This is a genomic window from Streptomyces sp. NPDC001816, assembly GCF_042892235.1.
GTDB lineage: Bacteria > Actinomycetota > Actinomycetes > Streptomycetales > Streptomycetaceae > Streptomyces.
Genome location: NZ_JBIATY010000001.1, coordinates 965,381 through 1,079,357 on the forward strand (window position 1 = coordinate 965,381; position 113,977 = coordinate 1,079,357).

The 113,977-nt window shown below is 72.6% G+C and carries 100 protein-coding genes (2 of these 100 cut by a window edge); 61 read left to right on the plus strand and 39 right to left on the minus strand.

Annotated elements, in window-relative coordinates; genetic code table 11:
• The 3 genes in view from ACFYZZ_RS04420 to ACFYZZ_RS04430 are tightly spaced (at most 32 nt apart) and all read left to right on the plus strand, a layout consistent with a single transcriptional unit that may run on beyond the window.
• Nucleotides 1–990, plus strand: the 3' end of a protein-coding gene (locus ACFYZZ_RS04420; RefSeq protein ID WP_389171382.1) for a CHAT domain-containing protein. 2,706 nt of this gene lie to the left of the window's left edge; 990 of the gene's 3,696 nt are visible here — the last part of the coding sequence; its start codon lies beyond the left edge, outside the window; the stop codon is at nt 988–990.
• The gene (locus ACFYZZ_RS04425) at nt 987–1,652 is read left to right on the plus strand and encodes a hypothetical protein (RefSeq protein ID WP_389171384.1); all 666 of its coding nucleotides are present in this window, start codon (nt 987–989) and stop codon (nt 1,650–1,652) included. The genes ACFYZZ_RS04420 and ACFYZZ_RS04425 overlap by 4 nt, the downstream gene beginning before the upstream one ends.
• Nucleotides 1,653–1,684: 32 nt before the next feature.
• Nucleotides 1,685–2,305, plus strand: a complete 621-nt coding sequence (locus ACFYZZ_RS04430) for an RES family NAD+ phosphorylase (protein ID WP_389171386.1) — start codon at nt 1,685–1,687, stop codon at nt 2,303–2,305.
• A gap of 104 nt (nt 2,306–2,409) precedes the next feature.
• Here the strand turns inward: ACFYZZ_RS04430 and ACFYZZ_RS04435 are convergent, their stop codons facing one another.
• Genes ACFYZZ_RS04435 through ACFYZZ_RS04445 form a run of 3 tightly spaced genes read right to left on the minus strand, consistent with a single transcriptional unit; the run spans nt 2,410 to nt 5,520 of the window.
• A complete protein-coding gene (locus ACFYZZ_RS04435; protein WP_389171388.1) occupies nt 2,410–4,038 on the minus strand; it encodes a hypothetical protein in 1,629 nt (542 codons plus the stop codon).
• Nucleotides 4,013–4,777, minus strand: a complete 765-nt coding sequence (locus tag ACFYZZ_RS04440) for a hypothetical protein (RefSeq protein ID WP_389171391.1) — start codon at nt 4,775–4,777, stop codon at nt 4,013–4,015. Before ACFYZZ_RS04440 ends, ACFYZZ_RS04435 begins: the two co-directional genes overlap by 26 nt.
• A gap of 41 nt (nt 4,778–4,818) precedes the next feature.
• On the minus strand, nt 4,819–5,520 hold the full coding sequence (locus tag ACFYZZ_RS04445; protein ID WP_389171393.1) for a hypothetical protein: 702 nt from the start codon (nt 5,518–5,520) through the stop codon (nt 4,819–4,821).
• A 238-nt stretch (nt 5,521–5,758) separates the two neighbouring features.
• Between ACFYZZ_RS04445 and ACFYZZ_RS04450 the strand changes: the two genes are divergently transcribed.
• A complete protein-coding gene (locus tag ACFYZZ_RS04450) occupies nt 5,759–6,436 on the plus strand; it encodes a 4Fe-4S single cluster domain-containing protein (protein WP_389171395.1) in 678 nt (225 codons plus the stop codon).
• Here ACFYZZ_RS04450 and ACFYZZ_RS04455 read toward each other — a convergent pair.
• Nucleotides 6,411–7,580, minus strand: a complete 1,170-nt coding sequence (locus ACFYZZ_RS04455; RefSeq protein WP_389171397.1) for a macro domain-containing protein — start codon at nt 7,578–7,580, stop codon at nt 6,411–6,413. The two genes, ACFYZZ_RS04450 and ACFYZZ_RS04455, sit on opposite strands and share 26 nt — an antisense overlap.
• A 200-nt stretch (nt 7,581–7,780) precedes the next feature.
• On the opposite strand from ACFYZZ_RS04455, the gene ACFYZZ_RS04460 reads away from it, so the two are divergent.
• From ACFYZZ_RS04460 to ACFYZZ_RS04475, 4 genes are read left to right on the plus strand one after another with little or no spacing between them, the layout of a single operon-like run.
• Entirely contained in the window at nt 7,781–10,429 is a 2,649-nt protein-coding gene (locus ACFYZZ_RS04460; RefSeq protein WP_389171399.1) for a protein kinase, read from the plus strand.
• Nucleotides 10,426–12,048 carry a hypothetical protein gene (locus ACFYZZ_RS04465; protein WP_389171402.1) on the plus strand — a complete coding sequence of 541 codons (1,623 nt, stop codon included), beginning with the start codon at nt 10,426–10,428 and terminating at the stop codon, nt 12,046–12,048. The genes ACFYZZ_RS04460 and ACFYZZ_RS04465 overlap by 4 nt, the downstream gene beginning before the upstream one ends.
• A gap of 48 nt (nt 12,049–12,096) precedes the next feature.
• Nucleotides 12,097–14,100 (plus strand): AAA family ATPase, encoded by a 2,004-nt coding sequence (locus ACFYZZ_RS04470; protein WP_389171404.1) that lies wholly within the window; start codon nt 12,097–12,099, stop codon nt 14,098–14,100.
• A gap of 1 nt (nt 14,101) precedes the next feature.
• Nucleotides 14,102–14,638 carry an FHA domain-containing protein gene (locus tag ACFYZZ_RS04475; protein WP_389171407.1) on the plus strand — a complete coding sequence of 179 codons (537 nt, stop codon included), beginning with the start codon at nt 14,102–14,104 and terminating at the stop codon, nt 14,636–14,638.
• 30 nt (nt 14,639–14,668) lie between these two features.
• On the opposite strand, the gene ACFYZZ_RS04480 is transcribed toward ACFYZZ_RS04475, so the two are convergent.
• Nucleotides 14,669–15,154: a DUF3515 family protein gene (locus ACFYZZ_RS04480; RefSeq protein WP_389171410.1), complete on the minus strand. Its 486-nt coding sequence runs from the start codon at nt 15,152–15,154 to the stop codon at nt 14,669–14,671.
• 115 nt (nt 15,155–15,269) lie between these two features.
• Here ACFYZZ_RS04480 and ACFYZZ_RS04485 point away from each other — a divergent pair, with 115 nt between their 5' ends.
• The gene (locus tag ACFYZZ_RS04485; protein ID WP_389171413.1) at nt 15,270–15,812 is read left to right on the plus strand and encodes a TlpA family protein disulfide reductase; all 543 of its coding nucleotides are present in this window, start codon (nt 15,270–15,272) and stop codon (nt 15,810–15,812) included.
• A gap of 21 nt (nt 15,813–15,833) precedes the next feature.
• Here ACFYZZ_RS04485 and ACFYZZ_RS04490 read toward each other — a convergent pair whose 3' ends face one another.
• The 3 genes from ACFYZZ_RS04490 to ACFYZZ_RS04500 form a co-directional block, all read right to left on the minus strand.
• Nucleotides 15,834–16,499, minus strand: a complete 666-nt coding sequence (locus ACFYZZ_RS04490) for a hypothetical protein (protein ID WP_389171415.1) — start codon at nt 16,497–16,499, stop codon at nt 15,834–15,836.
• 196 nt (nt 16,500–16,695) lie between these two features.
• Nucleotides 16,696–17,355, minus strand: coding sequence for a response regulator (locus tag ACFYZZ_RS04495; RefSeq protein ID WP_389171417.1), 660 nt, complete (start codon nt 17,353–17,355; stop codon nt 16,696–16,698).
• Complete coding sequence (locus ACFYZZ_RS04500) at nt 17,352–19,694, minus strand: histidine kinase (protein ID WP_389171420.1); 2,343 nt, start codon at nt 19,692–19,694, stop codon at nt 17,352–17,354. Before ACFYZZ_RS04500 ends, ACFYZZ_RS04495 begins: the two co-directional genes overlap by 4 nt.
• A 138-nt stretch (nt 19,695–19,832) precedes the next feature.
• Between ACFYZZ_RS04500 and ACFYZZ_RS04505 the strand changes: the two genes are divergently transcribed.
• The 5 genes from ACFYZZ_RS04505 (at nt 19,833) to ACFYZZ_RS04525 (ending at nt 25,700) form a co-directional block, all read left to right on the plus strand.
• Entirely contained in the window at nt 19,833–20,915 is a 1,083-nt protein-coding gene (locus tag ACFYZZ_RS04505; protein ID WP_389171422.1) for a CPBP family intramembrane glutamic endopeptidase, read from the plus strand.
• Between the two features lie 78 nt (nt 20,916–20,993).
• Nucleotides 20,994–22,760, plus strand: coding sequence for a gamma-glutamyltransferase family protein (locus ACFYZZ_RS04510; RefSeq protein WP_389172022.1), 1,767 nt, complete (start codon nt 20,994–20,996; stop codon nt 22,758–22,760).
• A 90-nt stretch (nt 22,761–22,850) separates the two neighbouring features.
• A complete protein-coding gene (locus tag ACFYZZ_RS04515) occupies nt 22,851–23,696 on the plus strand; it encodes an inositol monophosphatase family protein (protein WP_389171425.1) in 846 nt (281 codons plus the stop codon).
• Between the two features lie 88 nt (nt 23,697–23,784).
• A complete protein-coding gene (locus ACFYZZ_RS04520) occupies nt 23,785–25,194 on the plus strand; it encodes a phytoene desaturase family protein (RefSeq protein WP_389171426.1) in 1,410 nt (469 codons plus the stop codon).
• A complete protein-coding gene (locus tag ACFYZZ_RS04525) occupies nt 25,191–25,700 on the plus strand; it encodes an O-acetyl-ADP-ribose deacetylase (RefSeq protein WP_389171429.1) in 510 nt (169 codons plus the stop codon). Before ACFYZZ_RS04520 ends, ACFYZZ_RS04525 begins: the two co-directional genes overlap by 4 nt.
• A 213-nt stretch (nt 25,701–25,913) precedes the next feature.
• Here ACFYZZ_RS04525 and ACFYZZ_RS04530 read toward each other — a convergent pair whose 3' ends face one another.
• Complete coding sequence (locus ACFYZZ_RS04530; protein WP_389171431.1) at nt 25,914–26,390, minus strand: SRPBCC family protein; 477 nt, start codon at nt 26,388–26,390, stop codon at nt 25,914–25,916.
• Between the two features lie 194 nt (nt 26,391–26,584).
• On the opposite strand from ACFYZZ_RS04530, the gene ACFYZZ_RS04535 reads away from it, so the two are divergent.
• Both ACFYZZ_RS04535 and ACFYZZ_RS04540 read left to right on the plus strand, forming a co-directional pair.
• A complete protein-coding gene (locus ACFYZZ_RS04535; protein ID WP_389171434.1) occupies nt 26,585–27,322 on the plus strand; it encodes a flavodoxin family protein in 738 nt (245 codons plus the stop codon).
• 110 nt (nt 27,323–27,432) lie between these two features.
• Nucleotides 27,433–27,846 (plus strand): CBS domain-containing protein, encoded by a 414-nt coding sequence (locus tag ACFYZZ_RS04540; protein WP_389171436.1) that lies wholly within the window; start codon nt 27,433–27,435, stop codon nt 27,844–27,846.
• Between the two features lie 12 nt (nt 27,847–27,858).
• Here the strand turns inward: ACFYZZ_RS04540 and ACFYZZ_RS04545 are convergent, their stop codons facing one another.
• Both ACFYZZ_RS04545 and ACFYZZ_RS04550 read right to left on the minus strand, forming a co-directional pair.
• Complete coding sequence (locus ACFYZZ_RS04545) at nt 27,859–28,161, minus strand: SHOCT domain-containing protein (protein WP_389171439.1); 303 nt, start codon at nt 28,159–28,161, stop codon at nt 27,859–27,861.
• An 88-nt stretch (nt 28,162–28,249) separates the two neighbouring features.
• Nucleotides 28,250–28,708 carry a DUF6325 family protein gene (locus ACFYZZ_RS04550; protein WP_389171442.1) on the minus strand — a complete coding sequence of 153 codons (459 nt, stop codon included), beginning with the start codon at nt 28,706–28,708 and terminating at the stop codon, nt 28,250–28,252.
• A gap of 257 nt (nt 28,709–28,965) precedes the next feature.
• Here ACFYZZ_RS04550 and ACFYZZ_RS04555 point away from each other — a divergent pair, with 257 nt between their 5' ends.
• The 6 genes from ACFYZZ_RS04555 (at nt 28,966) to ACFYZZ_RS04580 (ending at nt 36,597) form a co-directional block, all read left to right on the plus strand.
• A complete protein-coding gene (locus tag ACFYZZ_RS04555; protein ID WP_389171443.1) occupies nt 28,966–29,871 on the plus strand; it encodes a YhjD/YihY/BrkB family envelope integrity protein in 906 nt (301 codons plus the stop codon).
• Between the two features lie 137 nt (nt 29,872–30,008).
• Nucleotides 30,009–31,349, plus strand: a complete 1,341-nt coding sequence (locus ACFYZZ_RS04560) for a hypothetical protein (RefSeq protein WP_389171445.1) — start codon at nt 30,009–30,011, stop codon at nt 31,347–31,349.
• 112 nt (nt 31,350–31,461) lie between these two features.
• Nucleotides 31,462–34,119, plus strand: a complete 2,658-nt coding sequence (locus ACFYZZ_RS04565) for a LuxR C-terminal-related transcriptional regulator (RefSeq protein WP_389171447.1) — start codon at nt 31,462–31,464, stop codon at nt 34,117–34,119.
• Nucleotides 34,120–34,133: 14 nt separating this feature from the next.
• The gene (locus ACFYZZ_RS04570) at nt 34,134–35,762 is read left to right on the plus strand and encodes an MFS transporter (RefSeq protein WP_389171450.1); all 1,629 of its coding nucleotides are present in this window, start codon (nt 34,134–34,136) and stop codon (nt 35,760–35,762) included.
• Nucleotides 35,763–35,780: 18 nt separating this feature from the next.
• Nucleotides 35,781–36,299 (plus strand): hypothetical protein, encoded by a 519-nt coding sequence (locus ACFYZZ_RS04575; RefSeq protein ID WP_389171453.1) that lies wholly within the window; start codon nt 35,781–35,783, stop codon nt 36,297–36,299.
• Between the two features lie 100 nt (nt 36,300–36,399).
• Entirely contained in the window at nt 36,400–36,597 is a 198-nt protein-coding gene (locus ACFYZZ_RS04580) for a hypothetical protein (RefSeq protein WP_386576123.1), read from the plus strand.
• A 39-nt stretch (nt 36,598–36,636) separates the two neighbouring features.
• Here ACFYZZ_RS04580 and ACFYZZ_RS04585 read toward each other — a convergent pair whose 3' ends face one another.
• Complete coding sequence (locus ACFYZZ_RS04585; protein WP_389171456.1) at nt 36,637–38,046, minus strand: DUF2252 domain-containing protein; 1,410 nt, start codon at nt 38,044–38,046, stop codon at nt 36,637–36,639.
• A 249-nt stretch (nt 38,047–38,295) separates the two neighbouring features.
• On the opposite strand from ACFYZZ_RS04585, the gene ACFYZZ_RS04590 reads away from it, so the two are divergent.
• From ACFYZZ_RS04590 to ACFYZZ_RS04610, 5 genes are all read left to right on the plus strand, one after another.
• The gene (locus tag ACFYZZ_RS04590; protein ID WP_389171459.1) at nt 38,296–38,940 is read left to right on the plus strand and encodes an HdeD family acid-resistance protein; all 645 of its coding nucleotides are present in this window, start codon (nt 38,296–38,298) and stop codon (nt 38,938–38,940) included.
• Nucleotides 38,941–39,095: 155 nt separating this feature from the next.
• Nucleotides 39,096–39,563, plus strand: coding sequence for an SHOCT domain-containing protein (locus ACFYZZ_RS04595; RefSeq protein WP_389171460.1), 468 nt, complete (start codon nt 39,096–39,098; stop codon nt 39,561–39,563).
• A 33-nt stretch (nt 39,564–39,596) separates the two neighbouring features.
• Nucleotides 39,597–40,049 (plus strand): hypothetical protein, encoded by a 453-nt coding sequence (locus tag ACFYZZ_RS04600; RefSeq protein WP_386576118.1) that lies wholly within the window; start codon nt 39,597–39,599, stop codon nt 40,047–40,049.
• Nucleotides 40,050–40,308: 259 nt separating this feature from the next.
• Complete coding sequence (locus ACFYZZ_RS04605) at nt 40,309–41,736, plus strand: MFS transporter (protein WP_389171463.1); 1,428 nt, start codon at nt 40,309–40,311, stop codon at nt 41,734–41,736.
• A 232-nt stretch (nt 41,737–41,968) separates the two neighbouring features.
• The gene (locus ACFYZZ_RS04610; protein WP_389171466.1) at nt 41,969–42,844 is read left to right on the plus strand and encodes a methylenetetrahydrofolate reductase; all 876 of its coding nucleotides are present in this window, start codon (nt 41,969–41,971) and stop codon (nt 42,842–42,844) included.
• 799 nt (nt 42,845–43,643) lie between these two features.
• On the opposite strand, the gene ACFYZZ_RS04615 is transcribed toward ACFYZZ_RS04610, so the two are convergent.
• Nucleotides 43,644–44,783 (minus strand): hypothetical protein, encoded by a 1,140-nt coding sequence (locus ACFYZZ_RS04615; protein ID WP_389171468.1) that lies wholly within the window; start codon nt 44,781–44,783, stop codon nt 43,644–43,646.
• Nucleotides 44,784–44,899: 116 nt separating this feature from the next.
• Here ACFYZZ_RS04615 and ACFYZZ_RS04620 point away from each other — a divergent pair, with 116 nt between their 5' ends.
• The 5 genes from ACFYZZ_RS04620 to ACFYZZ_RS04640 all read left to right on the plus strand — a co-directional run bounded on the left by ACFYZZ_RS04620 (nt 44,900) and on the right by ACFYZZ_RS04640 (nt 52,244).
• A complete protein-coding gene (locus ACFYZZ_RS04620) occupies nt 44,900–46,633 on the plus strand; it encodes an FHA domain-containing protein (RefSeq protein WP_389171471.1) in 1,734 nt (577 codons plus the stop codon).
• Nucleotides 46,630–48,183: a serine/threonine-protein kinase gene (locus ACFYZZ_RS04625; protein WP_389171474.1), complete on the plus strand. Its 1,554-nt coding sequence runs from the start codon at nt 46,630–46,632 to the stop codon at nt 48,181–48,183. Before ACFYZZ_RS04620 ends, ACFYZZ_RS04625 begins: the two co-directional genes overlap by 4 nt.
• Before the next feature lie 32 nt (nt 48,184–48,215).
• Nucleotides 48,216–50,024 (plus strand): hypothetical protein, encoded by a 1,809-nt coding sequence (locus ACFYZZ_RS04630; RefSeq protein ID WP_389171476.1) that lies wholly within the window; start codon nt 48,216–48,218, stop codon nt 50,022–50,024.
• 143 nt (nt 50,025–50,167) lie between these two features.
• The gene (locus ACFYZZ_RS04635) at nt 50,168–51,655 is read left to right on the plus strand and encodes an AlkA N-terminal domain-containing protein (protein ID WP_389171479.1); all 1,488 of its coding nucleotides are present in this window, start codon (nt 50,168–50,170) and stop codon (nt 51,653–51,655) included.
• Between the two features lie 31 nt (nt 51,656–51,686).
• Nucleotides 51,687–52,244, plus strand: a complete 558-nt coding sequence (locus ACFYZZ_RS04640; protein WP_389172025.1) for a methylated-DNA--[protein]-cysteine S-methyltransferase — start codon at nt 51,687–51,689, stop codon at nt 52,242–52,244.
• Nucleotides 52,245–52,372: 128 nt separating this feature from the next.
• Here ACFYZZ_RS04640 and ACFYZZ_RS04645 read toward each other — a convergent pair whose 3' ends face one another.
• Nucleotides 52,373–53,092 carry an NAD-dependent deacetylase gene (locus ACFYZZ_RS04645; RefSeq protein ID WP_389171482.1) on the minus strand — a complete coding sequence of 240 codons (720 nt, stop codon included), beginning with the start codon at nt 53,090–53,092 and terminating at the stop codon, nt 52,373–52,375.
• 150 nt (nt 53,093–53,242) lie between these two features.
• Between ACFYZZ_RS04645 and ACFYZZ_RS04650 the strand changes: the two genes are divergently transcribed.
• The gene (locus tag ACFYZZ_RS04650; RefSeq protein ID WP_389172027.1) at nt 53,243–53,503 is read left to right on the plus strand and encodes a DUF2182 domain-containing protein; all 261 of its coding nucleotides are present in this window, start codon (nt 53,243–53,245) and stop codon (nt 53,501–53,503) included.
• Here the strand turns inward: ACFYZZ_RS04650 and ACFYZZ_RS04655 are convergent.
• The 5 genes from ACFYZZ_RS04655 to ACFYZZ_RS04675 form a co-directional block, all read right to left on the minus strand.
• Nucleotides 53,472–54,566 carry a M48 family metallopeptidase gene (locus ACFYZZ_RS04655; protein WP_389171484.1) on the minus strand — a complete coding sequence of 365 codons (1,095 nt, stop codon included), beginning with the start codon at nt 54,564–54,566 and terminating at the stop codon, nt 53,472–53,474. The two genes, ACFYZZ_RS04650 and ACFYZZ_RS04655, sit on opposite strands and share 32 nt — an antisense overlap.
• A gap of 255 nt (nt 54,567–54,821) precedes the next feature.
• Nucleotides 54,822–55,133: a hypothetical protein gene (locus ACFYZZ_RS04660; RefSeq protein WP_389171487.1), complete on the minus strand. Its 312-nt coding sequence runs from the start codon at nt 55,131–55,133 to the stop codon at nt 54,822–54,824.
• A gap of 162 nt (nt 55,134–55,295) precedes the next feature.
• On the minus strand, nt 55,296–55,508 hold the full coding sequence (locus ACFYZZ_RS04665) for a hypothetical protein (protein ID WP_389171490.1): 213 nt from the start codon (nt 55,506–55,508) through the stop codon (nt 55,296–55,298).
• 57 nt (nt 55,509–55,565) lie between these two features.
• Nucleotides 55,566–56,060 (minus strand): NUDIX domain-containing protein, encoded by a 495-nt coding sequence (locus tag ACFYZZ_RS04670; protein ID WP_389171493.1) that lies wholly within the window; start codon nt 56,058–56,060, stop codon nt 55,566–55,568.
• Nucleotides 56,061–56,088: 28 nt separating this feature from the next.
• Nucleotides 56,089–57,162, minus strand: a complete 1,074-nt coding sequence (locus ACFYZZ_RS04675) for an ADP-ribosylglycohydrolase family protein (protein WP_389171496.1) — start codon at nt 57,160–57,162, stop codon at nt 56,089–56,091.
• Nucleotides 57,163–57,344: 182 nt separating this feature from the next.
• On the opposite strand from ACFYZZ_RS04675, the gene ACFYZZ_RS04680 reads away from it, so the two are divergent.
• A complete protein-coding gene (locus ACFYZZ_RS04680) occupies nt 57,345–58,463 on the plus strand; it encodes a glycerate kinase (RefSeq protein WP_389172030.1) in 1,119 nt (372 codons plus the stop codon).
• A 21-nt stretch (nt 58,464–58,484) separates the two neighbouring features.
• Here ACFYZZ_RS04680 and ACFYZZ_RS04685 read toward each other — a convergent pair whose 3' ends face one another.
• The 10 genes from ACFYZZ_RS04685 to ACFYZZ_RS04730 form a co-directional block, all read right to left on the minus strand.
• Complete coding sequence (locus tag ACFYZZ_RS04685; protein ID WP_389171498.1) at nt 58,485–59,702, minus strand: alpha/beta fold hydrolase; 1,218 nt, start codon at nt 59,700–59,702, stop codon at nt 58,485–58,487.
• A gap of 212 nt (nt 59,703–59,914) precedes the next feature.
• Nucleotides 59,915–60,733, minus strand: coding sequence for a CDP-diacylglycerol--serine O-phosphatidyltransferase (gene pssA / locus ACFYZZ_RS04690; RefSeq protein ID WP_386576353.1), 819 nt, complete (start codon nt 60,731–60,733; stop codon nt 59,915–59,917).
• A 22-nt stretch (nt 60,734–60,755) separates the two neighbouring features.
• Nucleotides 60,756–61,412, minus strand: a complete 657-nt coding sequence (locus tag ACFYZZ_RS04695) for a phosphatidylserine decarboxylase (protein WP_094220828.1) — start codon at nt 61,410–61,412, stop codon at nt 60,756–60,758.
• 170 nt (nt 61,413–61,582) lie between these two features.
• A complete protein-coding gene (locus tag ACFYZZ_RS04700) occupies nt 61,583–62,788 on the minus strand; it encodes an acyl-CoA dehydrogenase family protein (protein WP_389171500.1) in 1,206 nt (401 codons plus the stop codon).
• The gene (locus tag ACFYZZ_RS04705; RefSeq protein ID WP_019757884.1) at nt 62,788–63,300 is read right to left on the minus strand and encodes a MaoC family dehydratase; all 513 of its coding nucleotides are present in this window, start codon (nt 63,298–63,300) and stop codon (nt 62,788–62,790) included. Before ACFYZZ_RS04705 ends, ACFYZZ_RS04700 begins: the two co-directional genes overlap by 1 nt.
• A 5-nt stretch (nt 63,301–63,305) precedes the next feature.
• On the minus strand, nt 63,306–64,265 hold the full coding sequence (locus ACFYZZ_RS04710; RefSeq protein ID WP_389171503.1) for an HpcH/HpaI aldolase/citrate lyase family protein: 960 nt from the start codon (nt 64,263–64,265) through the stop codon (nt 63,306–63,308).
• Nucleotides 64,262–66,289: a protein meaA gene (locus ACFYZZ_RS04715; protein ID WP_389171506.1), complete on the minus strand. Its 2,028-nt coding sequence runs from the start codon at nt 66,287–66,289 to the stop codon at nt 64,262–64,264. The genes ACFYZZ_RS04710 and ACFYZZ_RS04715 overlap by 4 nt, the downstream gene beginning before the upstream one ends.
• A gap of 9 nt (nt 66,290–66,298) precedes the next feature.
• Nucleotides 66,299–67,636 (minus strand): crotonyl-CoA carboxylase/reductase, encoded by a 1,338-nt coding sequence (gene ccrA, locus ACFYZZ_RS04720; RefSeq protein WP_389172032.1) that lies wholly within the window; start codon nt 67,634–67,636, stop codon nt 66,299–66,301.
• Nucleotides 67,637–68,097: 461 nt separating this feature from the next.
• Nucleotides 68,098–68,919 carry a TetR family transcriptional regulator gene (locus ACFYZZ_RS04725; RefSeq protein WP_386576082.1) on the minus strand — a complete coding sequence of 274 codons (822 nt, stop codon included), beginning with the start codon at nt 68,917–68,919 and terminating at the stop codon, nt 68,098–68,100.
• A gap of 169 nt (nt 68,920–69,088) precedes the next feature.
• Nucleotides 69,089–70,894, minus strand: a complete 1,806-nt coding sequence (locus ACFYZZ_RS04730) for a 3-hydroxyacyl-CoA dehydrogenase family protein (RefSeq protein ID WP_389171509.1) — start codon at nt 70,892–70,894, stop codon at nt 69,089–69,091.
• A 376-nt stretch (nt 70,895–71,270) separates the two neighbouring features.
• Between ACFYZZ_RS04730 and ACFYZZ_RS04735 the strand changes: the two genes are divergently transcribed.
• Nucleotides 71,271–71,852, plus strand: a complete 582-nt coding sequence (locus tag ACFYZZ_RS04735; protein ID WP_389171512.1) for an adenylosuccinate lyase — start codon at nt 71,271–71,273, stop codon at nt 71,850–71,852.
• A 7-nt stretch (nt 71,853–71,859) separates the two neighbouring features.
• On the opposite strand, the gene ACFYZZ_RS04740 is transcribed toward ACFYZZ_RS04735, so the two are convergent.
• From ACFYZZ_RS04740 to ACFYZZ_RS04755, 4 genes are all read right to left on the minus strand, one after another.
• Nucleotides 71,860–72,378: a GNAT family N-acetyltransferase gene (locus ACFYZZ_RS04740; RefSeq protein WP_389171515.1), complete on the minus strand. Its 519-nt coding sequence runs from the start codon at nt 72,376–72,378 to the stop codon at nt 71,860–71,862.
• Nucleotides 72,379–72,595: 217 nt separating this feature from the next.
• On the minus strand, nt 72,596–72,994 hold the full coding sequence (locus ACFYZZ_RS04745) for a RidA family protein (protein WP_389171518.1): 399 nt from the start codon (nt 72,992–72,994) through the stop codon (nt 72,596–72,598).
• Between the two features lie 81 nt (nt 72,995–73,075).
• Complete coding sequence (locus ACFYZZ_RS04750) at nt 73,076–74,638, minus strand: alpha/beta hydrolase (protein ID WP_389171521.1); 1,563 nt, start codon at nt 74,636–74,638, stop codon at nt 73,076–73,078.
• A gap of 136 nt (nt 74,639–74,774) precedes the next feature.
• A complete protein-coding gene (locus ACFYZZ_RS04755; RefSeq protein ID WP_389172035.1) occupies nt 74,775–75,848 on the minus strand; it encodes an Rv2578c family radical SAM protein in 1,074 nt (357 codons plus the stop codon).
• Nucleotides 75,849–75,982: 134 nt separating this feature from the next.
• Here ACFYZZ_RS04755 and ACFYZZ_RS04760 point away from each other — a divergent pair, with 134 nt between their 5' ends.
• From ACFYZZ_RS04760 to ACFYZZ_RS04805, 10 genes are all read left to right on the plus strand, one after another.
• On the plus strand, nt 75,983–76,426 hold the full coding sequence (locus ACFYZZ_RS04760; RefSeq protein WP_386576075.1) for an SRPBCC family protein: 444 nt from the start codon (nt 75,983–75,985) through the stop codon (nt 76,424–76,426).
• A 164-nt stretch (nt 76,427–76,590) separates the two neighbouring features.
• Nucleotides 76,591–78,987: an MFS transporter gene (locus ACFYZZ_RS04765; RefSeq protein WP_389171524.1), complete on the plus strand. Its 2,397-nt coding sequence runs from the start codon at nt 76,591–76,593 to the stop codon at nt 78,985–78,987.
• Nucleotides 78,988–79,141: 154 nt separating this feature from the next.
• Complete coding sequence (locus ACFYZZ_RS04770) at nt 79,142–81,595, plus strand: SpoIIE family protein phosphatase (RefSeq protein ID WP_389171527.1); 2,454 nt, start codon at nt 79,142–79,144, stop codon at nt 81,593–81,595.
• 128 nt (nt 81,596–81,723) lie between these two features.
• On the plus strand, nt 81,724–82,443 hold the full coding sequence (locus ACFYZZ_RS04775) for a class I SAM-dependent methyltransferase (protein ID WP_389171530.1): 720 nt from the start codon (nt 81,724–81,726) through the stop codon (nt 82,441–82,443).
• Between the two features lie 115 nt (nt 82,444–82,558).
• On the plus strand, nt 82,559–83,392 hold the full coding sequence (locus ACFYZZ_RS04780; RefSeq protein ID WP_389171533.1) for a M55 family metallopeptidase: 834 nt from the start codon (nt 82,559–82,561) through the stop codon (nt 83,390–83,392).
• A complete protein-coding gene (locus ACFYZZ_RS04785; RefSeq protein ID WP_389171536.1) occupies nt 83,385–84,692 on the plus strand; it encodes a M20/M25/M40 family metallo-hydrolase in 1,308 nt (435 codons plus the stop codon). Before ACFYZZ_RS04780 ends, ACFYZZ_RS04785 begins: the two co-directional genes overlap by 8 nt.
• 3 nt (nt 84,693–84,695) lie before the next feature.
• Nucleotides 84,696–86,660, plus strand: coding sequence for an LpqB family beta-propeller domain-containing protein (locus ACFYZZ_RS04790; RefSeq protein WP_389171539.1), 1,965 nt, complete (start codon nt 84,696–84,698; stop codon nt 86,658–86,660).
• Nucleotides 86,657–87,580 (plus strand): LD-carboxypeptidase, encoded by a 924-nt coding sequence (locus tag ACFYZZ_RS04795; protein ID WP_389171542.1) that lies wholly within the window; start codon nt 86,657–86,659, stop codon nt 87,578–87,580. Before ACFYZZ_RS04790 ends, ACFYZZ_RS04795 begins: the two co-directional genes overlap by 4 nt.
• 74 nt (nt 87,581–87,654) lie before the next feature.
• Nucleotides 87,655–88,206 (plus strand): GNAT family N-acetyltransferase, encoded by a 552-nt coding sequence (locus ACFYZZ_RS04800; protein WP_389171545.1) that lies wholly within the window; start codon nt 87,655–87,657, stop codon nt 88,204–88,206.
• Nucleotides 88,207–88,336: 130 nt separating this feature from the next.
• Nucleotides 88,337–90,298, plus strand: coding sequence for a DUF5107 domain-containing protein (locus ACFYZZ_RS04805; protein ID WP_389171547.1), 1,962 nt, complete (start codon nt 88,337–88,339; stop codon nt 90,296–90,298).
• A 13-nt stretch (nt 90,299–90,311) separates the two neighbouring features.
• Here the strand turns inward: ACFYZZ_RS04805 and ACFYZZ_RS04810 are convergent, their stop codons facing one another.
• Nucleotides 90,312–90,659, minus strand: a complete 348-nt coding sequence (locus ACFYZZ_RS04810) for a VOC family protein (protein WP_389171550.1) — start codon at nt 90,657–90,659, stop codon at nt 90,312–90,314.
• Nucleotides 90,660–90,769: 110 nt separating this feature from the next.
• Here ACFYZZ_RS04810 and ACFYZZ_RS04815 point away from each other — a divergent pair, with 110 nt between their 5' ends.
• From ACFYZZ_RS04815 to ACFYZZ_RS04830, 4 genes are all read left to right on the plus strand, one after another.
• A complete protein-coding gene (locus ACFYZZ_RS04815) occupies nt 90,770–91,177 on the plus strand; it encodes a phage holin family protein (RefSeq protein WP_386576062.1) in 408 nt (135 codons plus the stop codon).
• A gap of 118 nt (nt 91,178–91,295) precedes the next feature.
• Nucleotides 91,296–92,612, plus strand: a complete 1,317-nt coding sequence (locus tag ACFYZZ_RS04820) for an NAD(P)/FAD-dependent oxidoreductase (protein WP_389171553.1) — start codon at nt 91,296–91,298, stop codon at nt 92,610–92,612.
• Nucleotides 92,609–94,456: a transketolase gene (locus ACFYZZ_RS04825; protein WP_389171556.1), complete on the plus strand. Its 1,848-nt coding sequence runs from the start codon at nt 92,609–92,611 to the stop codon at nt 94,454–94,456. Before ACFYZZ_RS04820 ends, ACFYZZ_RS04825 begins: the two co-directional genes overlap by 4 nt.
• 53 nt (nt 94,457–94,509) lie before the next feature.
• Nucleotides 94,510–95,166: a GvpL/GvpF family gas vesicle protein gene (locus ACFYZZ_RS04830; RefSeq protein ID WP_389171558.1), complete on the plus strand. Its 657-nt coding sequence runs from the start codon at nt 94,510–94,512 to the stop codon at nt 95,164–95,166.
• Here ACFYZZ_RS04830 and ACFYZZ_RS04835 read toward each other — a convergent pair.
• The gene (locus ACFYZZ_RS04835; RefSeq protein WP_389171561.1) at nt 95,127–95,999 is read right to left on the minus strand and encodes a class I SAM-dependent methyltransferase; all 873 of its coding nucleotides are present in this window, start codon (nt 95,997–95,999) and stop codon (nt 95,127–95,129) included. The two genes, ACFYZZ_RS04830 and ACFYZZ_RS04835, sit on opposite strands and share 40 nt — an antisense overlap.
• 43 nt (nt 96,000–96,042) lie before the next feature.
• Entirely contained in the window at nt 96,043–97,605 is a 1,563-nt protein-coding gene (locus ACFYZZ_RS04840) for a bifunctional phosphatase PAP2/diacylglycerol kinase family protein (RefSeq protein WP_389171564.1), read from the minus strand.
• Between the two features lie 72 nt (nt 97,606–97,677).
• On the opposite strand from ACFYZZ_RS04840, the gene ACFYZZ_RS04845 reads away from it, so the two are divergent.
• From ACFYZZ_RS04845 to ACFYZZ_RS04855, 3 genes are all read left to right on the plus strand, one after another.
• Nucleotides 97,678–98,334 (plus strand): histidine phosphatase family protein, encoded by a 657-nt coding sequence (locus ACFYZZ_RS04845; RefSeq protein ID WP_389171567.1) that lies wholly within the window; start codon nt 97,678–97,680, stop codon nt 98,332–98,334.
• Between the two features lie 505 nt (nt 98,335–98,839).
• Nucleotides 98,840–100,459, plus strand: coding sequence for an ABC-F family ATP-binding cassette domain-containing protein (locus ACFYZZ_RS04850; RefSeq protein ID WP_389171569.1), 1,620 nt, complete (start codon nt 98,840–98,842; stop codon nt 100,457–100,459).
• Nucleotides 100,460–100,585: 126 nt separating this feature from the next.
• On the plus strand, nt 100,586–100,873 hold the full coding sequence (locus tag ACFYZZ_RS04855) for a DUF6158 family protein (protein ID WP_386576053.1): 288 nt from the start codon (nt 100,586–100,588) through the stop codon (nt 100,871–100,873).
• 74 nt (nt 100,874–100,947) lie between these two features.
• Here ACFYZZ_RS04855 and ACFYZZ_RS04860 read toward each other — a convergent pair whose 3' ends face one another.
• Nucleotides 100,948–101,322, minus strand: a complete 375-nt coding sequence (locus ACFYZZ_RS04860; RefSeq protein WP_389171573.1) for a DUF2795 domain-containing protein — start codon at nt 101,320–101,322, stop codon at nt 100,948–100,950.
• 227 nt (nt 101,323–101,549) lie between these two features.
• On the opposite strand from ACFYZZ_RS04860, the gene ACFYZZ_RS04865 reads away from it, so the two are divergent.
• The 3 genes from ACFYZZ_RS04865 (at nt 101,550) to ACFYZZ_RS04875 (ending at nt 104,904) form a co-directional block, all read left to right on the plus strand.
• A complete protein-coding gene (locus ACFYZZ_RS04865) occupies nt 101,550–102,383 on the plus strand; it encodes a hypothetical protein (protein WP_389171575.1) in 834 nt (277 codons plus the stop codon).
• A 197-nt stretch (nt 102,384–102,580) separates the two neighbouring features.
• Complete coding sequence (locus ACFYZZ_RS04870) at nt 102,581–103,837, plus strand: aminotransferase class I/II-fold pyridoxal phosphate-dependent enzyme (RefSeq protein ID WP_389171578.1); 1,257 nt, start codon at nt 102,581–102,583, stop codon at nt 103,835–103,837.
• On the plus strand, nt 103,834–104,904 hold the full coding sequence (locus tag ACFYZZ_RS04875; RefSeq protein ID WP_389171581.1) for an MBL fold metallo-hydrolase: 1,071 nt from the start codon (nt 103,834–103,836) through the stop codon (nt 104,902–104,904). The genes ACFYZZ_RS04870 and ACFYZZ_RS04875 overlap by 4 nt, the downstream gene beginning before the upstream one ends.
• Nucleotides 104,905–104,932: 28 nt before the next feature.
• Here ACFYZZ_RS04875 and ACFYZZ_RS04880 read toward each other — a convergent pair whose 3' ends face one another.
• Nucleotides 104,933–105,547 (minus strand): DedA family protein, encoded by a 615-nt coding sequence (locus tag ACFYZZ_RS04880; protein ID WP_389171582.1) that lies wholly within the window; start codon nt 105,545–105,547, stop codon nt 104,933–104,935.
• 14 nt (nt 105,548–105,561) lie between these two features.
• Nucleotides 105,562–106,335: an MBL fold metallo-hydrolase gene (locus ACFYZZ_RS04885; RefSeq protein ID WP_389171585.1), complete on the minus strand. Its 774-nt coding sequence runs from the start codon at nt 106,333–106,335 to the stop codon at nt 105,562–105,564.
• An 85-nt stretch (nt 106,336–106,420) separates the two neighbouring features.
• On the opposite strand from ACFYZZ_RS04885, the gene ACFYZZ_RS04890 reads away from it, so the two are divergent.
• From ACFYZZ_RS04890 to dnaK, 6 genes are all read left to right on the plus strand, one after another.
• Nucleotides 106,421–106,852: a hypothetical protein gene (locus ACFYZZ_RS04890; RefSeq protein WP_097259061.1), complete on the plus strand. Its 432-nt coding sequence runs from the start codon at nt 106,421–106,423 to the stop codon at nt 106,850–106,852.
• A 107-nt stretch (nt 106,853–106,959) separates the two neighbouring features.
• The gene (locus ACFYZZ_RS04895; RefSeq protein WP_389171586.1) at nt 106,960–109,038 is read left to right on the plus strand and encodes a phage holin family protein; all 2,079 of its coding nucleotides are present in this window, start codon (nt 106,960–106,962) and stop codon (nt 109,036–109,038) included.
• Nucleotides 109,039–109,117: 79 nt separating this feature from the next.
• Nucleotides 109,118–110,179, plus strand: coding sequence for an ATP-binding protein (locus tag ACFYZZ_RS04900; RefSeq protein WP_389171588.1), 1,062 nt, complete (start codon nt 109,118–109,120; stop codon nt 110,177–110,179).
• Nucleotides 110,176–111,978 (plus strand): hypothetical protein, encoded by a 1,803-nt coding sequence (locus ACFYZZ_RS04905; protein WP_389171591.1) that lies wholly within the window; start codon nt 110,176–110,178, stop codon nt 111,976–111,978. The genes ACFYZZ_RS04900 and ACFYZZ_RS04905 overlap by 4 nt, the downstream gene beginning before the upstream one ends.
• Nucleotides 111,979–112,043: 65 nt before the next feature.
• Nucleotides 112,044–112,469 (plus strand): OsmC family protein, encoded by a 426-nt coding sequence (locus tag ACFYZZ_RS04910; RefSeq protein ID WP_389171594.1) that lies wholly within the window; start codon nt 112,044–112,046, stop codon nt 112,467–112,469.
• A 139-nt stretch (nt 112,470–112,608) separates the two neighbouring features.
• Nucleotides 112,609–113,977 carry the 5' portion of a molecular chaperone DnaK gene (gene dnaK / locus ACFYZZ_RS04915; protein ID WP_389171597.1) on the plus strand. It continues 497 nt past the right edge of the window, so only the first 1,369 of its 1,866 coding nucleotides appear in the window; its start codon is at nt 112,609–112,611; the stop codon falls past the right edge of the window.

Sequence of the window (113,977 nt, forward strand, 5' to 3'; positions counted from 1 at the left end):
CTCGGGGTCTGGGACCGCGCCCTCGGCGAGGCCGGCTTCCTCGGCGCCTCCGCCGATGCCGTCGGCTCCCAGGCCGTACGGCTGGTCCTGGTGCCCTGCGGTGAACTCGGCGTCGTGCCCTGGCAGGCGGCCGTCCTGCGCCCGCCCGCCTCGTACGACGCGCCGCGCGCCGTGCGGGCCTGCGAGGTCGCCGTCCTCACGCACGCCGCGTCCGGCCGGGAGTTCCTGCGCGCCGCGGCCCGCCGGCGCATGAACCCCGCCGACCGGCCGGCCCTGGTGTTCCACGGAACGGACGACCTGGAGTGGGCCGAGGACGAGATCGAGACGCTGGCCGAGGTCTACTACCCGCGGGCCGTGATCCACCGCCCCGACGACGACCCCGCCACCCCGGAGACGGTGCTGGCCCTGCTGGGCGGCCGGGCCGCCGTCCCCGCCTCCCTGGTGCACATCGCCTGTCACGGGCTCGCGGGTCCTGACCCGACCCGGTCGGCCCTCCAGCTGGCCGCGCCGGCCGCGGCCGCCTCCGGTGGGGCCCTCACGCTGAGCACCCTGCTGGAGACGCCCGCCGAGGGCGACGCCTTCCGGTCGGCCGGGCCGCTCGTCGTGTGCGGCGGCTGCGAGACGGACCTCACCACCCGCGATCACGACGAGGCACTGACCGTCACCTCGGTCATGGTGCACCGGCTCGCCGCCGACGCCGTCGGCTCCCGCTGGAAGGTCGACGACAGGCAGTCCGAGGTGCTCATGCTCGTCCTGCACGACGCGCTCGCCCAGGGACTCGCCCCGCCGGACGCGCTGCGCGCCGCCCAGCGCTGGATGCTCACCGCGCCCGGCGAGCGGCCGACCGTGCGCGGCCTGAAGGGCATCTCCGCCCGCCGCCTCACGGAGGACTTCCGGGACCGGCCCGACACCTGGGCGGCCTTCGTCCACCACGGCAACCCCGCACCGGCGGCGCGTTCCGCCAGGCCCCAGGAAGGAGAGTGCGTATGACGTCGGAGGAGCTGCTCAGGCTCCTGGAGAGTCACTGGACCACCGTCATCACCGGGCTCGACGACGACGACCTGCATCTGCTCTCCCGCACCTTGCGGGAGATGAAGGAGGAGGCCGCCGCCGGGAACCCGCCGGGTGTCGCACGCGCCGTACGCCGGCTGAGGCGGACGTTGTCCGCGCTGCCGCCCGACCATGCGGTGTCCGAGGCGCTCGGCGGCCACCGCTACGCCTCCGGCACCCACGAACTGCCCAGCCTCACCACGATCGACGCGGTGATCGACGTGCTCGGCACCCCGCCGCCCGACCCCGGTGAACTGCTGCGGGCGGCCCGCCGGCGGCTCCTCGCCGCACCGGCGCTGACCGAGGACGAGCACGCCGCGCTGCACGGCGGTGCGGACACACCCGCCGGTCTGATCGGACTTCGCGATCCGGACCGCGGAATCCGCTATCCACGCTTCCAGTTCAGGGCCGGCACGGGCGAACCGCTGCCCGTCGTCCGCCGGATCAACGCACTCCTCCGGGCGGACCGGGACCCCTGGGGGGCCGCCGACTGGTGGCTGGGCGGCAACCGGTGGCTGGGGGGCGTCCCCGCGGACCTGCTGGGCGTCCTGCCCGACGAGGAGCTGGAACGCGCCGCCGCCGAACTCGTGGGGGCGTTCTGATGGTGGGTCAACTTCCGCCCAGGGGCGTGGCGATGAAGCCGTTGGTCACCGTGGTGCCGGCGGGCACACTCGTCTGGCGGTGTCATGAGAAGCAGTACGCGGCCGGCGAGTTCAACCCGAGCGTCGCGCACGAGTTCTTCAAGGGCAGCCGCTTCGATCCCACCGAGAAGGATCCGTACCCCTACCTCTACGCGGCCCTCGACCCGGTCACTGCGCTGTCCGAAGTGCTGCTGAGATCGGTCGAGTTCAGCGACGGCAGCGGGGTGCGGCAGATTCCGTGGGCGCAGGCGTCCCGGTACGTCCTCTCGGCGGTCCGCACCACGGCCGACCTCACCCTGGTGGACCTCACGACCGCCGAGGGGCTGGCCGCCGTCTGGCAGGACGGCTGGCTGATCGACACCGACGAGTACGCGGGTACCCGCTACTGGGTACGGGTGATCCGCGAACGCAGCAGCGATGTGCAGGGCCTGTGGTGGACGTCCAGGCGCTGCAGGCCGCGCCCGGCGCTCCAGTTGTTCCAGGACCGCTGCCCGGCCGGCCCGCTCGACCCCCGCCCGCAGGAGTGCTTCCGGCTGGCGTCGACGGACGACGTGCGCAAGGTCAACAGGCTGCTGGCACCGCTGTACGCGGTCATCTCCGATCCGGAGGAGTGAGCGGACACCGCGACCGCAGGTGACGGAACGCGAAGGCCCCGACCCACATCAGCGGGTCGGGGCCTTCGCGTGACCGGCGCACCGGTCCGGTGTCCACCGGCCGTTCAGCGGTCCCGGGCCGGTTCGCGGCGGACCGACGGCGGCAGCAGCGGCCAGTTCCGGGACAGGCGCATCGCCGACTCGGTCACGGCGGGATCCTTCGACGCCGTCATGACCTCGCCCAGATACCTGGCGGCGGCGGCCTCGTACAACTGGCGGGCCGAGGCCATCCGCTCGTGCGCGGCCTCCAAGCGGGCCTGCCGCCGGTCCTCGGCCGTCTCCTGGGCGGCCCGGGCCCGCTCGGTGGCGGCGATGCTCTCCTCGTGCCGCCGCAGCAGCCCCGTACGCCGCTCCACCGCCGTGCGGAAGGCGTCGAGGAAGGGGTGTTCCCGGAACAGGCCGAGCATGAATCCGACACCGCCCGAGAGCAGGAGCAGCGCACAGAACAGCCAGGTCACCGTCTGGGTCGACAGGTGCAGCCGGTCCACCAGCGTCGTGGTGTCGCCGGCGGAGCCGCCGATCCCGCGGAAGCCGCCGGCCCCCTTGGCGGGGCCCGGACTGTCGTGCTGGGTCACGAACTTGGCGCGGAGCAGGCCCAGCGCCCAGGTCAGGCCGCCCCACACGCCGAGCAGCGACACCGCCGGTATCCACCCCCGGCGCGGCGATCCCGTCGCCGCGCGCCACCGCAGCATGAGCCCCGACAGGTGCGGCAGGATCAGCATGATGACGGCGGACGAGACCGCCAGCCCGCCGGACATGAAGTCCCCGCCCGTGCTGCCGACCCCGTGGAAGGGCTGGTACGCGACCCAGTAGATCGGCACCTCGACGGCCATGATGACGCCGAGCAGGGCCCAGGTCATCCACCGGGGCAGACCGGGGCGGGTCTGCAGCCCCTCCCAGCCGTAGGCCGACGCGGTGTCGCGGGTCTCGGCGCGCGCGGCACGGTACACGTCCCCTATCGCCGCGGAGGCGGTGCCGTCCGGAGCGGCGCCGGTCGTGGACACCGACTGCCAGTCGTCGCCGCCGGGGTCCGCCGCCGCGTCCTGGCCGGCCGCGGTCTGCTCCGGTTCGTCCTCCCGGGTGCCGGGTTCCGCCGCGCTCCGGGAGCCGGCGGTCCGTGGCTCGGCCGCCTCCGGGAAACGGGCCTGGAGCCAGCGTTCCTCCACCCGCTCGCGCAGACTGTCCCGGAAGCGGAGCCAGCGGGCCGAACGGACCGCCAGCAGATCGAGCTGGCGACGGGCCGTCTCGATCTCCTGCTGGGTCTCGCGCAGGCGCTCGACCAGGATCCTGGTCTCGGCCTCCCCGGCGGTCACGTCGGAGCCCGACTGGGCGTCCAGGAGGCGTGCCGCCTCCTCCTGGAGGTTCAGCTCCTCCTCGATCCGGTGGACGACGGCGTCCCGCACGGACGCCAGTTCCGCGAAGTACGGCACCCGGTCGCCGCTGTTCAGCACCCACGGGTCCAGCGTCCTGCGCCGGGCGTCCAGCCGGCCCCTTTTCTTGGCGTCCTTCAGGAGTCCGCGTTCGCCCTGGTCGTCGATGACCAGGGGCAGCCGGCTGGTGCGCGCGCCGGTGGCGGCGGGCCCGGGCCGGGTCCCGGTGCCCGGCTGGGTGGTCCGGCCCGTGAACGGCAGATAGCGGGCGATCCGCCGCCGGCGCGGCTGCGGCTCGTCAGCGCTTGTACTTGTTGTCGACATGTGCCTTGGCCCTCCCCTCGAGTGCCTCGGTCCAGAAGGACTCGAAGTCGTCGGCCTCGCTGGGCTTCGCCTTGTACTGCATGCCGAGCCCGACCGGGAAGACGTCCATCCCCTTGAGGCCGGGCAGGCCACGCTTGTTCACGAGCGAGTCGATGACCTTGTCGCGCGCGGACTTGCTGGAGATGTCCTGCCGCGACAGATGGAACTCCGGGTCGGCCTGGTCGAAGTCGCTCACCACGAGCAGCTTCGGCGCCGGGCCGTCGGTGGGGACGGACTCCCCGATGCGGGTCAGCGCCCCCCACACGTCCGAACCGTTCTGCGTGCGCGCGCACTTGAGCTCGGCGAGGGCCGCGACGGCCGCGGCCGTCCGGGCGTTGGCACGCTGGACCTTCTGGTCGGTGGTCGCGTCGTGCGGCGGGTCGAGGTCCACCTCGTCCTGCCGGCAGGACGAGCTGCGCGAGGAACGGGTGATGGGGGCGAAGTCGAGGGTTCCGCACTTCTGGTCGGTGAGGAACCCGATGAGGCTGTCCTTCAGCTTGGCCTCCGAGTCGAATCCCTCCTTCACCGCGGCGGCCGACCCCGAACCGTCGACGACCAGCCCGCAGGGGGTGGTGAGGGCTTCCTCCTGCTTGCTGCAGGACACGAGAGCGCCGAGCGCGCACACCAGCGGGACGAGGACGGTGAGCCGGCGGGCGGCGCGGACGGTGGACCGACGACCGGTCCGGGCCGAGTGCTGCACGATGATGGTCCTTGGCCTTCCTGGAAGACGATGAGCGGTGATCACCTGCGGACGCCGTTCGAGGCATCGCCGTGCCGCGCCGGGCCCGAACGGCCGCGCGCGGACTGGTGGTCGAGGATGTGCAACGCCTGTGCGACCGCCGACGGGTCGGCGTCGCGCCCCGGCGCGTCCGGGACGTACCAGCGGTCGCTCAGCAGCCCGTCGTCGAGGCGGGCCCAGGTGCCGTCCAGGGCGATCTCCCCGGGCAGCCAGCCCGTGGGCCGCCGCCCGCTGACCTGGTCGTCCTTCCGGGCGCGGGCCCAGGCGGCGTCCCAGTAGCAGGCGAGCAACTGGTTCGCCTCATCGGCGAGTTGCTGGGCCTGCTGACGGCAGACGGCGGCGGCCGTGCGCCACTCCCCGACACTTTCTCCGAACCGGGCGAGCGCGGCCGGAGCCGGATCCACGGGCTCGGTGTACCGGGTCACCACCCGCACCGACTCGCTCTGGATGCGGACATGCAGCGCGCGGTGCCGTGCCAGCGTACGCGACCGCAGCCGTGCGGTGCTGTGGCGCACCTGTGCGCGAAGCCCCAGGACGTAGGGCGGCAGGCTCTCGTCGGAAGGTGCGCTTCCGGCGAAGGCGTCCGCCAGTAATTCACGCAGACCGTCCGCGTCCCGGCGGCCGTGGAACCGGGCGCGTACCGAAGACAGGTACCCGGCTCTCAGTCGTCGGACCCGGACACCTATTCGACTTTTGCTGATCATTTCGAACGTCCCCCATTCCTCGCGCGCGGTCCGGGTGGGAAGGCGCCGCGATGGGGGAGAGAGTAGCGGAGCAAAACCCCCGGAGGGATGCGGATTTCAAGGAAATCGATCACTCTCTTCGGGAGTTCCGGAAAACAACCGGATCTCGCCCGGCGGACAGCCGGATGAGTGCCTTCCGGCAATTGCGGGCGCACATCGCCGCACTGGATACTCCAAGCCGGTGCGAGGAGGAGATGCCGTGGAAATACGCCTCGACGGGACCCACTACCCGTTGGAAACGCTGGGCCCGGGAAGGCGGCTCGGCATCTGGTTCCAGGGCTGCTCGCTGGCCTGCGCCGGGTGCATGTCCCGGCACACCTGGGACCCGGAGGCCGGCACGGTCACCACCGTCTCCGAGGTGCTCGCGCTGTGGCAACAGGCCCTCGCCGACGGGGCGGACGGCCTCACGGTCAGCGGCGGCGAGCCCTTGCAGCAGGCGGCGGCGCTCGCGGAACTCCTGGCCGGCGCGGCACGCCTGAGGGACGAGGCCCGGCGGCACGAGGGGAGCGCCGGGCCCCGCTCCACCGACCTGCTGGTGTACACGGGGTACGAGCACGAGGAGTTGACGTCGCAGCGGCGTCGGGCCCTCGTCGGAGCGGACGCCGTGATCACCGGCCGGTTCCGGGTCGCGGAGCCCACCCGGCTGGTCTGGCGCGGCTCGGCCAACCAGCGGATCGTCGCCCTGACACCGCGCGGCGCCGCCCGCTACGCCCCGTACCTGGCACAGGAGTCGGCCAAAGTGCGCCTGCAGATCGGCGCGGGCGAGGACCGGGAGCTGCGGCTCTACGGAGTGCCGCTGCGCGGGGAACTCGCCGAGATGGAGCGCCTGCTCAGGCAGGCCGGGGTGGCCTTCACCGAGCGGAGCTGGCGGCCATGAGCATACGGGCGTGGCTCTCCTCGGGCGTGACCACCAGCACCGACCAGGACGGGTCCCGGCGCAGCTCCTGCCTGATCGCGCCGAGCAGTGCGCGGGCCGCGGTCTCGACGGACAGGCCGCCCCGGCCGGTGCCCATCAGCGGAAAGCAGATCGAGGACATCGGCAGCGACAGGAAGTCGGCCTCGCGGCACGCCAGTTCGAAGGATGCCCGCACCGCCTCGGCCAGCACGGCGGGTGTCACGTGGTAGCGCTCACCGTCGCCGACCGGGGCCGCGATCGCCGCGTGGTGGATACGCCGTACCCCCTGCGCGGCCAGCGCGCCGGAGGACGTGGCGACGACCGTGCCCGGCCGCACGGGCACGCCCGACCTGCCGTGCGTCCGCAGCCACACACCCAGTTCGCGGGCGAGGACGTCGTCCACGATCTCGCCCGAGGCGTCCCGCAGCGCGGCGGCCCGCCGCAGGGCCCCGGACACCGTGGAGCGGAAGGTCTTGGACATCTCCAGAAACGTGTTCTCCGAGGAGACGAGGATGTCCACGTCCCGCACCAGCTCGATCGGGCACACCCGGACGGTGATCCGGCCCGCCGGTGCGGCGGCTCCCGGCCGGGCGCCCGGGTGAGCGGGGCGCTGGGGCGGGACACCCGCGGCGGCAGGTGCCTTGTGCACCAGGGGTGTCGTCGGCGGCAGGGTCACCAGTTCGGGCCGGCCGCCCGCCCAGGGGTCACCGGTCCGCGGGCCGGCCGTCTCCCGTACGCACGCCTCCCGGGCCACGACCAGGACCGCCGCCGCGAGTTCGGCGATGACGTCGCGCTCCTGGCTCTTGCGGAAGCGCTCGGTCGTCACCCCGTAGACTCCCGCCGCGGCCTTCCTCCGGTCGGTGCCGGGGACCCCGCGCCGGGAGGGGAAGATCCCGAAGGTGTGGGCGGCCGCGCGGGCCAGCGGATCGCAGGAGTCGTCGTCCCGCACAGGATGCCCACCGGCCAGCCGGCGCACCGCCGCACCCAGCAGGTCCTCGATGCCACTCTGTTCGTCCTGTTCCCCACTGCACAGACCGGCCGCGACGGCCGCCTCGCGCAGCGAGTCCCTGGGGCAGTGGCGCAGCCCGGGCAGACCGCGACGCCTCAGTTCCCGAAGTTCATCCACGAGACTTTCGTGCGAGGGCAACGGATGCATGATACGCATCGTAGTCCCGGCGGGTTAATCGCTGAAGATCCGGGAAACTCCCCGTCGCACGAAGGGATTTCGGATATCTTCATCGTCCCGCGACTTGCGCATCGGGCCGATTCGTTCCGCGCCGTGCCCCTGTGGCGCACCCAGCGCGTTTCCTGGAAGGTCGGAAGTCGATGAGCACGCCGCCCACCCGAGTCGTCGATCCCGATGACGGCGGGTTCACCAATGCCCGGGCCGTGGAGACACGTCCGGTCCTCTCCGACGTGCCCCCTGAACTGGCGGACAGGTTCCCGCTCGTCGCCGTGCTGTCCGGCGCACGGCGCCCCGCCGAGGCCGTGGTGCTGAGGGTGCGCGACCAGACGGCCCGTCACGGAGCGGCCGAGATACCCCTGGTCCTCAAGTGGTACCACCGGCTGCACGCCCCCGAGCCGGACGTCGAGCAGGAGTTGAGGGAACTCGGCGAGCAGTCCGCCCCCCACCTGGAACGGCTCCTGGAGACCGGCGAGGCGCACGGACACCCCTGGCACCTGTACTGGTCGCACGGCGAGGAGACCCTGGAGAGGTACCACGCCGACCACCCCCGCGGGTTAGGCCCCGAGGGCGTGAAGACCATGGTGAGCCAGCTGTACGACGCCGTCACCGCCCTCCATGAACGGGGCGTCGTGCACCGGGACATCACCCCCGACAACATCATGGTGCAGACCCGCCGCGCCGACACGGCCGACCTCGTCCTCATCGACTTCGGCGCCGCCGTCCACCGGCCCGAGGAGGCCGAGGAGCCCCGCACCGACTGGCGTGGCAAGCCCCTCTATCTCGCGCCGGAGGCGGGGCTGCTGCGGCAGACCGTCTCCGAGGCCGGCGACTGGTGGTCGCTCGGCATGGTGATCGCCCAACTCGCCCTCGGCAAGCACCCCATCGACTTCCGCCGCGACGAGGAGGTCCTGCGGGAGATCGCCACGCACGACCCCGACCTCGGTGGCATCGAGCACCGAAGGACCCGCCGGCTCTGCGAGGGCCTGCTCACCCGGGCGCCCGAGAACCGCTGGGACGCCGAGAAGGTGCGGGACTGGCTGGAGGGCAAGGACCCCGACGTCGCCCCGCGCACCGACGAGCGGATCTTCGACGACGACACGACGCGCCCCGTGATCCAGCCCTTCCCGTTCATGGGCCAGGAGTTCACCGGCACCGACGCTCTCGCCCTCCATCTGGACCAGAACCACGTCTCCGCGGCACGCATGCTGGCCGCCGACGACGACCGGGCCCGACTCGTCGTCTGGCTGCGCCAGTTCGAGACCACCGGCGACCGCAGCCCCGAGGAGCTGCGCCGGCTCAAGACCCTGCTGGACGAACTGGCGCAACCGCCGTCCGTCGCCGTCCTGGTACAGCTCCTGAACTGGCTCGGTCCCCTCCTCGACGTCTCCTGGCACGGAGCGGATCTGGACGTACGGAGCATGCGCCTGCTGTGCCAGGGGGCCAGGGACGGGAACGCCGACGCCGTCGCCCTGATCCGGCACCTGGCGGACCAGCCCGCCGTCCTGACCGGACTCGCCCAGCGGCCGGGCGGCAGCGGACTGGACGAGACCGACCGCGCGTGGCGCACCCTGCGCGCCCGGTGGGAGCCCACGGTCCGGGAGTTGGCGCGCGGCCACGAGACCGGCCGGGTCCGCGGAGCCCGGGCGGCCCTGCGGCAGACCGTGGCGGTGGACGCCTGGCTCCTGCAGCTGGCGCGCGAACCGGAACGCACCAGGAGCCGGCTCACCGACGCGGTGCTGCGCAGGCGCGCACAGTTCCTGGAACGCGTTCCCTGGTTCGACGCGCTGCTCGACGCCCAGCAGGACGACCTGCGCCTGCTCGCCGCCCACCTCCTCTCCCGCCACGCGGAGACCGCGGCGCAAGAGCTGAGGCAGCGGCGCGTCGTCGAGGAGAGCGCGCGGATCTTCGCGGCGGACCAGGACGGGCTCCGCGACGTACTGCGGCGGATGGACCGCCTGCCCACCCTGGGCTGGGCCCTGCTCGGCGCGACGGTCGTCACGGCCCCGTGGACCTTCGTCATCGGCTTCGCCGACGTGCTGGGCCGCGCCTCCCAGGATGCCGTGGTGACGGCCTGGCTCGAGGCACTGCCCGCGGCCGCGTTCGTCTTCGGGGTGGAGCTGTGGACCGCCGTGTACATCGGCCCGCCCTTCTACCACCCGGAAAGATCGCTGGCAGGCCTCCTGATCCGCAACGCGGAGCGCCCCGCCCGGCTGGCCCGCACCCGGGCCGGCCGCTTCATCACGGCGGCGCTGCTCATGCTCGCCGTCTTCCTGGGCTTCTACGCGATCGCCCTCGCACCCTGGGTGTGGCCGCTGGCCTCGGCCGTCGCCGTCGCCGTGTGGAGCGTGCGCCGCTGCCGGGCGTGGTGGCGTCTGCGGCACCCGCGCGACCCCGAGACCGAGTGGAGCCTGCGCCGCCTCCTGGCCTGGTGGCGCGGGCGCCATGAGCGCCGGAGGCTGCGGGCGGGCCGGCGGCCGCCTTGGTGGAACCTGCCCAGCCTTCTGGCGTGGTGGTGGCGCGGGCGCCATGAGCGCCGGAGGCTGCGGGCCGGCCAACTGCCGCACGACCCCCGGCCCGAGTGGAGCCTGCGTCGTCTTCTGGTCTGGTGGTGGCACGGGCGCCATGAGCGCCGCAGGCGGCGGGCGGGCGACCGGTGGTACCGGTGGAGCCCGCACCGACTCCTGGACCGGTGGCGCGGGCTCCGTGAACACCGGACACGGCGAGCGGGCCGCCCGCAGTCCGCGACGACAGACGACACGAAGTCCGAAAGCACAGGAGGACAGGCATGAGTTCGGGTCTCGCCTTCCCGACGGTGACTGCGGTGGCACCCGCCGTGACCTTCCCGCCGCCTCCGCCGCCCATCGACCCCCAGGCAGTGCCGCACACCGGCATGCTCCACCTGCACGACCCGGTCGCCCACGTCTCCTCCCACGTCGCCGACGCGGCCGGGCACGCGGTGCATCAGGCCGCCGACGCGGCGCTTCAGGTCCTCGGTTCACTCAGCGGCGTCCTGCTCGCCGGCCGGGCCGCCCTGCTCACCACCCGTGTCCTCGCCGCAGCGGCGGTGCGGGCCGCGGAGGAGCAGCGCTGCCTGGAGCGGCAGCAGGAGCTGGCCGCGACGGCCGCCGAGCAGTGGCAGGCCGCCGCGTTCGCCGCCGTCCGGATCAACGCCCGCAGGCGCGCCCTGCTGGCGCGGGTGGCCCGGGCCACGGCCGCGGGCGGCCCGGCCGGAGCCCCGCCGCGCCCCGACCTGCCACCGCCGCTGGAGCCCGTCGACGAGCGACTGTGCGACCTGCGGCAGGAACTGGCCCGCAGCGAGGAGGCCGTGCGCCGGGCGGAGGAACGGCACGCGGCGTGGGAGCAGCAGCGGCTCGGCGCGGAACTGCGGCTGGACGAGGAGGACGACGCCTTTCAGCGCGCCCTGCGCGAGAGCCGGCAGCGGGCGCTGCGGCGGTTCTCCGCGGAGCGCACCGCCGAGGCCGAGGGACGACCGACGTCCCGGCCGGCCCCCGGCCCGCGCCCCCAGCCCGGCCTGGACGTGGAGGAGGTCCGCCGGACCGGGGCGGAGATCCTCGGAGAGCTGGACCCGCACGCCGTCTCCGAGGCCGCCGAACTCGCCGCGGGGGCCGTCCGGCACGCCGTGCGCCGCGCGGCCGACGACCCCCGGCGGGCGCGCATCCACCTCAACGAGGCGCGCAAGTACGTCCGCGACGCCAACAAGGACGCGCGCCTGACCCGGGAGGCCCAGGAACGCGCCGCGCTGCACTACGACTTCCTCGTCTACGAGACCCCGGAGGGCGCGGAGGACCTCGCCCCGGCACCGGAGGCTGTGGAACTGCTCCGGCGGACCCTGGAGGACGGCGTCCCGCTGAGCAAGGACGAACGAGACCTGGTCGAACGCGCCGTGGACGAGCGCCGCTGCGCACTGGAGGCCATCTACGTCCGGGAACAGTGCGCCGGCGCCGTCGAGGAACTGGCCAGGAGGTTCGGCGGGCACACCGAGGCCGGCCGGCCCGAGGGGCAGGAGATTCGCCTCGACTGGACGCCGGACGGCTGGGAGCCCGATCACTGGCTCAGGGCGACCCTGGTCGACGGTGCGCTGAGCGTGGCGACCATGTACCACGGCGAGCCCGGGGAGCGGACCCCCGAGCAGCGCGCCCTCGACGACGCCCGCTGCGCCGAGACCCACAAGCGGCTCGCCGAGTTCCAGCAGATCACCCAGGGACTGGGACTGGGCCTCGAGTTCGAGGTACGGACCGAAGGAGCGCTGCCGGGCGTGCTGGGGGACGGCGCAGTGACGGTCGACAAGCTGCGCGAACAGAACACCGGCCAGCCGGCGAACGAGCCCCGGCACGCTCCACGACACAAGACCGTCAACGGCGACGAACGCCGCCGAGACCACCACTGAGCACCATGCCCGCACGCGGCCCGCATCCGCGTGCAACGGGGAGGAACGATGGACCTGTCCAAGGAAGACCGGCTCCCGCCCTTCGTGGAGGAGCTGATCGGAACACTCGGAGTACACGCGCAGTACGTCCTGCACGGCAACATCCGTGACCTGCACCTGGTGGGCCGGCGCGGCCGGGACAGGTTCTACCCGCTGCTCGACGTGCTGTGGAACCCGCTGCGGGAGATCGGCTACCAGGCGCTGGTGCTCTGCGACCAGGTGGGCGGCTTCCGCGTGGCGGCGGTCGCTGACGGCGAGACACAGACCGCCCTCGAGGAACTGCTGCAGGGGCCCCGCGAGTTCCCCGGCCAGACCGCGCCGCAACGCCAGACGGTGCTGGACCAGCTGCGGAACATCACCACCGGGTGGGCGGAGCAGCGCGAGGAGATGATGCGGGACGGACGTCGGCTGCGGCCCCTGCGGGTGGCGCTGGTGATCGACCACGCCTCCCGTCTCGTCACCGACCCGTCCCGGCTGACCCCCGACGAACGCGACTTCTTCCTCGCTTGCCTCAAACTCGCCCAGGAGGCCAAGCCCCTGGAACCCTGGACCGGCACTCCCGTCGTCCCCAGCGAACCGGGCCGGTTCAACCCGGTGATCTGGCTCGCCGACGGGGAGCGGGACATACCCGGATGGCTGGTCTCCGGCAGTGAGCGGATCCGAGCCGTCGCCGTGCCCGAGCCGGACGCGGACGAGCGCACGACGATGGCCCGTCTCCTGCGCGAGCGCTACGAGCGGTACGCCGGAAAGGGATCGGGCGGCGGTTCGGCCTCGCCCGCCGGCGCGGACGCGGAGGAGACGGCGCGGTACGTCGGCGCCTTCGCCCGGGCGGCCACCGGCATGAGCCTGCAGGCCATGGAGGAGAGCGTGAAGCTCGCCCGCTCCCGCGCCATGCCGTTCGCCGCCATGCCCGACGCCGTACGGATCTACCGGCTGGGAGTGGAGAAGAACCCCTGGAGCCGGGGCGAGATACGTCAGCGCATCCTCGACGGGGAGGACCCCGACAACGAGCGGTCCATCCCCAACCGGGTGCTGGGGCAGGAGGCGGCCGTGGCGATGACCCTGGACATCCTCAAGCGTGCCGCGCTGGGGCTCTCCGGGGCGCAGGCGACCAGCCCGGGACACCGGCCGCGCGGTGTGCTGTTCTTCGCCGGGCCGACCGGTACCGGCAAGACGGAACTGGCGAAGGCCGTGGCCTCCGTCCTCTTCGACAGCGACCAGGCGTATCTACGCTTCGACATGAGCGAGTTCTCGGCCGCCCACTCCGCCGACCGGCTCGTCGGCGCACCCCCCGGCTACGTCGGCTACGAGGCGGGCGGCGAACTGACCTCCGCCGTACGGGAGAACCCCTTCCGCGTCATCCTCTTCGACGAGATCGAGAAGGCCGACAAGGGCATCCTCGACAAGTTCCTGCAAGTGCTGGAGGACGGCCGGCTCACCGACGGACAGGGGGTCACCACCTACTTCAGCGAGTGCGTGCTCATCTTCACCTCCAACCTCGGTGTCCAGCGCCAGGACCCGGACACCAAGGAACGCGAGTGGATCGTCGAACCGGGCACGCCCTACAAGGAGTTGGAGGCAACGGTCAAGGACAACGTCAAGAAGCACTTCGAGAACGTCATAGGCCGGCCGGAGCTGATGAACCGGATCGGCGGCAACGTCGTCGTCTTCAACTTCATCTCCGACGCGACCGCCAAGAAGATCTTCGATCTGCAGTTCGGCAACATCCAGCGCCAGCTGGCCCAGGGACACCGACTGGTCCTGGAGATCGAGGACAACGCCCGCAGCGAGCTGCTGGACCACTGCACCCGGGACAAGTGGAACGGCGGCCGTGGCATCGGCATGGTGCTGGAGACGCATCTCATCAATCCGCTCGCCCGGGAGCTGTTCGCGGCGTCCGACCTCGGGCCGGGCACCACGGTCGTGGTGACGGACGTGCGGGAGAGCGAGAGCGGACGGGTGGACACGACGGTCGTGCTCAAGAAGGGAGACGCCGGTGACGGAGGCATCTGACTTGGATGACGACGATTGGATTTCCGTCGACCCGTTCGCCCCACCCCCGCCCCCAGCCACGCCCACCTCCCGGCCGCCCGTCGGTACGAAGTGCGGGCGATGCGACGCGATCGTCCCCGTCGGCATGGCCAAGTGCCCCACATGCCTCACCTCGGTCCTCCCGGGCCAGCGGACGGTCCGGATTGCCGGGGGCGCAGTGCGGCTGGTCTTCCGCGGCGGCGGCCGGCACCTCGACGTGCCGCGCGGCTCGGAGATTCGGCTGGGGCGCAGCAGCAGTTGGGCCCCCGAGGCGTCCGAGCTGCTGGCCGACGAGGACACGGTCTCGGCCCAGCACGCGACCCTCGACCACGCCTCGGACGGGGCGGCCTGGCTGACCGAGGTCCCGTGGGGCGCCACCAACGGCACCCGCGTCAACGACCGTGTCCTGGAGCCGGGTTCCCGGATCCGCCTGCGCGACGGCGACCGGGTCGAACTCGGGCCCGAAGTCGAATTCATCGTCCGGGGGATCGCGGAGGAGCCCAGGGAGGCGGCGTCCTAGCGGTGGGCGGCCCGGGAGCCGCCGGGCGCGTCAGTGGCCCTGGGAGTCCAGGCAGTGCGACCGCTGCGTGATGGGGGCGACGGCCTTGGACAGGTCGATCAGCACCGCGTCGATGGCCCGTACGCCGGGGGAGATGGTCACCTCGACGGCGGGGGCGCGGCCGTAGGAGACGAGGACCTTCTTCCCCGACTGCCGGGACCGTGCCTGTTCGAGCAGCCAGTCCACGCCGTTCACGCTGATGCACGGGTCGAGTGACGGGCCGGGCGAGACCAGCCCGCACCGGGCCGTGACGGCGCCACCGCCCCAGGCCTCGGCGCCGGTCACGGCCACTCCCTCGCGGCCGTGACCGTCCAGTCGCCCGGGCCAGCGCCCGGCCAGGCCCGTACACGCCGGTCCGGACGCCCGCTCGGCCGCGCGCAGCCCGTACCGCGCACCGCTGCCCTGTCCGGCCCACCATCCCCAGCCGCCCGCGGCCACCAGGACCGCCAGCGCCCCGGCCCCGACCGCGTACCGCATCCTCACTACAGCCCCCGTGCGTCGTGGTTCCGGCACCAGCCGGTGATCAGTCGCCTCGGAACCTACCGCACCCCAAGATCCGTTTCTCATGGGGCGGTTGACATACTCCTTCCTCGTGAAGACGCGACCGTTGCTGTGGACCGCAGCCTGCCTGCTGCTGGCCTCCTGCCATGCCGGCATGGCCACCGCCGACCCGTCCGAGGAGAAGAGCGGGCCCGTTCCCGCCGGCCGGCGTGCGGCCGCGCCCGACCTCGCGGGCGACAGCCTGGACGGCAAGCCGCTGCGTCTGTCCGACTACCGCGGCAAGGTCGTGGTGCTCAATGCGTGGGCCTCCTGGTGCGGCCCCTGCCGGGCCGAGGCCCCCGAACTCGACGCGGCCCAGAAGCACCTCGCCGCCGAGGGCGTTCAGGTGCTCGGGCTGAACACCGACACGGAGCCCGTCAACGGCCGGTCCTTCCAGCAGGACCACCACCTGACCTACCCCAGCTTCAGCGACCCCTCCGGCCGCAAGGTGCTGACGTTCCCCAGGGGTTCGGTGCCGCAGGGGGTGCCCTTCACGGTCGTCATCGACACCCGCGGCAGGATGGCGAAGGTGCACACCGGGCCCGTCACCGAACGGGACGTGCGCGACCTGGTACGGCCGCTCGTACGGTCCTGACGGGCCGCCGGCCCCGCTCCGTCAGCCGGACCCGCCGCCCTGCAGGGCGGCCACGGCGCTCTTCGCGGCCTTGATGGCCCCCTTGTTGATCTCGTCCGTGCTCGGGGCCTTCTTCGACTCGAAGTCGCTGCCGTTGTAGGTGACGATCACCAGCGCGTTGGAGACGCGGGCCAGCACCACGCCCTCGCGGGTCTCCTGCTTGTCCTCGGTGGTGAGGTTCACGATGGAGTACGCCGTGTCCCCGAGCCCCGGGACCGTCCCTCCGCCGCTCTTCTCGGCGACGCGCTGCTCGTACTCCTTCTTCGCCTCCTGCTCCGACCCGGCGACCTCGAAGGAGACGTCGAGCCAGCGGTAGTCGTACCCCTGCAGGGCGTTCCAGGAGCAGGTGCGGCGCAGCGAGGTGTCGGTCGAGGGGATCTCCTTGCCCGCCGTCTTGGCCCCGGGCACCAGCGACTTGACGGTCGCCACGGGCACGCTGGTGCAGGGGGTGGGCGCGGTGTCGTACGACTTCGACGCCGCGGTGGAGGACGGAGCGGAGGCCGCATGGGTGGGCGTCTCCTGGCTCGACCGGTGACTGTCGGCGGACGGCGTAGCCGGGCCCGACGACATCGCCCAGCCGGCGCAGGCCAGCACGGCGACCGGCGTCAGACGCGCGGTGAGGGCGAGCGGCAGAGGAAGAGAACGCACGGCTCACTTCTCGTGGGGGAGGGGGCGCGGAGGGGGGTCCGCAGGGTGGACTGCGACGACAGTGTCACACGACTCCCTGTGGGGCGGAAGTGCCAACTCGCTGTGTGCCCGTGTGGTGACGGAGCCCCATGATCGACGTCCCGTATGTCCCTTTTTGCCCGCGAGTTGGGTGAGGGCCGCGCGAGGCGAATGCGGGTCAGCTCTCCCGGCTCGCGCGGGGACGGATCAGTCCGCTCTCGTAGGCGAGGATGGTCGCCTGCACCCGGTCACGCAGGCCCAGCTTGGACAGCAGGGCGTTCACATGGGTCTTCACGGTGCCGGTGGTCACGCCGAGTTCGGCTCCGATCTCGGCGTTGGTGAGGCCGGAGGCGATCTTCAGCAGTACCTCCCGTTCCCTCGGGGTGAGTCGGCCGAGGGCGCCGGTCGCCGCGGGGACCCGCGGGGCGCCCTGGGCGAAGGTGTGGATGAGACGCCCGGTCACGGCGGGCGCCAGGATGCCGTCGCCCGCCGCGACGATGCGGATCGCGGTCAGCAGGTCCTCGGGCCGGGCGTCCTTCAGCAGGAACCCGGACGCTCCGGCGCGCAGCGCCTCGTACACGTACTCGTCGAGGTCGAAGGTGGTGAGCACCAGCACCCGGGGCCCGTTCGCCGGCGCGGTGATCAGGCGGGTCGCGGTGAGTCCGTCCATGCCCGGCATCCGGATGTCCATCAGGACGAGGTCGGGGGCCTCGGCGGCGGCCAGCGCCACCGCCGCCGCCCCGTCTCCCGCCTCGCCGACGACGGTGAGGTCGGGTTCGGCGTCCACGATGGCGGCGAATCCCGCCCTGACCACGGCCTGGTCGTCGACGACGATCACGCGTACGGCGACGGGGACACCTCCTGGACGGGGACCGGAGTGGGTCCGGCCGGCAACGACACCCGTACAGTACCGGTCGGTTCGAGCACGATGTGTCCCTCGCCGGCGGCGGCCTGCACCCGCAGGCGTTCGGCCACCGGGACGACGACGGCGAGCGGTACGCCCGTCATCGTGATGGACACGGTGCCGCGACGCCGCCTGAGGGTCACCCGGGCCGGCCCAGGGTCGCCCGCGCCGAGCGCCGCCTCGACGATCCGGTACGTCGACACGTGCACGGACGGCGGAAGGTCCCGCGCGGCCTCGGGCAGGCCCCGCAACCGCACGTCGCGGCCCGCGGCGCGCAGCGTGCGGCACAGCGATTCGAGGTCGGCGGCGGTCGGGGACGGAGCGAGGCGGTCGGCGACGTCTCCGGCGTCGCCGAGGCCGTGCAGCATGTCCCGCATGGCGGCGAGGGCGGCCCGGGCCGTGGTGGCCACGTCGTCGAGCCGTCCCTGCCGGGCCAGGGCGACCAGCGACGCCGTGTGGTGCAGTACGGCCTCGCGCAACGTGAGGGCCAGCCGGTGTCGTTCGGCCTCCGCGGCCTGCTGTGCATGCCACATCGAACGGGCGAAGGCGAAGTCGTCGTGCGCCAGCACGCGCAGGCGCCGGCGTCGCAGGACGAGGCCCGCACCGCACACGGCGGCGAAGAGGGGGGCCAGCAGGACGCACAGGACGATCACCATCACCCCGATGAACCCGTCGACCGGGTCGCCCTCGAACGAGCCGTCGGCAGCGGCCGTGGCCGTGATGACGGAGGCCGAGCCGAAGGTCGTCGCGATCACCGCCGGCCAGGCGGTGGAGGGCCCCCGCCCGTAGGCGGCGAGCGCGTACACCGCGAGCAGCTCCACGAGGGCGCCCCCGACCAGGAACTGCGACACGCGTGACGGCAGGGGCACCGCCGCGACGGCCACGGGCCACAGCCAGGCCGTGGCCAGCACGGCGACGAGGGAGGCCACCGGGGCACGTCTGCGCCACAACAGCGGCAGCGCGTGCAGGACCAGCAGCACCGTCACGACGATCAGCTCCGGCATCGAGGCGCGTCTGGTCCGCTCCGACCAGTCCTCCGTGACCGCGAGCGAGGTGACCACCGGCAGGATCATCGCGGTGAGGGCGAGGGCGGGATCGGCGAGCCGCTGCTCCCGCAGGACATGACGCCGCCAAGCGGGCGCGGGCGGCTGCTGCGGCCCGGCGGCGTCCGGCAGGGTCGCGCGGACGAGCCATCCGCCGTCGGGGCCGGGACCGGCGGTCAGCTCGCCGCCGGCCGCTGCGGCCCGCTCCCGCATGCCGGCCACGCCCCGTCCCGCGCCGAGGCCGCCGGTGTCGTGCGGTGCCGAGGTGCGCGGCGGCGCGTTCTCCACCGTCAGTTCCAGCAGGCCGTCCGCCCGGCGGACGTGGACGCGGGCGGCGGCGCCGGGGGCGTGCCGCACGGCGTTGGTGAGGGCCTCGCGGACGATGCCGTGGATCGCCTCGGCCGCGGGACCGGTCAGGTCGTCGGGGACATGGGCGGCGACGGGGCGGCCCAAACGGCCGAATCCGGCGACCAGTTCCTCGATCTCGGCACTCGTGACTGCCGGGCCCGGACAGTCGGTGTCGCGCAGGAGACCGACGAGCCGCTGCAGCGACGCCATGGTCTCGGTGCCGGTGCGTTCCGCGAACGACAGTGCCTCGGGGGCCAGTTCCGGCCTGCTGTCCTGGAGCCTGCGCGCCGCGTCCACGGTGACGACGACCGAGGTGAGGTGATGGGCACTCACGTCGTGCAGTTCGCGCGCGAGTCGTCGGCGCTCGTGGTCGCCCGCCGTCCGACGGGCGTGCTCCGCCCCGGCCAGCCGGCGGGCCGCGGTGAGCCGTCCGCCGAGCCACTGGCGCCGCGCTTCGCCGAGTCCCGCGCACAGGCCGTACACGGACAGGGAAAGCGCCAGGATGAGGAACGAGACACGGAAGCCGTCCTGTACGGCGGACGTCACCCACTCGACGCCCACGAGCCCGGCGACGGCCCGGACCGTCACCGGCAGGGGACAGCGGACGGCGACGGAGTACAGGGCGACCAGCGTGCCGAGGCCGACGTAGCCGTCCGGCCAGGCGACCGTGCCCAGGACGTAGGCACCCAGTGCCCCCGCCAGAGCCCGCACGGGCGCCTGCCGACGCCGGCCCAGCGCGGCCGTCTCCACGAACAGGGCGCAGCCGACGGCGATCAGGCCCGGCACGCCGGGCGTCTCGTCCGGGCCCAACCCGGGCCACATCAGGGCACCCTGTACGGCTGCCAGCACCAGGGGCAGAAGCCAGTTGCGTATCGTCTCCATCTCGCCGACGAGCGTAGAGCGCGGCCCGGACGGCGGGCACCGGCCCTGAGATCGAGACCGGTCCCCACCCAGCGATAGAGGCACCGTTCGTGCCGCGGGGCGATGTCCGGGCCGGGCGCCGCCGGAGAGAGTGGGGCCATGACGATGCCACCGCTGCCCGACCCCTTGCCCTACCACCGACTCGCCCGGCTCTCGGTGCGCCACCGCTGGTGGCGCCCGCTCGTGGGGACCCTGGTCGTGGCCGTGGTCTACATGATCGTCCTGGCCGTCCTCTACGGCGTCGCCGACGAGTGGGGCTCCCGGCGGGGATACCCCAAGGACCCCGACGGATTCGTGGAGTTCGGCGCCGTCCCGGGCACCGCCCTGGACCTGATGGCCATCGCCGCCGGAATACCCGTCGTGCTGCTGGCCGTGCGCTGGATCGGGCAGCGCCCCGCGGGCACGCTCTCCTCCGTGACCGGCCGACTCAGATGGCGCTGGCTGGCCCTGTGCGCGCTGACGGCCCTGCCGATCCTCGCCCTGTCGACGGGCGGCATGCTCCTGTTGCCCGACGACGGCGGCGAGGAGTTCCGGTGGGCGGGATGGACGGTCTTCGGGCCCGCGCTCGCCATGCTCGTCGTCCTGGTCCCCCTGCAGGCGGCCGCCGAGGAGTACGTCTTCCGGGGCTGGCTGACGCAGGCCGTCGGCGGCTTCGTGCGCTCGCCCTGGTTCGCACTCCTGCCCCAGGCCGTCCTGTTCGCCGCCGCCCACGGCTGGGGCACGCCCTGGGGGTTCGCCGACCTCGTGGTGTTCGGGGCGGCGGCGGGCTGGCTGACCTGGCGGACGGGCGGTCTGGAGGCGTCCGTCGTGCTGCACACGGTCAACAACCTCTTCGCCTTCGGCGCCATGGCGGCCACCGTCGACGGACTCAAGAGCGACGAGACCGCGGCGGACGCGACCTGGCAGCTGGTCCCCCTCGACGTCGCGGGCATCGCGCTGTACACGGCAGCGGTGGTGTGGCTGCTGCGCCGCCGCCCCCAGGTCCGCACCGCTCCCGCTCCCGCGCCCCTCCCGCCCGGCCCCGCGCCCGCCTTCGCCACCCCGTACCCGCCCGTCGCGGGCTTTCCCGCGCCGCCCCTGTGGGCAGGCCGTCCGGCACCGGGCACACCGGAACCTGCGGCCCACCAGGGTCCGGACCAGGGGGAGATCCCTCCGTGGAGCGGAACCGGGTCCGCTCGATAGCCTGCTGACCGACCTGCTCGAACAGCGAGGTGACCCGTGCAGTTCACCACCCGGCCCACCCTCCAGGGCACCTTCGGCATGGTGTCCTCCACCCACTGGCTGGCCTCCCAGTCGGCGATGGCGGTCCTGGAGGACGGCGGCAACGCGTTCGACGCGGCCGTGGCCGGAGCGTTCGTGCTGCACGTGGTGGAACCGCACCTGAACGGACCCGCAGGCGAGGTGCCGATCCTGCTCGCCCCGGCGGGCGGCGAGGTGCGCGTGCTGTGCGGACAGGGCGTGGCCCCGGCCGGTGCGACGGTCGCGCACTACCGGGGGCTCGGTCTTGATCTCGTACCCGGTACCGGACCGCTCGCGGCCGCCGTGCCCGGCGCCTTCGACGCCTGGCTGCTGCTCCTGCGCGACCACGGCACCAAGTCCCTCGACGACGTCCTGAAGTACGCCATCGGGTATGCCGAGCACGGGCACGCGCCCGTGGAGAACGTCGGCGCGACCGTGGAGAGCGTCCGGGAGCTGTTCGAGACCGAGTGGACTTCCTCGGCCGAGGTGTACCTGCCGGTCGGCAGGGCGCCCCGGCCCGGGGAGCTGCTGCGCAATCCCGCGCTCGCCGCCACCTGGAAGCGGCTGCTCGCCGAGACCGCCGGGGCCGGTGACCGTCAGGCGCGGATCGACGCCGCGCGCGAGGTGTGGCGCTCCGGCTTCATCGCCGAGGCGCTGGTACGGCAGTCCCGGCGGCCCACCCTGGACACCAGCGGCGAACGGCACACCGGCACCCTCACCGCGGCCGACCTCGCCGGCTGGTCGGCGAGCTACGAGGCGCCGGTGACGTACGACTGGAACGGCTGGACCGTGTGCAAGGCCGGCCCCTGGAGCCAGGGCCCCGCCCTCCTCCAGCAGCTCGCCCTGCTCCCGCCCGAGCTGCCCTCCTACGGCTCGGCCGACTACGTCCACCTGCTGATCGAGGGCTGCAAGCTCGCGATGGCCGACCGCGAGGCCTGGTACGGGGACGCGGCCGAGGTGCCGCTCGCCGAGCTGCTCTCGGACGGCTACAACGCCGGGCGGCGGGCCCTGGTCGGCGCCAAGGCGTCGTACGAGCTGCGCCCCGGCAGCCCCGGCGGACGCGCTCCGCGCCTTCCCGCACAGGCACGCGCGCGCGTGGAGGCCGGTCAGGGCACCGGCTTCGAGCCGATGGGCGTGGGCGAGCCGACCGTCGCCGAGCCCCGGGTCGCCGCCGACGGCAGCACCCGGGGCGACACCTGCCATCTGGACGTCGTCGACTGCTGGGGCAACATGATCGCGGCCACGCCCAGCGGCGGCTGGCTGCAGTCCAACCCGGTCGTGCCGGAGCTGGGCTTCCCGCTCGGCACCCGGCTGCAGATGACCTGGCTGGAGGAGGGGCTGCCGAACTCCCTCACCCCCGGCCGCCGCCCCCGCACCACCCTCACCCCGTCCCTGGCCCTGCGCGACGGCGTCCCGGTGCTGGCGTTCGGCACGCCCGGCGGCGACCAGCAGGACCAGTGGCAGCTGCACTTCCTCCTCGCCGCCGTCCTGCGCGCCCCGGTCCGCGGCGGCCTCGACCTGCAGGGCGCCATCGACGCCCCGAACTGGCACAACGACAGCTTCCCCAGCTCCTTCTTCCCGCGCGGCCGCCGCCCCGGCAGCGTGACCGTGGAGTCCCGCACGGACCCGGACGTGATCGGGGAGCTGCGGCGGCGCGGCCACGACGTCACCGTCGGCCCCGCCTGGTCGGAGGGCCGCCTGTGCGCGGTGGCCCGGGACCCGGAGACCGGCGTGCTCTCTGCCGCGGCGAACCCGCGCGGGATGCAGGGATACGCGGTCGGCCGGTGACGGAGGTCCGGCACCCGCTTTTCATCCCGATTCCACCTCGCGTCCACCGGACGGGCGGGGATTGTCAGTGGCGCGTGTTCTCATGGACGCATGATCCAAGACACGGAAACCATCGACGAGTTTCTCACCCGCTGCTCGGCAGACGTCGAGGAAGCGGTCCGCAAGGCCGCCGCCACCGAGATCCTGCCCCGCTTCCGCCGCCTCGCCGAGCACGAGGTGGACCAGAAGAGCGGACCGCACGACCTGGTGACCGACGCCGACCGGCTCGCCGAGCAGCAACTCACCGAAGCCCTCGGGGCACTGCTGCCCGGCTCGGTGGTGGTCGGCGAGGAGGCGGTGCACGCCGACCCGGCGACGTACGACGCGATCCAGGGCGAGGCGCCCGTCTGGATCATCGACCCGGTCGACGGCACCCGGCAGTTCGTGCACGGCGACGACGGCTTCTGCACCCTGGTCGCACTGGCGCACCGGGGCACCGTCCTGGCCTCCTGGACCTACGCCGCCGCGCGCGACCAGTTCGCCACGGCCGTCCGCGGCCGGGGCGCCTTCCTCGACGGCGAGCGGCTGTTCGCGGGCCCGGCCGCACCCGGCCGTGACCTCACCGTCGCCACCTCCCACCCCGACTACACCACCGACGGGCAGAAGCACGCGCTGCGCGCCCTGTGGACCGACGGCCTCGCCCCGCGCCCCTGCGGCTCGGCGGGCCTGGAGTATCTCGCCGTAGCCCGGGGCGAGTTGGACGCCGTGGCGTTCTCCTGGGAGGCCGCCTGGGACCACGCGGCGGGCCTGCTCCTGGTCGAGGAGGCGGGCGGCATCCACCTCACCCGCACCGGCGAGCCGTTCCGTGTGACCGGTGCCAACGCGCTGCCGTTCACCGCCGCCCGGGACGCCGGCACCGCCCGCCGGATCGTGGACCTGCTGCGCACCGGCGCCTGAGCCACCCGGCCCCGGGGAGTGTCAGTCCCCCGGCATATCCTGAACCTGAGTGGCCATCGGCTGACGAAGGGGTCCGAAGGTGCCGTCGATGCTCGATGCGGTCGTGGTGGGTGCGGGACCGAACGGACTGACCGCTGCTGTGGAGCTGGCCCGCCGGGGCTTCTCCGTCGCCCTGTTCGAAGCACGGTCCACCGTCGGCGGCGGCGCCCGCACCGAGGAGCTGACCCTGCCCGGCTTCCGGCACGACCCGTGCTCGGCCGCCCACCCCCTCGGCATCAACTCGCCCGCGTTCCGCGCACTGCCCCTGGAGCGCTACGGCCTCCAGTGGCTGCACGCCGACCTGCCCATGGCGCACCCGTTCCCGGACGGCACCGCGGCCGTGCTGGCCCGTTCCGTCGCCGAGACGGCCGCCTCCTTCGGCCCGCGCGACGCGGGTGCCTACCGCAGGCTGGTCAGGCCGTTCCTGCCCAGGTGGGACACGCTCGCCCAGGACTTCATGTCCCTGCCGCTGACCGCGCTGCCGCGCGACCCGGTCACCCTCGCCCGCTTCGGCCTGGCCGGGCTGCCGCCCTCCACCGTGCTGATGCGCCGCTTCCACGACGAGCGGTTCAAGGCCCTCTTCTCCGGCCTCGTCGCCCATGTCATGGCCCCGCTGAACGGCCTCGCCACCAGCGCCATCGGCCTGGTCTTCGCGCTGGCCGCGCACGCCCGCGGCTGGCCCGTGGCCCGCGGCGGCTCCCAGGCGATCTCCGACGCCCTCGCCGCCTACCTCCAGGACCTCGGCGGGGCCGTGCACACCGACTACGAGGTCAAGCGCCTGGACGACCTGCCGCCCGCCCGCGCGTACGTCTTCGACACCTCGCCCGCCGCGCTCGCCCGCATCGCCGGCTTCGGCGGCTACTACGACCACTACCGCTACGGCCCCAGCGTCTTCAAGATCGACTACGCGCTGGACGGCCCGGTCCCGTGGACCGCCCCCGAGGCCCGGGTCGCCGGCACCGTGCAGATCGGCGCGAGCAAGGCCGAGATCGGCACCGCCCTGCGCGCCGCGTCCCGCGAGGGCCGTGCCCCCGACCGGCCGTTCATGATCACCGTGCAGCCCAGCGTGGCCGACCCCACCCGCGCCCCCGAGGGCAAGCACGTCTTCTGGGCGTACGGCCACGTCCCCAACGGCTGGACCGGCGACCTCACGGACGCCATAGAACGCCAGCTGGAGCGGTACGCCCCCGGCTTCCGCGACCGGATCCTCGCCCGCGCCACCGCGGGCCCGGCCGAGATGGCCGCGCGCAACGCCAACTACGTCGGCGGCGACATCGCCTGCGGCGCGGCCTCCGGACTCCAGCTCCTGCTGCGCCCCAGACTGTCCCTGTTCCCGTACCACACCCCCCATCCGGCCGTCTTCATCTGCTCCTCGGCCACCCCGCCGGGACCCGGCGTGCACGGCATGTCGGGGCACAACGCGGCGAAGGCCGTCTGGAGAAGGCTGAGGCAGGCATGACCACCATCACCCTGGCCCAGGGCGACATCACCGCGCAGAGCGCCGACGCGATCGTGAACGCGGCCAACTCCTCACTGCTCGGCGGCGGAGGCGTGGACGGCGCGATCCACCGCCGCGGCGGCCCCGCGATCCTGGAGGAGTGCCGCAAACTCCGGGCCTCCCACTACGGCAAGGGCCTGCCCACGGGCCAGGCCGTCGCCACCACGGCGGGCAATCTGGACGCCCGCTGGGTCATCCACACGGTGGGCCCCGTCTGGTCCGCCTCCGAGGACCGCTCCGACCTGCTCGCCTCCTGCTACCGGGAGTCCCTCCGCGTGGCCGACGAGCTGGGAGCCCGTACGGTCGCGTTCCCGGCGATCTCCACCGGTGTGTACCGATGGCCGATGGAGGACGCGGCACGGATCGCGCTCGACACGGTGCGGGCCGCCCGGACAGCCGTGGAAGAGGTGCGGTTCGTCCTTTTCGACGAGCGGGCCTTCGAGGTGTTCACCCGAGAACTCGGCTGAGGGAGCGTCGGCGCCGCGCGGCCCTCGCCTCGCCGCTTTGCTCGCCCCAGGATCGGTGCACGGGGCGGGCAGGCGTAGGGGGAGTGCGCCTGCCCGCCCCGGCGTGCGATACCCCGCCGGGAGGTCAGGGGCGGAAGAGGTACCGCGGGCCCCACAGGAGCCATCCCGTACAGCGCAGCGGGCGCGCAGGGTGTCACCCCTGCCGGGCCGGCGTCATCCGCTGCCCGTGTGCAGCAGGTCCCCATCAGCGCGTTCGCCGCGTTCGCGCAGCGCGATCCGGGCCAGCTTCGTCAGCATCATGCCGTTGCGGATTCTGACGACGTAGTCCACGGGGAGTCCGTGCATCCGGGTGCCGGGGCCGCGGAGCGGGTGCCAGTCGAGGACGAAGAGAGTGTGCTCGCCCCAGGGGATCAGGTTCATGGCGATGCGGGCCGCACCGAAGGGATCCGCCTTCGCCTCCAGCTCCAGGCGGTGCCGCGGCTCGCAGATGCGGACGACACAGGTGTCGTCGAGGGTCAACGGGCCGGCGCCGACCCGGACTTGCAGGCGTGCGCCCACGGCGGGCCAGTGCGGGTCCGCGGCGAGCACCTGCTGGGTTCCGGTCACCCACTCCCCGTAGCGATGGCCGTCGGCGAGCAGGCTCCAGACCTCGGACGGCGAGCTGAGGATCAGACGGCGGTTCCGGGCCAAGCCGACCACACTCCTTCCGGGGATGCCTTCTGGAGGACGGGGGACGAGGGAGGGGGCTTCTCGACGGTAGCCGCGCGGTACACCTGGGGCATCCGGAGGCACCGTGGTGGCGGCCGCCAAGGTCGTCCCGCAGGCTGGAACCGGATGTGAACGCGCCGTCGCACACCGTGCCGCCAGGGTTCCGGGAGGACCGCATGACCGCTTCGTCGCCCGCCACCGACACACCGCCGGCCCGCTACGACGACCTGCGGGCCATGGTGATCAACTGCACCCTCAAACGCTCGCCGGAGGTCAGCAACACCCAGGGACTGATCGACCGGAGCACCGCCATCCTGGATGCCCAGGGTGTGCACGTAGATGTCGTCCGGGCCGTGGATCACGACATCGCCACCGGTGTGTGGCCCGACATGAGAGAGCACGGCTGGGAGAGGGACGCCTGGCCGGACCTGTACCGGCAGGTCATGGCGGCCGACATCCTCGTGCTGGCCGGCCCCATCTGGCTCGGCGACAACAGCTCGGTGACGAAGCGGGTGATCGAACGCCTCTACGCCTGCTCCAGCCTGCTCAACGACGCCGGCCAGTACGCCTACTACGGAAAGGTCGGCGGCTGTCTGATCACCGGCAACGAGGACGGCGTCAAGCACTGCGCCATGAACGTGCTCTACAGCCTGCAGCACCTCGGATACACCATCCCGCCCCAGGCGGACGCCGGTTGGATCGGCGAGGCGGGCCCCGGCCCCTCGTACCTCGACCCCGGCTCGGGTGGTCCGGAGAACGACTTCACCAACCGCAACACCACCTTCATGACCTGGAACCTGCTGCATCTGGCCCGGTCGTTGAAGGATCTCGGTGGCATCCCCGCCTACGGCAACCAGCGCACCGCCTGGGACGCGGGCTGCCGCCGTGACTACGAGAACCCCGAGCACCGGTAGGGCGGCGCGGTCGGTCCGGGACATCGCGCGGGGACGCGGACATGCTCGTACGGTGAAAGAAGGACGCCCTTGTTCACCCGTACGGGCGTGTGTTCCAGGAGGTTGAACCGATGACCACCGCCGCAGAGATCATGCATCCCGGGGCCCAGTGGATCCCGGCGACCGAGACCCTCGACCGGGCCGCTCAGCTGATGGCCCGTCTGAACGTGGGTGCGCTGCCCGTCAGTGACGCCAACGAACGACTGTGCGGCATCGTCACGGACCGTGACATCGTCGTGAAGTGCGTGGCCAAGGGCCACGATCCGTCGAAGGTGACGTGCGGAGACCTGGCTCAGGGCACGCCGCGCTGGATCGACGCGGACGCGACCGTGGAGCAGGTGCTGGACGAGATGGAGACGCACCAGATACGCCGGCTGCCGGTGATCCAGGAGAAGAGGCTCGTCGGCATCATCAGCGAGGCCGATCTGTCCAGGCACCTGACGGACCGCCAGATCCACGACTTCGTCGATAAGGTCTACGCCTGACACCGACCGAGGTCAGGCACCCAGGAGCCGGCGCTTCTGACTCTCGAACTCCTCTTCCGTCAGGACCCCTTGTGCCTTCAGGTCGGCCAGCTGCTTGAGCTGATCGATCCTTTGGGTCATCTCGTCGGGGGCGGCGGGCTGCGGTGCGGGAGGAGCGGGCGGCGCCGGCTCCTGCTGCTGTGCATAGGCCTGCTGCTGTTCGTAGTCCTGCTGCGCCCATCGCCCCGCCTGCCGTCGCGAGACGCGGTTGGACACGGCGGTGGCGGTTCCGGCGACGACGGCGGTGCGTGCGACGCCCCGAAGCAGTCCGGGCATGTGCGGTCATCTCCCATGATTCGGTCCGGCCGTTCGGACGACCGGTGTTCGGTCCCGTGGTTCAGGCGACCGGTGTCGGCGCGGCCGTTCAGGCGACCGCGGAGCCGCCGGGGGGAGTCGTCTCCTCCGTGGCGTCCAGGGACGCCAGCAGGGCCTGCACCGGGATACGGCCGCTCGCGACGAGCTGGGCCCCGCTGCGCCTGAGCGCGCGGGCGAGGGGCGCGGCCCACACGTTCTCGTACACCAGCACCGCGGCCGAGTTGCCGGGCTCCAGTGCGTTGCCGGCCTCCTCCAGGTCGCTCTGGTCCAGCACGCCGGCCGAGGCGCCCTCGAAGACGGTCAGATCGACCTCGTCGCCGAGGTCCTGCAACTCCAGTGCGACGACCGAGCCGTCGGTGTCCTTGCGCAGGAAGGCGAGGTCGATGATCCGGACGAGGCCGCGATCGACCAGATCCACCAGCAGGGGGAACGCCTCGCCCGTCATACGGTTGCCGGGGAACTCGATCACCAGGTAGTCGACCGGGCCCATTTCTTCGATGCCGTTCATGGCCACTCCTCGGGAACAGGGGAGGGGGCCGTCCGCGGCTCCGTGGCAGCCCACCCGCGTCGGCGGTCGTCAGCCCTCCTGGCCATTGCAGCACGCGCCCCAGAGCCTCGCACATCCGCGCACGCCCCCCCGCCCCGGCCTCCGGGTGCCGCCGGGTGCCCCCGCCCCCACTCTGGTCGGAGGGAGAGGAGCGCCGGAGGAAGAGGAGCGTCGAACGGAAAGGCGCGTCGAAGGGAAGGCGTGTTGAAGGGAAAGGCGTGTTGAAGGGACAGGGGAAGCGGCGTCCCGGGCCGGGGTGGTGGAAGCGGCGCAGCGCCGAGCTGGTGGCCCGGGCGAAGGCGCTGCACCGAGAGGCGGAGACCCGGTTCCCGGTCGTCACCCATCTCGTGGACCGCATGGTGTCCGTGAACATCTTCGACTCCGCCACCCGGCTGGCCGCGCAGTGCTTCCTCACCGTCATCCCCCTGCTGTTCGTGATCGCGGCCTACGCTCCGCCGTGGCTGAGGCAGCAGCTGCTCAGGTCCGTGCACGCGGTGCTGGGCCTGAATGGTGACGCTCAGACCGAGCTGCAGAAGGTGCTCCAGCCGACCACGGAGGATCTCCGGCAGGCCACCGGCCTCGTCGGCGGACTGATGGTGCTGGTCTCGGCCACCGCCGTCAGCCGGGCCCTGCAGCGGCTCTGCAAGCGCGCCTGGGAGATCCCCAGAGCGGGCACCCGCGTCGCCCCCTGGCGCTGGGTGGCCTGGCTCCTCCTGTGGCTCGGGGCGATGGTCCTGCAGGGCCCGATACGCGACGGATTCGGCCTGGGTGCCTGGCTGGGCATCCCCCTCACCCTGGCGACCCAGATGGGCCTGTGGTGGTGGACGCCGCATCTGCTGCTCGGCGGCCGGATCACCTGGATGCCCCTGCTGCCGGGCGCCGTCATCACGGCGGTCGTCCTGACCGTCCTGACGAGCACCGCGCCGCTGTACATGCCGAAGGCCATCAACCGGGCCCTGGCCGACTACGGCTCCCTCGGCCTGGTGTTCCTGCTGCTGACCTGGATGATCGTGGTCTCCGTCGCGGTCGCCGTCAGCATCAGCGCGGGCGCCGTCGTCGCACAGGAACCCCCGCTGGCGAAGCGCCTGGGCAGCCCGCCTCCGCGCTGGAGTCAGGAGACATAGGGCCTGTCCGAGTGTTCCCGCCTGCCGCGCGGCGTCGGACAGGCCCGGGTGTCCTCCATTCGGCCTGCCCAGCGCGCGCGGTGCCTGGGCGGCTGACGCAATGGGGGTTCAGGCACCCCCACCGCGCCGGAGGCACCGTGACCGAGCCGCCCGCCCCGCAGCCCCCGAGCCCGGACCACGAGCACACGGCCGGCGGCGGAGCAGGGGCGCGCCGGAGCGGGGGCGGGACGGCCGCGCGCGCCGCGCGCGGCACCGCCTCGGCCGTGCTCATCGCGCTGACCTGCATCCTCGTCCCCGTCGCCCTGCTCGCGGTCTGGGTGAAGGACATCGCACTCGACACCGACCGGTACGTGTCCACGGTCGCGCCCCTGGCCACGGACCCCGCCATCCAGGACGCGGCGGTCCACCGGATCACCGAGGCCGTGGGCGCTCGGGTGGACGGCCCGCAGGTCGCCGCCGACATCGCCACCTGGCTCCAGTCCCAGGGGCTGCCGCCCCGCGCCGCCGACGCTCTCAAGGGCCTGGGGCCGCAGATCGACTCCGCCGTGAACCAGGCGGTGACCAAGATCGCCACCCGTGTCGTCGACAGCGGCCTCTTCGCGACGACCTGGCGCACCGCCAACCGCGCCGCCCACCAGGCCGTCGTGCACGCCCTGACCGGCGAGGGCCGCGGTCCCGTCGGGGTCAGCGAGGGCACGGTCACCCTGAACGTCGGTACGGCCGTCGAAGAGGTGAAGAAGGAGCTGGTCGACGCGGGCCTGAAGCCCGCCGAGAAGATCCCGGACGTGGACAAGCAGCTGGTGCTCTTCCACTCCGACGAGCTGGCCAAGGCCCGTAAGGGCGCACACCTGCTCAACGTCGTCGGGAACTGGCTCCCCGTCCTCGTCGTCCTGCTCGGCGCCCTGGGCGTCTTCCTGGCCCGCCACCGACGCCGGGCCCTGGCCCGCACCGCCCTCGGCGCCGCCTTCGCCTGCCTGGTGGTGGCCATCGCCCTGGTCGTCGCCCGCCGCTACTACCTGGACCACCTGCCGCCCGAGGTGCAGTCGAAGGCCGCCGCCGCGGCCGTCTTCGACACCCTCCTCCGCTTCCTCAAGGTCAGCCTGCGGACGGCCGTCGTCCTGGGCATGGTCATCGCCCTCGGCGCCTACCTCGTCGGGCCGGGCCGCCTGCCCGTGGCCATCCGGGGCGCCTCCGACAACACCGCGGACTCCGCCGCCCGGTGGGCGGCCGCCCACCACGTCCACGCCGGGCGCGTCGGCACCTGGACGCTGGCCTACCGCAAGGGCCTCACCCTCGCCGCGCTGCTGGTCGTCGCGCTCGTCTTCGCGCTCTGGAACCACCCGACCGTGCTCACCATCCTGCTCCTGGTCGTCGTCCTGCTCGCCGTCCTGGCCGTGCTCGCGCTGCTCGCGGCCGGCGGCCGCACCGAGCAGGACGCGGCCCGAGCGGCGCCGCAACCGCCCGCCGACCAGCCCTGACGGCAAGCTGCGGGGGCTGCCGCACCCGCGTGAACTGCGCGGGAGCGCGAAGGCTGCGATTCTGATCGAGTGGAGCGCCGTCCACTGCCTCACAGACCGTGGTGGTGACCCGATGGCCACGAGGAAAGAGAACACCGGGGGACCGGCCGACGTGTGTGCCGATCCCCTGGGCGAGCCGTTCCTGCAGACGCGGTTCGCCCCACCGGCCAGACCGGCCACCTTCCTGCGCCGCCCGCGGCTGGTCGAACACCTGGACAAGGCCCTCGGCACGCCGCTGACGATGGTCAACGGCTCGGCCGGGGCCGGCAAGACCCTGCTGGTCGCGGACTGGGCCGCCGGGCTCGGGCGGCCGGTCGCCTGGTTCACCAGCGAGGCCGGGGACCAGGGCGCCGGCATGTTCTGGGCCTACGTACTGCACGCCCTGCGCGCCGCCGGCGTACCGCTCTCCGCCGACATCGGCTGCCCCGCGGACGCGAGCCGCGTGGACCACAAGCTGCTGGCACGCCTGGCCGACGAACTCAGCGGCCATGACCGGCCCGCGATCCTGGTGCTCGACGAGTTCGACCGCCAGAGCGCCCCCCAGATCGCCGAGCAGCTGGAGTTCGTCCTGCACCACGCCGGGCCCGGACTGCGGCTGATCCTCGTGACCCGCACCGAACCGCTGCTGCCGCTGCACCGCTACCGGGCGGCCGCGGCCATGACCGAGATCCGGGACGCCGAGCTGGCCTTCACCCCCGACGAGGCGGCCGACCTCCTGGAACTGCACGGCCTGCGGCTCCCGGCCGAGGCCACCCGGGCGCTGGTCGAGCGCACCCGAGGCTGGGCCGCCGGACTGCGCCTGTGCGCCATGGCCGCCCAGGAGAGCGAGGATCCCGAGGCCTACCTCAGGGAGTTCGAGGCGGGCCGGAGCACGGTCGCCGACTTCCTCCTCGCCGAGGTGCTCAAACGGCAGACGGCCCGCACCCAGGACCTCCTGCTGCGCGTCAGCGTCGTGGACCGCTTCTGCCCCGCGCTGGCGGAGGCGCTCACGGGCCGCAGCGGTCTCGAACCGGTCCTGGCCGGGCTGCACCGGCAGAACACGTTCGTCGAGGACGTCGGGCACGGCTGGTACCGGCTGCATCCGCTGTTCGGCGAGATCCTCCGGGCGCATCTGCGGGCCCGCCATCCGGGCCTGGAGCCGGAACTCCACCGGCGGGCCGGGCAGTGGCTGCGGGCCACCGGGTCCCTGCCGGAGGCGCTGGCGCACGGCGCCGCCGCCGGCGACTGGGAGTTCACCGCCGGTGCCCTCGTCGACGACCTCGCCATCGGGCAGCTCTTCACCGGCCTGCGCGCGGACGACCTCGGCGAGCTGTTCGCGCGGATGGGGCCCGAGGCCGAGGGCGCGGCCCCGGACGTGGTGCGGGCCGCCCGCGACCTGGCCGAGCACGATCTCGAACGGGGTCTGAACCATCTGCGCCAGGCCGAGGAACAGCTCGCCGAGGAGGAGCCCGATCCCGCGCTCCGGCTGAGCTGCGTGCTGCTGGAATCCCTGGCGGCCCGGCTGACCGGCTCTCCCTCCCGGGCCGAGAAGGCCGTGGCCACGGCCGAGGAACTGCGCCACGAGGTCCCGGCCCGCCTGCTGGACAAGCACCCCGAACTCACCGCCCTGCTGCTCACCCATCTGGGTTCGACCCGGCTGTGGGCCGGCAGCTTCGACGACGCCCGGGCCGCCCTGTCCGAGGTGGTCGGCTGCCCCAGCGGCGTCGCGACCGCACTGCCCCGCCAGGACTCCCTCGGACATCTGGCGCTGATCGACTACCTGAACGGCTGGCTCGGCCGGGCCGAACGCAAGGCGCTGGCGGCGCTCGGCGAGACCGAACAGTTCGGTCTCGACCGGCCCTCCGGCGCGGATCTCGGGCGGCTGGTGCTGGCCGCGGTGGCCGTCGACCGCGACGACCTCGCGCAGGCCCAGGCCCTCCTGGAGGAGGTGGCCGACTCCGGCCCCGCCGCGCTCGACCCGGTGACGGCGGCGGGCAGATCCCTCGTGACGGCCCGGCTGCTGCTGGCGCGGGGCGACCCACGGGCCGCCGCGGAGGCCGCCGACCCCGCCGTCCCGGCCGACGTGACCTCCCCGTGGGCCGAGGTCCACGCGGCGCTGGTCACCTCCGCCGCCCATCTGGCCGAGGGCCGGCCGGACACCGCCGCGAAGGTGCTGGACGAGGTGGCCTACGGCACCGAGCCCGCGTACGCGGCCGAGCTGGCGTGGGCCCAGCTCGCCGTGGGCAACCGGGACGCGGCCCTCGACCTGGTGGAACAGCTGCGCACCCGGAGCCGTACCGGCCCCGGGGTGAGCGTGTGTGCCGCGCTGGTGCGCGCCCGTGCCGCGCAGGACGCCGGGGACGTCGCGACCGCCCGCAAGCTGCTCGCCCGGGCCCTGCTGGAGGCCCGGCGGGAGCGGCTGCGGCGCCCGTTCCTGGAAGCCGGACCGCGCATCCGGCAGCTGCTGGACACCCCGCCGCTGCAGAGCCTCGCCGCGGGCTGGCTCACCCCCGGCGACCCCGCTCCGCGCGTGGCCGAGGAGCGGGCGCCGCTGGTCGTCGAGGAACTGAGCGGACGCGAGCTCGAAGTGCTGCGGCGCCTCGGCCAGCTGATGTCCACGGAAGAGATCGCCGCCGACCTGTACGTCTCCGTGAACACGGTCAAGACCCACCTCAAGAGCGTCTACCGCAAGCTCGGTGTGAACCGGCGCGGCGAGGCGGTGCGGCGGGCCCGTGAACGCGGACTGATGTGAGCCGAGGTGGCGGCGTGGGACATTGGCGAGCCCTGATCGTGCTCGGGACGGCCCAGTTCCTGATGGTCCTGGACACGTCCGTCATGAACGTGTCCATCAGCCAACTGGTCGAGGACTTCCACACCGAGGTCACCTCGATCCAGGCGGTCATCACGCTGTACGCGCTGGTGATGGCCGCATTCATGATCATCGGGGGCAGGCTCGGCGACATCCACGGCCGCCGTCGCCTGTTCCTGCTCGGCCTGGTCGTCTACGGCATCGGGTCCGCCCTGACCGCGCTGGCGCCCACCCTGTGGGTCCTCGCGCTGGGCTGGTCCGTCATCGAGGGCCTCGGCGCCGCGATGGTGCTGCCGGCCATGGCGGCCCTGGTCGCCGAGTCCTACCGGGGCAGGGACCGGGCGGTGGCCTACGGCGTGATCGGCGGGCTGGCCGGTGCCGGCATCGCCGTCGGACCGCTGCTGGGCGGCTGGGTGACGACGTATCTGACCTGGCGGCTGGTCTTCGCCGGCGAGGTCGTGGTCGTCGTCGCCGTCCTGTGCTTCCACCGGGTGATCAGCGAGTCCGCGCGTACCGGGGAGCCGCCCCGGCTGGACGGGATCGGCGCGGCGCTCTCGGCCGCCGGACTGGGCCTTGGCGTGCTCGGGGTGCTGCAGAGCAGCACCTGGGGCTGGGTGAAGCCGCGCAACCCGCCCTTCACTGTCCTCGGTTTCGCGCCCACCCTCTTCGTCGTCGCCGCCGGTGTGGCCGTGCTGGCCCTCTTCGTGCACTGGGAGCGCCGACGTGAGGCCAAGGGCGCCGACCCGTTGGTGGACTTGTCCCTGCTCCACGTACCGCCCCTGCGAGCCGGTCTGCTGACCCTGCTGAGCCAGAACCTGATCCTGCTGGGCCTGTTCTTCGCCATCCCGCTGTATCTGCAGGTGGTGCAGGGCTTCGACGCCTTCCAGACGGGGCTGCGGCTGCTGCCGGTGTCCATCACGATGCTCGTCACCTCCCTGGGCGCCGCCCGGCTCGGCCGGACCGCGGGGCCGCGCCGGGTGGTACGGCTGGCGCTGCTGATGCTGACGGCGGCCATCGTGTGGCTGCTGGCCACCATCGACCCGGTCATCGACGACGCCCAGTTCGCCGGGGCCATGGCGGTGCTCGGCATCGGCATGGGACTGCTCGCCTCGCAGCTGGGCAACGTCGTCCAGTCCAGCGTGGGCGAGGCGGAACGCAGCGAGGCCGGCGGCCTGCAGTTCACGGCGCAGAACCTCGGCTCGGCGCTGGGCACCGCACTCATCGGGTCGATCCTCATCGGCGCGCTGGCACACGCGTTCACGGTGCAGGTACGGGACAACCCCCAGCTGTCGGACGAGGCGCGCCGGCAGACCGGTGTCGCCCTGGAGGCGGGCGTCAACTTCGTGCCGACCGACCAGGTGCGCTCGGCGGCCGAGCAGGCCGGACTGCCGCCGGCCGAGGTCGACGCCGTCACCGAGTCGTACGCCGCGGCACAGCTCGACGGCCTGAAGGCGGCGATCCTCGCCACCGGCGGGATCACCCTGGCGAGTCTCCTCGTCACACCCCACCTGCCGACCGCACCTGCCCGGCGCGCGCGGCCGTCGAAGGGCGGCGCCCCGACCGGCGTCGCCGACGCCACCGAGTGAGTGCGAAAGGCCACGCCGATGTCCTCGACCGACGACACCACAGCACGGGCAGGCCGTGCCGGGCGCCGCAGCCACGCCGACTACACGGGCGCGGTCTACGGGTCGATGCTCGCCGCGTCCGTGATCATCGGCGCCGGCAGCCTCGGTCCGTTTCCCCGGCTGCAACTGGTGGTGCTGCTGGTGCTCACCGGCGTCGTCTTCTGGGTCGGGCACGTCCATGCCCAGCTGTTCGGCGCCCGCCTCGCGCAACGGCCCCTGGACCGTCCGACGATCCTGCGGGTGTGCCGCGAGGAGTGGCCGATCGTCAAGGCCGCCGTCCCGCCCGCCCTCGCCGTCGCCGTGAGCCCGCTGCTGGGCCTGGACCTGGTGGGTGCCGCCTGGCTGGCGGTCGCGGTGGCCGTGGCCGGGCAGGTGGGCTGGTCCGCGCTCGGGGCACGGAAGGCGGGAGCCTCCTGGGGGCTGGTGTCGGTCACCGCCGCGATCAATCTGCTGCTCGGCCTGGTGATCATCTCGTTCAAGATCGCCCTGACGCACTGAACCCGGACCCCGGATCACCTGTGCCGGGTGAGGCCGGGCGCCGCCGCGCGGAGCAGCATCGCAAGAAGACCGCAGCAGGCCCGCGGCGGGAGAACGGCACATGCGCTACGAGATCCGTGTCGATGGACTCATGTCGGAGACGCTGACCAAGGCCTTCCCTGAACTGGACCATGTGAAGATGTCCGGTCAGACGGTGCTGTTCGGACGCATCATCGACGAGGCGCACCTCTACGGGCTGCTGACCCGCTTCCAGTCGCTGGGGCTGCGGGTCGTCGAGATGCGGCAACTGCCGGAGTGACAGCGACGCTCACAGCACCGCCGTGAGTGACAGCGACGCTCACAGCACCGCCGCCTTGATCCGGCCCGAACGCGCCGCCTCGCCCAGGGCCGCGAAGTCCCGCTCGTTCTGGTCCGCGTACGCCTGCGCGAAATCGGTCAGCGCACGGTCGAAGCGGTCGCTGCCGCCCAGGTACGCGGCGATGGCGACGGGATCTCCGGAGCGGGCGTGGGCCCGGGCCAGGGAGGCCCCGCACACCTGGCCGAACAGGTTCAGCAGCGCCGGGCCCATCGTGTCCGGCCGGGCGATGCCCTTCCAGTCGCGCAGCTGGCGTACGTAGAAGTCCCGGCCGCGCCCGTCGAAGCCCACCACATGCGTCCAGCCCAGGAAGATGTCGCTGGTGGTCTGGATCAGCCGCTGCCCGGTCACCACCCTGCGGCCCTGGTTGTCGTACCGCTCGCCGCCCGTGTGCGCCGCGAGCACCGACTCCTGCGCCTCCTTGGCCTGCAGGAGCAGGGGATCGTCGTCGTCCCGGCCGAGCAGGAGCAGGATCCAGCACCGGGTGCCGACGCTGCCCACGCCCACCACCTTCCGGGCCATGTCCACCAGCCGGTAGTGACGCAGCAGGTGCCGCCGGTCCGAGGGCAGGGTGCGCGCGTAGTCCTCCAGCAGCGTCTGCAGCTCCTTGTCCTCGTTCTGTCGGGCGGCCGAGTCCTGCAGATCCCGCAGCGGGATGATCAGCGGCGGGTCCGGCATGATCCGCCGGCCCTCGGGCGTGCGCCGGGTGAGCTTGGCGAAGGCCTCCATCGAGGTGCGGGTACGGGCGCGCGCGGTCGCCTCGGCCGTACGGCGCCTGCTCTCCTTGTCCATCGCGGAGGCCAGCAGCGCGCGCATCTGGTCGGCGTCGTCCTGGGCGTACCAGATGTCCAGCGTGCGCATGCCGGCGAACTCCCGCATCCGCTCCCGGTAGGCCCTCACGCATGTGCGCACCGCGTCGTCCTGCCGCCTGGCCGGGAAGCCGTTGGCGCGGGCCGCGATGACGAAGCTGGCCGCCAGCCGCTTGACGTCCCACTCGAACGGCCCCGGAAAGGTCTCGTCGAAGTCGTTGATGTCGAAGACCAGATGGCGCTCCGGCGAGGCCAGCAGCCGGAAGTTCAGCAGATGGGCGTCTCCGCACAGCTGCACCAGGAGCCCGGTGTTCGGCAGCGGGCCGAGGTCCGTCGCCATCACGGCGGCCGCGCCCCGGTAGAAACGGAACGGGGATTCGAGCATGCGGCCGTAGCGGATCGGCACCAACTCGGGTACCCGGGTGGCCGACTGACGCTCCAGCACATCGATCACGTCGGGCCGGTCCGGCGCCGGCTCGAACACGTTGTGGCCCGAACGCGGGGCGCGGGTACGGGCGTCGCGGCCGTAGGCCGCTCGGTCGGCCAGTGACGAGGAGCCGGTGAAGGCGCTCGGTGCGGTCATGATCCACTCTCCGGTTCCGGCGGCCGGCCGGCCGTCCGCTCCCGGATCCGGCTGCCGCGGGGGCGGCAGGACCGCGAACGGCCAGCCGCCCGTGCACCCACCCCACCGCCGCGGCCGGACGGAGGGATCACCCGCGGTGGGTGACCCGGCGCACCGGCCCTGCGCGGCACCCTGTTCCGGTGAGGGGTTGCGCACGCCGCCCCCGCCGGCGGTCCGGAGGCGACCCGTTCGATCGCGCGAGGAGGAGCCATGACCGAGTCGCGTGGTCCGGTACCGACCGGACCGCCGCACCCGTCCGACGGGACGACCGCCGGCCCCAACGACGCCATGACGGCGCTCGCCGGGTCGTGGACCTGGATGCTGGGGTCGGCCGTCGTGACGTTCGTACCAGGCGTGCTGATCCTCGTCTGGCCGGACGAGACGCTGCACGTCCTGGCCGTTCTCATCGGCCTCTACCTACTGCTCGCCGGAGCGTTCCGGTTCGTCATGGCCTTCGCCCGCGAGGATCACGGCGAACGGTTCGCCGGGGTACTGATCGCGGTGCTCTTCGTCCTGGCGGGCGTGCTCGCTCTGCGCAACCCGCTGCAGACCATCACCGCGCTGTCGCTGATCGTCGGGCTCGCCTGGCTGGTTTCCGGCATCGTGACCCTCTACACCGCGATCTCGGCCAAGGACCTCCCGCACCGCGGCGCCCTGCTGGCCGCGGCGGTGCTCGGCATCGTCGCCGGGATCGTGGTGCTGGCCCTGCCCACCGAGTCGGCGCGGGTGCTGACCCGACTGCTCGGCCTGTGGCTCGTGCTGCTGGGCCTGGCCGAGGCGTGGGTCGCCTTCTCGTGGCGGTCCGCGCTGCGCCGGAGCGGCGTGCTGCCGGGCACTTCGGACCGGGCGGAGTGAGGGCGGGGCCTCCCACCCGCCGTCCTCACCCGCCACGATCACCCGCCTCGGGTGAGGACTCTCCCGCCTCGCCGTGCGCACGCTGAAAACGGCAGAGACCGGTCCGAGGGCTTCAGGAGCTCTTCCGGGCCGGTGCCCAGGATGGAGGAGAGAGCATGAGCGCGACGAACTACCTCGCGTACGACTATCCGCTGCTGAGCGCCTTCTGGACCATGCTGTGGTTCTTCCTGTGGATCCTGTGGTTCATCCTGCTGTTCCGGGTCATCGTCGACGTCTTCCGTGACGACGACATGGGCGGCTGGGCCAAGGCCGGCTGGCTGGTCTTCGTCGTCGTGGTGCCCTTCCTGGGCGTCCTCGTCTACGTGATCGCCCGCGGCAAGGGCATGGGGAAGCGGGAGATCGCGCAGGCGCGCGCACAGCAGGAGGCCTTCGACTCCTACGTCCGGGAGACCGCGAAGGGCGGCGCCCCGACCAGCAGCGTCGACGAACTGGCCAAGCTCTCCGAGATCCGGGCCCGCGGCGACATCACCGAGGACGAGTACCGCAGGGCCAAGGAGCTGGTTCTCAGCGGCGCCGGACCGGCGCAGCGCCCCGGCTCCACCCCCACCACGTCCGGACAGTGAGCACCACCCACGAGAACGAATCGAGGCAGCCGCATGGCCGCGACACACCCCACACGTCCCAGCCACACCACACGCGCAGCAGGCCAGCGCACCGCCAAGCAGGCGTGGGCGGGCGGCCTGACGGCCTTCGCGGGCGTCATGCTCCTGCTCGCCGGACTGCTCGGTGTGTTCCGGGGCATCATGGCGATCGCCCACGACAACGTCTTCGTCACGACGCCCAACTACGTCTTCAAGTTCGACCTCACCAGCTGGGGCTGGATCCACCTGGTCCTCGGCGCGCTCGCCGTGGTCGTCAGCTTCGGCCTGGTCCGGCCGGCACCCTGGGCACGCGTCGCCGGCGTGGGCATCGCCGGGCTGGTCATCATCGCCAACTTCCTGTCCCTGCCCTACTACCCGGTCTGGTCGGTCGTGATGATCGCGATGTCCGGGTTCATCATCTGGGCCCTGTGCGTCGTCCAGGGGGAAGAGACCACCATGAGCCCCTAGGGCACCGACCCGGTCGCAGGCGAACCCGCAGCAGCACCCGGCCGTAGGAGAACTCATGGAGCGGTGTCCGCCCATCGCCGACCCCGGCATGGACGGCCCCTCCAGACAGCGGCCCTGGTGTCGTCCGGCGGGAACGTCGACGGGTGGTGCACTCCCCGCTTCGACTCGCCCAGTGTGTCCGCCGCGCTCCTCGACAGTGAGCGCGGCGGACACCGCCGTCCGGCGGCGGGGCTCGAACCCACGGGCGGGGGCACCGGAGATGGCTGACCGGACAGAGCCGACGAAGGCGCCGCCGGAGCACCGGCGTGTCCTGGCCGCGCTGGCCCTCGCCCAGTTCATCTGCAGCTTCGCCGGCTCGAACATGAACGTGATGATCAACGACATCAGCAAGGACCTGGACACCACCGTCCAGGGCGTCCAAGTGGCCATCACCGTCTTCCTGTTGGTCATGGCCGCGCTGATGATCCCCGGTGGCAAACTGACCGACCGCTACGGCCGCAAGCGGTGCTTCGTGGTCGGCCTCGTCGTCTACGCGGTCGGCGCGCTGCTCAGCGCGGCGGCACCGGGACTCGGCGTCCTCATCCTGGGCAACTCCATCCTCGAGGGAGTCGGCACCGCCCTGCTCATCCCGCCGGTCTACATCCTCACCACGCTGCTGTACCCCGACCTGACGTCCCGCGCCCGGGCGTTCGGGATCATCATGGCGCTGGGCGGCATCGGGGCCGCGGCGGGACCGCTGATCGGCGGGCTCATCACGACCGGCATCAGCTGGCGCGCGGCCTTCGTGTTCCAGGCGCTGGTCATCGCGATGATCGTCTGGCTGAGCCGCGGCATCGAGGACCCCCTGCCCCCGGACCCGACCCGCTCCTTCGACACCGGCGGAGCGGTCCTGTCCGCGACCGGCCTGGTCCTGGTCGTCATGGGCATCCTGGCGGCGGACAACAACATCTGGCTGATGATCGCCCTGATCGTCCTCGGCGTCCTCGTCCTCGGCTGGTTCCTCCGCTTGTCGCGGGCCAAGGAACAGGCCGGCCGGGAGCCGCTGCTCTCGCTCTCCCTGTTCCGCAACCGCACCTCCAACCTCGGGCTGGTCACCCAGAACGTGCAGTGGCTGCTGCTCATGGGAACGTCCTTCACGGTGGCCGCCTACCTACAGGTCGTCCGCGGCTACGACGCCATCCAGACCGGAGTCGTCTTCACGGCGGCCACGCTCGGCCTGCTCGTGTCGTCGCTGTCCGCCGAGGGCCTGGCGCGACGGCGGTCCCAGCGGACGCTGATCATGACCGGCTTCATGGGCTCCGTCGCGGGTGTGGCGGTGCTGGTCGGCCTGGTCGGCAGCACCTCCACGGCCTGGGCCTTCGTCCCCGGGCTCCTCCTGATCGGGCTCGGCCTGGGCGTGATGCTGACCCCGTCGGTGAACGTGGTCCAGTCGGCTTTCCCGGAGGCACAGCAGGGCGAGATCTCCGGCCTGTCCCGCAGCGTGTCCAACCTCGGCTCGTCCTTCGGCACGGCGATCGCAGGCACCATCCTGGTCGCCGGCCTCAGCAAGGGCGCGTACGCCGCCGCGATGATCACGCTGGCGGTGATCGGCCTGGGCGGCCTGGCCGCGGCGGCCCTCCTCCCACGGGCACCGGGCGGCCCGACGCCCCACGGCACACCTGCCACGACGCCGGGCACGCACGCCTAGGGACGGACGACGGCGTGGAGCCTCGCGTCGCCGACGTGAGACGTGAGACTGAGACGTGATGCGTGAGACGTGAGCCAGAAGACACCACCCAGCCCCTCTCCCGGGTGCTCTGCCCGCGGGTGCGCGTGGCATCATCGGCCCAGGTAAGGACCGAAGCCGTACGTGGCCGATGACGGGCGAACGTGGCCGATGACGGGCGTGCGCGGTCGCAGGCAGCCGTACGAGGAGCACGATGAACCCCACCGCCACCGTCCCGCCCGCGGTGGGCACCTCGCTGCTGGACGACTTCTCCCTGGAGATGACCGGCAAGGATGTGCCGAAGCTGGAGGAGGCGCGCGACAGCATCCCCCGGGGCACGCGGATCAACGTCACCTTCCTCGCCGGCGAGGACCCGGACATGCGGCTCGCGGCCGCCCGCGCCGTCAAACGGCTCGGCTTCGTCCCCGTCCCGCACATCTCCGCCCGCCGGCTGCCCTCCCAGCGGCACCTGGAGGAGTTCCTGGCCGGCCTGGCGGCGGACGGCACCGCCGAGAACGTCTTCGTCGTCGGCGGCGACCCCGCCCGCCCCGAGGGCCCGTACGAGGACGCCCTCGCCGTCATCCGCACCGGGCTGCTCGAACGCCACGGCGTACGGCACGTCGGCATCAGCGGCTACCCGGAGGGCCACCCGGCGATCACCGAGCACACCCTCTGGTCGGCGCTCGGCGACAAGAGCGCCGTGCTCGGGGCACAGCGGATCGCGGGCGACGTCATCACCCAGTTCGGCTTCGACGCCGACCGGGTGCTCGGCTGGGTGGCCGACGTCCGCGACCGGGGCGTAGCCCAGCCCATCCGCATCGGCGTCCCCGGCCCGGCCGGCGTGCGCCGGCTGGTGACCTACGCCACCCGCTTCGGCGTCGGCACCAGCGCCTCCATCGCCCGCAAGTACGGCTTCTCGCTGACCAACCTCATGGGCACGGCCGGCCCCGACCGCTTCCTGCACGCGCTCGCCCAGGGGTACGACCCCGCACGGCACGGCGAGGTGAAGGTGCACTTCTACACCTTCGGCGGCCTGCGCACCACGGCGGAGTGGATTGCCCGCTTCCGGCGGGGAGACCAGGAGGTCTGACAGGCGGACGGCCTTCCGCTTCCTGTTCCTGTTCGACATCTCGACGGCATGTCGGTGGGTCGGTGGCCAGTTCTGATCGGTGGGCTCGTGGCCCGGCCGGACGCCCGGGATCCGCCTACCACCCTGCTTGTTGCTCTTGCGCTGGTCATGCCAGGGCTCTATAACGTCTCCAGCAGGTATCGGCGGGGATGGCCGGAAATGGCAGTTGCCGCCGACCAGGGGGGATCCTCGGCTCCGCCGCGATCGGCATCAGTGCCCGCAGACCGACGGAGACCGAACCATGACCGACGACGCCTATCGTGCTGCCCTGACCCGCCTGGCCGTGGACCCGGCCTTCCGCGCCGAACTCGACGGCGACACCGACGAGGTGGCGCGAAGACTGGGCCTGTCGCCCGCGCAGGTCACCGAACTCCGCTCCCTCCGCGTCGAGTCCGGAACCGACGGGGGACCGGCCGCACTCGACCCCCGGCTGTCCAAGTCGTCCCTGTTCTTCGGCGGCGGGGCGCATGCGCTGGCACACCACGCGGTCCCGGCCGACCACGCCGTGCCGGCGGACCACGCCGTACCGACCGACCATGCCGTATCGGCGGACCACGTGTCAGCGGCCACGCACGACGTCTCCACGGCCCACGCCGTCCCGGCGGATCATGTCTCCGGCGACCACGACGCCGGTGGCCCGGCCACCGGCGGCCACTCGTCGGAGCTGCCGGATCCCGCCGCGGGTCAGGAGGGCGTCGGCGGCGTCGACGTGGCGTCGACCGGCTCCCAGAGCCTGCTCGGCGGCCCACTGCTGGACCGGTCACCCGCTGATCTGACCGGCGGGCCGGGCGAGTTCGGCAACTTCGGTGACTTCGGAGGCTTCGGCGAGCACGGCAACGAAGGGGGTCTCGGCGGGGACCTCGGCGGGCTCGGTGGGCAGGTCGGCGGGGGTGCTGAAGGGGGCTTCGGTGACTTCGGCGCCGGGGGCGACGGCGGGTTCGGCGGAACCGAGGGAGGCTTCGGCGGGTTCGGCGGCGGTGACGGGGGTCTGGGTGGCGGCTTCGGTGACGGGGGGCCGGGTGGCGGTGGGTTCGGCGACGGCGGCTTCGGCGACGGTGGGTTCGGCGACGGTGGGTTCGGGGGCGCGGACGGTGGCTTCGGCGACGGCGGTGTCGGTGGCGGTGGGTTCGGCGACCTCGGTGGCCATGGCGGCTTCGGCGGTGCCGGTGGGGACGGCGGCTTCGGCGGCTTCGGCGGAGTAGGTGGTGAAGGCGGCGGGGACGCCGGTCACTTCGGGCACGGCGGCATCTACGACCGCGACGGCGGCGATGGCGGCGGTGACAGCGGCGGCGGTGGTGGTGAGGGTGGTGGTGACCCGGAGAACACCAACCGTCCCAGTGGTGGCGGTGGCCATGGCGGCGGCGGTGAAGGTGGCGGTGGCGGTGGTGAGGGTGGTGGCGATCCGGAGAACACCAACCGTCCCAGTGGCGGTGGTGGCCATGGCGGCGGTGAGGGTGGCGGCGGTGGTGGTGAGGGTGGTGGCGATCCGGAGAACACCAACCGTCCCAGTGGTGGCGGTGGCCATGGCGGCGGTGAGGGTGGCGGCGGTGGTGGTGAGGGTGGTGGTGACCCGGAGAACACCAACCGTCCCAGTGGCGGTGGTGGCCATGGCGGCGGCGGTGAAGGTGGCGGTGGCGGTGGTGAGGGTGGTGGTGACCCGGAGAACACCAACCGTCCCAGTGGTGGCGGTGGCCATGGCGGCGGTGACGGAGGCGGCGACGGCAACGGCGGAGGCAGCCAGGAGAACATCGGTCGGCGTCCCGGCGGTGTCGGGGAGCCCGGCGGTGGTAACCGCATCATCGTCCAGGGCGGCCTGCCCTTGGGCGAGGGCGGCAGCGGTGATCACATCATTGTCCAGGGCGGCCTGACCGCCTCCGGCCTTGGAAACGCCGCCACGCACCTGCCGGACTCCGGCCCAGCCGCGGAAGGCGACGCGGGCTTCGACGGAGGAACGTTCGTCAGCGGTTCCGGTGGGGGCTGAGCCACCGCATGCTCTGCCATGTCTGCCGCGTCCACGTGCGACGCGACTTCCCGTACTGCCTGCACTGCGGCACCCCGCGCCGGGGTGCCGCGCCGACGTCATACGCCGCGCCCCAGTTGCGCGGCCTCGACGACCCCACGCTGCTCGTCCCGCTGACCGGCCCGGTCACCACGCTGGGCCGGGGCGAGGACAACGACGTGGTCCTGGCCGACGGCAGCGTCTCGCGCCGCCACGCCCGTGTCGTCCGCACCGCCGAGGGTTTCCGGATCGAGGATCTGGACTCCTTCAACGGCACCGCCGTCGCCGGCGTCGACCTGCACGGCGGCGCGGCCCGGCTCGCCGACGGCACCGAGCTGTCCGTGGGCGACGTACGCCTGGTGTTCGAGCAGCCCCGCGAGGCCCGGATCGGCTCCCGCACGATGGTCGTCGGCACCCAGCTGACCCAACTGCCCACCGCCGGACAGGAGGAGGCCCCGGAGGCGGGCGGCCCGCTCACCGCGCGCCCGCGCCGCCGTTCCGGCTGGGCCCTCAAGCAGATCCCCACCGAACGCGGCGCACCCCGCTGGGTGCTCAGCTCCACCCGTACCGGCCGCTATCTGGAACTGGACGAGCGCCAGGTCTTCCTGTGGCACGCCGTCGATGGCGAGAACACCGTACGGGACCTGCTGTTCGCCTACGCCGAGCGCTACGGCGAACTCGCCCTGCCCCGCATCGAGTCCGCGCTGGCCGCGTTCGCGGACGCCGGCCTGCTGCGCGGTCTGCCCGGCCGGCCGGAGCAGGAGCGGCCGAAGGGCTGGCGCCGGGCGGCGCGCGTGGTGTACCGGGCGCTGCTCAAGCTGGAGGTGTCCGTTCCCGGCCTCGACGGGCTGGTGACCCGGCTCTACCAGGGCTTCGGCTGGCGGCTGTTCACCCGCACCGGGGTGCTGCTCGCCTGGCTGTCGATGGTCGGCGGCCTGGTCGCGTTCTTCGCCGCCCAGGGCCGGCACCATCTGCTGGACTTCGATGGGGCGGGCGTGTGGGGCCCGGTCCTGCTGGCCGCCGGGTACATCACCGCGCTGCTCGTGCACGAACTGACGCACGCGCTGGCCGTGAAGTCGTACGGCCGCAAGGTCCGGCGCGGCGGGTTCCTGCTGATGATGGGCATGCCGTTCGCGTTCGTGGACACCAGCGACATGTGGTTCGGCTCGCGCTGGTCCCGGGTCGTCGTGGCCCTGTCCGGGCCGCTGTCCACGGCGGCGCTGGCCGGCTGGTGCGCCACGGGCGCGGCCCTGCTGCCCGCCGGACCCGCCTCGGCCGTCCTCTACCACCTGGCCTTCGGCCTCTACCTGAACACCCTCTACAACTTCAACCCGCTGATGCCGCTGGACGGTTACCAGGCGCTGACCGACGCGCTGCGGGTGCCCCGGCTGCGCGAGGAGGCGAGCGCCTACTTCCGTACCGGCCTGTGGCGCGACCTGCGCGCGGGCAACCGGCCGGGGCCGCGCCAGGCGGGCATGGCCGCCTACGGCCTCGCGGTCGTCGTGGGCACCTACGGCTTCCTCGCCCTCGCCCTGCTGGCCTGGCGCTCCCGGATCGGCGACCTGCTGGAAGGCCGGCTGGCCGAGCCGTGGACCACGGTGATCGAGGCGGCCGTCGTCGCCCTGGTCGCCTTCCCGGTGTGGGCCGCCCCCGTGCGCTGGGTACTGCGCCGGGTACGCCGTCGGCGGGACGCCAAGGACGACGTACCGCAGGGCACCGGGACCGCCGCGCCCGTGGAGGGGGCGGCATGACCGACGACGCCGGCTGGGCCGTACCCGGCTACGAGACCGTCCGCACGCTCGGCGAGGGAGCCGGAGGCCGGGTCGTCCTCGCCCGGCACACCGCGACCGGCGTGCCCGTCGCGGTCAAGTACCTGGGCGAACGCCTGCGCACGGACCGCGAGTTCCTGGCCAGGTTCCGGGCCGAGGCCCGGCTGCTCGGCGAGCTGCGGCACCCGTGCGTGGTGCGGCTGTACGAGTACGTCGAGGCACGCACCGGTGCCGCGATCGTGATGGAGGCGGTGGACGGCGTCAGCCTGCGCCACCTGCTGCGCCGGCACGGGGCGACCGGCCCCGAGGCCGCGCTCGTCCTGCTCAAGGGCTCCCTGCTCGGGCTGGGCGCGGCCCACACGGCCGGGGTGGTGCACCGCGACTACAAGCCGGAGAACGTCCTGGTCCGCGCCGACGGCACCAGCGCGCTGGCCGACTTCGGCATCGCGGTGCGCAGCGGCCGGGAGACCGAGGCCGCCGGCACGCCCGCCTACATGGCGCCCGAGCAGTGGGACGGCGAGCCGGCCGGCCCGGCCGCCGACGTCTACGCGGCCTCCGTGGTGTTCTTCGAGTGCCTGACCGGACGGCGCCCGTTCCCCGCCGACGACCTGATGGCCCTGCGCCTGCAGCACCTGCGGGCACCGGCCCCGCTGGACGACGTACCCGCACCGGTGCGGGGGCTGCTGCGCTCGGGCCTGGCGAAGGACCCGGCGGACCGGCCCGGCGTCGAGGCCTTCCTCACCGACCTGGAACGGGCCGCCACCGAGGGATACGGCGCGGGCTGGGAGGAGCGCGGCCGCCGCCGGCTCGCCGAACTCGCCGCGCTGCTGGCCCTGTTGTTCCCGTTCACCACGACCGCGACGCTCGACGGCTCGGCCACCGCACTCACCCTGCTGGGCCGGCTGAGGCGCGGGGGATGGAAGGTGGCGACCGGCGGGGTGGCCGCGCTGGCGGTCGTCGCGGGCGGAGCGACATATGCGACGGGCCGCCCGCACGAGACGTCGACGACGGTGGCGAGTTCGACCCCCACACCATTCAACTCGCCTACGAAATCGGGCACTTCACTCTCCCCGTCAACTTCGCCGAGCAGTATCCCGTCAACGGCCGACACCACACCCTCAGCTACCCCCTCAGACAGCTCGTCGTCCTCGCCCACGCCGTCCACGGAGCCGACCGCACCGGCCGGGACCCCGACCACCGCGGCTCCCAGCGCGGCCACGCCCGGCGACATCACCATCACCATCGGCTCGTGGCAGCGCGGGCAGAAACCGGGCACGCTCGTCGCGTCCGTGACCGTCGAGACGACGGGCACGAGACCGCTGACCGTCACCGCGAACTACTACGTCGACACCCCTGCCGACCCGTACGGCTCCCAGTCCCAGCCCCTGTCCGGGAGCACCCGGTACGACCTGACCTTCGAGGCGGACTTCTCCAACCACCCCTGCCGCGGGACCTGGGACGTCACGCTCAGCAGCGACCCGGCGGCCGCCAACGGCCCCCAGACGGCCTCCCTGGACGCACCGCCGTGCTGAACTCCGCCCGACGAGAACGGATACGGATCGACATGACGACAGCCACCACAGTGGCCGGCCGGCCCCTGTCCGGCTGGTCACGGCACACACGCTTCGGCACCTGGCACGCCCTGCTCCCGGACACATCCGGCGAGCCCGTGCTCGGGGCGCTGCGCATCGACCCGGCCCTGTTCGGACCGCACGGCACCCGCGAGCGCCTGGCGGCCATGGTGCTCGCCACGGCGAAGCTCCGGCTGCCCGGGTTGCTCGGCACGGTCGACCTCGTGGCCGAGGCCGGCGAGGTGTGGCTGCTCACGGCCCGCCCACCGGCCCCCGCGCTCGCCGACGTCCTGTCCGCCGACGGCCCCCGCCCGGACGCGGGCAGCGTGGCGAGCATCCTCAACGAGACCGCACAAACCCTGCTGGCCCTCCACACGGCAGGCCTCGCCCACGGCTCCCTCGGCCCGGACACCGTGGTCCTCGCACCGGACGGCGTGGCCCTGCTGTCCGAGGCGGGACTGAGCGCAGTACTGGGCGACGCCCCGCACACCGAACCTCTGGCGGCGGACAGGGGTGGGGCAGCGGTCGTGCCCCTGCCGGGTGATGTTCAGCGCCCGGTCCGGGCGGACACCGACGCGGTGGCCGTACCCCTGCCGGGCGGCGACCTTGCGCACCCGGACCGCCGGGCAGCCGACACCGCGGCCTGGGCCGGCCTGGCCCGTACCCTCGGCGCCGCCTGGACCCAGGCCGGAACCCCCGCGGCGGCGCTCTTCGCCCACTGCGCCACCATCGCCGAGTCCGAGGGTCTTGCGGCGGCCCGGGCCGCGCTCGTGGCCGGGCGCGCGGCACTCCCGGCGGACTTCCTGCGCCGTACGGCACTGCGCGCGGCGGCGGCAGCATCGACTCCGAGGTTCGCTGCACCGGCCGCACCACCGCCACCCCCGACTCCAGCGGCTCCTGAGAGCCCGGCCCCACCGGAGGACCGCCACCCGGCGCCGAAGCTCACGACGCCCCCCGCTCCACGCCCGGCGGCCGGAGAGCCCACTGCCCCCACATCCGACACGACAGCCCCGGACCAGCGAGCCACGGCACCTCACCCCTCGGCAGCGGCCGGGCGTCTCACCGTCTCGGCAGCCACCGACCAGCTCACCGCCCCAGCCGCTGCCGACCACCTCACTACGTCAGCCGCCGCCGACCAGCTCACCACCCCCGGCCGCGCCCACCGCCCCACCACCCCCAGCCGAGCCCACAGCTCCACCACCCCCGACACCCAGGCCACCACCCCCGACACCCAGGCCACCGTCCTCGGCAAGCGCCACCGTGTCACCTCGCCCCCGGTACCCGTCGGGGAGGACTCCGGCGAGATCCTGCTCCGTTTCGGACCCGGGGTGCCTGCCGACGAGCAGGACGTGCTGCGAGCCCGGTGGCGTACCGAAGCCGCCGTACCCGCGCGGCAGCGCCCGCGGCGAAGACGCCGGGGCTGGGTCATCAGTACCGCAGTCGTGGCGATCGCCGCCGTCCTGCTCTGGCTCCTGCTGCGCCCGACCCCCGCCCCCGCGGTCGTCGCCGTCCGGGTCCAGGCACCCGCAGGGACGCTGCACTGCGGTCAGACGGCCGACCTGGTCGGTGTCGTCACCACCGACGGGCAGGGCGGACCCGTCACGTACCGATGGCTGCGCGGGGACGGCCAGGACTCGGGCGAGCTGGTCCGCGCCGCCCATCGAGGTGAGCGCCGGTTCCGGGTGCACCTGCGCTGGACGGTCCGCGGTTCCGGCCGCTTCCAGGGCACCGCCCGGCTGCGGATCGCGCACCAGCGGACCCCGATGGAGGCCAAGGCGAGCTTCACCTACGTCTGCCCCTGAGGCCCCTGGGGCCTGAGGCCTCCGGACGCCAGGCCTGCCGTGGCGAGAGCCGGCCAGGGCACGCCGTCGGATCCCTGGCCGGCCCCAGGTACGTGTCGGATTTTCGCCAGCGGACGCGCCCCGCGCTGGTCGATCCTGGACGCATGCAGACAGGGACGCACTTCGACCGGGAGCACTGCGTGCGCGCCGTGCAGTCCAAGGACGCGCGGTTCGACGGGTGGTTCTTCACGGCCGTCCTGACCACCCGCATCTACTGCCGGCCCAGCTGCCCGGCCGTCCCGCCCAAGCCGGAGAACATGACCTTCTACCCGAGCGCGGCCGCCTGCCAGCAGGCCGGGTTCCGGGCCTGCAAGCGCTGCCGTCCCGACACCAGCCCCGGCTCCCCGGAGTGGAACCAGCGCGCCGACCTGGTGGCCCGGGCCATGCGGCTGATCGCCGACGGGGTGGTGGACCGCGAGGGAGTGCCCGGGCTCGCCGCCCGCCTCGGCTACAGCACCCGGCAGGTGGAGCGGCAGCTGCTCGCCGAGCTGGGCGCCGGCCCCCTCGCGCTGGCCCGTGCCCAGCGCGCCCAGACCGCCCGCATCCTCGTGGAGACGACCCCGCTGCCCATGGCGGACATCGCCTTCGCGGCCGGCTTCTCCTCCATCCGCACCTTCAACGACACCGTCCGCGAGGTCTTCGCCCTGTCCCCGAGCGAGCTGCGCACCCGGGCGCCGAAGGGCCGGCCCCATGCCCCGGGCACCCCCGGGACCCTCGCGCTGCGGCTGCCGTTCCGGGCACCGCTCAACCCCGACAACCTCTTCGGCCACCTGGCCGCCACGGCCGTACCGGGCGTGGAGGAGTGGCGGGACGGCGCGTACCGGCGCACGCTGCGGCTGCCGTACGGACACGGAATCGTCGCCCTCACCCCGAAACCCGACCACATCGCCTGCCGGCTCACGCTCAGCGACCTGCGTGATCTGACCGTGGCCGGCAGCCGCTGCCGGCGCATGCTCGACCTGGACGCCGACCCGGTGGCGGTCGACGACCACCTGCGCACGGACCCGTTCCTCGCGCCCCTGGTCGACAAGGCGCCGGGCCGCCGGGTGCCGCGCACGGTCGACGAGGCCGAGTTCGCCGTCCGGGCCGTGCTCGGGCAGCAGGTCTCCACGGCGGCCGCCCGTACCCACGCGGCCCGCCTGGTCGTCGCCCACGGCAAGCCGCTGGACGACCCCGAGGGCGGGCTCACCCACCTTTTCCCGTCCCCCGAGGCGCTGGCCGCCGTGGACCCGGAGACCCTGGCCATGCCCCGTACCCGGCGCGCCACCTTCACCACCCTCGTCCGTCAACTGGCCGACGGCACACTCCACCTGGGTGTGGAGTCCGACTGGGCAGAAGCCCGCGCACGCCTGCTCGACCTGCCCGGCTTCGGTCCCTGGACGGTCGACGTCATCGCCATGCGCGCCCTCGGCGACCCCGACGCCTTCCTCGCCACCGACCTGGGAATCCGGCGTGCCGCGGGGGAGTTGGGCCTGCCCGCCACTCCGGCCGCGCTCACCGCCCGCGCCGAGGCCTGGCGCCCCTGGCGGGCCTACGCGGTCCAGTACCTGTGGGCGACCGACAGCCACCCGATCAATTTCCTGCCCGTGTAAGGATCTCCGCGAGATGAGCGACATGAGCGACATGAACGAAACGAAACGACACACCGTCATCGACAGCCCCTACGGCCCCCTCACCCTCGTCGCCGACGACGGCGTCCTGTGCGGCCTGTACATGGCCGACCAGCGCCACCGACCGCCGGAGGAGACCTTCGGCAGCCTTGACGACACCTCCTTCGCGGAAGCCGAGAAGCAGCTGGCGGCCTACTTCGCGGGCGAGTTGACGGAGTTCACCCTGGAACTCCGCCTGAACGGCACCCCGTTCCAGCGCAGCGTGTGGGACCAGCTGACCCGCATCCCGTACGGCGAGACCCGCTCCTACGGCGAACTCGCCGAGGCCCTCGGCAACCCCGGGGCGTCCCGCGCGGTCGGCCTCGCCAACGGCAAGAACCCGATCGGCATCATCGTGCCCTGCCACCGCGTCATCGGAGCGGGCGGCGACCTCACCGGCTACGGCGGCGGCCTGGACCGCAAGCGCCGCCTGCTGGACTTCGAGCGGGGGACGGCCCTGTTCCAGCCGTCCCCCGGTGCAGCCGGAGATGCGGCCCAGCGGGCTGCAGTTGTTCGGGCGGGCACGTCGTAGCCAGGTCGTCGCTTTCGGATCGCCGCGCCGGCCCCACACGCTGGACACCCGCAGCATTCCGCGCACGTCCTCGTAGCGGTCCGCGTGCGCCCTTGCCGACACACCCCATTCCTCGTGGCGTTCTGCCTCTACAGGGTGCGCAGCAGTACGGGCAGCGCGGTGCCGATGGGTTCACGGATCACCTCGTCGGCGACTTCGTCGTACGGTGTCGGCTCGGCGTTGACGATGACGAGCCGGGCCCCGTGGTCGGCGGCGATGCCGGCGAGTCCGGCCGCGGGCTGCACCTGGAGACTGGTGCCGACGGCGATGAACACGGTGCAGGCCTTGGCGATGGAGAGTGCCTCCCCGAGGACGACGGGGTCCAGCTTCTGGCCGAACATGACGGTCGCCGACTTGAGGATCCCGCCGCACTCCAGGCAGGGCGGGTCCTCCTCCCCGGCCTCCACCCGGGCCAGCGCGTCCTCCATCGACCCACGGACGTGACACTTCGTGCACACAACGCCGCGCGCAGTGCCGTGCAGCTCCAGCACCTTGCGTGCGGGCATCCCGGCGAGCTGGTGCAGCCCGTCCACGTTCTGCGTGATCACCCGCACCGGAATCCCGGACTTCTCCAGCTCGGCGACGGCGAGGTGCGCGGCGTTCGGCTCGGCCTTCAGGGTCCGGTTCTTGCGCCGCATCTGCCAAGAGCGTCGGCGGATCTCCGGGTCGCGCATGTAGTACTCGTACGTCACGAGCTTCTCGGCTTCCGGATCCCGCCGCCACAAACCGTTGGGACCGCGGTAATCAGGGATGCCGGAGTCGGTGGAGATGCCGGCACCACTGAGGATGGCGACGAGTGGCCTGCTCATGGGCCGAGAGTAGAACGCCAGCCTGGTCGGAGCGAGTGGATATCGAGTGGCTCCTCGGACGACCGTCGACTGCGCCGCCTGCCCCCGTGCCGCGTGGAACAGCAGGGCGCGCCCAGCGGCGGCGCGAGGTGCCGCTCGCCGATCGTGCTGATGCTTCGCTACGCCGCCTACCCAGGGCCCTCTCGCGATCTGCGTGCCGGAGCCCACCACGGTGCCTTCTGCCTGGACTGCTGCTGGTCGCTCATGCTGCTGTTGTCGGCGTTCGGCCTGATGAACCTGTGGGCCATGGTGGCACTGGCCGCCGTGATCACCGCTGAGAAGCTCGCTCCGGCCGGGCCGGTATGTGAAGAGTGCTGCGCCTGCGCTACGTCACACTCGTTCAGTGTGTCAGTGGGACGCAATCACGCATGACCTTGCGCGCCAGCGCCTGCTTGGGAAGGCGGAGTTCGTCTTCGATGCGGCTTCGGTCGGGCTCGTCGAGCGTGATCGTCGCGCTGCGTCTCGGGGCCTGGGCCAGTCGTGCCATGCGCAGGGTTTCGGACGGGAAGCCGGCAGCGCCGACCATGGTCCCGATGCCCTCGGGGTCGGTGTCCTCGTCACCGCCCCGCTGTTCGCGCAGGCTTTCGGCATAGCGGGCGGCCTTGTCCCAGAGTTCCTCCTGTGCGGCTGTCGCGGAACGGTGGCCTGTGAGCGTCCGGGTCTCGATGGCCAGGCGATGTACTTCCATGCCGACCGCGGCCGCCAGGCGCCGGTCCTGCAATGCGGCGATGGCTGCCTCGGTGGAAGCCGTGCGGGCGGCCACGTCGTCCGCATCGAACTCCGCACGGCGTGTGACCGGCAGGGTGAGCGACAGCAGCAGGCGGGCCGTCGCGGTCGTCGCCGCCCTCGGGAGCCACAGCACCCACTCACCCGTCCGGGTCCGGGCGTTGAAGCGCGCCGCGCCCCCTTCCACTTTGCCCGCGTTCCAGGTATGAGCAGAGACACTCGACGTGATGTATGCGTTGTTTCTGGCTCGCATCGTCAGGGCCGCGGTGTTGAGAGACTCGAGTGCGGTACCGACAAATGCGTTGCGTCGAAGATCGTGACCAGCGAGGTGCCCCAGAGCGTGGGCAACGGCGGCAATCGGCTGCTGGGTGGGGTGGGCGGCCCAGAGCGGGAGGCCGAGGACAAGGCACCGCTTGCGGCGTACACCGTAGTGGGTGACCGTCACGGAGAATTCCGGACCGAGCTGGACCGCGTCGAAGCGTCGCACCCCGGCTGCGTCCGCCATGCGGTCCAACAGATCGAACAGGACCGGGGCGTCCGCGTGCCGCAGCGTGGGCAGTTCAGCATCCAGCCTGCCGGGACGCGGGCGCAGCGGAAGAGCCAGGCCCAGCAATACCAAGCCCAGCATTGGCTGAACAACCGTGCGGAACCCGAGCACGATCAACAGCACGCCGCCGATGAACAGTCCCGCCGTCACGAGATGGACCATGGCGGCGACTGCGTACGCGGCGACAGTCGCACACCTGACCAGGGCAGGGCTTTCGGGTGGAGTCTGTCGGACACTGTTCATGGGTCCCCCTTCGGCGATGAGCGCTCGGTGTCGCTCAGACGTGCGTCGAGCTGACCAGTACGGCGGCCGACCGGCAAGCCGTCTGAGCAAGATCTGAGCTGTGCCGGACGCGGTCCCGCCTACCAGGGGCCTACGGGGGCGCCGCGCCGCAAGCCCCGGCCCCTGTACGCCCCCTCAGCCGAGCCAAGCCCACCGCACCCCCGCCACCGCCCCCAGCGCCAGCGCCGGCGTCATCCAGCCCCACCCCACCAACCGCCGTACAGACGGCAGCAGTCGCAGGGCGGGTACCGCGGCGGCGGCCGTGAGCGTCAGGACGCAGGACAGCTCGATCGCGGCGTACGCCTGATCGTCCCAGGGGCCCGACGGGCGGATGGTCAGCGCGGTCCAGCAGAAGAGCGCGGCGGTGAGGGTGAGCAGGGTCAGGGGCACGGCGAGGACCAGGCGGACGCAGCCGCGGTCGTCGTCCGGGTGGGCGGGGTGGGGCATCGGTGTGGCGCGTTCCTTGCGGGCGGTGGAGTGGAGGAGTGGACCATTTCGGTGCGGGGCTCCGGATGCTGGCGTCTCGCATGGCCCGGGTGGCCGTCGTACAAGTACCGCCGAGTACCGTCAAGTACCGCCGGAGAGGGACCGACCGACGCGTGCCTCGTCCTACTGCCGTGCTCGCATGCCGAGTTCGGCCAGGTGGGCGAGGACGGGGAGGGTCGCGGCGATGGTCTGCTGCTCCTCGGGCGTCAACTCGCCGATCAGGGGCCGTAGATGACGGACCCGGTCCTCGTGCCGGGCCTGACCGATCTTCCGGCCCTCCTCGGTGATGTGCACGAGGACGGCACGGCCGTCGGTCGGGGCGGACGAGGACGACACCCCTGCGGAGTGGGCGGAGTACAAGGCCGCCGGGAACGCACGGCACCCCGGCGGCTCCTAGGCCACCCGGTGGCCGTTCTCCAGCTCCGCCGTGCCCGTGCCCTCGGCCAGGACGTCCAGCGCGGCCAGGACGCGGCGGCCGAGGGCGCCGGGCAGGTAGTCGGGGATCTCCTCGCGGACCACCAGACGCCAGGACAGCAGCTCCTCCTCCTGCAGCCGGATCGACTTGAACTCGGTCTCGGGCAGGACACCCCCGTCGTACAGGTAGGCGACCAGCGGCGGCCGGCCGGTGCCGTGCACCCAGTCGACTGCCAGCAGCCGGCCGAGTTCCCGGTCCAGGCCGATCTCCTCAAGGGTCTCGCGGCGCGCCCCCTGGCGAGGCGTCTCGCCGTCGTCCGACTCGATCGTGCCGCCCGGAAGGGCCCAGCCCTCACGGTAGTTGGGCTCGACGAGCAGCACGCGCCCCTCGTCGTCCCGGAAGAGCGCGGCGGCACCGGCCAGCACGCGGGGGAGGCTCGCGATGTACGCGGCGAAATCACTGGTCGTGGTCACCCAGGAAGGGTAACCAGGCACCGGACGGCTACGGCGCAGGCGACGCCAGGCGCAGGGTGCGCTCGGCCAGCGCACTGATTCGTACCCCGTCGAAACCGAACACCGCACTCCGCACGGTGTCCTCCAGCGGGTCCTTCCACTGGGCCGGGACGGCCGCCGCACCGGTGAGCACCCCGGCCACCGAACCGGCCGTGGCGCCGTTGGAGTCGGTGTCCAGGCCGCCGCGGACGGTGAGGGCGATGGTCCGGGTGAAGTCGCCGTCGCCGTACAGCAGCCCGGCCGTGAGGACGGCCGCGTTCGGGACCGTGTGGATCCAGCCGAGGCCGGCGGTCTCCGCGGACACCGTGGCCAGCGTCTCCTCCCAGGGCAGCCGGGTCTCGTGCAGGGACACGACCCGGCGCACGGTCCGGGCAAGCCGGCTGCTCGCCGGGATCACGGCGAGCGCGGTCTCCAGCGCCTCCCGCACTCCCGGCGCGGTGAAGGCCGCCGAGATCAGCGCGGCCGCGAACATCGCGCCGTACACGCCGTTGCCGGTGTGCGAGAGCACCGCGTCCCGGCGGGCCAGCGAGGCCGCGCGGGGCGGGTCGCCGGGGCAGGTCCAGCCGTAGACGTCGGCACGGATCAGCGCGCCGATCCACTCCTGGTACGGGTTGTCGTACGTCGCCGTCAGCGGCGGCTTCAGACCGTTCGCGAGGTTGCGGTACGCCGCCCGTTCCGCGGTGAACGTCTGCAGGTACGGCAGCCTGAGCAGCCACAGGTCGCCGACCTGCTCGGTGCTGAAGTCGAACCCGTGGGTCTCCAGCAGGTGCAGGCCGAGGACGGCGTAGTCGACGTCGTCGTCGCGGCAGCTGCCGTGGACACGGCCGCGCACGCACTGCCGCCACTCCGGGCGCAGTACGGCACTGTCGGCCGCGTCGGCGGGCTCGGGCAGGTAGTCGGTGAGCGGCAGGGCGGAGGCCTTTCGCAGATAGCGGTCGATGCGCTCGCGGGTCCACACCTCGCCCTGTTCGACCGGTTTGCCGAGCATGTTGCCCGCGATCCGGCCGAGCCAGCCTCCGTGGATGCGGTCGGCGAGGTCCGGCCCGGTGCCCTGAGTGCTCATGGCTGGGGTCTACCCGTTTTCCCAGCCGGCTCCCGGGTGCTGCTCAGGGTTCGGTCGGGGCATGACGGCGGGGGTGTCCTCCGGTTAAGGTCGCAGCGGCGCGACTGGCCCTGACGTGCGCGGGGCCCGGAGAGCAAGGGGAAAGCAAGGTGGCGGACGCTGCAGTGAACGAGACCCGCAGGGTGCTCATCGCCGCGGACAAGTTCAAGGGCTCGCTGACGGCCGTGCAGGTTGCCGAGCGGGTGACGGCCGGGCTGCGCCGGGTCGTGCCCGGCCTCGACGTCGAGGCGCTGCCCGTGGCCGACGGCGGCGACGGCACCGTGGACGCGGCGGTCGCGGCCGGCTTCGAGCGCCGGGAGATCCAGGTCGCCGGGCCGCTCGGCCAGGAGGTGACGGCCGCGTTCGCGCTGCGCGGCACCACCGCGGTGGTGGAGATGGCCGAGGCGAGCGGCCTGCAGCGGCTGCCGGCCGGTGTCTTCGCGCCGCTGACCTCCTCCACGTACGGCTCGGGAGAGCTGCTGCGGGCCGCGCTGGACGCGGGCGCGCGGACGATCGTGTTCGGCGTCGGCGGGAGCGCCACGACGGACGGCGGCGCCGGGATGCTGTCGGCGCTGGGCGCCCGGTTCCTGGACGCGGACGGGGAGCCGGTCCCGCCGGGCGGCGGCGGTCTCGCCGAGCTGGCACGCGCGGACCTGTCCGGTCTCGACCCGCGCCTGTCCGACGTGGAGCTGGTGCTCGCCAGCGACGTCGACAACCCGCTGACCGGGCCGAAGGGCGCGCCTGCTGTGTACGGCCCGCAGAAGGGCGCCGCACCGGACGACGTGGCGACCCTGGACGCGGCGCTCGCGCACTTCGCCAAGGTCCTGGAGGCGGCCGTGGGGCCGCGTGCCGCCGAGCACGCGGCGGCGCCGGGCGCCGGGGCGGCCGGTGGCATCGGCTACGGCGCGCTCCTCCTGGGCGCCCGCTTCCGGCCCGGCATCGAGGTCATGCTGGACGTGCTCGGCTTCGCACCGGCGCTGGACCGGGCCGATCTGGTGATCACCGGCGAGGGTTCGCTGGACGAGCAGACCCTGCACGGGAAGGCGCCGGCGGGGGTCGCCGCGGCGGCCCGGGCGGCCGGCAAGGACGTCGTCGCGGTGTGCGGGCGGCTCGCTCTGCCCGAGGAGGCGCTGCACCGGGCCGGGATCGGCCGGGCGTACCCGCTGACGTCCGTGGAGCCGGACGTGGCGAAGTGCATCGCGGACGCCGGGCCGATCCTGGAGCGGGTCGCGGAGCGGATCGGTCAGGAATTCCTGCGCTGAGCGGTCGCCGCACGGCCCGTGCTACTCCAGCTCGGTCAGCTCCCCGTCCAGGTCCCGGTAGTAGCTGCCGCTGGTGAGGCCCCACACCTTCCGGTGGGCCAGCCACTGCTTCGTGATCTGGTGCAGGATCTTGGCGGGGCGCTCCCAGACCATGGAGTGTCCCGCGCCTGCCAGCTGGAACATCAGCTTGTCCGGCCCCGGGACGGCCTTGTAGAGGGCCGGGACGGAGAAGCGCAGGACCGCCGGCACCGGGAGGCTCGGCGGGGTGTTGGCCGTCCTGTCCAGTTCGCCGTGGACGATGGCGAGGGGGACCTGGTTGCCGAGCACGCTGTTGTACGTCGCGGTCTGGTTGTTCCAGCCCCACCAGAAGGAGTTCCGGAACCGGTGGACGCCCTCGTGCGTGCCGTCCGGCAGCAGGGGACCCCATTTGGCGCCGACGGGGTCGCTGTCCATCATGGCGGCCCACACCGTGTCCTCGATGCCGGGTTCCCGCTGGAGCGGGCTGCCCGTCTCGCGGTCCCATGCGGTCTCGAAGCCGGTCCTGCTGTTGACGTGCATCGGGAAACCGAACATGGCCTGCGGCGGGGACACGGGCAGGTCCGTGACCCCTTTGGGGAGCCCGAACGGGTCCATGGGCTTCTCCGACCACCGTCCCAGCGGCGCGAAGATCGGGGCGAGGAAGAACAGACTCCTGACCTCCGTGGGGTGCAGAAGGACGTACGGACCCATGAGCGGCCCCGCGGCGGACCAGCCGATGAAGTGGATCGGCTTGTTCATGCACCGTGACCTGACGAACCTGACGACGGTGGCCAGCTCCGACCATTCGCTCTGCGACGTGCCGAACTCGTGCGGGTACGGGGGCGTCCCGCACGCGGCCGCGAGCGGGCCCAGGACGTCGTCCCGCTGGGACGGGTTGGCGTTGCACGGGTCGTCCATCGTCAGGCGTGGCGATTTCCCGTTGCCCTGCACGTCCATCATGTACACGTCGTAGTGCTCCTTGGCCAGCTGCTGGGCCCAGCTGTACCTGATGGCGTCGTCCCCGGGCACTCCGGGAAGCACGAGGTCGTATCCGGCGAGCACCGGCACGCTTCTGCCGTGCAGCATCAGCACCGGCTCGGGGTCGTGGCCCGGTTGGGTGCCGTTCCACTCCCGGACGAAGAGGTCCACCTGCTTGTTCGGGTTGGCCGGATTGATCGACTTGTGCGCGACGGGGTGGTCCGTCTGCACGGGTCCGGGCATGACCGTCCTCCCCTCCGCACGGCGGGATGACTGTCCGTAAATGTTCCAGTTTCTACCGTCCTCCTACTCCTGAACCGCTGCAAATCGGCAGAAAACAGGGGTAGTTGACGGGGTAAGGGGGCAAAGGGAGGCGAACGCAGCCCTTGAACGCGAAACGGGTGTGGCCCGAGCCTCAGAGGCTCGGGCCACACCCGGTGTGTCGGTGCGGAGGGTCAGGGCAGCTGCGCCGCCCGTGCCTCCCGACGGTTGTCGCGGAAGTTGTTCACCCGGCGCGCCGTGGCGAACAGCGGGATCACCGCGCCCATGACCAGCTGCAGGGCGCAGCCCGTCTGGAGGAGCAGCTGGCCGCCCGGGGCGTCGAAGGCCCAGGCGGTCAGGAGGCCCATGGACAGGACGATCCAGGACAGCATGGCCACGGCGAGGCGGCCACGCGGCTTCGGGTACTCGACCCGGCTCACCATCAGCCACGCCGTGCCCAGGATCGCCAGGAGCGTCGCCACGAAGGGCAGCTCCAGGAGCACGATCGAGACGACCGTCAGCGCGCCGAACGGGGAGGGCATGCCCTGGAACATGCCGTTCGGCACGGTCACGCACGAGAAGCGCGCCAGACGCAGCACCACGGCCAGGAGCACCACGATTGCCCCGACCGCCGCCACCTTCTGGTACGCGTCGTCCGCGACCATGCCGTAGACCAGCACGAAGTACGCGGGTGCCAGGCCGAAACTGATCAGGTCCGAGAGGTTGTCCAGCTCGGCGCCCATGGGGGAGGAACGGAGCTTGCGCGCCACCAGGCCGTCGAACAGGTCGAACACCGCTGCGCACAGCATCAGGATGACCGCCGTGGCCGCGCTGTTGCGCGCCATGCCGGACTCCTGGCTGTCGGTGAGGTGCGGGATCAGGATGCCGGTGGTGGTGAAGTACACCGCCATGAAGCCGCACGTGGCGTTGCCCAGCGTGAGGGTGTCCGCTATTGAGAGGCGGAGAGAGAGGGGCATCTCCTCCTCTTCGTCCACCTCGTCCGCCTCGGGCACCCAGCCCGCCTGGGTCTCCGGATCAATCACGGTCAATGCGAGTCACCCCAGCCACGGTCTTCTGGCCGACCTCGACCGCGACCTCCACGCCCTCGGGCAGGTAGAGGTCGACACGCGAGCCGAAGCGGATCAGACCGATTCGGTCGCCCTGCTCGACCTTCGTGCCCTCCGGGAGGTAGGGCACGATGCGGCGGGCCACCGCGCCGGCGATCTGGATCATCTCGATGTCGCCGAGTTCGGTGTCGAAATGCCAGACTACGCGCTCGTTGTTCTCGCTCTCCTTGTTGAAAGCCGGAACAAAGCCGCCGGGGATGTGCTCGACCGACGTCACCGTGCCCGCGAGGGGCGCACGGTTGACGTGGACGTTGAGCGGGCTCATGAAGATCGCGACCCGGGTGCGGCCGTCCTTCCAGGGCATGATGCTCTGCACCACACCGTCGGCGGGCGAGATGACGCGGCCCTGGGCGATCTCGCGCTCGGGGTCGCGGAAGAACCACAGCATGCCCGCCGCGAGCGCGGTGGCGGGCACGGCCACGGCCTTGGCGGCGCCGGAACGGCGGGCGCGGGCGAGGCTGAGGGCTGCGGTGGCGACGGTCGGGAGAAGCCACGGCGATGCTCCGCGCGCGAGGCGTACGCCGACCTGGCGGTCGCGAGGTGCAGAGGTTTGGCTGTGGGGCATGGATGACCTTCGTAGCGGATGATGCCGCGCTCTGACGGGGGACGGCGGCTTTCCCGGGATCGTACCGGGCGGGGGCTACAACTGGGCAAGCCAGGAAGCCGAGTCGGCAGCTGAAGAGTGTCTACGGGGTGTGATCTTCTTCTCGAAGAAAACACCCCGTATCCGGACAATCAGCCCTGGAATCGATACTCTTCGAGCAGCCTGCGCCCGATGATCATTTTCTGGATCTCGGCGGTACCTTCACCGATGAGCAGCATCGGAGCCTCCCGGTAGAGGCGCTCGATCTCGTACTCCTTGGAGAAGCCGTAGCCGCCGTGGATCCGGAAGGCATCCTCCACGACCTCCTTGCAGTACTCGGAGGCGAGGTACTTCGCCATCCCTGCTTCGAGGTCGTTTCGTTCCCCGGAGTCCTTTTTGCGTGCCGCGTTCACCATCATGGCATGCGCGGCCTCGACCTTGGTGCCCATCTCGGCCAGCTTGAACTGGATGGCCTGGTGCTGGGCGATCGGCTTGCCGAAGGTGTGCCGCTGCTGGGCGTACTGGACACCCAGCTCGAAGGCACGCTGAGCGACGCCGCAGCCACGAGCCGCCACATTGACGCGGCCGACCTCCACGCCGTCCATCATTTGGTAAAAACCTCGGCCGGTGACGCCGCCGAGCACCCGGTCGGCCGGAATGCGCAGGCCGTCCATGATCAGCTCGGTGGTGTCGACGCCCTTGTAGCCCATCTTGTCGATCTTGCCCGGGATGGTGAGGCCGGGGCGGACCTCGCCGAAGCCGGGCTCCTTCTCGATCAGGAAGGTCGTCATCGACTTGTGGGGCGCCGTGCCCTCGGGGTGTCCTTCGTCACTTCGGACGAGAACGGCCACCAGGGACGAGGTGCCGCCGTTCGTCAGCCACATCTTCTGACCGTTCAGGACGTACTCGTCGCCGTCCTTGACCGCCTTCGATGTGATGGCCGACACATCGGAGCCCAGGCCTGGCTCCGACATCGAGAACGCGCCCCGCATGTCGCCGGCCGCCATGCGCGGAAGGAAGTGGTCCTTCTGCTCCTGCGTGCCGTGCTGCTTGAGCATGTACGCGACGATGAAGTGCGTGTTGATGATGCCGGACACCGACATCCAGCCGCGGGCGATCTCCTCCACGCACAGCGCGTAGGTGAGGAGCGACTCGCCCAGGCCCCCGTACTCCTCGGGGATCATCAGACCGAACAGGCCGAGTTCCTTCAGGCCGTCCACGATCTGCTGCGGGTACTCGTCGCGGTGCTCCAGCTCGGTCGCGACAGGAATGATCTCCTTGTCGACGAAGTCCCGAACCGTGGAGAGGATCTCCTGCTGGACGTCGGTCAGACCGGCGGTCTGGGCGAGGCGCGCCATTACTTCTCCTGCTGCTTCAGCTCCGGGCGGCCGGGCTGCTCGCCGCCGCGCTCCTTGATGTACGTCTCGGTGGGCACCATGACCTTGCGGCGGAAGACGCACACCAGGGTGCCGTCCTGCTTGTAGCCCTTGGTCTCGACGTAGACGATGCCGCGGTCGTTCTTCGACTTCGACGGCCACTTGTCGAGGACGGTCGTCTCGCCGTAGATGGTGTCGCCGTGGAAGGTCGGCGCCACGTGCTTGAGCGACTCGATCTCCAGGTTGGCGATCGCCTTGCCGGAGATGTCCGGCACGCTCATGCCGAGCAGCAGCGAGTAGATGTAGTTCCCGACGACGACGTTCTTGCCGAAGTCCGTCGTCTTCTCCGCATAGTTGGTGTCCATGTGGAGCGGGTGGTGGTTCATGGTGAGGAGACAGAACAGGTGGTCGTCGTACTCCGTGACCGTCTTGCCCGGCCAGTGCTTGTACGTCGCCCCGACCTCGAACTCCTCGTAGGTGCGTCCGAACTGCATCGCGCTCAGGCCTCCGGGATCTCGAACTTGCTGGTGCGCTGCATGCCGGCGGCGCGGCCCTTGCCGGAGATGACCAGGGCCATCTTGCGGCTGGCCTCGTCGATCATCTCGTCGCCGAGCATCGCCGAGCCCTTCTTGCCGCCCGCCTCGGACGTGTAGTAGTCGTACGCGTCCAGGATCAGCTCGGCGTGGTCGAAGTCCTCCTGGGAGGGCGAGAAGATCTCGTTGGCCGCCTCGACCTGGCCCGGGTGCAGCACCCACTTGCCGTCGAAGCCGAGGGCCGCGGCGCGCTGGGCGACCTCGCGGTAGCCCTCGACGTTGCGGATCTGCAGGTAGGGGCCGTCGATCGCCTGGAGGTTGTTGGCGCGGGCGGCCATCAGGATCTTCATCAGGATGAAGTGGTAGGCGTCCGCCGGGTAGCCGGGCGGCTGCTCGCCCACGACGAGCGACTTCATGTTGATGGAGGCCATGAAGTCGGCCGGGCCGAAGATGATCGTCTCGACGCGCGGGGAGGCCTGCGCGATCGCGTTGACGTTGTTCAGGCCCTGCGCGTTCTCGATCTGCGCCTCGATGCCGATCTTGCCGACCTCGAAGCCCATGGTCTTCTCGATCTGCGTCAGCAGCAGGTCCAGGGCGACGACCTGCTCGGCGTTCTGGACCTTCGGCAGCATGATGCAGTCGAGGTTCTGGCCCGCGCCTTCGACGACGGTCACGACGTCGCGGTACGTCCACTCGGTCGTCCAGTCGTTGACGCGCACGACCCGCGTCTTGCCCGTCCAGTCACCCTCGTTGAGGAACTTGACGATGGTGTGCCGGGCCTCGGGCTTGGCCAGCGGTGCGCACGCGTCCTCCAGGTCCAGGAAGACCTGGTCGGCAGGGAGACCCTGCGCCTTCTCCAGGAAGCGGGGGTTCGAGCCCGGCACGGCCAGGCAGGAGCGCCGCGGGCGGAGACGGTTGACGGTCATGCGGGGACCTCCAGGGGGTCGAGCTTGTTCGCTTTCCGGATCTCGTCGACGATGCGGCCGATGATCCCGGTGATGTCGAAGTCCTTCGGGGTGAAGACCGCGGCCACTCCTGCGGCCCGCAGCTGGTCGGCGTCACCATTCGGGATGATGCCACCAGCGATCACAGGTATATCTGTGGCACCGGCCACACGCAGCCGCTGGAGCACGTCCGGCACCAGCTGGGCGTGCGAGCCGGAGAGGATCGACAGGCCCACGGCGTGCACGTCCTCCGCCAGGGCGGCGTCCACGATCTGCTCGGGCGTCAGCCGGATGCCCTGGTAGACCACCTCGAAGCCGGCGTCGCGCGCGCGGACGGCGATCTGCTCGGCGCCGTTGGAGTGCCCGTCGAGGCCGGGCTTGCCGACCAGGAAGCGGAGCTTGCCGACGCCCAGCTCACGGGCGGTGTCGTCCACCTTGGTGCGGACCTCGGCGAGTGCCGAGCCCGCCTCGACGGGCACGGCGATGGGAGCGGAGGAGACACCGGTCGGCGCGCGGAACTCGCCGAACACCTCCCGCAGCGCGCCCGCCCACTCGCCGGTCGTGACCCCGGCACGGGCGCACTCCAGGGTGGCCTCCATCAGGTTGTCGGTGCCCTTGGCGGCCTCCTTCAGCCGCTCCAGCGCCTTGCAGGGGCGCGGGTGGTTGAAGGGCGGCTGGTAGCGGGTGTCGCGCCAGGCTCGGATCGCCTCGACGACCCGGGCCTCGACCGCCGGGTCGACCGTCTGGATCGCGGTGTCCAGGTCGGCCGTGAGCGGGTTGGGCTCGGTGGTCTCGAAGATGTTGACGCCGACGATCTTCTCCTGGCCGGACTCGATCCGGGCCCGGCGCTCGGCGTGCGAGGAGACCAGCTGCGACTTGAGGTAGCCGGACTCCACGGCGGCCATCGCGCCGCCCATCTCCTGGATGCGCTCGATCTCCGCGAGGGAGTCCTCGACCAGCTGGGAGACCTTCGCCTCGATGACGTGCGAGCCCTCGAAGATGTCCTCGTACTCCAGCAGGTCGCTCTCGTGCGCGAGGACCTGCTGGATGCGCAGCGACCACTGCTGGTCCCACGGGCGGGGCAGACCGAGGGCCTCGTTCCAGGCCGGCAGCTGCACGGCACGGGCACGTGCGTCCTTGGAGAGGGTCACGGCCAGCATCTCCAGGACGATCCGCTGGACGTTGTTCTCCGGCTGCGCCTCGGTCAGGCCGAGCGAGTTGACCTGGACGCCGTAGCGGAACCGGCGCTGCTTCGGGTTCTCGATGCCGTACCGCTCACGCGTGACCTTGTCCCAGATGCGGCCGAACGCCCGCATCTTGCACATCTCCTCGACGAAGCGGACGCCCGCGTTCACGAAGAACGAGATGCGCGCGACCACGTCGCCCATGCGCTCCTGCGGCACCTGGCCGCTGTCGCGCACGGCGTCGAGGACGGCGATGGCGGTGGACATCGCGTACGCGATCTCCTGCACCGGCGTGGCCCCGGCCTCCTGCAGGTGGTAGCTGCAGATGTTGATCGGGTTCCACTTCGGGATGTGGGAGACCGTGTACGCGATCATGTCCGTCGTCAGCCGGAGCGACGGCCCCGGCGGGAACACATGGGTGCCCCGGGACAGGTACTCCTTGACGATGTCGTTCTGGGTCGTGCCCTGGAGCTTGGTGATGTCCGCGCCCTGCTCCTCGGCGACGACCTGGTAGAGCGCCAGCAGCCACATCGCGGTGGCGTTGATCGTCATCGAGGTGTTCATCTGCTCCAGGGGGATGTCCTGGAAGAGACGGCGCATGTCACCGAGATGCGAGACCGGCACGCCGACCCGGCCGACCTCGCCGCGGGCGAGGATGTGGTCGGGGTCGTAGCCGGTCTGCGTCGGCAGGTCGAACGCCACCGACAGACCGGTCTGGCCCTTGGCGAGGTTGCGCCGGTACAGCTCGTTGGACGCCTCGGCCGTGGAGTGGCCGGCATACGTCCGCATGAGCCACGGACGGTCCTTCTGACGCTCTGTCATCTAAGGCTCTCAGACGTTCCGGAAGCGGTTGATGGCGTCGATGTGCTTGGCGCGCAGCTCCTCGTCGCGCACGCCCAGGCCCTCCTCGGGGGCCAGGCACAGCACGCCGACCTTGCCCTGGTGGAGGTTGCGGTGCACGTCGAACGCGGCCTGGCCGGTCTCCTCCAGGGAGTAGACCTTCGACAGGGTCGGGTGGATCTTGCCCTTCGCGACGAGCCGGTTGGCCTCCCAGGCCTCGCGGTAGTTGGCGAAGTGCGAGCCGATGATCCGCTTCAGGGACATCCACAGGTAGCGGTTGTCGTACTCGTGGTTGTAGCCCGAGGTCGAGGCGCAGGTGACGATGGTGCCACCCTTGCGCGTGACGTAGACCGAGGCGCCGAAGGTCTCGCGGCCGGGGTGCTCGAAGACGATGTCGACGTCCTCGCCGCCGGTGAGTTCACGGATGCGCTTGCCGAAGCGCTTCCACTCCTTGGGGTCCTGGGTGTGCTCGTCCTTCCAGAACTTGTACCCTTCGGCGTTGCGGTCGATGATCGCCTCGGCGCCCATCGAGCGGCAGATGTCCGCCTTCTGGTCGCTGGAGACGACACAGATCGGGTTGGCGCCGCCGGCCAGCGCGAACTGCGTGGCGTACGAGCCGAGTCCGCCGCTCGCGCCCCAGATGAGGACGTTGTCGCCCTGCTTCATGCCGGCGCCGTTGCGGGAGACCAGCTGGCGGTAGGCGGTGGAGTTGACCAGGCCCGGGGCCGCGGCCTCCTCCCAGCTGAGGTGCTTGGGCTTCGGCATCAGCTGGTTGGACTTGACGAGCGCGATCTCCGCGAGGCCGCCGAAGTTGGTCTCGAAGCCCCAGATGCGCTGCTCGGGGTCGAGCATCGTGTCATTGTGGCCGTCGCTGGACTCCAGCTCGACGGACAGACAGTGCGCTACGACCTCGTCACCGGGGTTCCAGGCGTTCACGCCGGGGCCGGTGCGCAGGACGACGCCCGCGAGGTCGGAGCCGATGATGTGGTACGGCAGGTCATGGCGCTTGGTCAGCTCGCTGAGCTTGCCGTAGCGCTCCAGGAACCCGAAGGTCGGCAGCGGCTCGAAGATCGAGGTCCACACCGAGTTGTAGTTGACCGAGGAGGCCATGACAGCCACCAGGGCCTCGCCGGGGCCCAGTTCGGGCACCGGAACATCGTCCAGGTGAATCGACTTGCGCGGGTCCTTGTCGCGGGTCTCGAGGCCCGCGAACATCTCCGTCTCGTCCTTGTGCACGGTGATCGCGCGGTACGACTCGGGGAGCTGCAGGGCTGCGAAGTCGGCCGGCGTCGATTCCGGCGACTGGATCGCGTCGAGGATGTCCTTCACGGTCACGGTATTGCCTCCGGCGGTGAGCGCCCTGAGGGAGGGGCGCTGAGGGTTCGTCGGTGCTGCTGAGGGATTTGGTGGAACGTGCCGTCGGTTCGGCGGGGTGGTGCTTCGGCAGCGCTTTGTGGCGCGGGAGGTTGCCTGTGACGCAGGCGTCCGGGCGCGCAGGCCATGAGCTTGCGGGGACAGCCGGCGAGCGAACGGTCTCTGCTCGCCGGCCGCCCGGACACCTTCAACGTATGACACCGCGTGTCAGGCCGCAAGGCACTGAGTGCCATGAGTTCGCCTCAGATGAAATCTTTACGTAACAAATGAGCGATGATCGATCGAACGGCCTCTGAAATCTGCCGGAAAAGGGCCTCTGACATGCCAAAACGGCCACCCCGTGGGGTGGCCGTCGTCACAGCGGGAACGCGCGCCCGGACGCGTCTCGGAGACGTCTCGGAGCGTCTCGGCGGGCCTCATCGCTCCTTGAGCGCCTCCTCGATGGTGCGCATGACCTCGTCCAGCGGGGCGTCCGTGCGGGCGACCGTCACGAGCACCTCGCCGTGCGCGGACACCGTCGCCGGGGCCGTGGTGGCGGCCGGCTTGGCCGCCGAGCCGCGTCCGGCGCCGATGCCCGTGCCGAAGGTCTTGCGCACGATCGCGAACGCGTGGTCGAGCTGGGCCTCCACGTCGCCCTGGCCGCCGGCCCGCAGCCAGCGCCGCAGGACGTGGTTGTGGGCCGTGACGACGGCGGAGGCGGCGACCTCGGCGAGCAGCGGGTCGTCGTTGGCGTCGTCGGCGTGCGCGTGCTCGTCGAAGTGGCCGAGCAGATAGCGGGTGAACAGTCGCTCGTAGCGGGCCACCGAGGCGATCTCCGCCTCGCGCAGGGTGGGCACCTCGCGCGTGAGCTTGTAGCGGGCGACCGAGATCTCCGGCCGGGCCGCGTACATCTTCATGACTTCCTTGATGCCACGGCACACGGTGTCGAGCGGGTGCTCGTGCGCCGGGGCGGCGTTGAGGACCGCCTCGGCACGGACCAGCGTGTCGTCGTGGTCGGGGAAGATCGCCTCTTCCTTGGAGCGGAAGTGGCGGAAGAAGGTGCGGCGCGCGACCCCGGCCGCGGCCGCGATCTCGTCGACGGTGGTCGCCTCGTACCCCTTGGTCGCGAACAGTTCCATCGCTGCGGCCGCCAGTTCTCGGCGCATTTTCAGCCGCTGGGCGGCGGCGCGACTGCCTGCGGCACTTTCCGGTGCGTCGGGCGTGGCTGGTGTACGTGAGGACTTGGCGGGCTGGGACATGACCCGAACGTACTGCATGTCCGCAGCTGGATGCGCAGGTCCGGGGTTTCCCCCGCCCGTGGAGGGCGGGGGAGTACCGGGTCCGAAGAGCGCGGGAAAGGCCACCGGGTCCAGCAGCCCGCCCCAGTCCGCGCCCTCGGAGGCACCGTCGAACCAGTCACCGACCCCGTCAGCGGCGGGCATACTCGCGGAAGCCGCGGCCGGTCTTGCGGCCGAGGCAGCCCGCCGCCACCAGGTGCTCCAGCAGCGGGGCCGGGGCCAGGCCCGGGTCGCGGAACTCGCGGTGCAGCACCTTCTCGATCGCGAGCGAGACGTCCAGACCGACGACGTCCAGCAGCTCGAAGGGGCCCATCGGGTAGCCGCCGCCGAGCTTCATCGCGGCGTCGATGTCGTCGAGCGACGCGTAGTGCTCCTGGACCATCTTGACCGCGTTGTTCAGGTACGGGAACAGCAGCGCGTTCACGATGAAGCCGGCCCGGTCGCCGCAGTCCACGGCGTGCTTCCTGACCTTCGCGCAGACCTCGCGGACGGTGGCGTGGACGTCGTCGGCCGTCAGGACCGTGCGGACGACCTCGACCAGCTTCATCGCCGGGGCCGGGTTGAAGAAGTGCATGCCGATCACGTCCTGCGGGCGCGAGGTGGCGCGGGCGCAGGCGACCACGGGCAGCGAGGAGGTGGTGGTGGCGAGGACCGCGCCCGGCTTGCAGACCTTGTCCAGTGCCGCGAACAGCTGCTGCTTGACCGTCAGGTCCTCGGCGACCGCCTCGACGGCCAGGTCGACGTCGGCGAAGGCGTCGTAGGAGCCCGCCGGGGTGATCAGGTCCAGGGTCTGGGCGGCGGCCTCGGCGGTCATCCGGCCCTTGTCGACGGAGCGCGCGAGGGACTTGCCGATCCGCGCCTTGGCGGCCTGGGCCTTCTCCTCGCTGCGGGCGGCGAGGACGACCTCGTACCCGGCCTTGGCGAAGACCTCGGCGATGCCGGAGGCCATCGTGCCCGAGCCCGCGACCCCGACGGAGCGCACGGAACGGCCCGCGACCTGCGTGTTCCCCTCGGCCGGGGTCAGCGCGTCCGGCACGGTGGTGGCGCTGCCCGGAGCCTCGTACGTGTAGAAGCCGCGCCCCGACTTGCGGCCGGTCAGGCCCGCCTCGCTGAGCTGCTTCAGGATCGGGGCGGGGGCGTGCAGCCGGTCGCCGGACTCGGCGTACATGGCCTCCAGGACCGTACGCGCGGTGTCGATGCCGATGAGGTCCAGCAGGGCGAGGGGGCCCATGGGCAGGCCGCAGCCGAGCCGCATGGCCGCGTCGATGTCCTCGCGGGAGGCGTACCGGGCCTCGTACATCGCGGCGGCCTGGTTGAGGTAGCCGAACAGCAGCCCGTCCGCGACGAAGCCGGGACGGTCGCCGACCGCGACCGGCTCCTTGCCCAGCTCGATCGCGAGGTCGGTGACCGCGGCGACGGCCGGCGGCGCGGTCAGCACCGAGGAGACGATCTCGACCAGCTTCATCGCCGGGGCCGGGTTGAAGAAGTGCAGGCCGAGCACGCGCTCCGGGCGGGCCGAGTCGGCGGCGAGCCGGGTGACCGACAGGGCGTTGGTGCCGGTCGCGAGGATCGTCTCGGGGCGGACGACGGCGTCCAGGTCGCGGAAGATCTGGTGCTTGATCTCGTACGACTCCGGAGCCACCTCGATGACCAGGTCGGCGTCGGCGGCCGCGCCGATGTCGGTGGACGTGCGGACCCGGGCCAGGACGTCCGCGCGCTCCTGCTCGGTCAGTCGGCCGCGCTCCACGGCGCGGGCGGTGGCGGCCTCCAGGGCGGCGACGGACTTCGCGGCCTGGGCCTCGCTGATGTCGATGCCGATCACCTCGCGGCCGGCCTTCGCGAGGACCTCGGTGATGCCGGTGCCCATGGTGCCGAGGCCGACGACGGCGATCGTCTTGAGCGGGGACAGGGTGGTGTCGGACAGGGGAGTGGCCATCGCGGGACTCCAGGAATGAGGGTGACGACTGGGAACGCGCCGGGTGCGCCGGAAGGCGCACACCGGGGCGGAAGAGATGCGGGTGTTGTCGGGCTGCAAGCGCACACGCCCGGGAACCGTCGCCGCGGGCGTGCACACGCCCGGGAGAGGCTGATTCCGACCGGCCCTGTCCCGGAACCGGGTCGTACTGCGGTACCGATGTACCGAACCGACCACCTCACAACGGCTGCGTCACCAAACCGTCGTCAGTGGATGCGCGAGTGGGTAACTCGCTCGTCTGAGCTTAACCGGCGAGTAACGAGCGCGCCAGACCTGAGCCGGACCGAGTTTGTGATGTAGCTCCCTGTACGGGTGCGACCCGCCTACGCTGGTCGTCGTGGACGAAGAGTTGCGATCGCTCACGGAACGCATGCGGCAGGAGTCGCACGGCTCGGCGGCGTACGAGCAGCTGGCGGCGACCGAGGACCATGACGAACTGGCGGAGGTGCTCACCGCGCCCGGACAGCCACTGTGGGCCAGGGAGCTGGCCGCCTTCCGGCTGGGCGTCGCCGGCGACCGGCGCGCCTTCGAGTCCCTGGTGCTGCTGCTCAACCACCGCGACCCGCCGCGCTGCGCCTCCGCCGCCTACGCGCTCGCCCGCCTCGGCGACCCGCGCACCGCCCGCGCGGCCGCCGCGCTCGCCACCAACGAACTGCGCGTCGCCTACGCCCTGCACCCGGTACGGCTCCTGGTCGAGCTGCAGGCCCCCGAGTCCGTGCCCGCGCTGATCACCACCCTGGAGCGGCGGCTGCGCCCGCACGACCCGTACCGGCGGGTGGCGCTGGCCTGCGTGGAGGGCCTCGGCACCCTCGGCGACGGCCGCGCGCGCCGGGTCCTGAACGAGGCCCTTGCGCATCCGGCGCTCGCCGAGGCGGCGGTGCACGCGCTGGCCCGCATCCCGCAGCAGAAGCAGAGGTGACGCCCGCTCACAGCTCCCTGACGTACCGCACCTCGGGGACGGCCACGCCGTCCACGTCGAAGGGTTCCTCGGCGCCGTCCGCACGGAAACCGGCCTGCTCGTAGAAGCGGCGGGCGCGCGTGTTCTCCTTCAGGACCCACAAGAACATGCGCGGGTACCCGGAGCACCGCTCGACCGACGCGGCCAGCAGTGCCCGCCCGATCCCGCTGCCCATGTGTGCGGGATCGAGGTAGAGGGCGTACAACTCGCAGTCCCCGGTGCGCACCTCACCGTCCCGGTACGGCCCGTGCGCCGCCCACCCGACGATCCGGCCGCCCTGCTCGGCGACCAGGTTCGCCACCGTGCCGTCCCCCTGCCCGAACCATGCCCGCCGCTGCTCGGCGTCCCGCGCCACGCTGAGCGCGTCGAGGTACGGCTGCGGCATGAGCCCCCGGTAGGCGTGCTGCCAGCCGCGGACACGGATCTCCGAGACGCGGTCGCAGTCGTCGAGGGTCATCGGACGGATGCGCGGAAGCGGGTTGTCCATGGCGGCACCCTAGGGCCTGTCTGACAATTCCCGCCTGCCCCGCGGCGCCTGGCACGCACGCTCGCCGCGTTGCCGAACCGCCCGCGTGGCTCCGCCACGAGGACGCTTCGGCGCCTTGCGATCGCACGCACCAGACGCCGCGGGGCCCGCCCTTCGGGCGGACGACGGGAATTGTCAGACAGGCCCTAGAGACCCGCTCCCGCAACGCGCCCCCTGTTTATCCGCCCACCACCGCGAGCGCCTCGACCTCCATCAGGAACTCCGGGGCGACCAGGGCGGCCACCTGGACGGCCGAGGCCGCCGGAAGGCGGTCGTCGGGTATGTGTGCGGCGCGGGCCGCGCGGATCGCCGGCAGGTGGGCGATGTCCGTGACGAAGTAGGTCAGTTTGACGACGTCCTGGAAGCCGGCCCCCGCGGCGGCCAGGCAGCGCCTCAGGTTCTCGAACACCTGCCGGGCCTGCGCGGCCGGATCGCCCTCGCCGACGAGCTTGCCGTCCTCGTCCAGGGCGAGCTGGCCGGAGACAGCGACGAGACGGCCGGTCGCGCTGACCACGTGGCTGTACTGGGCCGCGGGCGCGACCCCGTCGGGGGCGGGGATGCGGGTCGGTTCGCTCATGCGTCCCATGGTGGACCACGGGTCCGACAACGCCCTCGGTCATGCCCCCGACCCTGCCCCCGACGGGCCGTCAGGAGCCGTTCAGCGGCGGAAGCGCAGCAGGCCGTGCAGGGTCGAGCCGCGCGACGACGTCGAGGCCGCCTTGGCCTTGAGCGGCTTCGGGTCCGGGGACTTCTTGCACACCGCGTCGGCCGTGCCGGTGCCGTGCGGGACCTTGCCGCTCGTCAGATAGTCGGCCAGATACCTGTCCAGGCAGCTGTTGCCGCTCAGCGTGATGCCGTGGTTGCCGCCGCCGTTCTCGACCACCAGGCTGGAGCGGGCCAGCAGGTGATGGGCCGTCACACCGCCGGGGTACGGGGTCGCCGCGTCGTTCGTCGCCTGGAACAGCAGCGTCGGCGGCAGCTTGCCGTTGGCGATGTTCACCCGCTTCAGGGTGCCGGCCGGCCAGTACGCGCAGGGTGCGTTGTACCAGGCGTTGTTCCAGGCCATGAACGGTGCCTTCGCGTACACCCCCCAGGCGTCCGTCCGCCAGCGGGTCCACGAGTGCGGCCAGGAGGCGTCACGGCACTGCACCGCCGTGTAGACGCTGTAGCCGTTGTCGCCCGAGGAGTCCACGGCGGCGAAGTGCTTGTACACCTCCACCAGCGGCTCGGCGTTCTTGTCGCGGACGTAGGCCGAGAACGCCTGGGCCAGATAGGGCCAGTACCCGTTGTAGTAGCCACCGGGGATGAAGGTGTCCTCCAGTTCGGAGGCGCCGACCTTGCCGCCGGCCGGCTTCTTCGCCAGGGCCGCCCGCATCGCGTACCACGCGGCCTCGACCTTCGCGGGGTCCTTGCCGAGCCGGTACGTGGAGTCGTACTTGGCGATCCACGCCATCAGCGCCCGGTGGCGGTCGTTGAAGGCGTAGTCCTGGGCGAGGTTGTCCTCGTACCAGATGCCGGTCGGGTTCACGATCGAGTCCAGCACCAGGCGGCGGACCCGCTCGGGGAAGAGCTTGCCGTAGACCGCGCCGAGATAGGTGCCGTATGAGTAGCCGAAGTAGCTGATCTTCTGCGCGCCGAGGGCCCGCCGGACCGAGTCCATGTCCTGGACCGCTTGGACGGTGTTGATGTACGGCAGCACACTCGCGTACTTGCGGCCGCAGGCGGCGGCGAAGGACTGCGCGCGCTGCAGGTTCTTCTGCTCCAGCGTGGCCGTGGCGGGCACGGTGTCGGGACGCACCGTCCGGAAGTGCCGGGGCGAGCAGTCGAGGGCCGGGGTGCTGCGGCCCACTCCGCGCGGGTCGAAGCCGATCACGTCGTACTGCGCCGCCACGCTCTTGGGCAGCGCGGACGCGACGAACCCGGCGAGCGTCAGACCGCTGCCGCCGGGGCCGCCGGGGTTGACCAGCAGCGGGCCCTGGGACGTCGCCGCGGTGTGCGGGACGCGGGACAGAGCGAGGGTGATCTGGGTGCCGGACGGATGCTTGTGGTCCAGCGGCACCTTCAGTGACGCGCACTGGAGCTTCGGGTAGTCGCTGGTACCGCAGGTCTTCCAGGTGAGCTTCGCCGCCGGAGCGGTGGGGGCCGCCTGCGCGGGCACGGCCGTGACCGAGCCCGCCGTCATGACGGCGGCTGCGCACAGCATCGCTGCGCGTGTCCTCATGGGTCCTCCCGGGACGGAGGGTGACACGAACCGCGAGGGTCACGGTTCTCGCCGCATCGTCCCGAAGAGAGCGCCCTGAAGAACCCATTATGTCAATAGTTGACCCAATTGGGTCGAGGGATGCCCTCTAACGCTCTCAAAGAAGGGTGAGTTGGGTTGGCTCGGACACGGCCGGAGGCTCGGCGGCCGGCGGTGCCTCGGCCGACCGGATCCGCCGGGCCATGCCCGCGCGGGTGGGCCCGATGCCGTACTCCTGGGCCAGCTCGTGCACCTGACGGGTGATCCGGCGCTGGTACCACTTGGGCGCGTAGGCGCCCTCCGCGTACAGCCGCTCGTAGCGGCGCACCAGGTGCGGGTGGTGCCGGCCGAGCCAGGCCATGAACCACTCCCGGGCGCCCGGCCGCAGATGCAGCACCAGAGGAGTGACCGAGGTGGCCCCGGCCGCCGCGATCGCCCGTACGGTGTCCCGCAGTTGGGCCGGGTGGTCGCTCAGGAACGGGACGACCGGCGCCATCAGCACCCCGCAGCCGATGCCGTGCTCGCCGAGGGTGCGGACGACGTCCAGGCGGCGCTCGGGCGCCGGTGTGCCCGGCTCCACCGTGCGCCACAGCTCGGTGTCCGTGAAGCCGACCGAGACCGAGATCCCCACGTCCGTCACCGCGGCCGCGCGGACCAGCAGCTCCAGATCGCGCAGGATCAGCGTGCCCTTGGTCAGGATCGAGAACGGGTTCGCGTGCTCCGTGAGGGCCGAGATGATGCCCGGCATCAGCCGGTAGCGGCCCTCGGCGCGCTGGTAGCAGTCGACGTTGGTGCCCATCGCCACGTGGTCGCCCTGCCAGCGGCGCGAGGACAGCTGGCGGCGCAGCACCTCGGGCGCGTTCACCTTCACCACGATCTGGGTGTCGAAGCCGATCCCCGTGTCGAGGTCCAGGTAGCTGTGCGTCTTGCGAGCGAAGCAGTACACGCACGCGTGCGTGCAGCCACGGTAGGGATTGACCGTCCAGTCGAACGGCATGCGCGAGGCGCCCGGAACCCGGTTCAGGACCGAGCGGGCCCGCACCTCGTGGAACGTGATCCCGCGGAACTCCGGTGTGTCGAAGGTGCGGGTGACGACGGCGTCCGCGCCGAACAGCGCGGCATCGGCGGCCCGGCCGTGACCGTCCGACTCTCCGGGCTCCCCGGATCCCACGGTGAGGTTCTCCCAGCGCATGACGCCTCCTCGGTAGCGCTCGCGCACAGAATAGAACATACGTTCCCATGATCGTGCGACCCCGATTTGGGTGGCCGGGCGCCGGGGTGGTTGGCTTGCTCCAACCCCGAGAAACCAGGTCCTGGAGGAACGCAATGGCGCAGGTCGAAGCCACCACGGAGCGGGTCGTCGCGGCGAACGCGGAGCAGGTGTTCGACACGCTCGCCGACTACAGCGGCACGCGGCAGCAGCTGCTGCCCGAGCACTTCAGCGAGTACGAGGTGCGCGAGGGCGGCGACGGCGAGGGCACCCTCGTCCACTGGAAGCTCCAGGCCACCAGCAAGCGCGTGCGCGACTGCCTCCTGGAGGTCACCGAGCCCAGCGACGGCGAACTCGTGGAGAAGGACCGCAACTCCTCCATGGTCACCACCTGGCGCGTCACCCCGGCCGGCGAGGGCAGCTCCCGGGTCGTCGTCACCACCACCTGGAAGGGCGCAGGCGGCATCGGCGGCTTCTTCGAGAGGACCTTCGCGCCCAAGGGTCTCGGCCGCATCTACGACGCGATCCTCGCCAACCTCGCCGCCCAGGTGGAGAAGTAAGGCCAAACTCCCACCGGTGAAGGGGTGTTGCGCCCGGCGTTGCGCCCCCTCACCGGTTCGAGTGGAACTCCGTCCCGTCCGGGATTGCACCGTAACTCGCCGTACTTGTTCGCAGTTGTCGCCTTACGCGGGAAATGTGACAGGCGCGACGAGGGGAGCCGTACGTGGGCGGGACGACTCTGGTGCAGCACGAGCCGGCCGCGACACCGGCCCCGGCGGAGACCGCCGGCGAACCTCCGACCCCCGCCCCGGCCGCCGAACTCGGCGCGCGGCGGGTGCGGTTGGTCTTCTTCGGGCTCATGCTCGCCCTGCTCCTCGCCGCGCTGGACCAGATGATCGTCGCCACCGCGCTGCCGAAGATCGTCGGCGAGCTGCACGGCCTGGACCGGATGTCCTGGGCGATCACCGCCTATCTGCTCACCTCCACCATCGGCCTGCCCGTGTACGGCAAGCTGGGCGACCTCGTCGGCCGCAAGGGCGTCTTCCAGTTCGCCATCCTGGTCTTCGTCGTCGGCTCCGCGCTCGCCGGGCGCGCGCAGAACATGGACCAGCTGATCGCCTTCCGTGCCCTCCAGGGCGTGGGCGCGGGCGGGCTCATGATCGGCGTCCAGGCGATCATCGCCGACATCGTGCCGTCCCGGCAGCGCGGCCGCTACATGGGCCTGATCGGCGCCGCCTTCGGCCTCGCCTCCGTCGCCGGACCGCTCCTCGGCGGCTACTTCACCGACCATCTCTCCTGGCGCTGGTGCTTCTACGTCAACGTCCCCTTCGGCCTGGTCACCCTGGTCGTCGTCACCGTCGTCCTCAAGCTGCCGAGGCCGCGGGTCCGCGCCCGGCTCGACGTCCTCGGGGCGCTGCTGCTCGCCGCGGCCTCCACCTGCCTGGTACTGCTGACGAGTCGGGGCGGCACCGAGTACGCCTGGGACTCCCGGGAGATCCTCGGCCTCGGCGCGGGCGCCCTCGCCGCCACCGTCCTCTTCCTCGTCGCCGAGCGCTTCGCCGCCGAACCCCTCATCCCGCTCAGGCTGTTCCGGGACTCCGTCTTCAACGTCACCGCTCTGGTCGGCCTGGTGATCGGTGTCGCCCTGTTCGGCGCGGCCAGCTATCTGCCGACCTTCCTGCAGATGGTCGACGGGGCCAGCGCCACCGAGTCCGGGCTGCTGATGCTGCCCATGATGGCCGGCATCGTCGGCGCCTCCGTCATCGGCGGGCAGCTCATCACCGTCACCGGCCGCTACAAACTCCTCCCGCTCCTCGGCGGCACCCTCGCCGCCGTCGGCATGTGGCTGCTCTCCCGCCTGGAGACCGACACGCCCCGGCTGCACTACAGCATCTGGATGGCCGTCCTCGGCGCCGGCATCGGCCTGGTGATGCCGGTCCTCGTCCTCGCCGTGCAGAACTCCGTGCGCCTCGCCGACCTCGGCACCGCCACCAGCGCCAACACCTACTTCCGGCAGATCGGCGGCAGCGTCGGCGCCGCCGTCTTCGGCACCCTCTTCGCGGACCGGCTCACCGACGCCCTGCACCGGGAACCGCCCCCGCGCGCGGGCGCCCGGCTGCCCGACCCCGAGTCGCTCACCCCGCAGCTCGTCCACGCGCTGCCACCGGCCCTGCGCGACGCCTACATCCGCGCCTACGCCGACGCGATGCCCCGGATCTTCCTCTACCTCGTCCCGGTGCTCGTCCTCGGCCTGCTCATCGCCTTCTTCCTCAAGGAGAAACCGCTGGTGTCCCACCACACCACCGAGACGGAGCCCCACGTCGTGAACGCCCCTATCCCACAGGCCCGTTCGCCGCACACCGCCGGAATCCCGGTGTGCGGCACGGTGCAGCACCCCGACGGGACCGTGGTGCCCCGCGCGGCGCTCACCCTCATCGACGTCTCCGGACAGCAGATCGGGCGCGGCGCGAGCGGCGAGGACGGACGGTACGCGCTCGCCACCCCCGGCACCGGCTCGTACGTGCTCATCGCCGCGGCGGGCGGCCACCAGCCGCAGGCCGTCTCCGTCACCGTCGGCGAGCGCCCCGTCGAACTCGACGTCGTGCTCGGCGGCGCCGGACGCCTCGCGGGCAGCGTGCTCACCGCCGACGGCAGCGCCGTCCGGGACGCCACCGTCACCCTCACCAACGTGCAGGGCGAGGTCGTCGCGGCCACCCGCAGCGGCCGCGAGGGCGGTTACGTCATCACCGAACTGGTCGCCGGCGAGTACACCCTCGCCGCCAGCGCCCCCGCCTTCCGCCCCGCCGCCCTCCCGGTCACCGTCCAGGCCGCCCGGGAGACCCGGCAGGACATCGAACTCGCGGGCGGCGCCGTCCTGAAGGGCACCGTCCGGGCGAACGGCGGCCGCCCCGTGGAGGACGCCCGGGTGACGCTGCTCGACGCCGCGGGCAACGTCGTGGACACCCTTACCACAGGAGCGGACGGAACGTTCCGATTCGTGGACCTGTCCTCCGGCGAGTACACCGTCATCGCCGCAGGTTACCCACCGGTCGCAACGGTCCTCCAGGTCGCCCGCGGCGGCCGCACCGAGCGCGACCTGCAGCTCGGCCACGAAGACTGAGGGGGGCGCCCGCAGGGCGCTGAGCTGCGCGCCGGTGCGATCTGGTGAAACAAATTCCAGGATTGCCACACATCGCGACCGGCCGCCCCCGTACCGTAGTGACTGGGCGGTACAGATCGTTTGCGAACAGCCGTGGGGAGAGAGGGCCTGGGCCATGGACCGTGGCAGCGAGCGGGACGAACCTCCCGGCCGCGGCGCCGGCGACGCGGCGGCGGGCCGGGTTCCGCTGGGCGTGGTCGTCGTCGACCGTGACGGCCTGGTGTCCCACTGGAGCAGTGGCGCGCGCCGCCTGTTCGGCGTGGACCGCGAGGACGCGATCGGGCGTCCCGCAGCCGACCTGCTCCCCGTCTCCGGCGCACTGTCCGACGACCTCCCCGACGACGCGCTGCCGGACACCTACGGTCTCCACCAGGCGCGCGACGGGCACGGCCCCGACCTGGAGTCCTCCCTCGACGGCCGCACCGGATACGCGACCGCGGGCCGCGCCCGGCTGTACCCGGACGAGGACGACCGGACTCGCATCGACGTGCTGTGGTGGGCCTACCCGCTGGTCGGTCCGGAACCCGCCCGGCTGCTGGTCCTCGCCGCCGACGCCACCCGGCTGCGCGACGAGCGCGGCTACGACGACGAGACCGCCGAACGCATCTCGCCCGGCTTCGCCCGCCACACCGAACTGCCCGCCTCCGAGGAGCTGGAGCGTCGGCTCCCCGAGATCCTGCCCAACATGGGCCCGGGACTCAGCGGCCGCATCGTCTCCCAGGTCCTCGAACTCGGCTACCCCGTCCTGGAGTTCAGCCAGTACGACCGGGTGCCCGTCACCCCGTACTGGGGCGTCCCGCGCCGCCCCGGCCGCGGCCCCGTCGAACCCGTCGTACCGCAGCAGCGCACCGCCCCCGCGATCCCCACCGGCGCCGAGTACGACCTCGAGTACGCCGCCGTGCGCGAGCGGCTGGAGTTCCTCAACGAGGTCAGCTCCGGCATCGGCACCTCGCTCGACCTCGGCGAGACGATCCGCGAGGTCACCAGCGCGGCCGTACCGCGCTTCGCGGACTTCGCCGGCACCCACCTGCGCGCCGCCGTCCTGGCCGGCGAGGGCTTCCCGGACGGCCCGCCGGACGCCAGCACCGTGATGTTCCGGGTGTGGGTCGAGCACAACGACGAACCGGGCCGCTGGGACGACACCGTGCCGGTCGGCGAAGCCTTTGCGTTCCCCGAACACACCCCGTTCTACAAGTGCATGGTCACGGGCGAACCGGTCCTCATCCCGAGGGTCACCCAGGAGCTGTCCAACCGCATCTCCGGCGAGTTCGAGAAGCGCGACCTCAGGCCGCTCATCACCGACCGCTCCCTGCTCATCGTGCCGCTCAAGGCGCGCAACGTCGTGCTCGGCTTCATGGTGCTCATGCGCCGGCCCGACCGCCCGGCGTTCGACGACATGGACCGCACCACAGGCGCCGAACTCGCCGCCCGCGCGGGCCTCGTGCTCGACAACGCCCGCATGTACACCTACCAGGAGAACGTCGCCGACACCCTCCAGGACAGCATGCTGCCGCAGGTGAGCCCGCGGATGGCCGGCTGTGACGTCGCGACCCGCTATCTGCCCGGCACCCGGCTCGGCCGGATCGGCGGCGACTGGTTCGACACCATCAAGCTGCCCGGCTCGCGCACCGCCCTCGTGGTCGGCGACGTCATGGGCCACGGCCTCAACTCCGCCGCCATGATGGGCCAGTTGCGCACCGCCGTACAGACCATGGCCACCATGGAGACCCCGCCGGCCCAACTGCTGCGCAACCTGGACGACCTGGCCCGGCGGCTCGGCGAGAACTACCTCGCCACCTGCCTGTACGCGGTCTACGACCCGATCCGCGGCGAACTGCACCTGGCCAACGCCGGACACATCCCGCCCGTCCTGGTGCGCGCCGAGGACGGCCGCAGCGAACTGCTCGACCTGCCCACCGGCGCTCCCATAGGGGTCGGCGGCGTTCCGTTCGAGTCCACCGTCGTCCGCGTCTCGCCCGGCGACCGGCTGGTGCTGTGCACCGACGGACTGGTCGAGGTGCGCGGCTCCGACATCGGCGAGGGCCTGGCCGCGCTCTGCGAGTCCGCCGCCCACCCCGCGGCCTCCATGGACATCGCCTGCGACACCATCATCCGCGCCCTGAACACCCGCGGCGGCCGCAAGGACGACGTCGCCCTGCTCATGGCCCGGCTCAACGGCATCCCCGACGACCACGTCGCCGAGTGGCACCTCGACGCCGCCCCGCACGAGGTGGCCCGGGCCCGGCGCCTGGTCCGCGACCGGCTGCTGGAGTGGGGCCTGCCACAGACGGTGGAGACGGCGCAGCTGCTGGTCAGCGAGGTCGTCACCAACGCCGTCCAGCACGGCTCGGGCGGCCTGATCGGACTGCGGGTGGTGCGCACCGACGCCCTGCTCTTCGAGGTCACGGACGAGGAACCAGGCCTGCCCGCGATGCTCAGCACCGGACCGTACGACGAGTCGGGCCGCGGTCTGCGCGTGGTCAGCCGGCTGGCCCGCGAGTGGGGCGCCACCGCGACCGGGCACCGCAAGACCGTCTGGTTCGAACAGGCCGTCAACGGAAGGCAGTGAACCGGGGGCGCCCGCGTTCCTGAGGGTTGCCGGGGTCCGTACTTCCGGTGAAGGCGACCTCCGGCCTCTTGCCCAACCCACTGCCGCCGCGATATCCCGATCACGGAACCGACCGTGGGGAGATCGTCATGAACGTCTCGGACAACTACCGTAATGCGTGGGAGAGTTACTGGCGCGAGACCTCCGATGCGACGGGCGAGGCGATCTGGGACTCCGATCCCTCCCTCACCGCGCAGCCGCACAGCGAGCTGCTCCTGCCGTACGCGGACACCGCGCGCACCATCGTCGACCTGGGCTGCGGCAACGGCACCCAGACCCGCTACCTCGCCACCCGGTTCGCCCGCGCCGTCGGCGTCGACCTCTCGCACGCCGCCGTCGAGCACGCCCGCCACGCCGAGAACGCCGACACCGTCGAGTTCCAGCAGCTCGACCTGACCGACACCGGCGCCGTACGCGCCCTGCACGAGCGGCTCGGCGACAGCCATGTGTACATGCGGGCCGTCATCCACCAGAGCGAGCCGGACGCACGTGCCGCGGTGGCTGCCGCGGTCGCCGAGATCATCGGCACCGAGGGTCGTGCCTTCGTGGTCGAACTGACCTCCGGCTCGCGGGACGTCCTCAAGCGGGCGGCCACCGGCCCGGACGGACCGGGGCCCAAGCTGCGCCGCGTCTTCCAGCACGGCCTCAAGCCCGCCGACGCCGACGACGAGGAGATCCCGCGGCTGCTCGGCGAGGCCGGCCTGGACGTGCTCGCGACCGGCGAGACGGTCCTGCCGCAGACCGAGCACCTCGCCGACGGCACCCGCATCGACCTGCCGGCGCGCTGGTTCGTCCTGGCCGGGAAGTGAGCGGGCCCCAGGCCCAGGAGCACCCTCTGGCGCGGGGCAGGCGGCTGCCGTAGCCGCCGTCCCCGCGCGGCCCCGTCATAGCCTGTGCCCGGTCCGGACGCGTAACGTGCCGGGCATGAAGATCCTGATCAGTGCGGACATGGAGGGTGCCACCGGTGTCACCTGGCCGGCCGACGTGCTCCCGGGCACACCGCAGTGGGAGCGGTGCCGGTCCATGTTCACCTCGGACGTGAACGCCGCCGTGCTGGGCTTCTTCGACGGCGGCGCCGACGAGGTGCTCGTCAACGAGGCCCACTGGAGCATGCGCAACCTGCTGCTGGAGCGGCTCGACGAGCGGGTCGAGATGCTCACCGGGCGGCACAAGGCGCTGTCCATGGTGGAGGGCGTGCAGCACGGTGACGTGGACGGCATCGCGTTCGTCGGCTACCACGCGGGCGCCGGCATGGAGGGCGTCCTCGCCCACACCTACCTGGCGAACCAGATCACCGGGGTGTGGGTGAACGACGTCCGCGCCAGCGAGGGCCTGCTCAACGCGCATGTCGTCGCCGAGTACGGCGTACCGGTCGTGCTCGTCACCGGCGACGACCTGGCCTGCGAGGACGCCCTCGGGTACGCGCCAGAGGCGCTGAAGGTCGCCGTCAAGGACCATGTGTCCCGGTATGCGGCGGTGTGCCGTACGCCGTCCCGGACCGCCGCCGACATTCGCGCCGCCGCCAAGGAGGCCGCGCGGCTGGCCGTCCGGCACGAGCCCGTGCACGGCGGGCCGTTCACCGTCGCCGTCGAGTTCGACGCCGAGCACCTGGCGATGGCGGCGACCGTCGTCCCGGGTGTCGCGCGCATCGGCGAGCGGAAGGTGGCGTACACCAGCGGCACCATGTACGAGGGAATCCGGACCTTCAAGGCGGTCACCACGATCGTCTCGGCCGCGGTGGAGGAGCAGTATGGCTGACGAGCAGGCGCTGGACGAGGTCGTGGAGTTCACCTCCGGCCTGATCCGGATCGACACCACGAACCGGGGCGGCGGCGACTGCCGGGAGCGGCCCGCCGCCGAGTACGCGGCCGAGCGGCTGGCCGGCGCCGGCCTGGAACCCCGGCTGCTGGAGCGGACACCGGGGCGGACCAACGTCGTCGCCCGGATCGCGGGCACCGACCCGTCCGCCCACGCCCTGCTCGTCCACGGCCATCTGGATGTGGTGCCGGCCGAGGCCGCCGACTGGAGCGTGGACCCCTTCTCGGGCGAGATCCGCGACGGCGTCGTGTGGGGGCGCGGCGCCGTCGACATGAAGAACATGGACGCGATGATCCTCGCGGTCGTCCGCTCCTGGGCCCGGCAGGGCATCAGGCCCCGCCGCGACATCGTCATCGCGTTCACCGCCGACGAGGAGGACAGCGCCGAGGACGGCTCCGGGTTCCTCGTCGGCCGGCATCCGGAGCTGTTCGAGGGCTGCACGGAGGCCATCGGCGAGTCGGGTGCCTTCACCTTCCACGACGGCGCCGGCCGGGAGATCTACCCCATCGCCGCAGGGGAGCGCGGCACCGGCTGGCTGAAGCTCACCGCGCGCGGCCGGGCCGGACACGGCTCCAAGGTGAACAAGGAGAACGCGGTGACCCGGCTCGCCGCCGCCGTCACCCGCATCGGCGAGTACGAGTGGCCGCTGAGGCTCACCCCGACGGTACGGGCCGCGCTCACCGAACTCGCCGCCGTGTACGGCTTCGAAGCCGACTTCCGGAACGTGGACGGACTGCTGGAGAAGCTCGGCCCGGCCGCCAAGCTGGTCGAGGCGACCGTACGCAACAGCTCCAACCCGACCATGCTCGACGCCGGTTACAAGGTGAACGTGATCCCCGGGGAGGCGGTCGCCTTCGTCGACGGGCGCTATCTGCCGGGCGACGAGGAGGAGTTCGTCGCCACCCTCGACCGGCTCACCGGGCCGGACGTGGACTGGGAGTTCCACCACCGGTCGGTCGCGCTGCAGGCGCCCGTGGACTCGCCCACGTTCGCAGGGATGCGGGCGGCCGTCGAGGAGTTCGCGCCCGAGGGACACGTGGTGCCGTACTGCATGACCGGAGGCACGGACGCCAAGCAGTTCTCGCTGCTCGGCATCGACGCCGCCTACGGATTCGCTCCGCTGAAGCTTCCCGAGGGCTTCGACTACCAGGCGATGTTCCACGGCGTCGACGAGCGCGTTCCCGTGGAGGCGCTGCACTTCGGCGTCCGGGTGCTCGACCGCTTCCTGCGGACGGCCTAGGCGATGGGGGACGAGGTGCGCAAGCAGGCGTACGGTTCCTGGCCCTCGCCCATCGACGCGGCGCTGGCCGCCGCGCACGACGGGCACCCGGAGTGGGTGGGCTTCGTCGGGGACGAGGTCTGGTGGACCGAGCCCCGGCCCGCCGAGGGCGGCCGCCGGGCGCTGGTGCGCCGGCTGGCCGACGGCAGGGAGGAGTCGCTGCTGGCCGCGCCGTGGAACGTGCGCAGCCGGGTCATCGAGTACGGCGGCCTGCCCTGGACCGGGGTGATGCGGGACGACGGGCCCCTGGTGGTGTTCACGCACTTCGCCGACCAGCGCCTGTACCGGTACGAGCCCGGCGGCGAGCCGCGCCCGCTGACCCCCCTCTCCCCGGTGGGCGGCGGGCTGCGCTGGGCGGAGCCGCAGGTGGACCTGGCCCGCGGCGAAGTGTGGTGCGTGCTGGAGGAGTTCACCGGGGACGGCCCGGACGACGTACGGCGCGTCCTGGCCGCCGTACCACTGGACGGCTCGGCCGCCGACGACCGGGCCGCCGTACGCGAACTCACCGACGCAGGGCACCGGTTCGTCACCGGCCCCCGGCTCTCGCCCGACGGGCGCCGGGCGGCGTGGCTGGCCTGGGAGCATCCGCGGATGCCGTGGGACGGCACGGAACTGCTCGTCGGTGAGGTCGGCGACGACGGCACCCTGCACACCGTTCGCCCGGTCGCGGGCGGGCCGCAGGAGGCCGTCGCGCAGGTGGAGTGGGATGCGGCCGGCCGTCTCCTGTACGCGAGCGACCGTGGCGGCTGGTGGAACCTGTACCGGGACGGCACCCCGCTGTGCCCGCGCGAGGAGGAGTTCGCCGGGCCCCTGTGGAAGCTCGGCCTGCGCTGGTTCGCCCTGTTGGACAACGGGCTGATCGCGGTCGTCCACGGTCGGGGCGCGACCGCGCTCGGGATACTGGATCCGGAGTCCGGCGAGGTGGTCGACGCCGCCGGACCCTGGACCGAGTTCGCGCCCAGCCTCGCGGCCGAGGGCGGCCGGGTCGTCGCGGTCGGCGCCGGCCCGCGCACCGGGTACGAAGTGGTCGAGCTGGACATCAGGAGCGGACGCGCCCGTGCGATCGGCGCCCGGCACCGGGATCCGGTCGACCCGGCGTACTACCCCGAGCCGCTGATCCGCACCTTCACCGGACCCGGCGGCCGCGAGGTGCACGCCCACGTCTACCCGCCGCACCACCCGCGCCGCACCGCCCGCGACGGCGAGCTGCCGCCCTACGTCATCTGGGCGCACGGCGGCCCCACCAGCAGGGTGCCGCTCGTGCTGGACCTGGAGATCGCCTACTTCACCTCGCGCGGCATCGGGGTCGTCGAGGTCAACTACGGCGGCTCCACCGGGTACGGCCGCGCCTACCGGGAGCGGCTGCGCGAACAGTGGGGTGTGGTCGACGTCGAGGACTGCGCGGCCGTCGCCCTCGCCCTCGCCGAGGAGGGCACCGCCGACCGTGCCCGGCTCGCGATCCGGGGTGGCAGCGCCGGCGGCTGGACCACCGCCGCCTCCCTGACCACGACCGACGTGTACGCCTGCGGCACCATCGTCTACCCCGTCCTCGACCTGGCCACCTGGGGGCCGGGGGAGACCCATGACTTCGAGTCGCGGTACCTGGAGTCGCTGATCGGCCCGCTCACCGAGGTGCCCGCGCGATACGCCGAGCGTTCGCCCACCGCGCACGCCGACCGGCTCACCGTGCCCTTCCTGCTGCTCCAGGGCCTGGACGACGTGATCTGCCCGCCCGCCCAGTGCGAGCGCTTCCTCGCCGGGATCGAGGGCCGGGGCGTGCCGCATGCCTATCTCACCTTCGCGGGGGAGGGGCACGGGTTCCGTCGCGCCGAGACCATGGTCCGCGCGCTGGAGGCCGAGCTGTCCCTGTACGCTCAGGTGTTCGAGTTCGATGTGCCGGGTGTCCCGGAGTTGGAGTTGCGCACGTGAGAGAGCTGGTACGGCCCACCAGGCTGGCCCCCGGGGCACTCGTGGCCGTGGTGGCCCCCAGCGGGCCGGTGCCCGAGGAGCGGCTGCAGGCGGGGCTCGACGTGCTGCGCGGCTGGGGCCTCGACCCGGTGGCCGCACCCCATGTGCTGGACCGGCACAGGGAGTTCCCCTACCTGGCGGGCACGGACGCCGACCGAGCCGCCGACTTCCAGCGGGCCTGGTGCGACCCGGGGGTGGACGCGGTCCTGTGCGCCCGCGGCGGGTACGGCGTCCAGCGGATGATCGACCTGCTCGACTGGGAGGCCATGCGGGCGGCCGGGCCGAAGGTGTTCGTCGGCTTCAGCGACATCACCGTCCTGCACGAGGCCTTCGCCACCCGCCTCGGCCTCGCCACCCTGCACGGGCCGATGGCGGCCGGCATCGACTTCATCAAGAACGAGCGGGCGCAGGCGCATCTGCGGTCCACGCTCTTCGAGCCGGAGGCCGTGCGCACCGTCGCCTCCGGCGGCACGGCCCTCGTCCCCGGCCGGGCCCGCGGGGTCACCCTCGGCGGCTGCCTCTCCCTGCTCGCGGCGGAACGCGGCGCCCCGCACGCCCGCCCGTCGGCGAGCGGCGGGCTCCTGTGCCTGGAGGACGTGGGCGAGCAGACGTACCGGCTGGACCGCTACCTCACCCAACTCCTGCGCGCCGGCTGGCTCGACGGGGTGCGCGGGGTGCTGCTCGGCTCCTGGGCGGAGTGCGATCCCTACGAGCGGGTGCGGCCCATGCTCGCCGACCGCCTCGGCCCGCTGGGTGTCCCCGTGGCCGAGGAGTTCGGATTCGGTCACTGCGAGGGCGCGCTGACCATCCCCTTCGGCGTCGCGGCCGAACTCGACGCGGGCGCGGGCACGTTGACACTGGACGAGCCCGCCCTGCGCTGAGATTCGCTACTGAATCAGCCGCCTCGGGGCGTACCGCACCAAGCGCCGCGACCGGTGACACGTAGGCTGGCGGGATGCCGCACACCGCATCCCGCTACCTCGCCGAAGGCCCCCGCGTGGGCATCCGCCCCTTCACCCTCGACGACGGTCCCGAGTTCACCGCCCGGGCCAGGGAGAGCAAGGACCTGCACCGGCCGTGGCTGTTCCCGCCGGACACCGACGAGGGCTACGCCACCTACGCCGGCCCGCTCATCAAGGACCCGAGCCGCGCCGGTTTCCTCGTGTGCGAGAAGGACACCGGGGACATCGCCGGGTTCATCAACATCAACAACATCGTCCGCGGCGGCTTCCAGTGCGGCGCCCTCGGCTACGGCGCCTTCGCCCACGCGGCCGGCCGGGGGCTGATGCGCGAGGGCCTCGACCTGGTGATCGGGTACGCGTTCGGACCGCTGGGGCTGCACCGGCTGGAGATCAACGCCCAGCCCGCCAACACCGCCTCCATCGCACTGGCCCGTGGCGCCGGCTTCCGCCTGGAGGGCTTCTCACCCGACATGATCTTCATCGACGGGGCCTGGCGGGACCATGAACGCTGGGCACTCACCGCCGAGATGCGCGATCCCGCCTAGGGCCTGTCTGACAATTCCCGCCGCGGGCAGGCGGGAATTGTCAGACAGGCCCTAGGTGCATTGATCACGAGCGCCTTTGCGCAATCCTGACCGGCAGCGCCCCTGGCCGACTTCCCGCACCCCGGGTTCCATGGTCGACGTGACGAGGATCCGACGTGAGGTACTGACCCTGCCCGCCGCGCAGTTGGGACCCGACAATCCCCTGCCCCCGCTCCGGCAGCTCGACGAGGTCCACCGCATCGACGGCCGCGAACGGGACGACATGCCCCGGGACATGGCCCGGCAGCTCGGCTACGAGCCACTGCACAGCCTGCTGCCGGTGCGCGTCCGTGACGGGTACGGCAGAACGCGCGAGCCCCGCACCTTCGACGCCCTGGTGATCGAGAACGACCGGCTGCGCGCCACCGTCCTGCCCGGCCTCGGCGGCCGCATCGCCTCCCTGGTCCACCTGCCCACCGGACGCGAACTCCTCTACCGCAACCCGGTGTTCCAGCCCGCCGACTTCGCCCTCAACGGCGCCTGGTACTCCGGCGGCATCGAGTGGAACGTCGGCGCCACCGGCCACACCACCCTCTCCTGCGCCCCCCTGCACGCGGCCCGTGTCCCCGCCCCCGACGGTGGCGAGATGCTGCGCCTGTGGGAGTGGGAACGGCTGCGCGACCTGCCCTTCCAGGTCGACCTGTGGCTCCCGGAGGGCTCCGGCTTCCTGTACGTCGGCGTCCGGATCCGCAATCCGCACGAGCGTCCGGTGCCCACGTACTGGTGGTCCAACATCGCCGTGCCCGAGGAGCGCCGGATCCTCGCCCCGGCCGAGGAGGCGTGGCAGTTCGGCTACGAGCGCCACCTGCGCAGGGTGCCCGTCCCCGCGTACGACGGCATCGACCGCACCCACCCCCTCAACAGCCCCTACGCCGCTGACTACTTCTACGAGGTGCCCGACGGCCGGCGCCGCTGGATCGCCGCGCTGGACGCGGACGGGCACGGGCTGGTGCAGACCTCCACCGACGTGCTGCGCGGCCGCAAGCTGTTCGTGTGGGGCAGCGGACCCGGCGGCCGGCGCTGGCAGCAGTGGCTGACCGAGCCCGGCACCGGCGGCTACTGCGAGATCCAGGCGGGCCTCGCCCGCACCCAGCTGGAGCACGTCCGACTGGAGCCGGAGAGCGAGGTGTCCTGGCTGGAGGCGTACGGCCCGCTCGACACACCCGCCGAGGGCGAGTGGGCGGCGGTCGTCCAGGGCGCCGAGGAGCGGCTCGCCGCGGTTCTGCCGCGCGCCCGCGTCGAGGAGGCGCACGCGGCCTGGAAGCCGTACGCCGACACCGAACCCGGTGAGATCCTGGCCACCGGCTCCGGCTGGGGCGCGCTCGAAGTCCTGCGCGCCGACTGGAAACTGCCCGGCACACCCTTCGCCGAGTCCACCCTCGGCGAGGCACAGGCGCCCTGGCGGGAGCTGCTGCGCACCGGCTCCCTGCCCGAGCCGCGCCGGGTCCGCCCGCCCGGTGAGACGCTGGTCGCCCCGCACTGGCGGGACATGCTGGAGACCGCGCCCGCCACCCCGCACACCGAGTACCACCTCGGCATCGCCCAGTGGCACGCCGGTGACCGCGCCCAGGCGGTCCGCAGCTGGGAACGCGCCCTCCCGCTCGCCCCGTCCCTGTGGCCCCTGCTGCGCTGCCTCGCCGTGGCCGACCAGGAGTCCGGCCACCACGAGCGGGCCGCCGAACGGTACGCGGAGGCCTTCGACGACCTGTGCCGCGAGCGGCGCGACGACGGCGAGGCCTGGACGGCCGCCGTGGCCGCGCTCGGCCGGGAGGCCCTGGAGGCGCTGCTCAGAGCCCGGCGGACGGCGGACGCCCGCGCGGTGTGGGAGCGGCTGCTGCCCGCCGTCCGGCGGCGCGGCCGGTTCCGGCTGCTGGAGGCCGAGCTGCTGCTCGCCGAGGGGCGGCGCGCCGACGCCCGGGCCGTCTTCGACGCGGGCTTCGAGGTCGCCGACCTGCGGGAGGGCGCGGAGGTGATCGGCCGGCTGTGGGCCCGGCTCACCGACGAGCCCCTGCCCGGCCGCTTCGACTTCCGGATGCGCCCGGACACGACCTGAGCGGCCGTGTGGCTCAGCCGCCGTGGTCGACGTACTCGAAGACCGAGCCGTCCGGGTGCACCGCGAGCAGGTTCCGGCCCACCGGGGTCGGCACCGGCCCCGCGACGATCTGGGCGCCCAGCTCCGTGAGCAGCCGGTGGGCCTCGTCCACGTCCTTCACGGCGATCGTGGCCGCCACCTTGCGCAGCAGCTCCAGCTCGGCCTCGGGACCGCTCATCAGCAGGAAGGAGCCGATCGCGGCGACCTGCACGCCCCCGCGTTCGAACCGGAGCGCTCTGCCGCCCGCGAGACGCTCGTAGAAGGGGATCGCGGCTTCGAGGTCGTCGACGCAGATGCGCAGCGAGGCGCCCAGAATCTCCATGCGGACGAGCCTAGTTGGGGCGGGCGGGCGCCCACAGGCCTGGGCCGTGGCCGACGCTGTTACGCATCGTGTGTGGCGGGTACCCGCAGTTCATGGAGCACATGGAGCACATGGAGCACATGGATCACCTGGAACATCTGGACAAGCACCTCGTCGAAGAGCTGGCTCAGGTGGCACGCGAGACGGTGCGCGACGAGCTGCGCGAGCAGACCCGCAGACAGCGCCGCACCGCCCTGCTCTACGCCGCCTCGGGCGCCGCCGCCCTGTACGCGGGCGGCGCGCTGGCGCTCGCGCTGGGCCTCGGCCTCGCCACCGGCCTGCCCGGCTGGGCCGCCGCGCTGATCACCGCGGCGCTCCTCGGCGTCATCGCCTACGTGCTGCGCGGCGCCGCCCACCCGAAGCACCCGCATGCGGCCGCCGCCCCGCCCGGCGGACCCGGCACGCCGTACCCGCCGATGCCGTCCGAGGCCCCCCTCCGGCCGGACATCGACCCCGAGGGCCCGCACCACCGGGCCTGACCCCCCGCAGGGCACGACCGGACCCGCACCGGCGTCCGGGTGAGGTGAGCGGCGTTTGGGTGGCGCGGCCCCGGTTACGCGGAAAGCCTCGGAGGAGCCACACCGCCGGAGGCACACCGTGAGTCGACCACGCGTCGTGATCGTCGGCGCCGGTTTCGCCGGGTACCGGGCCGCTCGCACCCTCGCCCGTGTGACCCGGGGCCGTGCCCTGATCACGCTGCTCAACCCGACCGACTACTTCCTGTATCTGCCCCTGCTGCCCCAGGTGGCCGCCGGGCTCCTGGAGCCCCGCAGGGTCACCGTGTCGATCCCCGGCACCCTGCGCGGGGTGCGACTGCTGCTCGGCGAGGCGCACGGTGTCGACCTGGACGGCTGCACCGTCCACTACACGGACCCCGAGGGCGGCAGCGGGGCGGTCGGCTATGAGCGGCTGGTGCTGGCCGTCGGCAGCGTCAACAAGCTGTTGCCGATCCCGGGCGTCGCCCGGCACGCACACGGGTTCCGCGGGCTGGCCGAGGCCCTGTACCTGCGCGACCACGTGACCCGGCAGGTGGAGCTGGCCGCCACGGCCGACGACCCCGCGGTCCGCGCCGCCCGGTGCACGTTCGTCGTGGTCGGCGCGGGCTACACCGGCACCGAAGTGGCCGCGCAGATGCAGCTGCTCACCGACAGCCTCGCGCGCCGGCACCACGCCGGGCGGCCCCGCTGGGTCCTGCTGGACACCGCACCCCGGGTGCTGCCGGAGCTGGACGCGCGGCTCTCCCGCACGGCCGACCGGGTGCTGCGGGCGCGTGGCGTCGACGTACGGACGGGGACCTCCGTGAAGGAGGCCACCCCGGACGGGGTGCTGCTCACCGACGGGGAGTTCGTCGCGTCACGGACCCTGGTGTGGTGCGTCGGGGTCCGGCCGGATCCGCTGGTCGAGGTCGTGGGACAGCCGCTGGAGCGGGGCCGGCTGATCGTCGATCCCTACCTCCAGGTGCCGGGGAACGCGGACGTGTTCGCCTGCGGGGACGCGGCGGCCGTACCGGATCTGCAGCACCCGGGAGAGTTCACGTCCATGACGGCCCAGCACGCCTGGCGGCAGGGCCGGGTGGCCGGCGAGAACGTGGCCGCCTCGCTCGGCCTCGGCCGGCGCCGGCGCGCCTACCGCCACCGTGACCTGGGCTTCGCCGTCGACCTCGGGGGCGTCCGGGCTGCCGCCAACCCGCTCGGCATCCCGCTGTCCGGCCTGCCGGCCGGCGCGGTCACCCGCGGCTATCACCTGGCCGCGCTGCCCGGCAACCGCGTCCGCGTCGCCGCCGACTGGCTCCTGGACGCCGTACTCCCGCGCCAGGCCGTCCAGTTGGGCCTCGTCCGGTCCGGGGCGGTGCCTCTGGAGGCGGAGGCCGCGCCCCAGCCCGCTCCCCAGCAACCCTCCGAAGGAGCCTCATGAACACCGCCGAACTCGCCGAACTCGGCCAGCAGTTGCGCGTAGACAGTGTGCGGGCCGCCGCCGCGGCGGGCTCCGGGCATCCGACCTCCTCGATGTCCGCTGCCGATCTGATGGCCGTCCTGCTCGCCCACCATCTGCGCTACGACTTCGAACGCCCCGAACACCCCGCCAACGACCGCTTCGTGCTCTCCAAGGGACACGCCTCGCCGCTGCTGTACGCCGCCTACAAGGCGGCCGGTGTCATCGAGGACGGCGAGCTGGTCACCTTCCGCAGGATCGGCAGCCGCCTCGAAGGGCACCCGACCCCGCGGCGGCTGCCGTGGGTGGAGACGGCCACCGGCTCGCTCGGCCAGGGCCTGCCGGTCGGTGTCGGTATCGCGCTGGCCGGCAAGCGCCTGGACCGCGTCGGCTACCGGGTGTGGGTGCTGTGCGGGGACAGCGAGCTGGCCGAGGGCTCGGTGTGGGAGGCCGCCGAACACGCCGCGTACGAGCACCTGGACAACCTGACCGCGATCGTGGACGTCAACCGGCTCGGCCAGCGCGGCCCGACCCGGCACGGCCACGACCTGGACGCCTACGCCCGCCGCTTCGCGGCCTTCGGCTGGCACACCATCGAGGCCGACGGACACGACGTCGAGGCGATCGACCGGGCCTACGGCGAGGCGGTGGCGCGGACCGGGCAGCCCACGGTGATCCTCGCCCGCACCCTCAAGGGCAAGGGCGTCGCCTCGGTCGAGGACCGCGAGGGCCTGCACGGCAAGCCGCTGCCCGAACCCGAGGAGGCCGTCGCCGAACTCGGCGGACCGCGCGATCTGCGCGTCCGCGTCGGCGAGCCGGCCGCCGCCGCGACGCTCCGCTCCCTCACCACCGAGGTCGTCCGACTGCCGCACTACGACAAGGGGGACGAGGTCGCCACCCGGGACGCCTTCGGCAAGGCCCTCGCGGCGCTCGGCACCGCACGCGGCGACGTCGTCGCCCTGGACGGCGAGGTCGGCGACTCCACCCGTACCGAGGTGTTCGCCAAGGAGCACCCCGACCGCTTCTTCGAGTGCTACATCGCCGAACAGCAGCTCGTCGCCTCGGCCGTCGGCATCGCGGCCCGCGGCTGGGTGCCGTACGCCGCCACCTTCGCGGCGTTCCTCACCCGCGCCCACGACTTCCTGCGGATGGCCTCGATCAGCGGCGCCGGCATCAACCTGGTCGGCTCGCACGCGGGGGTCGCGATCGGGCAGGACGGGCCCTCGCAGATGGGCCTGGAGGACCTGGCGATGTTCCGGGCCCTGTACGGCTCGACCGTGCTGTACCCGTGCGACGCCAACCAGACCGCCAGGCTGGTCGCGGAGATGGCCGGACTCGACGGCATCCGTTACCTGCGCACCTCGCGCGGCGCGACCCCGGTGATCTACGGCCCCGAGGAGGAGTTCCCGGTCGGCGGATGCAAGGTGCTGCGCTCCGGTGAGCGGGACCGGCTGACGCTCGTCGCGGCCGGCGTCACCGTGCACGAGGCGCTCGCCGCAGCCGACCGGCTCGCCGAGGAGGACATCGAGGTACGGGTGGTCGACCTGTACTCCGTCAAGCCCGTCGACGTGGAGACCCTGCGCCGGGCCGCCGAGGAGACCGGCTGTCTGGTGACCGTCGAGGACCACCATGAGCAGGGCGGCCTCGGCGACGCCGTCGCGGAGGCGTTCGCCGACGCCCGGCCCGTGCCCCGGCTGGTCCGGCTCGCGGTGCGCACCATGCCCGGATCGGCAGCGCCCGACGAGCAGCTGCACGCGGCCGGCATCGACGCCACGGGCATCGCGACAGCTGCGAAACTGCTGGTCGAGGAGGCGGTTGTGCGCTGAGCGAGGCACGCCCATCCGTCCATGACGCGGCCGAGCCCGCCGAAGGAGGCCCCATGACCGGACTGCGCTACGTGTACGCCGTCTGCCGCCCGCTCGGAGCGCCTTTGCAGGCCGAGCTGACCGGCATCGGAGGCGCCCCGCCGGCACTGCTGCACCACCACGGGCTGGTCGTGGTCGTCAGTACCGTCCCGGAGAGCGACTTCTGCGAGGAGGCGCTGCGCGCCCGCCGGGAGGACCGCGACTGGCTGGACGCGACCACCCGCGCCCACCGGGGCGTGATCGACGCGCTCACCACCGTCACCACCCCGCTGCCGCTCAGACCCGTCACCGTCTTCCGGGACGACAGCGGGGTGCGGACGATGGTCGAGGCCCGCGAGGACGACTTCCGGCGCGTCCTCGACCGGCTGGAGGGCCGGGTGGAGTGGCGCGTCAGGGCCCATGTCGAAAGCGGCGAAAGCGATGCCGGCGAGCCCGCCGCGCCCGCCCGGGCCCTGCACGAGCGGCTCTCCCGGCACGCCGAGGACTCCCGGCTGCACCCCGCGCCCGCCGGAACACTCGACGCGGCCTATCTGGTGCGCCGGGCAGACTCCGAGGAGTTCGTGGAGCTGGTGGACCGCGCGAAGGCCGAGGTGCCCGGAGTGCGGGTGCACCTCACCGGGCCCTGGGCGGCCTACTCGTTCTCCGGGGAGTTCAGCGACGACGAGCCGTGACCGCCGTCTCCTCGCGTCTCCTTGCGGCACAGGATCTCCCCGTGCAGGACGGTGAACCAGCCGTCCTCCCGCCGGCCCCACGCGCGCCACGCCTCCGACACCGCCCGCAGCTGCTCCGCCGTGGCGTGTCCGCCCTGCGTGGCGCGGTCGGCGTAGGCCGAGGCGAGGGTGCGGTCCGCCCACAGCGCGCTCCACCAGGACCGCTCCTCGGGGGTGGCGAACGTCCAGGTGCCGGAGGTGGCCGTGATGTCGGTGAGGCCCGCGGCCAGTGCCCAGGCCTTCAGCCGGCGCCCGGCGTCGGGCTCGCCGCCGTTGGCCCGGGCGACCCGCTCGTACAGGTCCAGCCAGTCGTCCAGGCCCGGCACCGCCGGATACCAGGTCATCGCCGCGTAGTCCGCGTCGCGTACGGCGATGAACCCGCCCGGCTTCGTCACCCGGTGCATCTCGCGCAGCGCCTGCACCGGGTCGCCCACGTGCTGGAGCACCTGGTGGGCGTGGACCACGCAGAAGGTGTCGTCGGGGTAGTCCAGGGCGTGCACGTCGGCGACCGCGAAGTCCACGTTGGCCAGGCCGCGTCCGGCCGCGGTCTCCCGGGCCTGCTCCAGGATCCCGGGCGCGTGGTCGACGCCGGTGACATGGCCGTCGGGGACCAGCTCCGCCAGGTCGGCGGTGATGGTGCCCGGGCCGCAGCCGATGTCCAGGATCTTCATGTGGGGCTTCAGCGAACCGAGCAGATAGGCCGCGGAGTTGACGGCGGTCCGCCAGGTGTGCGACCGCAGCACCGACTCGTGGTGCCCGTGCGTGTAGACGGCGGTCTCCTGCACTTTCGGCATGGCTGAACTCCCCTGTCCGAGCTTCTGGTCCGAGCTTCTGTCGCTACGCCTCACCGTATGTCTGCATGCCGAATAGTGAGAACTGTGTATCGAGATATGGACTGACTGAGTGTCGGAGTCCGTGCAGTGGGCGGTACACCGTGAGCGCCCCGGGGAGCTTCTCCAGCGTCACTTCGCCTGCCACCTCGGTGACTTCGCCGTCGTGGGCGAAGAGCGTGCCGGGCGCCACACCCGCGATGTGCAGACGGCTCACCTGGACCGCCGCATGGGCGGGGGAACGGGTCAGCGGGCCGGCCAGCGCCGCCGCCAGCAGACGCAGTGCGGGGCGGCGGCCGCCGTGCACCACCCGCACGTCGAGCTGCCCGTCGGCCAGATCGACGCGGCGGCCGGGGGCGAGGCCCATCCGGTGGTAGGTGCCGTTCCCGGCGAACAGCAGCCACAACGGGCGTACCTGGCCACGGAATTCGGCCTCCATCGGATGCCCGTGCGCGCGCAGCACGCGCAGTGCCGCGAGTACGCCGGCCGGCCAGCCGCCGATCCGGCCTGACCAGTGCTCCCGCTCCCGCACCAGCTCCGGATACACGCCCAGACTGCACGTGTTGAGGAAGATGCCGCGCCTGTCGCCGCAGGTGAACCGGCCGACGTCCACGCGTACCGCCTCGCCCCGCCGGACCGCTCGCGCGAGGCCGCGGACGTCCTCCACACCGAGGTCGTAGGCGAAGTGGTTCAGGGTGCCGCCGGGCAGCACCGCGAGCGGCAGGCCGTGGCGCAGGGCGACCTCGGCGGCCGCGTTCACCGTCCCGTCCCCGCCGCACACGCCGAGCACCCGCGCACGCGCCGCCGCCTTCTCCAACTCGACCGAGACATCCTCCGGTTCGCACTCGACGACCTCGGTGCGCGGCAGGCCGAGGCGCAGGGTGCGCACACGGTCCGCGGTGCCCGAGCCGGCGTTGGCCACGACGACCAGCCCCGCCCCGTCCGGCAGCGCCGGGACCTCGGCGCGGGGCCGGGCCGGCGGCACGACCTGGGCGCGGGTCGGCACCAGGCCCCGTACGGCGAACGCGGCACCCGCGCCCAGAACGGCGCCCACGAGCACGTCGCTCGGGAAGTGGACGCCGGTATAGACGCGGGAGAGCGCGACGGACCAGGCGACGGGAGCCACCGCCGCGCCCCATGCGGGTGACTCCAGGGCGACGCCGGTCGCGAACGCGGCCGCCGACGCGGAGTGACCGGACGGGAACGACGTGGTGATCGGCTGCCGCTTCAGGTGCCGGACCAGCGGGACCGGATCCAGGGCGGGCCGGGGGCGGCGCACCGAGCGCTTGCCGAGTGTGTTGATGACCAGCGAGGCAAGGCTCAGCGACGCCAGCCCGCGGGCGGCCGCCCGGCGGGCCCGCGGCGTACGGCTCGCCGCCATCGCGGCCGCCGTCGCGAACCACAGCACGCCGTGGTTCGCGCTCCGGCTCAGCCGCGGCAGCACGGGCTCGGCGAACGGCCAGTGCCGGCCCGCCGCGAACTCGAACAGCCGGCTGTCGAGCGCGAGCAGCCGGTGGCGCAGGGGGTGGGGGCCGGGCTCGGCAACCGTGAGATCGACGTCTGGGCTCATAAGGTGCCGGGTACCCTGAACCGGACGTTTCCTGACCGGTGGGCGATGATCGACACCCGGAGGGCCCCTGCCATGCGCCTGTTGCTCATCCGCCACGGCCAGACCCCGTCCAACCTGGACCGTCTGCTGGACACCGCCGTACCCGGCCCGGGCCTGACCCCGCTCGGCGAGGCGCAGGCCGCCGCCCTGCCCGCAGCGCTCGCGGACGAGGACATCGAGGCCCTCTACGCCTCCACCCTGATCCGCACCCGGCTCACGGCCGCCCCGCTGGCCGCAGCCCGCGGCCTGGAGGTGATCGTCCGCGACGGCATCCGCGAGATCTCCGCCGGCGACCTGGAGATGGTGCCCGGCGACTCCCCGGAGGGCGAGCGCTACATGCGCACGGTGTTCGCGTGGGCGGCCGGAGACACCACGCTCAGGATCCCCGGCGGGGAGAACGGCGAGGAGGTCCTGGCCCGGTACGACGCAGTCATCGCCGAGGCCGCCGCGAGCGGCGCCGCGAGCGTCGCGATGATCAGCCACGGCGCCGCCATCCGCATGTGGACCGCGGCCCGCGCCGACAACGTCGACGTGGCCTTCGCCGCCGCCCGCCCGCTGGAGAACACCGGCGTGGTGATCCTGGAGGGCTCCCCGTCCGACGGCTTCAAGGCCCTGTCCTGGGCCGGCGCCACGGTCGAACCGACGGGCGAGGGCGGCCCGGCCGGGGCACCTGTGGGGGCTACGGGCTGAGGGGGCTGGGGCCGTCGGAGTGTGCCGGGGCGAGGGGCTGGTGCTGTCGGTGTGCGGCGGACTGACGGGGGCAGGGGCCGCTGGAGTGTGCTGGGACGAGGGGCTGATGCTGTCGGAATGCGGCGGGGTGAGGGGGCTGGTGCCGTTGGAGCGCGTCGGGACGAGACGAGGGGGCTGGCGCCGGCGGAGTGCGTGGGGCTGAGGGGGTAGGGGCCGCTGGAGCGAGTCGGGACGAGGGGCCGGCGCCGTCGGGGGTGCGGCGGGCTGACGGGCCAGGGGCCCTCGGAGTGTGTCGGGACGAGGGGCTGGCGCCGTTGGAGCGCGTCGGGACGAGGGGGCAGGGGTCGTCGGAGCGCCCATGGATGAGGGCCTGGCGCCGGCGGAGTGCGGCGGGCTGACGGGGCTGGTGCCGTCGGGGTGTGCCGGTGCGATGAGGCAGGCGCTCTCGGAGTGCGTCGTATAAGCGTTTGCCCCAGGTCGGTGGCGCCCCACAGAATGCCTCCTCATGGGACATCTGGAAGCCGCGCACCTCGAGTACCACCTCCCCGACGGGAGGACGCTGCTCGGCGATGTCTCGTTCCGGGTCGGCGAAGGCGCCGCCGTCGCCCTGGTCGGCCCGAACGGCGCGGGAAAGACCACCCTCCTCCGGCTGATCTCCGGCGAACTGAAACCGCACGGAGGCACGGTCACCGTCAGCGGCGGCCTCGGCGTGATGCGCCAGTTCGTGGGCTCCGTACGGGACGAGACGACCGTCCGCGACCTGCTCGTCTCCGTCGCCACGCCCCGCATCCGTGCGGCGGCCGAGGCCGTGGACCGGGCCGAGCACGCCCTCATGACCGTCGACGACGAGGCCGCCCAGCTGCAGTACGCGCAGGCCCTCGCCGACTGGGCCGAGGCACGCGGCTACGAGGCCGAGACCCTGTGGGACATGTGCACCACCGCAGCCCTCGGCATGCCGTACGAGCGGGCCCAGTGGCGGCAGGTGCGCACCCTCTCCGGCGGCGAGCAGAAGCGTCTCGTCCTGGAGGCGCTGCTGCGCGGCACCGACGAGGTCCTGTTGCTCGACGAGCCGGACAACTACCTGGACGTGCCCGGCAAGCGCTGGCTGGAACAGCAGCTGAAGGAGACCCGCAAGACGGTCCTGTTCGTCTCCCACGACCGCGAACTCCTTGCCCGCGCCGCCGAGAAGATCGTCTCCGTGGAGCCCGGCCCGGCCGGCGCCGACGCCTGGGTGCACGGCGGCGGCTTCGCCACCTACCACGAGGCCCGCCGCGAACGCTTCGCCCGCTTCGAGGAGTTGCGCCGCCGCTGGGACGAGAAGCACGCCCAGCTGAAGAAGCTGGTGCTGAACCTCCGCCAGGCCGCCGCCGTGAGCCACGAGATGTCCTCCCGGTACCAGGCCGCGCAGACCCGCCTGCGCAAGTTCGAGGAGGCCGGCCCGCCGCCCGAGCCGCCGCGCGAGCAGGACATCACCATGCGGCTGAAGGGCGGCCGTACCGGCGTGCGGGCCGTCACCTGCGAGCAGCTGGCACTGACCGGCCTGATGAACCCCTTCGACCTGGAGGTCTTCTACGGCGAACGGGTCGCCGTGCTCGGCTCCAACGGCTCGGGCAAGTCGCACTTCCTCAGGCTGCTCGCCGGCGACGAGGTCGCGCACACGGGGAAGTGGAAGCTCGGCGCGCGGGTCGTCCCCGGCCACTTCGCCCAGACCCACGCCCACCCCGAGCTTGAGGGCCGCACCCTGCTCGACATCCTGTGGAAGGAACACGCGCAGGACCGGGGCGCGGCCATGTCCAGGCTCCGCCGCTACGAACTGACCGGCCAGGCCGAGCAGCCCTTCGACCGGCTCTCGGGCGGCCAGCAGGCCCGCTTCCAGATCCTCCTGCTGGAACTCCAGGGAGTCACCGCGCTGCTGCTGGACGAGCCGACCGACAACCTCGACCTGGAGTCCGCCGAGGCTCTCCAGGAGGGTCTGGAGGCCTTCGAGGGCACGGTCCTCGCGGTCACCCACGACCGCTGGTTCGCCCGCTCCTTCGACCGCTTCCTGGTCTTCGGCACCGACGGCCGCGTCCGCGAGACCCCGGAGCCCGTCTGGGACGAACGCCGGGTGGAACGGGCCCGCTAGCCCGGCGGCTCCGCCGGAGGGCCCGGGGAGCCGGATGTTCGTACAGTGGACTCAGGAATGCGAGCTCCAGGGCTCCCTCCCGGAAACGCTCGGGGGCAGTGCGTGCCGGGCGGGTAACCGAACCGGATGAACGAACACGACGAGCGGGGTGCCACCATGACCGGAGTCGACCCCAGCCGACTGGACGACCAGCAGCTCATGAAGGAGCTGGAGACGATCCACCGCACGCGCCACGACACCCTCCTGTACGGATCGAACGACGCGCTGCGGGCCCACAACGAGCGCATGGCGCAGCTCGAGGGCGAGTACCTGCGCCGCAACCCGCGCCGCCTCGTCAGCTCGGGCCGCACCCGCGAGGGCGCACGGGAGCGCGGCTGCGGCGAGGCGGTGACTCCGGGCACGTCCGGCACCTGAGGAGCTCCCAGGTGCCGCCCGCGTTCGGCCTCACCTGCTCTTCCCGGTGCGCTCACCGCCCCGGTCCCGGCTCGTCAGACGCCCACCAGCGCCTCGGCCAGCTGCTGCACGTTGGCGTACCGCCGCGAGCGCGGCAGCCCGGCCACCGCGTCGATCAGCGCGCCCGGTGCGTTGCCCCGGCGCAGCGCCCGGGCCAGCTCGTGGGCGTCGGCGGGGAAGGCGTGCCGGTTCAGGTTCCGGGCCAGCGCCAGCCGTACCCGCTCCAGCGACGCAGGGGATCCAAGACCGCCCACCGGCCCGCTCCAGACCTCCGGGTCGTCGTCGGCGGTCGGCTCCGGATCGGCCCATTCCTCGGTGCGTGTCGGGTGCCCTGACCTGAGCAGCTCCTGCAGCTCGTGTTTCATCTCGTCGTCCCGATGGACGCTCAGTCGGTCACTGCCTCGCTGCATGACTTCCTCCAGAGGGTTGAAGGCCAGCACCTACCGAGTCACCTGCGTGGGGGGCGGAAAACCTGTGCGGAGCCGTTCGGCGGCCGCTTGTCCCGGGGTCACCCGTTAGGCCGTTCGCGTCCCGCGAATGGGGCCCGGCCGCGCGCGCCGCGGCGCCGGGCGGGCTGTGATGGCAGCGAGGGCACGACCGCCGTGTCCCGCCCCCGCACCGCCGAGGAGCCCGCCCCATGCGCCGCACCGCCCGTGCCCTGTCCGCCGCCGTCCTGGCCGGGGCCGCGCTCGTCATTGCGGGACCCGCCGCGTCCGCGGCCCCCGCGGACGGGGCGAGCCCCGGCACCGTCCAGCCCGGCACCACCCCCACCACGTCCGTGCCCTGCGACGCCCTCACCGGACTGGCACCGGACACCCCCGACGCCACGCTGCCGCCCTTGATGGACGGCAGCGGCGCGCAGTGTGACGAGGGGCAGGGCCAGGAGCTGGGGCAGGGAGAGACACCGGGGCTGGTCCAGGGGCAGCGGAAGGAGCCGGGGACGGGGCAGGAGACGGAGGGGCAGGGAGAGCGGCAGGAGTCGGGGGCCGGGCAGGAGTCGGGGTCGGGGCAGTGGCAGGAGCCCGGGGCGGCGGAGGAGACGACGGGGCAGGGGTGGGAGCAAGGGCAGGGACAGGGCCAAAGCCATAGCCAGGGGCAGGGCCAGGGCCAGGGCCAGGGGCAGGGGCAGGGGCAGGGGCAGGGACAGCGGCCGGGGCAGGAGCAGGGGCGGGAGTGCGAGGACGGTTCGCGCACCTGTTCCGGCGGACACGACTGCCGCGAGGACCGCGACGGCGGCGACAACGGTTACGACGGCGACAACGGCGACGGCGGCTACCACGACGGTGGCGGCTACAACGACGACAACGGCGACTGCGACCAGGCGACGGGACAAGGCGGGGTCGCGGCCGGGACGGGCGGCAGCTTCAACGACTCGGTACCGGCGCTGGTCGCCGGTGGTGTGTTGATCGCCGGCGCCTGCGGAGGCGCCGTCTACCGCCTGTCCGGCCGCAGGAGGCCCGTGGACGGCTGACGTGGGCCGGGCCGGGCCGGTGCCAGGTTCGAGCCGTGCCGTGCCGGAGGACAATTGCGGCGTACGGCCATGGCGGGCCGTCCGCCGGGTACACATCCCGAGGGCACCGACAGCAGGCACCGTACGCACCATCCACGCAGCCGGCACCACAGGACCAGGCCCGGGAGCAGGCCCAGGAAGAGGCACAGGAGGCGGACATGCGGCGGACGGACCCGGAGGGCCACGGGCCGGTCCGTTACGGGCCGCCACTACCCGGCGACGGCCTGCCCGTCCTGCCGGAACTCTCCGCCGTCCTGGCCGCCGCGGCGGGCCGCGCCGAGGCCCAGCCGGTCGGCGGCGCCCCCGCCCTGCTGGAGGCGGCCTGCGGCTACTGGACCCGGCGCGGACTGCCCTGCGTCCCCGACCGGGTGGCCGCAGGCCCCGGCGCCCCCGCGCTGCTGCTCGCGCTGACCGCCGCGCTCGCCGGTGACACCGGTGACGTGCTCGTGCCCCGCCCGTGCGCCGCCTGGTGGGCGCCCTACGCCCGCCTGCTCGGCAGACCCGTCTTCCACGTGCCGACCCCGGCCGAGGGCGGTGGCGTGCCCGACCCGTACGCCCTGCTGGAGACCGTCCGCAGGGTCCGTACCGAAGGCGGGGATCCCCGGCTGCTGGTGCTGTCCGTCGCCGACGACCCCACCGCGACCGTGACCCCGCCCGAACTGCTGCACGAGACCGTCGAGGCGGCGGCCGCCGAGGGCCTGCACCTGGTCAGCGACGAGACCTGGCGCGACACCGTGCACGACCCGCACGAGACGGTCCTGCTCAGCCCCGCCGAGATGGTGCCCGACGGGGTCACCGTCGTCACCGACCTGGCCGGCGCCCTGCTGCCGCCCGGCTGGCCCGCGGCCGTCGCCCGCTTCCCCTCGGGAGAGGCGGGGGAGCACCTCCACGCGCGCGTGCTCGACATCCTCACCGCGCTCGGCGCCCGGATCGCCGCACCGGTCGCCGCGGCCGCCGGGTACGCCCTCGACGAACCCGCACCCGTCACCGAGCGCCGCGAGGCCGCCGTACGCCTGCACGCACGCGTGGCGGCCGCCGCCCACGGCGCGGTCGTCGCGGCCGGTGCGCTCGCCCGGCCGCCGCGGGCCGGCCGCCATCTGTACGTCGACCTCGGCCCGTTGCGCGAGGTGCTCGCCGAGCAGGGCGTCGGCGACGCCCAGGAACTGGAGGACTTCCTCACCGTCCGGCTCGGCATGCCCGCGCCCGGCGGCCACCGCTTCGGCGACGACCTCGGGGCGCTGCGCGTGCGGCTCGCCACGGGGTCCCTGCTGGGCGGCACGGACGAGGAACGCACGGAATGCCTCATGTCACCCTCACCGTTGGAACTGCCACACGTGCAACGCGCGTTGATCTCCCTGAGGTCGGCCTTCGACGATCTCGGCGACGACGCTCAGCGACGGGAGCCTCCTCGATGACGCAGCAGACGCATGAGCCCGGTTCCGCCACCACAACGACGACGACCAGTGGAGAAGCCGGTGCGCCCGTGGCCCCGGCCCCCCTCGCGCCCCCGTTCCCGCCGCTGGCCGAGCCCCGCCCGCTGGGCGAACACCGGGTGTGGCCGCGGACCTTCCACGACCGGCTCACCGCGCCCCTGCCCGGCCTCAAGGCCCTCGCCCGCTTCGCCCGCGAGGGCTCCGTACGCCCCGGCCCCGAGAGCCTCGCCGACATCCCCCGGCTCCCTTACGCGCCCGCCCCGTTGCCCCGCACGGGCACCCGTACGCCCGCCGTCACCTGGGCGGGACACGCCAGTTGGATCGTCCGGATCGGCGGGCTGACCGTCCTCACCGACCCCGTGTGGTCCCGCCGCATCCTCGGCACCCCGGCCCGTATCACCCCCGTCGGCGTCCCGTGGGAGGACCTGCCGCACGTCGACGCGGTGGTCATCAGCCACAACCACTTCGACCACCTCGACGCCCCCACCCTGCGCCGACTCCCGCGCAGCACACCGGTGTTCGTGCCCGCCGGCCTCGGCCGCTGGTTCCAGCGGCGCCGGTTCACCCGCGTCACCGAGCTGGACTGGTGGGAGGGCGCCGAACTGTCGGGCGTCCGCTTCGACTTCGTGCCCGCCCACCACTGGTCCAAGCGCACCCTCACCGACACCTGCCACAGCCTCTGGGGCGGCTGGGTGCTCACCGACCGCGACGGACAGCGGCTCTACTTCGCCGGCGACACCGGCTACGGTCACTGGTTCTCCCGCATCGGCCGCCGCTACCCCGGAATCGACCTCGCCCTCATGCCCATCGGCGCCTACGCCCCCCGCTGGTGGCTCAGCGACGTCCACTGCGACCCGGAGGAGGCGGTCCAGGCCACTGTGGACCTGGGCGCGCGGCGTATGGCGCCCATGCACTGGGGCACGTTCATCCTGTCTGCGGAGCCGGTCCTGGAACCGCTGACGCGAGTACAGACGGCGTGGGAGAAGGCAGGTCTGGACCGGGAAGACCTGTGGGACATGCCGGTAGGCGGCTCACGAGTGCTGGAGTGAACTCCCCAGGGAACGCGGGGCTGTGTCGCTATCGAGAAACGCGCCGCACCACACTCGGAACCGCGCTGATGACCAGCGTCAGCCCCACCGCAGCCACAACCCCCTGCCACGGCTCCGGAAACAACGAACCCCCCAGAATTCCGATCACCTGATACGTCAACGCCCAAGCCAGACAAGCAGGAAGATTCCCCCGACTGAACCGCCGCAAGGGCCAGTCGGCGACGAGACAAGCCAACATCACCGGCAACCGCCCAGCAGGCACCAGCCGGGACAGCACCAGCACAGCCACCCCATGCTCGGCCAACTTCGTCTGCGCCTGCTCGAGCCGCTCCTCCGGCGCCCGAGCACGAATCGCCTCCAGCCACCGCGACCCGTTCCGCGACCGCATCCCCCGCCGCCCCAGCCAGTACAGCGTCGCGTCCCCGAGAAAGGCCGCCAGCGAGGCCGTGACGAACACCAGCGCCAGCGCGAACGGCGCCGTCTGATGAAACGCCACCACCGCGGCCGAACTGACCAGCGCCCCCGTGGGCACCACCGGAACCAACGCCCCGATCAGCACCAGCAGGAACAGCGACGGATACCCGATCGCCTGCTGTGTGGACTCCGGAGGCGGCACGGACGTGGAAGCAGCGGCCAGCACCACCGCGGCCGGCCATCTCACCGCGCGACCTCCAGGCGCACGCTCTCCCCGTGCCCGAGCTTGTGCACGGCCACCTGCGGCGCGGCCGCGGCCGCCAGGCGTACGAACTCGTCGCCCGGAGCGTGGAACTCGTGCGGGCGCACCGCGTCCATGCCGATCGGCCAGTACGTCCCGTAGTGCACCGGCACCGCGACCCGGGGTGCCAGCCGGGCCAGCGCCCGCGCCGCCCGCCCCGCGTCCAGGTGCCCCTCGCCGAGGTACGGCCCCCAGCCGCCCACCGGCAGCAGGGCCACGTCCACCGGCCCGACCTGCTCCGCCATGCCGTCGAACAGCCCGGTGTCCCCGGCGAAGTAGGTCCGCGCCTCGCCCTCGACGACGTATCCCAGCGCCGGGGAGCGGTGCGGGCCGACCGGCAGCCGGCGCCCGTCGTGCCGTGCGGGCACCGCGCGGACCACGAGGTCCCCGACCCGGACGGCGTCCCCCGGGGCCACCTCGGTGATCTGCAGCTGGCGAAGCCGGCGCAGCCCGGGGACCGCACGTGGTGCGCCCCGGGGCACGAGCAGGCGCGTGCCCGGGGCGAGGGCGGCCAGCGAGGGCAGGTGCAGATGGTCGGCGTGCAGATGGGAGACGAGCGCCACGTCCCCGCGACGGGCCTCGGCAGGGGGTACCGCGCCGCGGCGGCGACGCAGATGCGCGAGCCTGCCCGCGAACAGGGGATCGGTGAGCACCCGTGTGTTCGAATCCAGGAGCGCACAGGTGGCATGACCCCACCAGGTGATCTCCACCGGCACCTTCTTCGCCTCCTTCGCGCGACTCCCCCGAAGCCTACGGGCAGGAGTAGGGTCGGCGGCGAAACCCGGAGGTGAGGGGGACGCCATGGGACAGCTGCGGGGTGCCTCCGGCGGGCTCGCACAGGTGCGGGTCACCGCCATCGCGAGCCTGACGCCTCTGGAGGAACTGGAGGCCGACCCCTTCCTGGTCGACTCCCGCAGCCAGCACGCCATGTGCGCCCGCTGGGCGGCGGAGCGCGGCTATGTGGTCGTGCGGGAACTTCTCGTCGGCGGGCTGCGTTTCGACCATTGCGCACTGTGGGACGGCGTCCGGCCCGGCGTGGACGTGTTCGTCGCACCCAGCCGGCGCGTGCTGGAGCGCGCGCTGTCCTCGGTGGAGGAGTTCACCGCCGAGTGCGCGCGGCGCGGGGTGCGGGTGGAGACAGTGGGGCGGGCCGAGCCCTCGTACGACGCGCAGATGAAGGCGCGGGTGCACCGCAGGCTGTCCATGCCGACAGCGGGCTACGACGGGCGGTGAGGGCCCGGCGACCCGCCCGTCCGGGCTCCGTCCCGTGTGACAAGCCCGTGTGACAAGGTGGAGTGAGGCCCGGTGATCGAGCGGGCGGGACGCGAGGTGTACGGGGCGTGCGGGGCGTACGGTGGCGGCGGATCGCCAGTCAGGTCGGGCGCAGCGTCACGGTGTGGGCGGTCTCCACACTCACCATGCTCGTGCTCGCCGGCCTCCTGCCCGACTTCAGGCTCCAGTCCGCCGACGGCGACAGCGCCACCCGGATAGCCGTCACCGCCGCGTTGGGCGCCGGGGCCTTCGGTGTGCTCTCGGCCGTGGTGTGGCCGCTCCTGGTTCGGCTGCTGCTGCTCGTGCCCGCGTTCGTCCTCGGCCTGCTGGTCTTCTTCCTCAACGGCTCCCTGCTGCTGCTCGCCCTGCGCATCAACCCCTCCGGGCGGGGCGAGGTCGCCCCGGAGACCGCCGTCATCGTGGCCGCCGTCATGTCCGCCGTCGCCTCGGCCACCGGCGCTGCCCTCGCCGTACGCGACGACGACGCCTACCGTCGCCGTCTGTTGCGCCTGGCCGACCGCCGACGCAGAGCCGGTCCACCGTGCGCGGCCACGCCCGGCCTGGTCTGCGTCCAGCTCGACGGCGTGGGCCACGAGGTGCTCACCCACGCCGTCCGCAAGGGACTCATGCCGACCGTCGGCCGCTGGCTGTCGACGGACGACGGTGCACAGCCGACCCACCGGCTCGCCCCCTGGCGCACCGACTGGTCCAGCCAGACCGGCGCCAGCCAGCTCGGCATCCTGCACGGCAGCACCTTCGACGTGCCGGCCTTCCGCTGGTACGAGAAGGACCGGGGCGAGGTGATGGTGTGCAACCGCCCGACCAGCGCCGTCGAACTCCAACGCCGCGCCACAGCGCACACGGGCGACGGCGGACTGCTCACCGTCGACGGCGCCAGCCGCGGCAACCTGTTCGGCGGCGGCGCCGCCGAACAGGCCCTCGTGCTGTCCATCGCCACCCGCCGCCGCGGCCGGGACAACCGCTCCCGCGCCGGCTACTTCGCCTACTTCTCCGACCCCGCCAACGCGGTGCGCACGGCCCTGTCCTTCGTCGCCGAGGTCGCCCGCGAGATCGGCCAGTCCACCCGGGCGCGGATCCGTAAGCAGCGGCCACGGGTGAGCCGCGGCGGCCTCTACCCCTTCGTGCGCGCCTTCGCCACCGTCGTCGAACGGGACGTCGTGGTCACCGCCGTGATGGGCGATCTGCTCGCCGGTCGCACCGCCGTCTACGCCGACCTCGTCGCCTACGACGAGGTCGCCCACCACTCCGGACCGTGCAGCCGGGACGCCGAGAAGGTCCTGCAGCGCCTCGACCGGTCCCTCGCGCTCATCGAGAAGGCCGCGGAACACGCCCCGCGCCCCTACCGGATCGTCGTCCTGTCCGACCACGGCCAGAGCCCCGGCGAGACCTTCCGCGCCCGCTACGGCCTCACCCTCGCCGACCTGGTCCGCGCCGGCTGCGGACTGCCCGTACCGCGCCGGGCCGAACGAACCCGCAGCGGTGCCGAGGCCCGCACCGCCGTCCGCGCGGCCCTGCACCGGCCCGTGGAGGAGAAGGGCGAGCGGCACCGGCCCACCCGGAACTCCGAGCCGATCGTGCTGGCCTCCGGCAACCTCGGCCTGGTCTCCTTCCCGGACGTGCCGCACCGCATGACCAAGGAGGAGATCGAGGCCCGCCACCCCGCCCTGCTCACCACCCTCGCCAACCACCCCGGCATCGGCTTCCTGCTGGTGCGCAGCGAGGAACACGACGGCGTGGTGCTCGGCCCCCACGGCACCGAGATCCCGCTGGCCGAGCTGGACCACGAGCCCGGCCCGCTCGCCCGGTTCGGCCCCGGCGCCGCCGACGCCGTCCGCCGCACCCACTCCTTCCCGCACACCGCCGACATCATGGTCAACTCCTTCCACGACCCCGCCGACGGCGAGGTCCTCGCCTTCGAGGAGCAGATCGGCTCCCACGGCGGCCTCGGCGGCGCCCAGTCCCACCCCTTCCTGCTCTCCCCGCTCACCCTGTCCGCGCCGGTCGCGGAGGGAGCAGAGCTGACCGGCGCCGAGCACATGCACCGCGTCCTGCGCCGCTGGCTGCGCGAGGCGAACGGCCCCCAGGTGCCGATCAGCACGGAGGCCGAGGAGGAGCGGGCCGCCTGAAAATCGGCTGCGTGCGCGGGGACGTACACCCACACTGTTCGAGTCGCACATCCTCGAACATCCCCAAGGAGCCCTTGTTTTGCAGGCTGCCGTCACGGTCACCCCTGCCCGTCTCCCCGAGCTGCTGCTCGGCCTCGCCACCGTCCGGCCCGTCTTCGTCTGGGGCGCCCCCGGCATCGGAAAGTCCTCCCTGGTGCGGGAGTTCGCCGCCTCGCTGGGCCTGGAATGCGTGAGCCTGCTCGGCACCCAGCTCGCCCCCGAGGACCTGATCGGCGTGCCCCAGATCCGCGACGGGCGCTCGGTGTTCTGCCCGCCGGAGACCATCGCCCGCGACGAGCCGTACTGCCTGTTCCTGGACGAGCTGAACGCGGCCACCCCGGACGTGCAGAAGGCCTTCTACTCGCTGATCCTCGACCGCCGCATCGGCAGCTACGAGCTGCCCGAGGGGTCCATCGTCATCGGCGCCGGCAACCGCGCCACCGACAACGCCCTCGCCCGGCCCATCGCCTCCGCCCTGGTCAACCGGCTCGCCCACGTCCACCTGGAGGCCTCCCCGAAGGACTGGCTCGCCTGGGCCGCGGGCCACGGCATCCACCCGTGGATCCTGGACCACCTCACCGACCGGCCCGACCACCTGTGGTCCAGGCCGCCGAAGACCGAGGAGCCGTTCTCCACGCCCCGCTCCTGGCACATGCTCTCCGACGCCCTGCACTCCTTCGGACCCGACCTCGACGAAGCCACCCTGAGCGTCCTCGCGCACGGCACCCTCACCCCGGCGCACGCCACCGCCTTCTGCGGCTACGTCAAGATCGTCCGCAGCCGGTTCGGTATCGAGGCGATCCTCAAGGGCGACGCCCGCTGGCCGCACCGCCTGGAGGACCGCGACCTGCTGTACTACCTCGCCGAGTCCTTCCGCGGCCGCCTGGTCAAGGAACTGCCGGTCACCAAGGAGCACATGTCGGCGAACGGCCGGCAGACCGCCTACCGTGCCAAGTCCCTGCTGGTGCAGCTCGCGGAGATCTCCGTCGAGGTCGCGCAGAGCGTCATCGCCTCCGACGCCGACGGCAACCCCGTCCTGCCCGCCTGGTTCCTCATCGAGGCCGCCCGGGACATGCCCCGGCTGGTCGAGGCCCGGCGATGAGCGGCCGGGGCGCGAAGAACAAGAAGAAGCCGGACCCCGCCGCCGAGGACTGCGCCAAGGGCGTCCAGCTGGTGTGGGCCAACCCGGCGCTCGCCGCCATCGAGGCCGACATGTGCCGCCGCGAGGACTGCCCCGCCTCGCCCCGCCAGGGCCTGGTCCGCATCGACTCCAGCGGCCGCGTCCACCTGCACCCCACCCGCCGGGCCGAGCCCGCCGAGTGGGCCTGGGCCATCGCCCACGGCCTGATCCACCTCGGCTTCGGACACGTACCCGCCGCCAAGGGCGAACGCGTGCAGCCGGACCGCTACGACCTCGCCGCGCGCTGCGCCGTCGTCAACCGCTTCCTGCTCACCTTCCCCGTCGGCCGCACCCCCGACGACCTGCCCGCGTCCTACCCCGACGGCGACGAGGAACAGATCGCCGCCCGCTGGCGCCGCGACGAGCACATCCCGGCCGTGTACGAGCACTGCGGCACGGCCGGCACCGAACCCGACCAGCTGCTCGTGCCCTGGACCGGCTACCTGCAAAAGCCACCCGACTGGCAGCTCGCCTTCGCCCACGGCCTCACCCGCACCATGGCCACCGCCATGGACCTGGCCGGCGGCCGCCGCGACGCCATGACCGGCGGCCCCACCCGGCTGCGCCCCTGGGAGCGGGCCCTGAGCTGGTTCGTCTCCAGTTACCCACTCCTCGGCGGCATCGCGGCCGGCATCAAGTTGGTCGCCGACGCCGAACTCGCCCGCGCCCACGGCATCGCCGTCGCCGCCGTCAACGCCGAGGCCGGCGAGATCTACGTCAACCCGCTGCGCACCTTCGAGGACGAGGAATGGCGGTTCATCCTCGCCCACGAGATGCTGCACGCCGCCCTGCGCCACGGCGACCGCTGCGGCACCCGCGACCCCTATCTGTTCAACGTCGCCTGCGACTACGTCATCAACGGCTGGCTCACCGAGATGCAGGTCGGCACCATGCCCGACGGGCTGCTGTACGACCCGCAGCTGGCGGGCCTGTCCGCCGAGGAGGTCTACGACCGCATCGCCGGCGACCTGCGCCGCATGCGCCGCCTCGCCACCCTGCGCGGCAAGGGCCTCGGCGACGTCCTCGGTGCCCCGCTCGTCCCGCCCGGCGCCCCCGTGGACCTGGACGAGTTCTACCGCCGCGGCCTGGTCCGGGGCCTGGACCTGCACCAGGGGCAGCAGCGCGGCTTCCTGCCCGGCGGGCTGGTCGAGGAGATCCGCGCGCTCAGCCACCCGCCGCTGCCCTGGGACGCCCGACTGGCCCGCTGGTTCGACGAGTTCGTGCCGAGCCCGCAGGCCGTACGCTCCTACGCCCGCCCCTCGCGCCGCCAGTCCGCCACCCCCGACATCCCGCGCGCGGGCCGCCATTTCCCGCCGGAGGAGATCGCCCGCTGCACCTTCGGCGTCGTCCTCGACACCTCCGGCTCGATGGACCGCACCCTGCTCGGCAAGGCTCTCGGCGCCATCGCCTCCTACGCCGAGGCACGCGACGTACCGGCCGCCCGCGTGGTGTTCTGCGACGCCGCCCCGCACGACGCGGGCTATGTGCCGGTCACCGAGATCGCCGGCCGGGTACGGGTGCACGGGCGCGGCGGCACCGTTCTGCAGCCCGGCATCGACCTGCTGCACCGCGCACCGGACTTCCCGCCGGGCGCGCCGGTGCTGGTCATCACCGACGGCTGGTGCGACGTGCTGCGGGTGCGGCGCGAGCACGCCTATCTGATCCCGCAGGGTGGTCGCCTTCCGTTCACCCCGCGTGGCCCGGTCTTCAGGGTGCAGTGAGCCCGGATGTGATCGGATGGGAGGCGCAGGACTTGGACACGGGACCACATGCGAAAGGAACCACCGTGGCTACCACGCGCACCGCACACACGGTCTGGGAAGGCAACCTGGTCGAGGGCACCGGCGTCGTCACCTTCGACTCCTCCGGCATCGGCCAGCAGCCGGTGTCCTGGCCGTCGCGTGCCGAGAAGGCGAACGGCAAGACCAGCCCAGAGGAGCTGATCGCCGCCGCCCACTCCAGCTGCTTCTCGATGGCCCTCTCGCACGGCCTCACCGGCGCGGGCACCCCGCCCACCCGCCTGGAGACCAAGGCCGACGTCACCTTCCAGCCCGGCGAGGGCATCACCGGCATCCACCTCACCGTCCGCGGCGAGGTGCCGGGCCTGGACGCGGAGGCCTTCGCCTCGGCGGCCGAGGACGCCAAGAAGAACTGCCCGGTCAGCCAGGCCCTGACCGGCACCACCATCACCCTGACGGCCGAGCTGGCCTGACCGTCGTACGACCGCCACGGTGCCGCGCTCCCGCACAGGGGCGCGGCATCGCCGTTTCCGGGTATTCGTACATTGACAGCGCCGTACGCGCGTTTTGTGCTGGAAGGGCGCAAGGCGCCCTGACGGAAGGGGACGGACCATGGCACGTGCGGTCGGGATCGATCTCGGGACGACGAACTCGGTGGTGGCCGTCCTGGAGGGCGGCGAGCCCACCGTCGTCACCAACGCGGAGGGCGCCCGGACCACCCCCTCCGTGGTGGCGTTCGCGAAGAACGGCGAGGTACTGGTCGGTGAGGTCGCCAAACGACAGGCCGTGACGAACGTGGAGCGCACGGCCCGCTCGGTGAAGCGGCACATGGGCGATGCCGGCTGGCGCTTCCCCGAGCAGGGCACGGTGGACGGCGCCCGGCTGCGTGCGCAGGAACTGTCGGCGCGGGTGCTGCAGAAGCTGAAGCGGGACGCGGAGGCCTACCTCGGCGAGGACGTCACGGACGCGGTGATCACCGTGCCCGCGTACTTCGACGACGCCCAGCGGCAGGCGACCAAGGAAGCGGGGGAGATCGCCGGTCTGAAGGTGCTCAGGATCATCAACGAGCCCACGGCCGCCGCCCTCGCCTACGGCCTGGACCGCGGCGAGGAGCAGACCGTCCTCGTCTTCGACCTGGGCGGCGGCACCTTCGACGTGTCCCTGCTGGAGATCGGCGACGGCGTCATCGAGGTGAAGGCCACCAACGGTGACACCCACCTCGGCGGCGACGACTGGGACCAGCGGGTCGTCGACCACCTGGTCAAGCGGTTCAAGGGGCAGCAGGGCATCGACCTCGGCAACGACAAGATGGCGGTGCAGCGGCTGCGCGAAGCCGCCGAGAAGGCCAAGATCGAGCTGTCCTCGTCCTCGGAGACCTCGATCAACCTGCCCTACATCACCGCCTCCGCCGAGGGCCCGCTGCACCTGGAGGAGAAGCTGACCCGCGCCCAGTTCCAGGAGCTGACCGCGGACCTGCTGGACCGCTGCACGACCCCCTTCCACCAGGCGGTCAAGGACGCGGGCGTGAAGCTCTCCGCCATCGACCACGTCATCCTCGTCGGCGGCTCGACCCGGATGCCCGCGGTCACCGAACTGGTCAAGCAGCTGACCGGCAAGGACCCGCACAAGGGCGTCAACCCCGACGAGGTGGTGGCGGTCGGCGCCACCCTCCAGGCGGGAGTGCTCCGCGGCGACGTCAAGGACGTCCTCCTCCTGGACGTCACCCCGCTGTCCCTGGGCATCGAGACCAAGGGCGGCATCATGACCAAGCTGATCGAGCGGAACACCACGATCCCGACCCGCCGTTCGGAGATCTTCACCACCGCCACCGATAACCAGCCCTCGGTCGGCATCCAGGTCTACCAGGGCGAACGCGAGATCGCCGCCTACAACAAGAAGCTCGGCGTCTTCGACCTCACCGGCCTGCCGCCCGCCCCGCGCGGTGTCCCGCAGATCGAGGTGGCCTTCGACATCGACGCCA

Bases quoted from the DNA above. Each gene is read 5' to 3' on its own strand.
- ACFYZZ_RS04425 (WP_389171384.1), top strand. From the start codon at position 987: ATGACGTCGGAGGAGCTGCTCAGGCTCCTGGAGAGTCACTGGACCACC.
- ACFYZZ_RS04430 (WP_389171386.1), top strand. From the start codon at position 1,685: ATGAAGCCGTTGGTCACCGTGGTGCCGGCGGGCACACTCGTCTGGCGG.
- ACFYZZ_RS04435 (WP_389171388.1), bottom strand. From the start codon at position 4,038: ATGTCGACAACAAGTACAAGCGCTGACGAGCCGCAGCCGCGCCGGCGG.
- ACFYZZ_RS04445 (WP_389171393.1), bottom strand. From the start codon at position 5,520: ATGATCAGCAAAAGTCGAATAGGTGTCCGGGTCCGACGACTGAGAGCC.
- ACFYZZ_RS04460 (WP_389171399.1), top strand. From the start codon at position 7,781: ATGAGCACGCCGCCCACCCGAGTCGTCGATCCCGATGACGGCGGGTTC.
- ACFYZZ_RS04465 (WP_389171402.1), top strand. From the start codon at position 10,426: ATGAGTTCGGGTCTCGCCTTCCCGACGGTGACTGCGGTGGCACCCGCC.
- ACFYZZ_RS04470 (WP_389171404.1), top strand. From the start codon at position 12,097: ATGGACCTGTCCAAGGAAGACCGGCTCCCGCCCTTCGTGGAGGAGCTG.
- ACFYZZ_RS04480 (WP_389171410.1), bottom strand. From the start codon at position 15,154: ATGCGGTACGCGGTCGGGGCCGGGGCGCTGGCGGTCCTGGTGGCCGCG.
- ACFYZZ_RS04500 (WP_389171420.1), bottom strand. From the start codon at position 19,694: ATGGAGACGATACGCAACTGGCTTCTGCCCCTGGTGCTGGCAGCCGTA.
- ACFYZZ_RS04505 (WP_389171422.1), top strand. From the start codon at position 19,833: ATGACGATGCCACCGCTGCCCGACCCCTTGCCCTACCACCGACTCGCC.
- ACFYZZ_RS04510 (WP_389172022.1), top strand. From the start codon at position 20,994: ATGGTGTCCTCCACCCACTGGCTGGCCTCCCAGTCGGCGATGGCGGTC.
- ACFYZZ_RS04515 (WP_389171425.1), top strand. From the start codon at position 22,851: ATGATCCAAGACACGGAAACCATCGACGAGTTTCTCACCCGCTGCTCG.
- ACFYZZ_RS04520 (WP_389171426.1), top strand. From the start codon at position 23,785: ATGCTCGATGCGGTCGTGGTGGGTGCGGGACCGAACGGACTGACCGCT.
- ACFYZZ_RS04525 (WP_389171429.1), top strand. From the start codon at position 25,191: ATGACCACCATCACCCTGGCCCAGGGCGACATCACCGCGCAGAGCGCC.
- ACFYZZ_RS04535 (WP_389171434.1), top strand. From the start codon at position 26,585: ATGACCGCTTCGTCGCCCGCCACCGACACACCGCCGGCCCGCTACGAC.
- ACFYZZ_RS04540 (WP_389171436.1), top strand. From the start codon at position 27,433: ATGACCACCGCCGCAGAGATCATGCATCCCGGGGCCCAGTGGATCCCG.
- ACFYZZ_RS04545 (WP_389171439.1), bottom strand. From the start codon at position 28,161: ATGCCCGGACTGCTTCGGGGCGTCGCACGCACCGCCGTCGTCGCCGGA.
- ACFYZZ_RS04550 (WP_389171442.1), bottom strand. From the start codon at position 28,708: ATGAACGGCATCGAAGAAATGGGCCCGGTCGACTACCTGGTGATCGAG.
- ACFYZZ_RS04565 (WP_389171447.1), top strand. From the start codon at position 31,462: ATGGCCACGAGGAAAGAGAACACCGGGGGACCGGCCGACGTGTGTGCC.
- ACFYZZ_RS04575 (WP_389171453.1), top strand. From the start codon at position 35,781: ATGTCCTCGACCGACGACACCACAGCACGGGCAGGCCGTGCCGGGCGC.
- ACFYZZ_RS04580 (WP_386576123.1), top strand. From the start codon at position 36,400: ATGCGCTACGAGATCCGTGTCGATGGACTCATGTCGGAGACGCTGACC.
- ACFYZZ_RS04585 (WP_389171456.1), bottom strand. From the start codon at position 38,046: ATGACCGCACCGAGCGCCTTCACCGGCTCCTCGTCACTGGCCGACCGA.
- ACFYZZ_RS04590 (WP_389171459.1), top strand. From the start codon at position 38,296: ATGACCGAGTCGCGTGGTCCGGTACCGACCGGACCGCCGCACCCGTCC.
- ACFYZZ_RS04595 (WP_389171460.1), top strand. From the start codon at position 39,096: ATGAGCGCGACGAACTACCTCGCGTACGACTATCCGCTGCTGAGCGCC.
- ACFYZZ_RS04600 (WP_386576118.1), top strand. From the start codon at position 39,597: ATGGCCGCGACACACCCCACACGTCCCAGCCACACCACACGCGCAGCA.
- ACFYZZ_RS04605 (WP_389171463.1), top strand. From the start codon at position 40,309: ATGGCTGACCGGACAGAGCCGACGAAGGCGCCGCCGGAGCACCGGCGT.
- ACFYZZ_RS04610 (WP_389171466.1), top strand. From the start codon at position 41,969: ATGAACCCCACCGCCACCGTCCCGCCCGCGGTGGGCACCTCGCTGCTG.
- ACFYZZ_RS04625 (WP_389171474.1), top strand. From the start codon at position 46,630: ATGACCGACGACGCCGGCTGGGCCGTACCCGGCTACGAGACCGTCCGC.
- ACFYZZ_RS04630 (WP_389171476.1), top strand. From the start codon at position 48,216: ATGACGACAGCCACCACAGTGGCCGGCCGGCCCCTGTCCGGCTGGTCA.
- ACFYZZ_RS04635 (WP_389171479.1), top strand. From the start codon at position 50,168: ATGCAGACAGGGACGCACTTCGACCGGGAGCACTGCGTGCGCGCCGTG.
- ACFYZZ_RS04640 (WP_389172025.1), top strand. From the start codon at position 51,687: ATGAACGAAACGAAACGACACACCGTCATCGACAGCCCCTACGGCCCC.
- ACFYZZ_RS04645 (WP_389171482.1), bottom strand. From the start codon at position 53,092: ATGAGCAGGCCACTCGTCGCCATCCTCAGTGGTGCCGGCATCTCCACC.
- ACFYZZ_RS04650 (WP_389172027.1), top strand. From the start codon at position 53,243: ATGCTTCGCTACGCCGCCTACCCAGGGCCCTCTCGCGATCTGCGTGCC.
- ACFYZZ_RS04655 (WP_389171484.1), bottom strand. From the start codon at position 54,566: ATGGTCCATCTCGTGACGGCGGGACTGTTCATCGGCGGCGTGCTGTTG.
- ACFYZZ_RS04660 (WP_389171487.1), bottom strand. From the start codon at position 55,133: ATGCCCCACCCCGCCCACCCGGACGACGACCGCGGCTGCGTCCGCCTG.
- ACFYZZ_RS04675 (WP_389171496.1), bottom strand. From the start codon at position 57,162: ATGAGCACTCAGGGCACCGGGCCGGACCTCGCCGACCGCATCCACGGA.
- ACFYZZ_RS04685 (WP_389171498.1), bottom strand. From the start codon at position 59,702: ATGCCCGGACCCGTGCAGACGGACCACCCCGTCGCGCACAAGTCGATC.
- ACFYZZ_RS04695 (WP_094220828.1), bottom strand. From the start codon at position 61,412: ATGCCCCACAGCCAAACCTCTGCACCTCGCGACCGCCAGGTCGGCGTA.
- ACFYZZ_RS04700 (WP_389171500.1), bottom strand. From the start codon at position 62,788: ATGGCGCGCCTCGCCCAGACCGCCGGTCTGACCGACGTCCAGCAGGAG.
- ACFYZZ_RS04705 (WP_019757884.1), bottom strand. From the start codon at position 63,300: ATGCAGTTCGGACGCACCTACGAGGAGTTCGAGGTCGGGGCGACGTAC.
- ACFYZZ_RS04710 (WP_389171503.1), bottom strand. From the start codon at position 64,265: ATGACCGTCAACCGTCTCCGCCCGCGGCGCTCCTGCCTGGCCGTGCCG.
- ACFYZZ_RS04715 (WP_389171506.1), bottom strand. From the start codon at position 66,289: ATGACAGAGCGTCAGAAGGACCGTCCGTGGCTCATGCGGACGTATGCC.
- ACFYZZ_RS04725 (WP_386576082.1), bottom strand. From the start codon at position 68,919: ATGTCCCAGCCCGCCAAGTCCTCACGTACACCAGCCACGCCCGACGCA.
- ACFYZZ_RS04730 (WP_389171509.1), bottom strand. From the start codon at position 70,894: ATGGCCACTCCCCTGTCCGACACCACCCTGTCCCCGCTCAAGACGATC.
- ACFYZZ_RS04740 (WP_389171515.1), bottom strand. From the start codon at position 72,378: ATGGACAACCCGCTTCCGCGCATCCGTCCGATGACCCTCGACGACTGC.
- ACFYZZ_RS04745 (WP_389171518.1), bottom strand. From the start codon at position 72,994: ATGAGCGAACCGACCCGCATCCCCGCCCCCGACGGGGTCGCGCCCGCG.
- ACFYZZ_RS04750 (WP_389171521.1), bottom strand. From the start codon at position 74,638: ATGAGGACACGCGCAGCGATGCTGTGCGCAGCCGCCGTCATGACGGCG.
- ACFYZZ_RS04755 (WP_389172035.1), bottom strand. From the start codon at position 75,848: ATGCGCTGGGAGAACCTCACCGTGGGATCCGGGGAGCCCGGAGAGTCG.
- ACFYZZ_RS04760 (WP_386576075.1), top strand. From the start codon at position 75,983: ATGGCGCAGGTCGAAGCCACCACGGAGCGGGTCGTCGCGGCGAACGCG.
- ACFYZZ_RS04770 (WP_389171527.1), top strand. From the start codon at position 79,142: ATGGACCGTGGCAGCGAGCGGGACGAACCTCCCGGCCGCGGCGCCGGC.
- ACFYZZ_RS04775 (WP_389171530.1), top strand. From the start codon at position 81,724: ATGAACGTCTCGGACAACTACCGTAATGCGTGGGAGAGTTACTGGCGC.
- ACFYZZ_RS04780 (WP_389171533.1), top strand. From the start codon at position 82,559: ATGAAGATCCTGATCAGTGCGGACATGGAGGGTGCCACCGGTGTCACC.
- ACFYZZ_RS04785 (WP_389171536.1), top strand. From the start codon at position 83,385: ATGGCTGACGAGCAGGCGCTGGACGAGGTCGTGGAGTTCACCTCCGGC.
- ACFYZZ_RS04790 (WP_389171539.1), top strand. From the start codon at position 84,696: ATGGGGGACGAGGTGCGCAAGCAGGCGTACGGTTCCTGGCCCTCGCCC.
- ACFYZZ_RS04800 (WP_389171545.1), top strand. From the start codon at position 87,655: ATGCCGCACACCGCATCCCGCTACCTCGCCGAAGGCCCCCGCGTGGGC.
- ACFYZZ_RS04805 (WP_389171547.1), top strand. From the start codon at position 88,337: ATGGTCGACGTGACGAGGATCCGACGTGAGGTACTGACCCTGCCCGCC.
- ACFYZZ_RS04810 (WP_389171550.1), bottom strand. From the start codon at position 90,659: ATGGAGATTCTGGGCGCCTCGCTGCGCATCTGCGTCGACGACCTCGAA.
- ACFYZZ_RS04815 (WP_386576062.1), top strand. From the start codon at position 90,770: ATGGAGCACATGGATCACCTGGAACATCTGGACAAGCACCTCGTCGAA.
- ACFYZZ_RS04825 (WP_389171556.1), top strand. From the start codon at position 92,609: ATGAACACCGCCGAACTCGCCGAACTCGGCCAGCAGTTGCGCGTAGAC.
- ACFYZZ_RS04830 (WP_389171558.1), top strand. From the start codon at position 94,510: ATGACCGGACTGCGCTACGTGTACGCCGTCTGCCGCCCGCTCGGAGCG.
- ACFYZZ_RS04835 (WP_389171561.1), bottom strand. From the start codon at position 95,999: ATGCCGAAAGTGCAGGAGACCGCCGTCTACACGCACGGGCACCACGAG.
- ACFYZZ_RS04840 (WP_389171564.1), bottom strand. From the start codon at position 97,605: ATGAGCCCAGACGTCGATCTCACGGTTGCCGAGCCCGGCCCCCACCCC.
- ACFYZZ_RS04845 (WP_389171567.1), top strand. From the start codon at position 97,678: ATGCGCCTGTTGCTCATCCGCCACGGCCAGACCCCGTCCAACCTGGAC.
- ACFYZZ_RS04850 (WP_389171569.1), top strand. From the start codon at position 98,840: ATGGGACATCTGGAAGCCGCGCACCTCGAGTACCACCTCCCCGACGGG.
- ACFYZZ_RS04855 (WP_386576053.1), top strand. From the start codon at position 100,586: ATGAACGAACACGACGAGCGGGGTGCCACCATGACCGGAGTCGACCCC.
- ACFYZZ_RS04860 (WP_389171573.1), bottom strand. From the start codon at position 101,322: ATGCAGCGAGGCAGTGACCGACTGAGCGTCCATCGGGACGACGAGATG.
- ACFYZZ_RS04865 (WP_389171575.1), top strand. From the start codon at position 101,550: ATGCGCCGCACCGCCCGTGCCCTGTCCGCCGCCGTCCTGGCCGGGGCC.
- ACFYZZ_RS04870 (WP_389171578.1), top strand. From the start codon at position 102,581: ATGCGGCGGACGGACCCGGAGGGCCACGGGCCGGTCCGTTACGGGCCG.
- ACFYZZ_RS04875 (WP_389171581.1), top strand. From the start codon at position 103,834: ATGACGCAGCAGACGCATGAGCCCGGTTCCGCCACCACAACGACGACG.
- ACFYZZ_RS04890 (WP_097259061.1), top strand. From the start codon at position 106,421: ATGGGACAGCTGCGGGGTGCCTCCGGCGGGCTCGCACAGGTGCGGGTC.
- ACFYZZ_RS04905 (WP_389171591.1), top strand. From the start codon at position 110,176: ATGAGCGGCCGGGGCGCGAAGAACAAGAAGAAGCCGGACCCCGCCGCC.